A 100,373-nucleotide genomic window follows, 5' to 3' on the forward strand; every position below is an offset into this window, starting at 1 on the left:
ATAATGCCGAAAGTTTGGCGTTATTATTTTTAAAACCGATATAACTATCAGCTATATTTAGATTATATAACTAATAGTTATATTTGTCAAGGGATAATTTGAAAAAAAGAAAAATATTTTTTAGAGGTTTAAAATGGAATTTTCGGAACGCTTAAAAGAACTTAGAAAACAAGTAGGACTAACGCAAGTCGATGTGGCAGAAAAACTAGGAATTTCGCAACCAGCTTATGCTTCATGGGAACGTGGAGTCAAAAAACCAACCCAAGAAAATCTAGTAAAGATTGCACAGATTTTGGGTGTATCAGTTGATTACCTAGTTGGTAACTCAGAAGAAAAATCAGATGAGTTGGATAATATTGAACTGCTTTTCCGTATGAATTCAAAGGGATTGACTGATGAAGAGAAGAAAGTTTTTAAAAAAGAATTAATTGAGTTTATGGAAGAACGGAAGAAAGCGTTTGATAAAGGAATGTGATTTCTATGAAAATAAAAGAATTGAGGCTTGAACGTGGTTTAACAAAAGTTCAACTGGCTAAGGAATTAGGTGTAAATAAAAGAACTATTCTTCGATGGGAACAAGATATGATGAGTATGTCTTTGAAAAATGCTGTAAAGGTAGTAGAATTTTTCGGGATTAGTTTGGATGAACTGGTACACCATGTGTGATTAAATGTATGGAGGAAATGAATTGAAAAAATATGACAAAGAAACCATTGCAAAAGTTTCTCGCGTATTTTTGGCAGATGATTTAAAGAAACGAAGCGAAAATTTAAAGTGTTATTATAATGCGTGCCAATATAAACCAATTGATTCTCACAGTATTCAAGAAGCTTTACTAAAAGAGACCATAGGTAAGAGTGGTCATGTTTATATGCAAACAGTACAGTCAACTGTGAAAAATTTAGGGCAAAATAGAGAAGAAATGTTTTCCAAAGTGCCAATTACACAATCTGGTGTTTTTCCAGGATTTTGTGGAGAGAAAAATGGCAAGTCTCACGATTCTAAATTGTTTAAATCAATCGAAATTGATAACGAGGTCAAGAAAACAACTATAGAACATTATGCCTTTATATATGCATATCGTGCGCTAATTTATCAAATGTGGTTAGAGAATACCTTAGCTTCAAAAATGACGGACGATATCTTAACTAAGGCGAAAAGTAATCAAGTTGTAGATGAAAATGTTCTAAAACATACAGTGGATATTGCTAGTCTAAGTATGGAATCTACTGATTCCTTGGAACAGTTTAATAGAATGAAAATCAAATTTGAAGGCTATATTAAAGAAGATGGTGAATTATCTGGTAACATATCAGATTCATTTAATATAGACGTTATTGAATTAAATGATTGGAAATTGGAATTTGCTGGGATTGGAGCTAGGTTCTTCAGCTGTTGTAAGTTTCCTATTTGTTATGGTTTAATCCCATCGCAATATAATAAGCCTAACTTGTTCTTTAGGGTATCAGCTAAGGATGATAGTTTTGCTCATAGTTTTTTAGGGGCAATATTATCTCAGAATCCAACAGGTTCTATTGAAAATCTAGTAGCATTATCAGGTAATATAATGTTATCAGAGGAGTTGTTTCAAAATCTTAGATCAAGTAAGGAGGGAGAATTACATAGATTGATAGATTTTATTGACCCTGATCAGAAGGAGAAACATTATAATCAATACGACCTAATAAGAAACCACGGTTTTCGTCTTTTTAGAGAATTCATTAATTAATCCAGTAGACAAAAGTCTACTTTTTTCATATAATAAAACTAAACCAAAATGGTTTAGTTTTGTCGTTTTCATACTTAAAGGAGGTATCTGTCTTTGAGTGAATTGTATACAAGAATAAGTAAGTCTACAAAACATGTGTTATACCAGTATATGAAAGATTATGACATTTCATTACTAAATTATAATTTCAACTACTTCTTTCAACACTGTATTCAAGAATATCAGATTCAAGTGGTTAGTCACCACTTCTCTAATCGTAAGATTGAAGGATTGACAGTAGCTGATGAATTGGGTATTAGTTTCTCTTATGAAAGAGATAACCCCAAAGTGAAACAAAACTTTACCTTATGCCACGAGTTAGGACATTTTATTCTAAAACATAACGGTTCTTATTTTGCGGAGTCTGTAGATAACCAAGAAGATATACTGGAACGAGAGGCTAATATCTTTTCGGCTGTGGTATTGATGCCAGATATTGTCCTTTTATCAAAAATCTACTATAATTGTGAGATTTTTCAACGAGTACAAAATAGTCTAGAAGTTTCTAAACAAGCTTTATTTTTTCGTCTTCTGGACTTTCTACGGGAATATTATCCTGGTAAAAATAATGAGATTAAACAAGCGGTTGAGACCTACATTGAAGGGAATAATGTCTTTATTTTTAGCTTGTTTCATAAGATTAGAGAACAAATTATAGAGGAATTCAATCAGTTTCAACCTTCCCTTATTAATCAGGTTAAGCAGAAAGTTAGAAAGGTAGGTTTTGTAACAAGCCAAGAATACCCAGGTTTATTAAATCAAGATAACCGGAAAGCAATTAAAGATAATAATGGCGATTTAAAAACATGGCTTGTTTATAACAAAGGAAAGTCGATTGCATATGTTTGGGATAAAGAAAAATTCTCAGATGAAGAAGCCAAGAAAAAAGCAGAATTACAGTTACTATTGATGCGAGGTAAATGATGTACCAATCAGAAAAACTAAAAGCTCGTAGAAAAGAGCTAAAAATGACTCAAAAAGATATTGCAGATCAGTTAGGAATTAGTTATCAAGCCTATTCAGCATGGGAACGTGGAGTAAAAGCACCATCTAAAGATAAAGTAAAACAGTTGGAAAAAATACTTAAAGTACCAAAGGGATATTTTACAGAAATTGAAATTGTTCGTCTGTATAATACATTGTCGAATAAAGGTAAAAATCAAGTAGTAGAATATGCTCGTGACTTGATGCAAAAAGAGAAAACTCAACAAGTAATATCTATTTCAGAAAATCTCTATGAATATCATGTTTACGAAAAGATGTCTGCCGGTATTGGAGCATCAGTTTATGATGATCGAAACTATGACACTGTTTATTTCAATGAAGAACTAGCTCATGATTTTGCCTCATGGGTTTCAGGAGATTCAATGGAACCCAAATATCATAACGGTTCAGTAGCTCTTATCCGTGAGACAGGTTTTGATTATGATGGTGCAGTTTACGCTGTAATATGTAATAACCAAACATATATTAAACGAGTTTACCGTGAAGAAAATGGTTTGCGATTAGTTTCTATTAATCCAAAGTACAGGGATATCTTTATCTCCTATGATGAAGATCCACGAGTAGTAGGAATTATTGTTGGGAATTTTATGCCGTTGAAAGAAGGAAGAAGAGATGGATAGAAGGAAACTATACGCAGGTGATTTACAAATAGATTACTTTTCTGAAAGCTACTCACATTTTGAGGAGGATTTTCAAAGGTATTCTAATATGAGCGTTCCACTAACATTTTTGACTGATGATATTCTTCGCACAATGGCACTATGTCACACTAACTATTTCAGATTAAATCAAGAAAATGCTAAAGATGGAAGAAATCATTATTTTGTTTTTAAAGTAAAGCAAAGAAAAGAGATGAAAAATGTAAGGGTATTTGAATATAGTCATCATTCTTTGAACATAGAACGAAATTAAAATTACGGAATGATGGCTCTACAATTTCTGTATTAGATAAAATTGTCGTAGAAATTATAGAGAACTTTAAGTGTGTACAATAAGTTTCATAAGAACTAAAATGAGAAGCAACCAAACCATCTTTATGAGGGTTTTATGAGATCTATTAAGAATGCCTCAGAATAATCGAAATTAAAGAACCTATTATCATTATTTTTTTAATTTTTGAAACTGATACTCAATATCGAAATTCAAGCAAAAATCGACTATCCTGCCCCCCTGCCTTCGTTATCAGGAAAAGATGATTAGACTTTCAAATACCTTCTGTTAAACTTTGATACCGCATGAAACCGTTGAGAAAACACTAGATTTGTCAGAAGAGCTCGCTAATTATTATGATTTCTATCAGCTTTTGCTTTTTCGCTTCCAAGAGAATGGAGTACATGAGTTCTTTGAACTCAGAGAGGAAAATAGGATTAAGGTTAATTATTACTTTCAAACTGTCTTTAGGACTTTCCTTAGACACAAACAACAAATCATAAACACACTAGAAACAGAGAATTAAAACGCGAAATTAGAAGCGACTAATAAGTTAATCAAAGACATCAAACGGATGGACTTTGGTTTTAGAAACTTCATCACTTTGAACAGACATAAAAAGAAGACCGATTAGGTCTTCTCTAGATGTTAGCTTTTCGTCACCCACTATACTTGAAAAATAGCTTTAGTTTTTTCTAACTGTTAAGATATAGTTTAATTTAAGTCTATTTCATCTTTTAAATGATAACTATCAGATGCGATATATAGTAGACAAGCACAGTAAACACATTCAATAAAATACTCAAGTTAGTAGATTGATATTACTCATCTATACTGTCTGTTAATATTTTTGAAATAATAGTATGACCAGCTCCGGAAGAGTAATTTGAATATTTACCATTTGGTAACCAATTTTCATAACTATCACTTGTTTTTTTAATTGCATTATGAATAATGTCAAGTAAATTATTTTGGTTGACATCAGATAACTTCAAATAATTGATTATAAACTTGGTAATTGCACTGGAACCTATGGTTCCCTGAATAATAGTATTTTTGTCCTCTTTAAATAGTTTTGGCCATTTATATTCGAATGATTTCCAAATATGATTTATTATTTGAGTACAATAGGTTATGTATTCATCTATTTTGGAAGAGTTGTCTAAATCAATAATGTTCTCACTGATTAAATAATTGACAATTGGCATATAAGCTCTGACAAATGTGTTAAGTGATATTAATTTTCCAGTAGATTTAGGAGTTCCCTCCCATGCGATGTTATTGAAATAGTATGAATCATCTGAAGAATTCATTTTACGAGCAGTTCCTACTAAAATATATTGTTTTTTTGCATTTTTACTATCATCCGAAGTACCAGAATACAATGTTTTTGCTATAAGTGCTAATGATGTATCAACTTTTTTTGATGTTTTGTTAATTGTTATAAATGTATCGACTTCTAATTTCATTGTTGGATTTATTAAAGTTATAACATTCATCTCGTAATCTTTAATGTTATTGAATAGAGTTGGATTATCTGTTCTTATTTGTTTAAACGCATTTACCCGATGTTGGCCGTCGACAATATATAACTTATCATCATCTCTTCGATTAGAACAAATAATGGGACTTGGAAAAATAAAGTTATGTTTTGTGAATTCGTCAGTAATATATTTTACAATTTTCGAAACATGTCTAGTGTTAATTTCACGTTGATAACCAGTAAAATCAGTAGGATTGAAAACATCAACTGCTGTCTTGTCTATTAATTCTGATATAGTAATACTCTCTGAGATTATTTCTTCTAACTCTGAATGCACTTGTTTAATTTTACTCTTTGTCATTATTTATACCTTCCTGTTTTAAAACCGAATTGTTCTAAACTTGTCAACAGTTCAGACTTATCTTCTGTAATTAGACTGTCTTTATTGTCGTCATCATCCTCATCATAATCATATAATAAGGAATCTTCAGTAATACTTTCATCTAGCCCCATATTTTTGATAATAGAAGATATTAGGATATTTTTAAAAGAAGTTTCTTCAGTTTTGTTAAAGCATTGCTGAAAAATTTTTTCAATAAATTCACTTTCGTTTGTATATAAAATTTTAGCTAATATAGTTTCTAATGTATCATAAGCAAAATTGTTCTCAAGATTTTCGATATTATAGTCTAATTTTGATTCAATATTTTTTTCAATTATCAGCTGTGCTAATAATTTTTCTAGAGACTCAATATCATTTAATAAGAAAGTATTGAAAAATATTGAATAGTAGTAATGAGAATTAAGAGTTGGTATCAGTTTCATTTCGTCCAGATAAATTGTAAATAGTTGTTTTAATAAGTCATCTTTTCTATAAATTTCCTTATTAATATTAAATAATTGTTGATCAACACTAGTGAGTATTTGCCATATATTCTCGACGCTTTTTTTGTTTTCATCTATTCTAAAATCAAAACTATTAGGCTTATAAATTGAACGATGTTCAACTTCTCCCCATAAATTATGAACCATAGATTTAATTTGGATTTCAAACCCAAACTTTATAGTGGGTTCTTTTTCTAAATTTATATGTCCTTGGAATTTTATTATTGCGTGACCATTTGATTGTAAATTTTTAGGATTTTGTTCAGCTTCTGGTATTACTATATTAGTTTGATTGTTTAAGAACTCTATTAGTGAGTTAGCAAGTGACTCTTCCTCATTACCAAACAATGGATTAATGCGAAAACCGATAAAATCAGGGAGGTTTTTGCAAAGAGTTTCCTTATTAGCTTGATGGTTACTATCATCGTAAGTCCATGAGCTTACATAGTTATTTCTAATTAGTTTATCTTTAAAACTAACATTAGTTTTAATTCTATTTTGTTTAGCAACCCTGATATCGGGGTTTTCTTTTAAAAATTTTTCAATGTATTCATTTAAAAAATCGTTTGCCTCGACAACTAAACCAGAGCTTACAACATCGTTAAATACACTTAACCAATTTTCAAGATGTTTACTTTCTTGTTTTTTCATTATTACATAATCTCCACTTTTTTTATATAATCACCAATTTTTCTAACAATCTCGGTGACCAATGCATTTCCCATAAAAAACATTCTCATTTTATCTGAAACTTCAACAACAGCTCCATCTTCTAGTTTTTTATACGCTGTCCAATCATCTGGGAAATCCTGAAGACGCTCAGCTTCTATAGGAGTTAGAAGGCGGTACTTATTATTTACAAATAGAAAATGTGTAGAGCGATTGACAGTTCCTTCAGATGTCAACATAGTCCGTCCTGGAAGGTTCAAATCATCATATGGTGACATTCCCCCCTCCGAGTAAATATATGTATGTCCATCAGCTGAGGTTCTTTCTAGTTTCTTCGGCCCTCTAAGATACTGAAATTTTTCTAGCTTAGCCTTATCCGTTAAAAAGTATTTATCAGGTACCTCAGTTTCATCTTGGAGAATTTCTCCTAGAGTAATAGGGTTACCATCGAAGTTGGCTGCTGTTTCAATAGAGTAATATTTCCCATGACGCATAACTCCAGTATTCCAAACCGTTCCTGTAAAGTTATCGGAAACAGCAACAATATCATCCTCAAGTTCATAGAAAACTTGGCGATTTTTAACAGGTGCTTGTTTTATTGGAAATTGAGTTGCAAATAATCCAGTTTGAAAAAGATAGTCATCATACTTATGTTCTTCAAAAACTATGTCCTCATTTTCATATTTGCTATCTAATGATTTCGCATATTTTGTGTCGTTTCTAAAGACGAAAAAGAAAACTCGCCGTCTTCTTTGACTTCTTCCATAGTCAGCTGCATTAATAACACGCCATTCAACTGAATAACCTAAATTATTGAACGCAGTAAGCATAATTGCAAAATCTCTACCTCGCTGTTTAGAAGGGGCTTTTAGTAATCGGTCAACATTTTCTAGAATTAAATATTTAGGTTTAATGATACGAGTTGCTCGTATAATTTCCCAGAAGAGTACCCCTTTCTTACCTTCAATACCTTGTTCATTTTTTTTACTACGTGCTACGGAATAGTCTTGACAAGGAAAACCGCCGACAATTATGTCAGCATCCATTGAGGCAAATTTTTCATCCGGAATATCTGAGATACTATATCCAATATTTTCACTATCAGGGAAGTGGTAATTGTAAACTTCAAAAGCATCTTGAGACTTACGAGAAGGTTCCCACTGATTACTCCATATTGTTTTGAAAAAATTTTTATCCGAGTTCTCTAGTCCAATTCGGAAACCACCGACACCAGCGAATAATTCTAAAACATTCATGTGTTTCTCCTGTGTATTCATTTTTTAATTATACAATAACTTTTCGTATTGATCAAGGGTTAAACATTGCTTTTGGTATAATGGTGATAGTACAAAAAGTATGAGAGGTTATCATATGGCAGATCACATATTTACAGAGGAAGAAGTAGTTCGTATTTTAGATAAGGTAGTTGGTAAAACTTTAGGTCAGATAGACAAAAACAACGTGTTCGATAAGACTAAAGAAAAGCCCAAAATTACAGGAATTGCAGGGGATGTTATTGAACAATCTGTCTTTGGCTATCAAGCGGATACCAAGCAAGAAGCAGACTTATTAATTGATGGGAGACCTGTAGAGCTTAAAACAACAGGGTTAAAAAAATCTTCTCCTAAAAGTAAAAGCAAATATGCTTTAGAGGCGAAAGAGCCAATGAGTATAACCGCAGTTTCTGTTGATAAAATTGGAAGTCAAGATAATTTTTATGAATCAACTTTATGGCATAAATTAGAGGAACTTCTACTTGTTTATTATCTTTATGATTCTGATAAAACAGTGAAAGCCTCTGAATATAGTAATTTTCCAATTCAAGGCTATCAATTCCTGATTTTTAGCGAAGAAGATAAAAAGGTTTTGGAAAACGATTGGAAAATAGTAAGAGACTTTGTTCGTAATGTTGAAAAAAATGCACTTGATAAAAGTATTGAATTCCCTAAAATTTCTAAACTGAGAACAGAAATGTCATATATGGATACAGCACCTAAGTATCCTCATCCACCAAGATTTAGACTAACTAGGAGTTATGTCTCTACAATTGTCCAACAACATTTGGGGAAAGATTTTAAACCACTTTACCCAGATAAAGAATTTACTAGTATAGAGGGGCTAAAAGATATTCTAGAGAAGTTAGGTAAACAATTTATAGGTAAAAGTATAAAAGAAATTGCTAACGAATTGAATGTGCCAATGAAACTCGCAAAAAATGGTAAAGTTTCAAAGAGCATATCATCAATTGTTGTAGCCAAGATGTTTAGTAAGAAAGCCCGAAAAATTGAGAAGATTGCATTATTCAACAAGTTTGGGATTAAGTCCAAGACGATTGTTCAAACTAGGAAGGGTGGTAGAACAGAAGATACAAAATTGTTGATGGTTGATTTCTCGGAGATAACTGATACTACTGTTCAATTTGAAGACAGCACATTGTATAGCTTTTTTTCAGAACAAAAAATTTTGTTTAGTGTATTTGAGGAAGTAAATCCAGATGAGTATGAAAGCAATGTTTTTAAAGGTTTTAAGTTGATTAGCTTTGAGGATAAATTTATTGAAGATACTGTTCGATTAGTTTGGGATAGAACACGTTCATTAATCTTAGATAATAAGCTAAAATTGGTTATCACAGAAGATAAAAATGGACAGCCTATACTTAATAAAAAAGGACTTATAGAGGAGGCACCTAATTTTCCCAAAGCAAGGGAATGTGACGTTTTCTTAAGAGGATCAGGGAAAGATTCAACTGAAAAAACTTTTGAGATTAACGGTTTAAGAATGTATCCTCAGTTTTACTGGATTAAGGGAAGTTATTTAGTTAAAATGTTGAATCAAACAGATTTTTTAGGCAAATAATATAGATAGTCTCCTATCACTTTAAAACAATAGGACGGATTCTAAGTGATTTTTCAATCATCTAATTGTGATAATATTCATCCTTTGTCGGTTCGATAACTTCTGTATAGAAATTTTCTACTTGAGATACAAGGTATCCTTTTGATGAAACATTTGTTTTCGTAAACAGTTCATTGAAAGAGTCTAATGATAATAAATCATTTGATGTGATATTGAATCGTTTTGATTTGCAGAGTGAAATAATATCATTTCCAAAATTACGAAGCTCGTCATTATATTGATTGTTAAAAAGGTTTTTTTGAATTAATATTTCAAAGTTTTTGACAAATTCATTTAAGTTTTCGAATAGTTCGTCTAAGTTTTGCATAGTATTTCCTTTCTATATATGTTCAGGTTTAATGCTAATTATAGAAATATTGTTTATGTTTATTGACTATATTAAAGGCAGAAAACGTAATAATTTGATTGTATTCACTTATCTAAAAGTAATTGGCTTAATTTTTAACAGTCTCTATATCCTCTCTAAAAGATAAGGAAAACATAATTCGCTTACTTAAAACTCAATAATAATTACCATCCTTGAAGTTAGTCTATTAGTCGAGCATATAACTATTTAAGCAATAGTTAAAGTAAAAACAGTAAGCCAAGTATTTTTTATAGAAAATCCCTTCCGTAGTTAACTTTATTTTATCAAATTATTGTTTCAGATTTGATGAGGACTTTGATAAAAAAGAAATAAATATAGATAAGTGTCATGTAATTAATGAACTTCTAAGCTTGCACTGAGTACAATATGCTATAATTTTGAAATATCAATTAATTTATTTGGTTAATGTACCGTTTGAACTTATTATAATAATTATTCAGAAGGAGGGGTAATGAATCACCTTAAATCGTTAAAACTCAAAAATTATAAGCACATAGGAGATTCTTATGTTGGCTTTGAAAAAATTGATAACTTTAATATATTGGTTGGACAAAATAACATAGGAAAGTCAACACTATTGCAGTCAATAGAAATATTGATTTCTGGGAATGATAGTAATCGATATATAACTGAGAATACGAAAGTGAGATTTAGTTTTTGTCCAGAAGAAGATGATATACAACTTGTGTTTAGAGACAATATGTATGGGGGTCATATTAGAGGTAATCATTGGGATTTTGGGAAAAAATATGTCGATAAGTGTCTGTCTTATGACTTTCAGCCCTGGAAAACTATAGGTGAACCTCAGATGGTGTTATCAGATATATCAAGTATCACTTTAGAGGAACTAAATAGGAACAAAACAATAGAAGAATTTACAGATTTGGCAAATAGATTCAGATCAAATAAGTTGAAAAGGCTAAAAATAATCAAATTATCTGCAGATAGAAATCTAATACCCGAGGTACAAAATGGTAAAAAAACTGTATCTGAGGACGGAGCCGGTGCAACCAATTTATTGAGGCAATACCTAAATGTAGCTAGTCTTCCAAATGAGATTGTCGAGGGTGATATTTTAGAGGCGTTAAACGAAATTATGAAACCGGAAAATAATTTCACTAGGATAATGTGCCAAGAAATTGAAACAACGGATACTTCTAATCCTATGTGGGAAATTTTATTAGTGAATGAAAATGGGAAAATTCCTATTTCAAGTTCTGGTAGTGGTTTAAAAACGGTCTTGTTGGTTTTGATAAAACTATTTTTAGAAACAAGGGAATATACAAGTAATAATTTTGAATTATCAATATGTAATTCTATATTTATTTTTGAAGAATTAGAGAACAATTTACATCCAACTATACAGAGAAATTTGTTTGAGTTTTTGTATCAATGGGCAATCAAATATAATACTCAAATGTTTTTAACAACTCACTCTACTATCCCAATAAATATATTCAGTGGAAAAGAGAATGTAACACTTACTCATATAAAAAAAGAAAATGGCATTATTGTGACTAATTCTGCACTTTCATTTATTGAAAATGAAGGTATATTAATGAATTTAGGTGTTCGAGCGAGTGACATATTACAATCTAACGCAGTAATTTGGGTTGAAGGCCCCTCTGATAGGATTTATATAAATAGATGGATTGAGCTATATTCAAATGGTTCTTTAAAGGAAAATGTTCATTATCAGATTTTGTTTTATGGGGGAAGATTACTTTCTCATTTAACTGGGGAAGTTAATGAATTTAATGAATTAATACAGCTATTTAGGGCTAATATTCATTCTATCATAGTGATAGATAGCGATAAAACTGGTCCTGGCAAACGAATAAATAAAACTAAGCAAAGAATTAAGGGTGAATTTAATAAAAATAATGCAATAGTATGGATTACAGAAGGTAAAGAAATAGAAAACTATTTATCAAAAAACATCTTCAAAAAAGTTTATAAGGTTGATAAACAAATAGGTAAGTTTGAAAAGATTGATGATTTTTTGAATGAAAATAGCAGAAGTAAGAATAAGGGAAGTCATTATGTTCAGAATAAAGTCTCAGAATCAATTGTAATTGCAAAGGAAATGGATAAGGAGGATATAGAAATTCTAGATTTAGAAAAACAAATCAGTAATATAGTAAGTAAGATAAAGTTATGGAATGGTTTATAGAAGGTTATAAAAAATATATCTGTAATATAGTTTCTTGTCACAAATGTAGAGGTTGAATTGAAACACGTAACAGTATATGGTGTTAAAAAAATGCTAGTTTCAAGCATCTTTCTTTTGTATTGATTTATATTGAAAACTTATTTCACCTCAGTAACTCTAAATTGAATAAGAGTTTATTGTATATAGGGAGATGGTTTTGTTTCCTTGGAAAAATAGAGTGGGTGATGTGGTGTACCATTTTTGTTTTAAACAATATAAGTTTGAGATTAAGGAAATAACTTCTTTGTCACGATTAAATTGTCTACTCGGATTTCCCCAACATGCAATAACTAAATCGGCTTCTGATGCAGATTTTTGAAGATAAAAATCACTATCTGACCCAATAGGATTACTTACATGATTAAGGATACTAGGATCAGTACTTCTAAAAGCAAAAAGGTTTGCCATCATTATTTTCCATATCCCCAACTTTTAGTGTAACTGACACATTTATTAATTGTAGGGTCGTCCTCTTTTTTATCAGCTGTAGAAGGATTCAGACCAATAAACAAAACTGTAGGTTTAGTATCATACCAATTACGAGAAAGTAAATAACGATATTTTCTATCTTCAAATAATACAGCCTCTTTTTTTATAATTAATCTCCTTTTTTCTTCTATTATAATACAAATGATAATTAGTTATTTAAAATTACCATATTAATATTTGAGGTAGTTTCCCTTATTCAATAGAACTTATACAAATTTTTTGAAATAAACAATTAGCATGAAACTTCTGGGTGTTGATATAAAGCTATTCTAAGATTAATTGAAACAAAACCTTGTTAAACCAGGTCTTACGATTTGTGGCAAATTTAGTTTAATATTTTGCCTCAAATTAGCCACACTTTTTATAGAACTAAGAGGAAAAATGAAGTTTTCATCCTATTAATATAGTTGTTTGAAATCTTAAATATAGCGTTTTACGATGTAATAGGAAGTATGGCGAATAAATCAACTATGTTCAGCAAACAAAGCTTAATTAGAGTATATAAGCTTGAAATGAAAGGGTTTGTCCAATATGGACAAGCCTTTTTCTTATGTTTTGCCACAGATTTGCCCTCGATTTCTAAATTTCAGTTCGTTTTGATTATAGATGTGGCGCAAACAAAGCTTAATTAGCTCAAAAAAATAGTTAGTATCTGCCAATTAATCTGTGATTGAGAGTAAACAAATTTTAAAGAGTGGATATGGCTTTGGTTGATAGATTCTATTTCCTAACTTTTTAAGATATGCTATAATATGAATATGTTTGATAATTATATTGTACCTGTATTTTTTGGTGGTGGAGCTCTTGCTCTACTAGGTTTAGTGTTATTTGGTTGGGCCTTGCCTTCATTTTTGAAGGGTAAGTGGTCTTATTTGATTTCTTTGCTAGGTTTAGGTTTGGTTGCTTTTGCCTATTTTGATTCGGCGATTGTTATCACTTATAAAATCTGGCTTGGATTGCTAGGTGTTATCATGGTTGGTTGGGGACTTCCTTTCAACAATCGTAAGGGACGCCGTGCGATGACTATTTTTTGGGCTATCATGGCAATCGTTGTAGGTATTGCTGCTATTGCATTCACTATTGCTTATGGTGTTATTAACCGCCACTAACATGAAACTGTAAAACATGCTATAATAATGGCATGTTTTATTTTATGACCCTATCATTTATTATCATGCCTGCCTTGGGCTGCTTCTTAATAGGCTTAGCTTTTGCTAAACCAGATCGTTGGGACTTTTCTTGGATTTTATCCTTAATAGGTTTGGCGGCCTTTATTTCTTCTTTTTGGCATATAGCACGTGTAGATTTATGGTTTATGCTAAGTTATAGTGTTGGTCCTTTTTTGATGGGATTTGGTTTCTCCTGGGACCTAAGTAAGAAACGCCGTAGGCAGTTATTATTATTAGGGGCATTTTTCCTTGTCTTTTTTGTGATTCTGTACTATCTTATTGTGCGAATCCTGAATACAGCTGTTGTCTAAAGGAGGGCTGTTGTGATGTTGCTAGATTTAGAAGAGAAGACACGTGTGCTTGTAGAAGATATTGTTGAACGTTCAGCTATTGGGAGAGGAGCTATCTTTGTCTTGGGATTGTCTTCCAGTGAGGTTGCTGGTGGGACTATTGGCAAAGCCTCTAGCCGTGAAATTGGCCAACGAATTGTGAAAACTATTCTTGAGGTTTTGGAACCTAAAGGAATTTACTTGGCTGTTCAAGGCTGCGAACATCTGAATCGTGCTTTGGTTGTTGAGCGTGATCTCGCCATGGCTAAAGATTTGGAAATTGTTAATGTTCTTCCAACCTTGCACGCTGGGGGAAGTGGTCAGCTGGCTGCTTTCGACTATATGAAGGATCCTGTTGAGGTGGAGGAAATTGTCGCTCAGGCTGGTATTGATATTGGGGATACCTCTATTGGTATGCATGTGAAGAGGGTCCAAGTTCCTCTTCGCCCTATTATTCCAGAATTAGGTGGTGCCCATGTGACTGCTTTGGCGAGTCGTCCTAAGTTAATTGGTGGCGCTCGTGCAGAGTATTTAGCAGATCCTATCCGTAAAAACTAAAAAGTATCGGACATTCTTGTCCGATACTTTTTCTGTTAGCAGAGCCCTTTCTTTCAATGGTGGCGCTTGGCATAATCAACGAATTTGAATTTTTCAAGTTTGTGGCGACTTTCCGTAAATTGGAACTGTTTTCCATTGTTTAAATAAACTTTTGAACGGACACAGACAACGTGCTGGTCCTTACCTAGGTCGATAAGAATCTTATCCTGATCGGTAGCATTATCGATAGTGATTTCTTTAAAGGCGTGGGAAATGCTAAGGTTGAGCTGATTCTCAATGTAGTCGTAAATAGAGTATTCAGCAATGCTACGGTTTAGTTGCGGAACAAGGCTGGCATCTAGGTAATCAATATCTATAACAGAGGCGCAGCTATCAACGACTCTTTGACGAACAACACGCCAGACCTGTCGGCTATTAGAAAGACCAGTTCTTTCTGAGAGTTTTGAATCAACAATGATTTTATCCAGAGAAATAACATTGGTTTGCGAATTAAGGCTTTGTTGTTCTATTAGTTCTTGGTAACTAGTAAGGTCAGACACAGGAAAGTTGATTTGTTCCTGGTTAATAACCTGAGAGCCAGAGCCATGAATCTTTTTGACCAAGCCTTCTTCAACGAGTAAGGTTAACGCCTTTCGTATAGTGTCTCGACTAACCTGGTAAGATTGAACCAATTCTTGCTCGGTGGGGAGAAAGTCTCCCACTTGATACTTTTGCTCATGGATAGCTTTTTCTAAATCCTTATAAATAATCTGATATTTTTTCATTTTTCTCCTCATTTGTAGGTAAAAAAACATACAACCGATGTTTTTTTACAAAAATATGTTAAAAAAATCCCGGAACACTTGCAGACAAATTTGTAATCGCTTACAATCAGTTTATCAAGTCAAATAGATATTGTCAAAAAAGAAAAGGAGATTCAAATGGGTAAATTTGAACAAGAAGCAAAAGATCTGCTTACTGCAATCGGTGGTAAAGAAAATGTGACTGCTGTTACTCACTGTGCGACGCGCATGCGTTTCGTTCTTGGTGATGATAAGAAGGCAGATGTGAAAACAATCGAAGCCATTCCTGCTGTTAAGGGGACTTTCACCAATGCAGGTCAATTCCAAGTTATCATTGGTAATGATGTACCAATCTTTTATAACGATTTCACTGCTGTATCAGGGATTGAAGGTGTTTCTAAAGAAGCTGCTAAATCAGCTGCCAAGAGCAATCAAAACCCAGTTCAGCGTGTTATGACAACCTTAGCGGAGATCTTTACACCTATTATTCCAGCCCTTATCGTTGGGGGATTAATCCTTGGTTTCCGTAATGTTCTTGAGGGTGTGCATTGGTCAATGCTTGACGGTAAGACAATTACCGAGGTTTCTCAGTTCTGGTCAGGAGTGAATCACTTCTTGTGGTTACCTGGTGAAGCTATTTTCCAATTTTTGCCTGTAGGTATTACTTGGTCTGTTTCTCGTAAAATGGGGACTAGCCAAATTCTTGGAATTGTTTTGGGTATCTGTCTGGTATCACCACAATTGCTTAACGCTTATTCAGTAGCATCGACACCAGCGTCTGAAATTGCTAAGAATTGGGTTTGGGATTTTGGATTCTTTACTGTTAATCGTATAGGTTATCAAGCGCAAGTTATTCCTGCCCTTCTTGCTGGTTTGTCACTTTCTTATCTTGAAATTTTCTGGCGTAAACATGTACCAGAAGTAGTATCAATGATTTTTGTACCGTTCTTGTCATTGATTCCAGCCCTTATTTTGGCTCATACTGTTTTAGGTCCTATTGGTTGGACTATTGGCCAAGCTCTTTCAACAGTGGTTCTTGCTGGTTTGACAGGTCCTGTAAAATGGCTTTTCGGTGCTGTTTTTGGTGCCCTTTATGCGCCGTTCGTTATTACTGGTCTTCACCACATGACCAATGCAATTGATACTCAGTTGATTGCGGATGCTGGTGGAACAGCTCTTTGGCCTATGATTGCTCTATCAAACATTGCTCAAGGTTCAGCTGTTTTTGCTTACTATATTATGCATCGTCATGATGAACGTGAGGCTCAAATTTCACTTCCAGCTACTATTTCAGCTTATCTTGGTGTTACAGAACCAGCCCTCTTTGGGGTTAACGTCAAATATATTTACCCATTTGTTGCGGGTATGATTGGTTCATCTATCGCAGGTCTTCTATCAGTAACCTTTAACGTTACAGCGGCCTCCATTGGTATTGGTGGGTTGCCTGGTATTCTATCAATTCAACCTAAGTATATGATTCCATTTGCAGGAATTATGCTTGTTGCTATCATTGTACCTATGGTCTTGACCTTCTTTTTCCGCAAGGCTGGACTCTTCACAAAAACAGAAGATAGCACAGAGCTTCAAGCGGAATTCGCGGCTCAAGAAGAAGCAGAATTTGCAGTTCATGCAGAACCAACAGCCCTTGTTAAAACAGCCCAACTGGTGAGCCCACTTGCTGGACAAGTGAAACCACTTAGCCAAGCTACAGACCCAGTCTTCTCATCAGGTGTCATGGGACAAGGCGTCGTGATTGAACCAAGTCAAGGTGAATTGGTTTCACCAGTCAATGGGACAGTGACAGTACTCTTCCCAACTAAGCACGCAGTCGGTATCGTTTCTGAAGAAGGCGTGGAGCTATTGATGCACATTGGTATGGATACGGTTAGCCTTGACGGAAAAGGATTTGAGGCTCACGTTGCTCAAGGTGATAAAGTTGTTGTTGGTCAACAATTGATTAGTTTTGATATGGATGTTATTAAAAAGGCTGGTTTGGTCACTGAGACTCCAGTTATCATTACAAATCAAGATGATTTCCAAGCAGATGTTGAAGGGGATCTTCCACGTGATATCAAACGTGGTGATGCTCTCATGATTGCTCATCGAACAAAATAAGCTAAGGGGTGGAGACGTTACGGTTCCACCTCTACATATAAAGGACAAAAGAGGAAAAATCACATGGCATTAGATAAAACAAAGGTTGTATACCAAATTTATCCAAAATCATATAAGGACACTACAGGAAATGGAATCGGTGATTTCAGAGGCATCATTGAAAAAATTCCTTATCTATCAGAGTTAGGCGTGGATATGGTTTGGCTCAATCCTTTCTATCCGAGCCCACAACGTGACAATGGTTACGATATTTCAGACTATACAGCCGTTAACCCTGTCTTTGGAGACATGACTGATTTTGAAGAAATGGTCCGTGTTGGAAAAGAGCACAAGATTGATTTCATGCTAGACATGGTGCTCAACCATTGCTCGACGGAGCATGAGTGGTTCCAAAAAGCTTTGGCTGGAGACCAGTATTATCAAGATTTCTTCTTTATTCAGAACCAACCAACCGATTGGTTGTCTAAATTTGGTGGTTCTGCCTGGGCTCCTTTTGGAGATACGGGGAAATATTACCTTCACCTCTTTGACGTGACACAGGCGGACCTCAATTGGCGCAATCCCAATGTCCGCAAGGAATTGTTCAAGGTGGTCAACTTCTGGCGGGACAAGGGAGTCAAAGGTTTCCGTTTCGATGTAATCAATTTGATTGGGAAAGATGAGGTCTTGGTAGATTGCCCTGAAAATGAAGGGAAACCAGCTTATACGGATAAACCAATTGTCCATGACTATCTTCGTATGATGAATGAAGCGACCTTTGGTTCTGATGATAGCTTTATGACAGTTGGAGAGATGTCATCGACAACCATTGACAACTGTGTTTTGTATTCAGCACCGGAGCGCCACGAGTTGTCTATGGCCTTTAACTTCCACCATCTTAAAGTAGACTATGAAGATGGTCAAAAATGGACCATTGCTCCCTTTGATTTTGAAGAGCTCAAACGTCTCTATCATACCTGGGGTAAGGAAATGAGTGAACGAGGTGGTTGGAGTGCCCTTTTCTGGAATAACCATGACCAACCTCGTGCCTTGAATCGCTTTGTGGATATTAAGAACTTTCGTAATGAAGGAGCGACCATGCTAGCAGCTAGCATTCACCTATCACGTGGAACACCTTATATCTACATGGGCGAAGAAATCGGGATGATTGATCCAGATTATGATTCTATGGCAGATTACGTGGATGTGGAATCCATCAATGCTTACCAAATGCTCTTGGACCAAGGCGAGTCTCCTGAGCAGGCCTTCAAGATCATTCAAGCCAAATCACGTGATAATTCTCGTACGCCAATGCAATGGGATGCTTCTGAGAATGCAGGTTTTTCAACAGGCACTCCATGGTTGAAAGTCGGTAAATCTTATAAAGACATCAACGTTGAAAATGAAATCGATGGACCAATCTTTAAATTCTATAAAGAATTGATTCGCTTGCGCAAAGAAATGCCTATCATTTCAGAAGGAAGCTATCAGCCAGCATTTGAGGATAATCAACAAGTCTACGCCTTTGAACGCTACTTAGACGATCAAAAACTCTTGGTACTCAATAATTTCTACGGAAGTGAAGTTGAAGTGGAGATTCCAGCAGAATACCAAGTAGGGCGCGTGCTCTTGTCAAACTATGATGATGCAGAGCTTGCTGAAAAGGTAAGTCTTAAGCCTTATCAAACCCTAGCAATCTTAGTAAAATAAGCCAAACTTTCCTCAGTAAATGCTTTTGCTGGGGAATTTTGTTATAATGAAAGCACTTTTAATGTTGATGGAGGAAGTGTAATGACACGCTTACAAGATGATTTTTACCATGCGATTAATGGTGAGTGGGAAAAAACAGCAGTGATTCCCGATGATAAACCACGCACAGGAGGTTTCTCAGATTTAGCAGATGAAATTGAAGACCTCATGCTTGAAACAACTGATCAATGGTTGGCAGGAGAGAATGTTCCTGACAATGCCATTCTACAAAACTTTATAAAGTTTCACCGTATGGCTACGGACTTTGACAAACGTGAGGCATTGGGTATCGAGCCTGTTAAACCTTGGATTGAAGAATACAAGAAGCTTTCCTCATTCTCAGAATTTGCTTCGAAAATTGCTGACTATGAGATGTCTGGTAAGCCTAATGAGTTCCCATTCGGTGTATCTCCAGACTTTATGAATGCTCAATTAAATGTCCTCTGGGCAGCAGCGCCAAGTATTATTTTACCTGATACAACCTATTACACTGAGGATAATGAGAAGGGCAAGGAGCTTTTAGGAATTTGGCGTGAAATGGAAGAAGAACTCCTTGAGAAATATGGCTTTACAGCTGAAGAAATCAAAGATATCTTGGACAAGGTTATCGCCCTTGATGCTAAGTTGGCCAAGTATGTCCTTTCGAGTGAAGAATCTTCCGAGTATGTGGAACTCTACCACCCATATGATTGGGAAGACTTTACCAAGCTAGCACCGGAACTCCCACTTGATAACATCTTCACAGAAATCTTGGGACAAGTTCCTGATAAAGTTATCGTTCCTGAAGAGCGCTTCTGGACAGAATTTGCGGCGGAATATTATTCAGAAGATAATTGGGAGCTACTTAAGGCGAGCCTACTTATCGATGCTACGACAATTTGGAATGCCTATTTGACAGATGAACTTCGTGTTCTATTTGGAAAATATGGTCGTGCGCTTTCAGGAACACCACAAGCCTGGGACAAGAAAAAAGGAGCCTACTATTTGGCACAAGGCCCTTACAATCAAGCTCTAGGACTATGGTATGCAGGTGAAAAATTCTCACCAGAAGCAAAAGCAGACGTTGAAGCCAAAGTGGCAACCATGATTGATGTTTATAAATCACGCCTTCAAACAGCGGATTGGTTGGCACCGGAAACACGTGAAAAAGCTATTACGAAACTTAATGTCATTACGCCTCATATCGGTTATCCAGAAAAACTACCTGAGACATATAATAAGAAGATTATTGATGAGAACTTGTCACTTGTTGAGAATGCACAGAAGTTAGTCGAAATTTCAATTGCTCATAGCTGGAGTAAGTGGAACCAACCAGTTGATCGAAGTGAGTGGCATATGCCTGCCCACATGGTTAATGCTTACTATGATCCACAGCAGAACCAAATTGTTTTCCCAGCAGCTATCCTTCAAGCACCTTTCTATGACCTTCACCAATCGTCATCAGCCAACTATGGTGGTATTGGTGCTGTCATTGCTCACGAGATTTCCCATGCCTTTGATACAAACGGAGCTTCCTTTGATGAGAATGGTAGTCTTAAGAATTGGTGGACTGAAGAAGACTATGCAGCCTTTAAGGAACGTACTGACAAGATTGTGGATCAGTTTGAGGGCTTGGACTCTTATGGTGCCAAGGTCAATGGTAAATTGACTGTTTCTGAGAATGTTGCTGACCTCGGTGGTGTAGCCTGTGCCTTAGAGGCCGCTAAACGAGATAAGGATTTTTCAGTTCGTGAGTTCTTTGTTAATTTTGCGACAATCTGGCGTATGAAAGCACGTGAAGAATACATGCAAATGTTAGCTAGCGTGGATGTGCATGCTCCAGCTAAATGGCGCACCAATGTTATCGTGAGCAACTTTGACGAATTCCACAAGGAATTTGACGTTAAAGAGGGCGACGGCATGTGGCGTGCCCCAGAAGATCGCGTGATTATTTGGTAATAATGATGAAATCTGTCCAAAAATGGACGGATTTCTTTATTTTTGTCGTTGTAAGGGTTTACATAACGACTAGAAAACGTTATAATATACTTGTGTTAAAACTTGTGAAGTTTTTAACAAGTATTCAAAGGAGTTTCATATGACTAAACAAACTAAAGATGTTCAAACAGTAATTGATGAATTGGCAACAAAGGGTGTTGAAGCCCTTGATGCTATGGCTAACTTTACGCAGGAGCAAGTGGACCATATTGTTCACCAAGCTGCGATTGCTGCCCTAGATAAACACATGTATTTGGCTAAATTGGCCGTTGATGAAACAGGGCGTGGTATTTATGAAGATAAAGCCATCAAGAACATGTATGCTTCTGAATACATTTGGAATAGTATTAAATATGACAAAACTGTAGGCGTTATTGCTGAAGATAAAGAACAAGGTTTGGTTTCTATCGCTGAACCGGTCGGTGTTATCTGTGGGGTTACACCAACAACTAACCCAACTTCAACAACGATTTTCAAAGCCCTCATTGCATTGAAGACACGTAACTCTATTGTCTTCGCCTTCCACCCATCAGCTCAAAAATCATCTGCAGAAGCTGCTCGTATTGTTCGTGATGCGGCTATTGAAGCAGGTGCTCCTAAGGATTGTATCCAGTGGATTGAAGAGCCATCTATCGAAGCAACTGGTCTTTTGATGAACCATCCTAAGATTGCTACGGTACTTGCGACTGGTGGACCTGGTATGGTTAAGGCCGCTTATTCAACTGGTAAACCAGCTCTTGGTGTAGGAGCCGGGAACGTACCATCTTATATTGCTGCTGATGCTAAAGTTAAACGTGCTGTCAACGATATCATCGTTTCAAAAACTTTTGACAATGGTATGATTTGTGCTTCTGAACAAGCAGCTATCGTTGATGCAGCTATTTATGATGAAGTTAAGGCTGAATTCGAAGCACATCAATGTGTCATCATTTCTAAAAAAGCTGATATTGCTAAATTGGAAAAAGTCGTTCTTAATGAAGCACGCACAGCTGTAAACGGCGCTATTGTAGGTCACTCAGCTATTGAAATTGCTGAAAAAGCTGGTCTTAAAGTACCTGCAGGTACAAAAATGCTTTTGGCAGAAATTCCAGATGCAACAATGGAACATCCACTTGCCTTGGAAAAATTGTCTCCAGTACTTGCCCTTATCAAATCTGATGGCGTTGAAGATGGTTTCAAAAAAGCAGAAGGCATGCTTAATTTGGGTGGTCTTGGACACACAGCTGTTATCCACACTGAAAATGAAGAGCTCCAACTCCAATATGGTATTCGCATGAAAGCCTGCCGTGTCTTGGTAAATAGCCCATCAGCTGAAGGTGGTATCGGTAATATCTACAATAACATGATTCCATCATTGACTCTTGGTTGTGGTTCACACGGTCATAACTCAGTGTCACACAATGTTAGCTCATTTGATCTCTTGAATGTCAAAACATTGTCAAAGCGTCGCAATAACATGCAATGGTTTCGCGTCCCACCAAAAATCTTCTTCGAAAAAGATTCAATAACTTACTTGCGTCACATTGAAGCTGAGCGCGTGATGTTGGTTTGTGACCCTGGTATGGTTCAGTTTGGTTATGCAGACTTGGTTAAACGTCAATTGGAACTTAACCGCCACAGACCAGCAGTAGATGTTTTCTCGGATGTTGAGCCAAACCCATCTACGAATACGGTTTACAAAGGTTTGGAACGCTTTGTAGACTTCCAACCAGATGTTATCATCGCTCTTGGTGGTGGTTCTGCAATGGACGCTGCTAAGGCTATGTGGATGTTCTTTGAAAACCCAGATGTAAGTTTCTTCGGCGCTAAACAAAAATTCTTGGATATTCGTAAACGTACTTACAAGATTCCTTACGCTCAGAAGACAACATTTATCTGTATCCCAACAACTTCAGGTACAGGTTCAGAGGTAACGTCATTCGCTGTTATCACTGATAGTGAAACTCATATCAAGTACCCATTGGCAGACTATGCTTTGACTCCGGACATTGCTATCGTTGACCCTGCTTTGGTTATGAGTGTGCCTGCTAGCGTTACAGCAGATACAGGTATGGACGTTTTGACTCACGCCATTGAATCTTATGTATCAGTCATGGCTAGCGACTATACACGTGGACTTTCACTCCAAGCAATTAAACTTGTTTTTGAAAATCTTGAACATTCTTACCGCTTTGGTGATGAAGAATCACGTGAAAAAATGCATAATGCATCAACAATGGCTGGTATGGCCTTTGCCAACGCCTTCCTTGGTATCAACCACTCACTCGCTCACAAGGTTGGTCCTATGTTTGACATTCCACACGGACGTACTAATGCGATTTTGATGCCTCACGTTATCCGTTACAACGGTCGTGATCCTCAAAAACACGCTATGTTCCCTAAATATGACTACTTCCGTGCAGACAAAGATTACGCAGATATCGCTCGTTTCATGGGATGGGGTACTGACAAACAATCAGATGCTGAATTGGTTGAAGTTTTGGCACAAAAAGTATACGAATTGGGTGTTGCCGTTGGTATTGACATGAACTGGAAGGGACAAGGTGTCACTAAGAAACTTCTTCAAGACACTGCCTATACTTTGGCCGAACATGCTTATGAAGACCAATGTACAACAGCTAATCCGAAAGAACCACTTATTTCAGAATTGAAAGAAATTATCGAAATTGCCTTTGATTACAAAGGGTAAGCGATAGACAAAAGTAGCTCTATAAGGGCTACTTTTTTTGCTAGAAATCCTCTATATTAGAGTGTTTATCCAAATTAAAAATAAAGGACTTTCCCGGATAAGATAGAAAAACGCTTTAAGAATTGTTATAATAACCTTACAGCAAGATAAGGAGATTCCTATGACAAAAGAAGAAGGGCTTAGTTTGGGTGAAACAGCACATCCTCTCAAGCCTCATGAATTGAGGCCACCAATGGCTTCTACAGCAGGGAATAGAGCGACTAATAGGTTTAAAGAGTTTAATGCTGATAGGATGGTGAGTGTTCAATTCAATCCTAGTCAACAAGTAAAAGAATCAAAGGAGCCAGTAACCTCAAAGAATATTGTGGGGATGGTATCAGGTGTGATTGCAGCGATACTCACCATACTTTTGATTGTTTGTCTCGTGATGGGATACCGTTATCGAGCCGCAAGCATTGAGGGCGATTGGACAAGTCCAACCTTTAGTGAGAAAATGTTAGCCACTCTGAAAGACACTGCTACTACTAAGAATAAAGTTAGTAATGCTTTACCACAAGGTCAAGATCTTATCACCGATATCAATACAGCAATGAGCATTACTGACAATAAGGCTCACTTAAAAGTGAGCTTTGTTTACAATCGTAAAGGTCTTTATCAGGCTTACCAAAGTAGAGTTACTGAATTGAAAGGTCAGTACGGCGAGGAGTTCTCGGAGGTTTTTGATAGTTATTCATTGTCAGAAAAAGACTACTATAAACAGTTTGATGAGACAGTGAAGAAAGAACTTCCAAAGAGTTATACCTACGATGCCAAAACCGGTCGTGTTACAACAACTGCTTTCACGGGTGATATTAACCGTTGGGAGCAAACAATCACTGTGGATAAGGCTGGAGATTCAGATGCTTTTAAAAAAGGTGATGTATTAGATTATACACCCAACAATGAAGGTTTTACTATCAAGGCACACAGTGAATTTGGTGACATTAGCTTTACAAAAAATAAATAAAAAAGGAAATTAAAGGGGAATATAAATGACAAGAGAAGAATGGTTGGACTATTTTGAGACGGTAAACGGACGTAAGCCGAGTGTTCAGGAAATGGCGGATGCTTTGAAAGCTGGAGAGTTTGTTAATGAAGCACCAGCTAAAGCTGAAAATACAGTTACTACTGAACCTGTTAAGGTTGAGGCAGAAATCGTCGAGACAAGCACTAGTCCTCTACCAACAGAAACGGCACCAGTAGTAACAGCAACTGCACCTTCTACGGTTGCTTTTCCAGAAGGACAAGCAGCTATGGCAAATTTGGCTCCTAAGAAACCAATGGATCCCAAAAAGAAAAAACGCATCCTAGTCTCAGTTTTGTCAGCGGTAGTCCTTGTCTTCTTATGTATCGGTGGCTTTATGACTTACCGTTATGTGACAGGTAATATTGATGGCAAATGGTACAGTAGTTCTCTAGGTAGAGAGTATAGTTCAAGCATGTCTGAAAGTTTGACAGACTTGGATAGTAAGGAGCTTGAAAAGTACTTTACAGATACTGCTGTAACCATGAAAGTAAAAGGTAGCAATGCGAAGGTGACTGCTAGCTATACTTTTGATAAGAAAACTTATATCAAGGACTATCGTGAGAGGGTTCAGAAGTCCTTCTCAGCCTTTGGAGATTTATTTAAAGCCTTCTATGGAGATTCCTTTGAAAACTATTACAGTGAGGAAACCATAGAAAAAGAACTTGATGAAGCTCTTGAAAAAGCTGCAAAAGACAGCGGTCAAAAGTATGATTCGAAGACAGGCGAAACAACGACAACCCTTTTCAAAGGGAAGGTTAGCCGTTTGGGACATAAGATGACTGTTACTTCTGTCAACAAAGACGTTGATATCGATAGTCTCAATGTGAAAAAAGGTCAAGAGCTAAAAGTGACTAAAAAAGATAAGAAAGTAACGCTTAGTGGTGATGGGAAATCAAAAGATATCACTTTCTCAACTAAGAATGACACCAAAGATAAATTTTAAGATGACATCCGGAATAGCTATTCCGGATTTTTTCATGTCTTTGAGAGGAGAAAATGGGGTGATATCCGAATGATTTTTCCACAAGTCATAAAACGTGTAGAAATATTCTGACAATTATGCTACAATAGAGCCACAGACTATCTAAAAAGAGGATTTACCATGACACTTGTATACCAATCAACACGTGACGAAAATAATAAAGTAACAGCTAGTCAGGCTATTCTTCAAGGTTTGGCAACAGATGGTGGTTTGTTCACACCGTTGTCAACGCCTGAGGTTACTTTGGACTTTGATCAATTGAAAGCTGCTTCTTACCAAGAAGTTGCTAAATTGGTCTTGTCAGCTTTCTTGGATGATTTTACTGAAGAGGAATTGGATTACTGTATCACAAATGCTTATGATGACAAGTTTGATACAGCTGCCATTGCACCAGTAGTTAAACTTAAGAACCACTACAACCTTGAACTTTTCCACGGTTCTACTATCGCTTTCAAAGATATGGCCCTTTCAATCTTGCCTTACTTGCTAACAACATCAGCTAAAAAGCAAGGTGTTGATAATAAGATTGTCATCTTGACAGCTACATCAGGTGACACTGGTAAAGCTGCCATGGCTGGTTTTGCAGATGTTCCTGGAACTGAAATCATTGTCTTTTATCCAAAAGATGGTGTTTCAAAAATCCAAGAATTGCAAATGACCACTCAAACAGGAGCTAATACGCACGTTATTGCCATTGATGGTAACTTTGATGATGCTCAAACAGATGTGAAACGTATGTTTAATGATGTTGATTTGCGTGAGAAATTGTTGGCTCATCATACGCAATTCTCATCAGCTAACTCAATGAACGTTGGTCGTTTGGTACCGCAAGTGGTTTACTATGTATATGCCTATGCACAGTTGGTTAAGGCAGGTCATATCCAAAACGGAGATAAGGTGAACTTCACAGTACCAACAGGAAACTTTGGTAATATCTTGGCGGCTTATTATGCACGTCAGATTGGTGTTCCAGTTGGCAAATTAATCTGTGCTTCTAATGAAAATAACGTCCTTACAGACTTCTTCGCAACGGGTACTTATGATAAGAAACGTGACTTCAAGGTAACAACAAGCCCTTCTATGGATATCTTGGTATCTTCTAACTTGGAACGCTTGATTTTCCACCTTCTTGGTAATGATGCTACTAAGACCAAAGAGCTTATGGATGCACTTGTGACTAAGGGTGAGTATACTTTGGCTGATGCAGATAAAGATATTCTTGATTTGTTTGCAGCAGGTTTTGCAACTGAGGATGAAACAGCTGCTGAAATCAAGCGTGTCTATGATGAAGACAAGTATATCGAAGATCCTCATACAGCAGTTGCCTCAGCTGTTTACGAAGCCTATGTTCAAAAGACAGATGACCACACACCAACAGTTATCGCTTCAACAGCTAGCCCATACAAATTCCCACGTGTGGCCGTTTCAGCTGTCACTGGTAAAGATAGTGGGGGTGATTTCAAGGCAGTAGAAGATTTGCACCAACTTTCAGGTGTAGCTATCCCAGCTGCTGTAGATGGACTTGAACATGCAGAAGTTCGCCATAAAACAGTTGTTGCGGCAGCTGATATGCAAAAAGCAGTTGAAAGCTATCTTGGTGTATAAGAATAAAAAAATAGGAGCTGAGAAATCAGCCCTATTTTTATCAATATAGAAAAGAATATTATGACAGAAACAAAGAAAATTCTAAACATAGCCTTGCCTGCTATGGCCGAAAACCTTCTACAAATGTTGATGGGGGTTGTCGATTCTTACCTAGTGGCTCAGGTGGGTATTGTCGCTATATCGGGGGTTTCCGTAGCCAATAATATCATTACGATTTACCAAGCTATCTTTATTGCTCTAGGAGCCTCAAGTGCCAGTGTCATTGCCAGGAGTTTAGGAAAAGGTGATGTTAAAGCGACTAACCGAGACACTTGGGATGCTATTATTATTACCCTTGCTCTTAGTCTCATCCTTGGTCTACTTTCCATTTTTGGTGGTGGGGCCATTCTTAATCTTTTAGGTACTGAGCAATCTGTGACTCAGGCTGGTAGTCTCTACCTTGCTCTTGTCGGTGGAGGAGTGGTTTTCCTAGCCTTGATGACCACTTTTGGTAACATCCTACGGGCCAAGGGACGACCTCGTATTTCCATGGTCATCAGTCTTTTGACCAATGTTCTAAATGCTATTTTATCTTCTTTAGCCATCTTTGTGGGACATTGGGGGATTATTGGGGTCGCAACGGCTACGGTTTTCTCTCGTCTGGTTGGGACAGTGATACTCTGGCAAGCGATGAAACTGGATGTGAAGCAGCTTGAAATTACCAAACCTTTTAATAGAGATTTGTTGGGCATTGCCCTGCCAGCAGCAGGTGAGCGACTGATGATGCGTGCTGGAGATGTGGTCATCGTGGCTATTATTGTTACCTTTGGTACAGCCGTTGTCGGTGGTAACGCCATTGGTGAAAACCTCACTCAGTTTAACTATATGCCTGGTATGGGAGTCGCTACGGCTACGGTTATCTTGGTTGCCAATAGTCTGGGTCGAGGGGATAAGACGCAGATGAAGCGTATTATACGAGAGTCTTATTGGATTTCCACCTTCTTGATGGTTCTGGTTTCAGGGAGTATCTTGCTCTTTGGCCAAGGATTATCAGGTCTCTTTACAGATAATAAAGCAGCTATTGCGGCTAGCCAGGTAGTTATTCTTTATTCTTTCCTTGGGAATCCTGTGACTTCGGGGACTTTAGTTTACACAGCAGTTTGGCAAGGTCTGGGTAAGGCTAAGATGCCTTTCTATGCGACAACTATTGGGATGTGGATTATTCGAATTTTCTCAGGATACTTCCTTGGGGTGAGTCTGGGAATGGGTCTTGCTGGTGTCTGGATTGCAACCGTTGTTGATAATGTATGGCGTGCGATCTTCCTCTACGTGATGTACCGTCGTTATCTCGTAAAGAGAAAGTTTTAATGATAAATACTGAGGAGATACTCTTATTCAAAGGGTATCTTCTTCTTATTTTTTACAAGTAGGCTCGAATATGGTAAAATAAGCTGATAAAAACTTTTTGAGGTAGTAATTATGACTGTAAAAATCAATACAAAAGATGGTCAAATCGAATTGTCAGATGATGTCATCGCAACAGTAGTTGGCGGTTCAGCAACAGAAATTTTTGGCGTTGTCGGTATGGCAAGTAAGAGTGCTATCCGAGATAATTTTCAAGCACTTCTTGGAAAAGAAAACTACGCAAAAGGAGTTGTCGTGAAATCTACTGATGCAGGTATCACTGTGGATGTCTACACTGTTATGAGTTACGGTGTTAAGATTAGTGAGGTTTCAAAAAATATTCAAGAACGTGTGAAATTTAATCTTGAGAATCAACTCGGTATCAAGGCTGAAACGGTAAATGTTTACGTTCAAAATATTAAAGTCGTAGGAGAAAACTAGTGTCTAAAATTACAACAAGCTTGCTTCAGGAGATGGTCCAAGCGGCAGCAACACGTCTAGGTAAGCAAGCAGAATATGTGAATTCACTCAATGTCTTCCCAGTACCAGATGGAGATACTGGAACAAACATGGGAATGACTATGGATAACGGAGCCAAAGCTGTCGCAGATCAATCAGCTTCAACAGTTGGTGAAGTTGGTCAGATTTTGTCTAAAGGTCTTTTGATGGGTGCCCGTGGTAACTCGGGTGTTATCACGTCACAATTGTTCCGTGGATTTGGTCAAAGTATCAAGGACAAAACGGAACTTGACGGCCAAGATCTAGCTCATGCCTTCCAAACAGGGGTTGAAGTTGCTTATAAAGCTGTTATGAAGCCTGTCGAAGGAACAATCCTTACAGTATCACGTGGTGCAGCTTCAGCAGCGATTAAGAAAGCTGAATCTACAAATGATGCTGTTGAGGTTATGCGTGCAGCTCTTGACGGAGCTAAAGCTGCCTTGGCTAAGACACCAGAGATGCTTCCAGTTTTGAAAGAAGTTGGTGTGGTAGACTCAGGTGGTCAAGGTTTGGTCTTCATTTATGAAGGTTTCTTGTCAGCCCTCACAGGTGAGTATATCGCTTCAGAGGACTTCCAAGCGACACCAGCTACGATGACAGAGATGATCAATGCAGAACATCATAAGTCAGTTGCTGGTCATGTTGCAACAGAAGACATTACCTTCGGTTATTGTACGGAAATCATGATTGGTCTCAAACAAGGTCCAACTTATGTGAAGGACTTTGACTATGAAGAGTTCCGAAATTACTTGAGTAACCTTGGGGATTCTCTCCTTGTTGTTAACGACGATGAAATTGTCAAAGTTCACGTCCACACTGAGGATCCAGGTCTTGTCATGCAAGAAGGTCTTAAATATGGGGCTCTTGTCAAAGTTAAGGTTGACAACATGCGTAACCAACACGATGCACAAGTTCAAAAAGAAGAAGCTATCCAAGCTGCACCTTCTGCTCCTAAAGACTTTGCTCTTATTGCAGTTGTTGCTGGAGATGGGCTTGCAGATATCTTCAAATCACAAGGTGTTGACTATGTGATTTCAGGTGGTCAAACAATGAACCCATCAACAGAAGATATTGTTAAGGCTATTGAGCAGGTCAATGCTAAGAATGTTATCATCTTGCCAAACAATAAAAACATCTTTATGGCAGCACAATCAGCTGCTGAAGTAGTAGATGTCAATGCGGCTGTTGTTGAAACGCGTACAGTACCACAAGGCTTTACAAGCTTGCTTTCATTTGATCCTAGCCAAAGTATCGAAGCGAACGTTGAAGCTATGACAGCTAGTCTTTCAGATGTAACAAGTGGTAGCGTGACCTTGGCGGTACGTGACACAACTATTGACGGACTTGAGATTCATGAAAATGATATCCTTGGTATGGTTGATGGTAAAATCCTTGTGTCTACACCAGATATGGATCAAGCCCTTCTTGACACTTTTGACAAGATGATTGACGAAGACAGTGAAATTGTTATGATTTACGTCGGCGAAGAAGGTAATCAAGAACAAGCTCAAGCACTTGCGGAAAAATTGGAAGAGGCTCACGAAGATATCGAAGTTGAAATCTTCCAAGGAGACCAACCAGTTTATCCATACCTCTTTAGTGTTGAATAATATTGAAATAATCATTTAGGAAGTCTTAGGGCTTCCTTTTTGTTTTGTCAGTTTTGATACGGTTGGGACATCTTTTCGAAATTACAGAAATATTCTGAAAATTCCTTGACATTACTTTCCAAAGTGGTAACATATGTTGTAAGAAATTTTATAGATTGAAGGTAACATCATGAGAAGTGATATGATCAAAGTTGGTGTTGATAAGGCACCAGCACGCGGACTTTTGTATGCGACTGGGCAAGTTAAATCTGCCAAGGATATGCAAAAGCCCTTCATTGCTATTTGTAACTCTTATATTGATATTGTTCCAGGGCATGTTCACTTGCGTGAATTAGCAGATATTGCCAAGGAAGCCATCCGCGAGGCTGGCGGTATTCCTTTTGAGTTTAATACCATTGGTGTGGATGATGGGATTGCCATGGGGCATATTGGGATGCGTTACAGTCTTCCATCTCGTGAATTGATTGCCGATTCTGCAGAAACAGTTATTAATGCCCACTGGTTTGACGGGGTTTTCTACATTCCTAACTGTGATAAGATTACACCAGGGATGATTTTGGCGGCCATGCGTACTAATGTGCCAGCAGTATTTTGTTCTGGTGGCCCTATGAAGGGTGGCGTTGACATGACTGGTCATCAAGCGACGCTATCAAGTTTGTTTGAAGCTGTAGGTACCTATCAGGCTGGAGATATGAGCAAGGAAGAGCTCGATTATTTGGAGAAAAATGCTTGTCCAACTTGTGGTTCATGCTCAGGAATGTTTACCGCTAACTCAATGAACTGTTTGATGGAAGTTTTGGGCCTTGCCCTTCCAGGTAACGGTACTATCCTAGCCGTTTCAGATGAACGTCGTGAATTGGTTCGTCAAGCAGCCACAAAATTGATGGATAACATCAAAAATAATGTTCGCCCACGTGATATTGTGACCAAAGAAGCCATCGATGATGCGTTTGCTCTAGATATGGCCATGGGTGGTTCAACCAATACTGTTCTTCATACGCTTGCTATTGCGCGTGAGGCCGGTATTGACTATGATCTTAAAGACATTAACGAGATTGCCAAGAAGACACCTTATCTCTCTAAAATTGCACCTTCAAGTGTTTACACTATGCATGATGTCCATGAAGCTGGTGGAGTTCCAGCCATTATTAATCAGTTGATTAAAAAAGGAGCCATTAAGGGTGATCGTATTACAGTTACTGGTAAGACTTTGAAAGAAAACGTAGCTGGTGCTGAAATCAAGAATGAAGAAATTATCCATCCAATTGAGAATCCTATCTCACCAGTTGGTGGTTTGTCTATCCTTTACGGAAATATTGCTCAGGATGGAGCTGTTATCAAGGTCGGTGGTGTAGATCCATCTGTTAAAACTTTCCGTGGTAAAGCTATTTGTTGTGATTCACAAAATCAGGCCCTTGAGTTGATTGATAATGGAACAGTTAAGAAGGGCCATGTCGTTGTCATTCGTTACGAAGGTCCTCAGGGTGGACCTGGTATGCCAGAAATGTTGGCACCAACTTCTAAGATTGTCGGACGCGGTCTTGGTAAGGATGTGGCTCTGATTACGGATGGTCGTTTCTCAGGAGCTACTCGTGGTATTGCTATTGGTCACGTTTCTCCAGAAGCAGCAGAAGGTGGTAATATCGCCCTAATCGAAGATGGCGATGAAATCGTGATTGACCTACCAAATCGTACCCTTGATCTGCTTGTCGATGATGCAACCCTTGAAGAACGTCGCAAACATTTGAAACCTTTCAAATCAAAAATTTCAAGTGGTTGGTTGCGTCGCTATACAGCCTTTGCTAAATCGGCCAATGTTGGCGGAACTTTGATGAGTGACGAAGAATTCGAAGAACGTAAAGCAGAACGTCAAGCACAAGAAAAAAAATAAGAACATTCTTTCCGAAGAGTTTGTGATATTTTTCTCTGAAACCCTTGCAAATTTGGTTAAAAATGTTATCATAGTATACAAGGTTTTGAATTTTTAGACAATTCGAAAAAAACAACTACTAAAGGAGGTCCATGTGAAGAAAATTGAACTTGAAGAAGCACGCTCTGGTGCTGATTTAATTCTAGATACACTTCTTGAACTTGGGATTTCAACTATCTTTGGATATCCTGGCGGAGCGGTTCTTCCTTTGTATGATGCTATTTACAAAAATGACAAGATTAATCATATCTTATCTCGTCATGAGCAAGGAAGTCTGCACGAAGCTGAAGGTTATGCCAAATCCACTGGTAAACTCGGTGTTGCTCTTGTAACGAGTGGTCCTGGTGCCACTAATGCTATTACAGGGATTGCAGATGCTATGAGTGATAGCGTACCTCTCCTAGTCTTTACTGGTCAGGTCGCAACACCAGGTATTGGTAAGGATGCCTTCCAAGAGGCTGACATTGTCGGAATTACCATGCCGATTACAAAATACAATTATCAGATTCGCGATACAGCTGATATTCCTCGTATTATTAGGGAAGCGGTTCATATTGCAACAACTGGCCGACCTGGTCCAGTTGTTATCGACCTCCCTAAAGATGTCGTGGCTAAGGAAACAGCCTTCATCAACGATCCTGAAATTAATCTTCCAAGTTACCAACCGACGCTAAGACCAAACGAAATGCAAATCAAGAAAATCTTGAAGCAGTTGGGTAAAGCTAAGAAGCCGGTTATTGTAGCTGGAGGTGGGGTATCTTATTCTGAATCTGCTAAGGAGCTAGTTGCTTTTGCAGAACGCTACCAAATCCCAGTTGTCACAAGTCTTTTAGGACAAGGGACAATTGCTACTAGTCATCCCCTTTTCTTGGGTATGGGTGGTATGCACGGTTCATATGCGGCTAACATTGCTATGACGGATGCTGATTTTATGATTGCTATTGGTTGTCGTTTTGATGATCGTTTGACAGGTAATCCTAAAACATTTGCTAAGAATGCTAAGGTTGTCCATATTGATGTAGATCCAGCTGAGATTGGTAAAATTATTGCAGTGGACCTTCCAGTTGTTGGTGATGCCAAGCAAGCTCTTGAAATGCTCTTGGCAGAGCCAGTGGTTCAGAATAACACTGAAAAATGGATTGAAAAAGTCACAAAAGACAAAGAGCGTGTACGTTCTTACGATAAGAAAGAACGTATGGTACAGCCTCAGGCAGTTATCGAGCGTATCGGTGAATTGACTAAGGGTGACGCCGTTGTTGTTACTGACGTTGGTCAACATCAAATGTGGACAGCTCAGTATTATCCATACCAAAATGAGCGTCAATTGGTGACCTCAGGTGGTCTTGGAACAATGGGATTTGGTGTCCCAGCAGCAATTGGTGCCAAAATTGCTAATCCTGATAAAGAAGTTATCCTCTTTGTTGGTGATGGTGGTTTTCAAATGACGAACCAAGAATTGGCTATCTTAAATATTTACAAGGTACCAATCAAGGTTGTTATGTTGAACAACCACTCACTTGGTATGGTACGTCAATGGCAAGAGTCCTTCTACGAAGGGCGTACATCAGAGTCTGTCTTTGATACCCTTCCAGATTTCCAATTGATGGCTCAAGCTTACGGCATTAAGTCTTACAAGTTTGATAATCCAGAGACAATTGATCAGGATTTGGAAGTTATCAAGGAAGACGTGCCAATGTTCATCGAGGTGGATATCTCTCGTAAAGAGCATGTCTTGCCAATCGTTCCGGCTGGTAAGAGTAATCACGAAATGTTGGGGGTGAAGTTCAATGCGTAGAATGTTAACAGCTAAACTTCAGAACCGTTCGGGTGTCCTTAACCGCTTCACAGGTGTTCTTTCACGACGTCAAGTTAATATTGAAAGTATCTCTGTAGGGGCTTCTGAGGATCCTAACGTTTCACGTATTACGATTATTATTGATGTGAATACTCAAAATGAAGTGGAACAAATCATCAAACAGCTTAATCGTCAGATTGATGTGATTCGCATCCGTGATATCACGGATCAGCCACACTTGGAACGTGAAGTTATCCTAGTTAAGGTATCAGCACCAACCTCTAAACGTGCTGAAATCTTGGCGATTATTCAACCTTTCCGTGCTTCGGTGGTTGATGTGGCACCAAGCTCTATCACTATCCAGATGACTGGTGATGCTGAAAAGAGCGAGGCGCTTCTACGAGTTATTCGTCCTTACGGAATCAAAAATATCGCTCGTACGGGTGCTACTGGATTTACCCGTGATTAAAAAATCCAACTTAAATTTGTTAACCCAGCCTTAAAAAGGCAATAAATTATTTTTTTAGAAAAGAGACATATTACTATGGCAGTTCAAATGGAATATGAAAAAGACGTAAAAGTAGCAGCACTTGACGGTAAAAAAATCGCCGTTATCGGTTACGGTTCACAAGGTCATGCGCATGCACAAAACTTGCGTGATACAGGTCACGATGTGATCATCGGTGTTCGTCCAGGTAAATCATTTGATAAAGCTAAGGAAGATGGTTTTGATACTTACACAGTAGCAGAAGCAACTAAATTGGCTGATGTTATCATGATCTTGGCTCCAGACGAAATCCAACAAGAACTTTACGAAGCAGAAATTGCTCCAAACCTTGAAGCTGGTAATGCTGTTGGTTTCGCACACGGATTTAACATCCACTTCGAATTCATCAAAGTTCCTAAAGATGTTGATGTTTTCATGTGTGCTCCTAAAGGACCAGGTCACTTGGTACGTCGTACATTTGAAGAAGGTTTTGGTGTTCCTGCACTTTACGCAGTATACCAAGATGCTACAGGTAACGCTAAAGACATCGCTATGGACTGGTGTAAAGGTGTTGGTGCAGCACGTGTTGGTCTTCTTGAAACAACATACAAAGAAGAAACTGAAGAAGATTTGTTTGGTGAACAAGCAGTTCTTTGTGGTGGTTTGACTGCCCTTATCGAAGCTGGTTTTGAAGTCTTGACTGAAGCTGGATATGCTCCAGAATTGGCTTACTTTGAAGTGCTTCACGAAATGAAATTGATCGTTGACTTGATCTACGAAGGTGGATTCAAGAAAATGCGCCAATCAATTTCAAACACTGCTGAATTCGGTGACTACGTATCAGGTCCACGTGTTATCACTGAACAAGTGAAAGAAAATATGAAAGCAGTTCTTGCTGACATCCAAAATGGTAAATTCGCTAACGACTTCGTTAACGACTACAAGGCTGGACGTCCAAAACTTACTGCTTACCGTGAAGAAGCTGCTAACCTTGAAATCGAAAAAGTTGGTGCTGAATTGCGTAAAGCAATGCCATTCGTTGGTCAAAACGACGACGACGCATTCAAAATCTATAACTAATGTGATAGTCTCGAAAACCAGCCTAGTGCTGGTTTTTTGTGTTCTGAAGAGAGTAGTTGGGAATCAATCCTACTGCTCTTTTTTGGTAGATAAATTGTAAAATATAGTGCAACAAAAAAACTCACTCCATTAAGGAGTGAGAATAGCTATAAATTAGTAAGTCAAGACAAAGTTTTTCTTCTTACCACGACGGATAACTGTAATTTCATTATCAATTTTATCTGCATCTGATAGAGTGTAATCCAAGTCTTGTACACGTTCACCATTGATGTAGATAGCACCGTTTTGTACATCTTCACGTGCTTGGCGTTTAGAAGGTGAAATCTTAGCATTAACGAGAAGTTCAACGATGTTCAGATTTTCATCTGCTGAAATCTCATAAGTTGGGACACCGTTAAGGGCAACTTTAAGGTCGCGTGCTGAGAGAGCTTTAAGATTACCAGCGAAGAGTTGTTCAGTGATGTGAACAGCTTGTTCGTAGGCTTCTTTACCGTGAACCAAGGTAACAACTTCACGAGCCAAAACCTTTTGTGCCAAACGTTGGTGACGAGCTTGGTCAAATTCTTTACCGATTTCTTCGATTTCTTCAAGTGACAAGAAAGTGAAAATCTTCAAGAAGCGAACAGCATCATCATCCATAACGTTGAGCCAGAATTGGTACATTTCGTAAGGTGTTGTTTTCGTAGCATCAAGCCAGACAGCGTTACCTTCAGATTTACCGAATTTTTTACCAGTTGAATCTGTGATAAGTGGAACTGTGATAACGTGTCCAGATTTGTCCGCTTTACGACGCAAGAGCTCAGTACCTGCTGTCATGTTACCCCATTGGTCAGAACCACCAATTTGGAGGGTTACGCCGTACTTATCGTTGAGTTCATAGAAATCGTAACCTTGCATGATTTGGTAGGCAAACTCAGTGTAAGAGATACCTGTTTCGATACGTTTCTTAACAGATTCCTTACTCATCATGTAGTTAACTGTGAAGTATTTACCCACGTCACGCAAGAAATCGATGAAGCTGACTGAACCAAACCAATCATAGTTATTGACCATAACGGCTTTGTTGTCACCATTTTCAAAATCAAGGAAACGAGAGAGCTGACCTTGGATTTTTTCAACCCAACCTTCAACGGTTTCTTTGGTTTGGAGGCTACGTTCAGCATCTTTAAATGATGGGTCACCAATCAAACCTGTTGCACCACCAACGAGGGCGTAAGGTTTGTGTCCAGCCAATTGAAGTCGTCGACTTGTAAGGATAGCTACAAGGTGTCCAAGGTGGAGACTGTCTGCTGTTGGGTCATAACCAGTGTAGTATGAGACTGGTCCCTCTTCAAAGGCTTTTACAAGGGCTTCTTCATCTGTGGTTTGAAAAATCAAGCCACGTGCTTTTAGTTCTTCAAAAATTGTCATGATATTCTCCAGTAAAGTATATTCTGCACCATTATACCAAAAGAAAGTAGGCCTATGCAAGCTTTGTCAAAGTTTGTTATAATAGGCTTTGAGGTATTTCTATGAATTTTGAAAAAATAATAAATTATTTTAGACGACTAGGGCAGGCTATTCGCACAAGGTTTGCTGGTTTTAGGTCTAAAAGAGGAGATAAATCTTTTAAAGAAAGGAAAGCTACGACTGGATCTAAGTGGAATCGTAAGCAAGCACGGAAGTCGCCTGAGGATGGGATGACACTCTTAGACATGGGTGATGTTTTCTTAAAAACCTTAAAGCTCTTGTCTGATTTCTTTTATGTGGTTATTATCGTTCTTACCTTATTCGGTGCAGGAATTGGTTTGGGTTATCTGGGGAGTCAAATTGAGTCTGTTCCATCGATTAAGGACAAAACCTTGTTGAATCAGATTAGTGAGGTTAGTTTGGTATCTTCGATGAGCTATTCCGATTCCAAGAAGATTGCGGATATTGATACTGACTTGCTGAGAACACCTATTGAGAGTGATGCGATTTCTAACAATGTCAAAAATGCCATCATTGCGACTGAGGATGAAAATTTTAAAAAGCATAAGGGTGTTGTACCAAAGGCAGTTTTTAGGGCTTTGGTGTCATCAGTTTTGGGAGTTGGCTCTTCAAGTGGTGGTTCTACGCTAACGCAGCAGTTAATCAAGCAACAGGTAACAGGCGATGCGCCAACCTTTAAACGTAAGGCGGCAGAGATTATCTATGCCTTACAATTGGAGCGTCGCGCTTCTAAAAATGAAATTTTAACCGATTATCTGAATGTTTCTCCTTTTGGACGTAACAACAAGGGGAAAAATATTGCTGGTATTGAGGAGGCTGCTCAAGGTATCTTTGGCGTATCTGCAGCGGATTTGACAGTTCCTCAGGCTGCCTATCTGGCAGGTTTACCACAGAGCCCAATTGTCTACTCACCTTATACAGCTGACGGTCAATTAAAAAACGCAGAGGATCTTGCTTATGGCTTGGCACGTCAACAAGATGTACTCTACAATCTTTATCGCGGTGGCTATCTAGATAAGTCGCAGTACGAAAGCTATAAGAGTTATGATATCACTAAAGATTTCAAGGCCGGTGAGAAGTCTGATGCCGTAAGTCATGACTATTTGTACTATTCTGTCATGTCTGAGGCTCAGGATGTCATGTATGATTACCTCGTTAAACGTGACAAGGTATCGAGTCAAGATTTGAAAAATGATAAGACAAAGGAAAGCTATCGTGAGAGAGCTCTTCAAGAGCTCCAAACCGGTGGCTACAGCGTTAAGACAACTATTGACAATGCAGTTTATAATGCGATGCAAGATGCTGCGAGTCAATATGGTGGCCTCCTCGACCAAGGTGGCAATAGTGGAGTTGAAGTTGGAAATGTGCTCATGGATAATGCGACTGGAGCAATTCTAGGATTTGTTGGTGGTCGTAGTTACGAAAATAATCAAAATAACCATGCCTTTGATACGGCACGCTCCCCAGGTTCATCTATTAAGCCTATTATCGCTTATGGAATTGCTATTGATCAAGGTTTGATGGGTAGCTCAAGTATCCTTTCTAACTACCCAACTAATTTTACGGGTGGAACGCCTATTCTCCATGATGGTGATAAAGGTACAGCTATGATGAACCTACAAGAGGCACTCAATACCTCATGGAACATTCCAGCCTTTTGGACTTACCAAATGCTTCAACGTCATGATGTTGATGTTGAGGGTTACATGACCAAGATGGGGTATAAGATTGCTAATTACAATATCGAGAGTTTGCCTCTTGGTGGAGGAATTGAAACCACGGTTGCCCAACAGGTAAATGCCTATCAAATGCTTTCAAATGGTGGCGTCTATGAGAAGGGCTATATGATTGATAGTATTACCGACCGGACTGGCGAAGTTATCTATCAGCATAAATCTGAAGGGGTTCAAGTCTTTTCAAGAGCTACGGCTAGCATCATGGATAACTTGCTCAAAGAAGTGGTAGTTAAGGGAGCAACAACTCAATTTCATTCTGAATTGAAAAATGTCAATGGTGCAGCAGCCTCAGCGGACTGGATGGGTAAAACAGGAACGACAGATAACTTTGCGGATGCTTGGTTGATTGTGTCAACGCCTGGTATTACTCTTGGTGGTTGGGCTGGTTATGACAATAATACACCAACCAATTCTAAAACGGGTTACACCTATAATGCGCAATATATGGCTCGTTTGACTTCCGCTATCTATAATGCTAATCCAGGTATTTTCAAAACGGGAGATAAGTTTAATATCGATTCAAGTGCCATTAAGGCAAGTGTGCTCAAATCAACAGGTCTTAAACCAGCAACAGTGTCTGTCAATGGTCGTAATGTTTCTGTAAGTGGTGAAATGGTTGATACTTACTGGGCTAAAAATGGACCTGGAGATACGACTTACAAGTTTGCTATTGGTGGAACTGACAGTGACTATCAAAAAGCCTGGTCTAGCATTCTTGGAGGGCATTAGGAATTGCCAAGAAAACTTGCAAAAAAGTAAAAAATTAGGTATAATATAGACAACTATTTGTCGTCTTACTTGGTTGAAATATTGTCCAATCAAGAGATACAGCAGTTAAATCAACGTTTTTTCGGTCAGATTTAGCTGCTATTTTTGTGCTTATTTTTAGGATTTTCAAGTGTTGTAACGCATATTTAAAGCTTCTAAAAATTCACAGAATAATTTTTTCGCTTATTATTAATCAGTTAAGTAGATCTTGATGTTTAATCACTTGTTATTGGGACAAGCAACTGAAAAAGGCAGAAGACAAATATTTAAAGTGCACGACTTGCAAAGCAGGTCTCGAATGTAGAAAAGGAGTAGAAGACTTGGCAGGACATGACGTTCAATACGGGAAACATCGTACCCGTCGTAGTTTTTCAAGAATCAAAGAAGTTCTTGATTTACCAAACTTGATTGAAATCCAAACGGATTCATTCAAAGAATTCTTGGATACTGGTCTTAAAGAGGTTTTTGAGGATGTACTTCCTATCTCAAACTTCACAGACACTATGGAATTGGAATTCGTTGGTTACGAATTGAAAGAGCCTAAGTATACACTTGAAGAAGCTCGTATCCACGATGCATCATACTCAGCACCTATCTTTGTGACTTTCCGTCTTATTAACAAAGAAACTGGTGAAATCAAAACTCAGGAAGTCTTCTTCGGAGATTTCCCTATTATGACTGAGATGGGTACTTTCATCATCAATGGTGGTGAACGTATTATCGTTTCTCAGTTGGTGCGCTCACCTGGTGTTTACTTTAACGATAAGGTTGATAAAAACGGTAAAGTGGGTTATGGATCAACAGTTATCCCTAACCGTGGGGCATGGCTTGAGCTTGAAACGGATTCAAAAGACATCGCCTACACTCGTATCGACCGTACACGTAAGATTCCATTCACAACGCTTGTGCGTGCGCTTGGATTCTCAGGTGATGACGAAATTGTTGATATCTTTGGTGATAGCGAGTTGGTTCGTAACACCATTGAAAAAGATATCCACAAAAACCCAGCAGATTCACGTACTGATGAAGCGCTTAAAGAAATTTATGAACGTCTTCGTCCAGGTGAACCAAAAACTGCCGACAGCTCACGTAGCTTGCTTGTAGCTCGTTTCTTTGATCCACGTCGTTATGACTTGGCTGCTGTTGGTCGTTACAAAGTCAACAAAAAACTTAACATCAAGACACGTCTTTTGGGACAAACAATTGCTGAAAATTTGGTAGATCCTGAAACAGGTGAAATCCTTGTTGAAGCTGGTACTGAAATGACACGTGATGTGATTGATTCAATCGCAGAATACTTGGATGGTGATTTGAACAAATTTGTATACACACCAAATGATTATGCGGTGGTTACAGAACCTGTTGTTCTTCAAAAATTCAAGGTTGTTGCACCAAATGATCCAGATCGTGTGGTTACAATTGTTGGTAATGCCAATCCAGATGACAAAGTTCGTGCTTTGACAACAGCGGATATCTTGGCTGAAATGAGCTACTTCCTCAACCTTGCTGAAGGTATCGGTAAAGTTGACGATATCGACCACCTTGGTAACCGTCGTATCCGTGCCGTTGGTGAATTGCTTGCTAACCAATTCCGTATTGGTTTGGCTCGTATGGAACGTAACGTACGTGAGCGTATGTCAGTTCAAGATAACGAAGTCTTGACACCACAACAAATCATCAATATTCGCCCTGTAACCGCAGCTGTTAAAGAATTCTTCGGTTCTTCACAGTTGTCACAGTTCATGGACCAACACAACCCATTGTCAGAGTTGTCACACAAACGTCGTTTGTCAGCCTTGGGACCTGGTGGTTTGACACGTGACCGTGCCGGATATGAAGTTCGTGACGTGCACTACACGCACTACGGTCGTATGTGTCCAATTGAAACACCTGAAGGACCTAACATCGGTTTGATCAATAACTTGTCTTCATACGGACACCTTAACAAGTATGGTTTCATTCAAACACCATATCGTAAGGTTGACCGTGCAACTGGTAAAGTAACCAACGAAGTAGTTTGGTTGACTGCCGACGAAGAAGATGAGTACACAGTTGCTCAGGCTAACTCTAAATTGAACGAAGATGGAACATTTGCAGAAGAAATCGTTATGGGTCGTCATCAAGGTAATAACCAAGAGTACCCATCACACCTTGTAGATTTCGTGGATGTTTCTCCTAAACAGGTAGTTGCCGTTGCGACAGCATGTATTCCTTTCTTGGAAAACGATGACTCTAACCGTGCCCTCATGGGTGCCAACATGCAACGTCAGGCTGTGCCTTTGATTGACCCTAAAGCACCTTATGTTGGTACTGGTATGGAATATCAAGCTGCCCACGATTCAGGAGCTGCAGTTATCGCTCAACACGACGGTAAAGTTGTCTACTCTGATGCTGATAAAGTTGAAGTTCGTCGTGAAGATGGTTCTCTTGATGTTTATACTATTCAAAAATTCCGTCGTTCAAACTCAGGTACTGCCTATAACCAACGTACTTTGGTTAAGGTTGGCGATATTGTTGAAAAAGGTGACTTTATCGCTGACGGTCCATCTATGGAAGGTGGAGAAATGGCCCTCGGTCAAAACCCTATCGTCGCTTACATGACATGGGAAGGTTACAACTTCGAGGATGCCGTTATCATGAGTGAGCGTCTTGTGAAAGATGACGTTTATACATCTGTTCACTTGGAAGAATTCGAATCAGAAACACGCGATACAAAGCTTGGGCCTGAAGAAATTACACGCGAATTGCCAAACGTTGGTGAAGAAGCCCTCAAAGACCTTGACGAAATGGGTATTATCCGTATCGGTGCTGAGGTTAAAGAAGGTGACATTCTTGTTGGTAAGGTAACACCTAAGGGTGAAAAAGACCTTTCTGCTGAAGAACGTCTTCTCCACGCTATCTTTGGTGATAAATCTCGTGAAGTACGTGATACATCACTCCGTGTACCTCACGGTGGTGATGGTGTCGTTCGTGATGTTAAAATCTTCACACGTGCAAACGGTGATGAATTGCAATCAGGTGTTAACATGCTTGTTCGTGTTTACATCGCTCAAAAACGTAAGATCAAGGTCGGAGATAAGATGGCCGGTCGTCACGGTAACAAAGGGGTTGTTTCTCGTATTGTTCCTGTTGAAGACATGCCTTACCTTCCAGACGGTACACCGGTTGATATCATGTTGAACCCTCTTGGGGTGCCATCACGTATGAACATCGGTCAGGTTATGGAACTTCACCTTGGTATGGCTGCTCGTAACTTGGGTATCCACATCGCAACACCAGTCTTTGATGGAGCAAGCTCAGAAGACCTTTGGGATACTGTTCGTGAAGCAGGTATGGATAGTGATGCTAAGACAATCCTTTACGATGGACGTACAGGTGAACCATTTGATAACCGTGTGTCAGTTGGTGTCATGTACATGATCAAACTTCACCACATGGTTGATGATAAACTTCACGCTCGTTCAGTAGGTCCTTACTCACTTGTTACCCAACAACCTCTTGGTGGTAAAGCACAATTTGGTGGACAACGTTTCGGTGAGATGGAGGTTTGGGCCCTTGAAGCTTATGGTGCATCAAATATCCTTCAAGAAATCTTGACTTACAAGTCAGATGACGTTAACGGACGTTTGAAAGCCTATGAAGCTATCACTAAAGGTAAACCAATTCCAAAACCAGGTGTACCAGAATCATTCCGAGTACTTGTTAAAGAATTGCAATCACTTGGTCTTGATATGCGTGTCCTTGATGAGGATGACTACGAAGTTGAATTGCGTGATCTTGATGAAGGTGAAGACGACGATGTCATGCACGTCGATGATCTTGAAAAAGCACGTGTACAACAAGCCAAAGAAGCAGCTGAATTAGAAAAAGCTAAAGAAGAAGCTTCAGATAAAACAGAATAAAATAAGCTTTAGAGAGGGAGTTCACACTCTCTGCTAAGGTAGCTGATAAAGGTGAGAATAGCGCTGCTATTGTCAATAGAACAAAAGAAAGGTAATACTAGTGGTTGACGTAAATCGATTTAAAAGTATGCAAATCACACTAGCTTCACCAACTAAGGTCCGTTCATGGTCTTATGGTGAAGTTAAGAAACCTGAAACAATCAACTACCGTACGCTCAAACCAGAACGCGAAGGTCTCTTCGACGAAGTAATCTTTGGTCCTACTAAAGACTGGGAATGTGCGTGTGGAAAATACAAACGTATCCGTTATAAAGGTATCGTTTGTGACCGCTGTGGTGTTGAAGTAACACGTGCTAAGGTTCGCCGTGAACGTATGGGTCACATCGAGTTGAAAGCACCAGTATCACACATCTGGTACTTCAAGGGAATCCCTTCTCGTATGGGATTGACTTTGGACATGAGCCCTCGTGCGCTTGAAGAAGTTATCTACTTCGCAGCTTACGTGGTTATCGATCCAAAGGAAACACCACTTGAACCAAAATCTCTCTTGACAGAACGTGAATATCGTGAAAAATTGCAAGAGTATGGACATGGTTCATTTGTCGCTAAAATGGGTGCAGAAGCTATCCAAGATCTCTTGAAACAAGTGGATTTGGAAGCTGAAATTGCTGAACTCAAAGAAGAGTTGAAGACAGCAACTGGTCAAAAACGTGTTAAAGCTGTGCGTCGTTTGGACGTTCTTGATGCCTTCTATAAGTCTGGTAACAAACCAGAATGGATGGTTCTTAACATTTTGCCAGTATTGCCACCAGACCTTCGTCCAATGGTTCAATTGGATGGTGGACGCTTTGCGGCATCTGACTTGAACGATCTTTATCGTCGTGTTATCAACCGTAACAACCGTTTGGCTCGTTTGCTTGAATTGAATGCCCCAGGTATCATCGTGCAAAACGAAAAACGTATGTTGCAAGAAGCGGTAGATGCCCTTATCGATAATGGACGTCGTGGTCGTCCAATTACTGGACCAGGTAGTCGTCCACTTAAATCTTTGAGTCACATGCTTAAAGGTAAACAAGGTCGTTTCCGTCAAAACTTGCTTGGTAAACGTGTTGACTTCTCTGGACGTTCCGTTATCGCCGTTGGTCCAACACTTAAAATGTACCAATGTGGTGTGCCACGTTTGATGGCCATCGAACTTTTCAAACCATTCGTGATGCGTGAAATCGTTGCGCGTGAATACGCAGGTAACGTGAAAGCCGCTAAACGTATGGTTGAACGTGGTGATGAACGTATTTGGGATATTCTTGAAGATGTTATCAAGGAACACCCAGTACTTCTTAACCGCGCACCTACCCTCCACCGTTTGGGTATCCAGGCCTTTGAACCTGTCTTGATTGATGGTAAGGCCCTTCGTCTTCACCCATTGGTATGTGAGGCCTACAATGCCGACTTTGACGGTGACCAAATGGCCATCCACGTTCCATTGTCTGAAGAAGCTCAAGCTGAAGCACGTTTGCTCCTTCTTGCGGCTGAACACATCCTTAACCCTAAAGACGGTAAACCGGTCGTAACGCCATCTCAGGATATGGTTCTTGGTAACTACTACTTGACTATGGAAGAAGAAGGCCGTGAGGGTGAAGGTATGGTCTTCAAGGATATTGATGAGGCAGTTATGGCTTATCGTAATGGTTATGTTCACTTGCATAGCCGTGTAGGTATTGCAGTAGACAGCATGCCTGATAAACCTTGGAAAGAAAACCAACTTCACAAGATTTTGGTTACAACTGTTGGTAAGATCCTCTTTAACTCGATCATCCCAGCAGAAATTCCATATCTTCAAGAAACAACAAATGAGAACTTGACAGATAGTACACCAGATAAGTACTTCCTTGAACCAGGTCAAGATATCCAAACAGTTATTGATGGTTTGGAAATTAATGCACCATTCAAGAAGAAAAATCTTGGTAACATCATCGCTGAAACCTTCAAACGTCTTCGTACGACTGAAACATCAGCCTTCCTTGACCGTTTGAAAGACCTTGGTTACTACCACTCAACACTTGCTGGTTTGACAGTGGGTATCGCCGATATCCCAGTTATCGATAACAAACAAGAAATTATCGATGCTGCTCACCACCGTGTTGAAGAAATTAACAAGGCCTTCCGTCGTGGTTTGATGACAGATGATGACCGTTATGTTGCTGTTACAACAACATGGCGTGAAGCGAAAGAAGCCCTTGAAAAACGTCTGATTGAAACACAAGATCCTAAGAACCCAATCGTTATGATGATGGACTCAGGAGCTCGTGGTAACATCTCTAACTTCTCCCAACTTGCCGGTATGCGTGGTTTGATGGCCGCTCCTAACGGACGTATCATGGAATTGCCTATCCTTTCAAACTTCCGTGAAGGTTTGAGCGTTTTGGAAATGTTCTTCTCTACTCACGGTGCGCGTAAAGGTATGACCGATACGGCCCTTAAGACAGCCGATTCAGGTTACCTTACTCGTCGTTTGGTTGACGTTGCCCAAGATGTTATCATCCGTGAAGACGACTGTGGAACAGACCGTGGTCTTCTCATCCGTGCGATTACTGATGGTAAAGAAGTTACGGAAACACTTGAAGAACGTCTTCAAGGTCGTTACACTAAGAAATCAGTTAAGAATCCTACAACAGGTGAAGTAATCGTAGGTCCAGATACTTTGATTACTGAAGACATGGCTGCTGCTATTGTCAATGCTGGTGTTGAAGAAGTAACTATCCGTTCAGTCTTTACATGTAACACACGTCACGGTGTCTGCCGTCACTGTTACGGTATCAACTTGGCAACAGGTGATGCGGTTGAAGTTGGTGAAGCAGTTGGTACTATCGCCGCTCAATCTATCGGGGAACCTGGTACACAGCTTACTATGCGTACCTTCCACACCGGTGGGGTAGCCTCAAATACCGATATCACACAGGGTCTTCCACGTATCCAGGAAATCTTTGAAGCACGTAATCCTAAAGGGGAAGCGGTTATCACTGAAGTTAAGGGTACTGTTATTGAAATCGAAGAAGATGCTGCAACACGTACTAAGAAAGTCTTCGTTCAAGGTAAGACTGGAATGGGTGAATACGTTGTTCCATTTACAGCTCGTATGAAAGTTGAAGTTGGTGACGAAGTACACCGTGGTGCGGCCTTGACAGAAGGTTCAATCCAACCTAAACGTCTCCTTGAAGTACGTGATACCTTGTCAGTTGAAACTTATCTTCTTGCAGAAGTACAAAAAGTTTACCGTAGCCAAGGGGTAGAAATCGGTGACAAACACGTCGAAGTAATGGTTCGTCAAATGCTTCGTAAAGTACGTGTTATGGATCCAGGTGATACAGATCTCCTTCCAGGTACACTTATGGACATTTCTGACTTCACAGATGCTAACAAGGATATTGTTATCTCTGGTGGTATTCCTGCAACATCTCGTCCAGTCCTTCTTGGTATTACGAAAGCCTCACTTGAAACAAATTCATTCTTGTCAGCGGCTTCCTTCCAAGAAACAACACGTGTCCTTACAGATGCAGCTATCCGTGGTAAGAAAGACCATCTCCTTGGTCTTAAAGAAAATGTTATCATTGGTAAGACTATCCCTGCTGGTACAGGTATGGCTCGTTACCGTAACATTGAACCACTTTCAGTTAACGAAGTTGAAGTTATTGAAAACATTGCTGTTGATGAAGCAATTGTGGAATCATCTGAAGACTAAAATGAAAGCAAAAGAACTCACAATGAATTGTGGGTTCTTTTCGTATTTATATGACTAGAATATCTTCTATTTTTGATAAATATAAAATATAAGACCATTTTTTTTATCTTTTCCAGAAAATTTTGTATAATAAGAACACCAAAGATGAAGTGAGAAAGAAAAATGTACCAAGTAGTTGAAATGAAAGGGGATTTGGAACCGTGGTGGTTCCTAGAAGGATGGCAAGAGGATATCATCAGTACTAAGGAATTTGAAAATTTTTACGATGCCCTCAAGTACTATAAAAAACTTTGGTTTGCGATGGAAGAAACCTTGCCAAGTTATATCAGCCGTAGTAGTGTCATGACTGCTTTTTGGGATCAAGAGGATAAGCACTGGTGTGAGGAGTGTGACGAATACCTGCAGGTCTATCAATCGATTGCTCTTTTGGATGATTGGCAGGAAATTCCTGAGGAAAAATACCGTCCGGGATATGAAAAGCGAAATGACCTTCCAAATCATGCCCACTGTAAAATTAAACGTTAAATAATCCAGAAGCTCGAAAATTTCGAGCTTTTTTTCATTTTCTTAAACTTTTTACGAATAGGTCTATGAGGAGGTCCTTATGGTAACAGAATTTGCTAAGGAAATGATCAAAAATGCTGATAGTTGTGGGGCTCAAGACATCTATGTCATTCCACGTCAGGAAAATTATGAGCTCTATATGCGAGTTGGCCAGGAGAGGAGATTAATTGATGTATATCGGCCTGATTTCATGGCTAGTCTTATTGGTCACTTTAAATTTGTGGCGGGAATGATGGTGGGTGAGAAGCGTAGGAGTCAACTAGGTTCCTGTGACTATGATTGTGGTGATGGTCAAAGGGTTTCTCTGCGTTTGTCTACCGTAGGGGATTATCGCGGCTTAGAAAGTTTAGTTATTCGTGTTCTACATTCTGAACGTCGAGAATTAGTGTACTGGAATCAAGGAATCCAGCCTATTATGGATGCTTTGGATTATCGTGGCTTATATCTCTTTGCAGGTCCCGTTGGTTCTGGAAAGACTACGCTTATGCATGAGTTGGTTCAGGAGCGTTTTAAGGGGCAGCAGGTGATTTCGATTGAGGATCCTGTGGAAATCAAACAGGATAATGTCTTGCAACTCCAGGTGAATCAAGCAATTGACATGACCTATGATAATTTGATTAAGCTATCATTACGTCACCGCCCGGATGTTTTGATTATTGGAGAAATTCGAGATAAGGAGACTGCTCGAGCGGTTATTAGAGCTAGTCTGACGGGAGTGACTGTTCTTTCAACTATTCACGCAAAGAGTGTGGCAGGTGTTTATGAGCGTCTTCTGGACCTTGGTGTAGATAAGTCCGAGTTGGATAATGCCCTTCAAGGGATTGCCTACATGCGTCTGATTAAGGGAGGAGGTGTGATTGATTTTGCCAGTGAAAATTTCCAAAGCCATTCGTCAACCAACTGGAACCAGCAGTTGGAAGGCTTGGTTAAACAAGGATATCTCACTGAAGGGGATATCCAAGGGGAAAAAATTAAAGATTAATCAGCAACTCAAGGTTATCCAGCTTTTCAAACAACTTTTAAAGGCAGGGTTTACCTTGACTGAAATCGTAGCCTTTTTGGAGCGAAGTCACTTGTTGAAAGAATCGTCCTTGTCTCTTATGAAAGCGAGCTTAATGCGAGGCGACAGGTTGGACCAGATGTTTGCGTCAGTAGGTTTTTCGGACAATATTGTTACTCAGATTGCCCTTGCTGATAAGCACGGTAATCTTCTAGGGAGTTTAACCAAGATTGAAACCTACATGCTTCGTATGACCAAGGTTCGTAAGAAACTCATGGAGGTAGCGACCTATCCTATTCTACTTCTGGGTTTCCTGATTCTGATTATGTTGGGGCTCAAAAATTATCTTCTGCCTCAACTGTTAGAGGGGGATGGTAAGGAGAATTGGGCTGTACAGTTGGTTCAAATTTTTCCCCAGCTCTTTTTTGTGACTTTGTGCGGACTTCTTGTATTAAGCTTAATTCTCTATCTATGGGTGAAACGCCAGTCAGCCCTTGTCTTTTATCGACGAATGGCAAAAATCCCTTTTATAGGCCAAACTGTCAGGCTATATACGACTGCCTATTATGCTAGAGAATGGGGAAATCTCTTAGGGCAAGGTATTGACTTGCTAGACTTAGTTGCTCTAATGAAAGAGCAAAAGTCCAAGCTTTTTCGTGAGCTGGGGGCTGATTTAGAGGAAGCCTTGATGCTAGGACAGAGTTTTCCTGACCGAATTGCTACTCACCCATTTTTCACTAAGGAGCTATCCTTAATTATTGCTTATGGAGAGGCCAATGCTAGGTTGGGCTATGAGTTAGAAGTCTATGCTGAAGAGGTTTGGCAGGCTTTCTTTAACCGTCTTAATAAGGCAACAACCTTTGTGCAACCCCTCATTTTTGTTATTGTTGCTGTCGTGATTGTAATGATCTATGCAGCTATGCTATTACCAATGTATCAAAATATGGAAGGAATGATGTCATGAAATTGATGTTGAAAAAATTGAATGCCGTAAAATTACGTGCTTTTACGCTGATTGAAATGCTGGTCGTGCTTCTCATTATCAGTATTCTCCTCTTACTTTTTGTTCCTAACTTGAGTAAGCAGAAGGATTCTGTTAAAGAGACTGGAAATGCGGCTGTGGTCAAGGTCGTGGACTCTCAAGCAGAACTTTATGAAATGAAAAATAATAAGACAGCTAGTTTAGCAGCTCTTGTTTCAGAAGGTCAAATCACGCAAAAACAGGCAGATTCATACAATGATTACTATGCGAAACATGGTGGCGAAAGCCGCTCAGTGGCCAATTAGAGCCTTTACCTTGTTGGAGAGTCTGGTGACTCTAGCAGTGGTTGCCTTTCTCACTCTGAGTTTATCAGGCTCAGTCACAGGTATTTTTCAGCAGGTTGAGACTAATCTTTTTTATCTGCGCTTTGAGTACCTATACCGAGATAGTCAGCGCTTGGCAGCGGCGGAAGGGTCCAATGTTGAATTGCAGTTGTCCAAGGATAAAATCAGTAACGGAAAATCAAGTCTGGTGATTCCTAAAAATATACATCTGGATAAGGGGCAGACGCTAGTGTTTGATGCCAAAGGAGGCAACTCTAGCCTCACAAAGATTCGTTTTTCAAGTGATAAGGAGGTGGTGACCTATCAGCTTAACATGGGCAGCGGTAAATATAAAAAGACGGTCTCTTAGAGGCTATATTCTTATCGAAAGTTTGGTAGCAATGGCTGTCTTAGTACTCGTCAGTGGTCTTATCTTGGATCAGATCAATACCAATCGTAGGCTAATGGCTAGGAATCTCCACCAACAGGAGGTCTTGAGTGTGGCAACCATGGCAGTTCAGACAAAACAGGATCAGTTGACCTTAAATGGGATCACAGTGACGGTAAAACGTAGCCAGCAAGGTATCGCGGTTTATGAATCAGGAAAGGAGATTATTCATGTCTCTCAATAGCAAGGTTCGTGCTTTTACCCTCTTGGAATGTCTAGTAGCTCTATTGGTGATTGCTGGTTCAATTCAAGTTTATCAAGGTCTGACTACAGTATTGGTGAGCAATGTTAAGCAGGTCAAACAACAAGAAAACCAAGACTGGCTCCTATTTGTCCAACAAATGGAGGCAGAATTAGAAGGTTGTCAGTTGGTAAAGGTAGAGGGGAACAAACTCTATGTCAAGCAGGATAATCAAGACTTAGCTTTTGGACTTTCAAGTGCTACTGATTTTCGAAAAACAAATGCTGACGGTCGAGGTTACCAACCCATGCTTTTCAATGTAAAAGCTAGTACAATTAGCCAAAATAACCAGATAGTCACCATCCAAGTGACTCTTAAAAATGGGCTACAAAGGAGTTTTGTTTATGCTTTTGAAAAAACAGGTTAGGGGAGGCGTTCTTCTCTACGCTCTTTTTATGGCTGGCATTTTCACACTTCTTCTGCATGTTTATCTGGAGCGGGTGGTTGCTAGCTCTAGACAGAACCAAGCGCAAATGATCTCCAGTCAGAGTCGTCTCATGGCAGAGATGACCATGGACTTGGCGGACAAGGAAGCAGGTGCTTTTAGTTTTTCTCAGGGAACTACGACTTACGAGGTTAAGGACAAACAAGTGATTGTTAGAGTTGCCAGTAAAGGCCAAATCAAGACCTATCGTTATGTGAAGAAGCAGGAGCAGAAATAGAAATTCTCTTTCCTTTTTGATATGATAGAAGGACGGAGGAAATCATGAATTTTGAAGCAATTGAGACAGCCTTTGAGCTGTTGTTAGAAAATGTCCAAACCATTGAAAATGATCTTGGAACCCATGCTTACGATGCGCTTATTGAGCAAAATTCCTATTATTTGGGGGCTGAGGTAGCTAATGAAGTCATCATCAAAAACAACAAGAAATTACGTGCCCTTAATCTAAGCAAAGAGGAGTGGCGTCGTGCTTTTCAGTTCTTGTTTATCAAGCTAGGGCAATTGGAAGCCTTACAAGCCAATCACCAGTTTACACCTGATGCTATTGGATTTATCATTCTTTACCTACTTGAAGGTTTGACCAAGGACGACCAATTAGATGTTTTGGAGATTGGTTCGGGGACAGGAAACTTGGCTGAAACTCTTCTAAATAATAGTCAGAAAACCCTTAATTATATGGGAATGGAAGTTGACGATCTCCTTATCGATTTGTCAGCTAGTATTGCTGATGTGGTGAATTCAAGTGCAGTTTACATTCAAGAAGATGCTGTTCGACCACATATTCTCAAAGAGAGTGATGTTATTATTAGTGACCTACCTGTTGGTTACTACCCTAATGATGAAATTGCGAGTCGTTTCAAGGTTGCAGCAACTGGTGAACACACCTATGCCCATCACCTTCTCATGGAGCAATCACTCAAGTACTTGAAGAAAGATGGTATTGCTATTCTTTTGGCACCAACTAATCTTTTGACAAGCCCACAAAGTGATTTGCTTAAGAAATGGCTATCAGGCTATGCTGATATTATTGCCGTTATCACTCTTCCAGAAGCAGCTTTTGGCAATAAACATAACATGAAGTCTATCTTTGTGCTTAAAAAACAAACTGAAAATGCTCCTGAGACCTTTGTTTATCCACTTAGCGATTTGCAAAACCCAGAGGTCCTCAAAGATTTTACAGAGAATTTCCAAAAATGGAAATCAGATAATTCCATTTTCTAGCAAAACATGTTAGAATAGGACTATATTATTGAAAGCGTTTTACAAAGAGGTGGCTTATGACAAAAACAATAGCAATTAATGCAGGAAGCTCAAGCTTGAAATGGCAACTATATGAGATGCCAGATGAAGTTGTTCTTGCTAAGGGTTTGATTGAACGTATCGGCTTGAAAGATTCTGTTTCAACAGTAAAATTTGATGACCGTTCAGAATCGCAAACTCTAGATATTGCTGACCATGTTCAGGCAGTAAAAATCTTGCTTGATGATTTGATTCGTTTTGATATTATCAAGAGCTATGATGAAATTACAGGTGTTGGTCACCGTGTGGTTGCTGGTGGAGAATATTTCAAAGAATCAAGCTTGGTGGATGAAGATGCCTTGGCTAAGATTGAAGAATTGTCAGCCTTAGCACCTTTACACAATCCAGGTGCAGCTTCAGGGATTCGTGCCTTTAAGGAGCTCCTCCCAGATATTACAAGTGTTGCTGTTTTTGATACAGCCTTCCATACATCTATGCCGGAAGTGGCCTACCGTTATCCAGTGCCTAATCGTTACTATACAGACTACCAAGTCCGTAAGTATGGAGCACACGGAACTAGCCACCAATATGTTTCTCAAGAAGCAGCTAAGTTGTTAGGTAAACCAATTGAAGAAACTAAGATTATCACAGCCCATGTGGGAAATGGTGTTTCAATTACTGCCGTTGATGGTGGTAAATCAGTAGACACATCAATGGGATTGACACCACTTGGTGGCGTTATGATGGGAACACGTACAGGGGATCTTGACCCTGCGATTATTCCATTCGTTATCGATCGTGAGCCTGAAATGGCAGATGCTGAGCGTATTCGTCACGTCTTTAATAAGGAATCAGGTCTCCTTGGTATTTCTGAAAAATCAAGCGATATGCGTGATATCATTGCTGGAAAAAATGCTGGTGATGAAAAATGTGCCTTGGCCTATGATCTTTATGTGGATCGTTTGCGTAAATATATCGCTCAATACTTTGGCGTTTTGAACGGAGCGGATGCGATTGTCTTTACAGCAGGTATTGGTGAAAACTCTGCAGAAGTTCGTGCTTCAGTTTTGGATGGTCTCACATGGTTTGGTATTGAAGTGGATCCTGAAAAGAATGTCTTTGGACATGTAGGCGACATTACAACAGCAGAGTCAGCTGTTAAAGTATTTGTTATCCCAACAGATGAAGAGTTGGTGATTGCGCGTGATGTTGAGCGCCTTAAAACTAAATAAGTTATCAAAAATTTGATAAGACCAGAAAAGTTGGCTGAGTGATTGGCTAGCTTTTTTGAATGCACTGACAGAATCATTCGAATATTTCTATTTATGTGTAATTCTATAAGTAAAGAAAACTTTACAAAAAATGTAAAAAAGACTTTACAAAACATGTAAAGTGAACTATACTATAAATGTAAAGTTAACTTAACAAAGAAAAGTAAGGAGTTTAACTATTTGAGAATAAACGATAAGGTTGAGGTGCCACATGGAAACAAAAATTCAGGAACTTCGCAAGGCTAATAAGATTAGTCAGGCAGAGTTAGCAGATGAGATGGGGGTCACGAGGCAGACCATCATTTCACTCGAAAAAGGTCGCTATAATGCGTCGTTGGAACTGGCTTTTAAAATTGCTAGATATTTTGGAAAGACTATTGAAGAAGTCTTTATTTTTGAGGAAGATTAAGGAGAAAAGATATGTTTAAACAAGTCATGAAGAAAATTGGTGTTATTGTTTTAGCGCTCACTCTACTAATCTTAGATTTAACACTATTAGGTGCTTTCCCGCTACTTACTCAGGATGGTAAGTTTTTACTTGTGGAGCAAATAGGTTACGGTATTTGGGCATTAGGGAGTTTGGCTATTTTTATCGTGATTGCTTATAGATTTAAACTCTTATCGCTTAAAGAGATTAATTGGAGACGTCTCGTTGCGATTGCTTCTCTTAATCTCGTCATCTTTTTCCTAGGTGATCTTCTAGGGTATTTTATTGGTCAGTTAACACACAATGCGACTATGGAAAATCAAGATGCTTTAAATGCTATCTTTGCCCACGTACCATTCTATCTTTACCTAGTAGTCGCCGGTTTTATTATTCCGATTATGGAAGAAATCATTTTTAGAGGACTCTTAGCCAAGGTGCTCTTTGGAAAATACTTTAAGACGGGTCTTGTTATTTCCAGTCTTCTCTTTATGGCTGGTCACTCAGCATTTACGCTTCAGACAATTGTCATCTATGGTATTATGTCAGCTGGTCTTGCGATAACATATTATAAGACTAAGCGTATCGAGTACAGTATGGGTGTTCATATCTTAAACAATAGCATAAGTGTACTACTCAGTCTTTTCGTTTAAGGTAAATAAGTGTTTAAAGTTGTCAGTGAAAAAAGTTATATTGCTCTTATAAAGGATAATAAAGGGAGTGTTAAGATATGTTAATAAAAATGTTATTAGGAAATAGAAAAACAGAGGCCGAATTTAAGAAATACATTACACGAGTAGCCTGCTCTTTCTTTTCTTTGGGTATTTTGGGATTATTTATTGTTCGCTCTAACAGTCTTAGTGATTATGCTCTAGGATTAGTATTGGGATTTACCATTGGGGTTTATGCCTTGTCAATCTATTATTTTGCTATACTTACCCATCCTAAACGTCTTCATCGGATGTATATTGCTGCCTACGATGAGCGAAATAAACAGATTTTAATGGCGACAGCAGTTGCAACACTGGTTCTGGAGTTTTTGCTTATCTTTGTTTTAATCGCCTTATATGCCTTTGTTAATCTTCAGTTGCCCTATGTTACAGTCTTATCTGTCTTGCTCTATGGCTTAGTATTGGGATTTGCCCTTATTCGTCTCATTCTATCTAAAATAGGATGAGAGCCTATATTATCTTGGAAAACTCCTCTTTCGTTTTCTTTTTGTCTTGTCAAATAAGTTATGTTGTATTATAATAAAAGTACAAACAGATGATGAAAAGAGGTGGATTCTCATGAACAAAGGGTCAATTCTCAAACGCTTTCTTTATTTTTTACTAGCTTTCCTAATACTAATTATTGATCAAGTTCCAACCATCTATTTAGGTGTCAAAGATATAAGGCTGGTCTGTCTCTTAATTTTTATCTTGCTTCTTATGAGCGCAGGAGCTCTTTTCTTAGGAAAACGTCTTGGGCTTTTCGAAGGCTTTAAGGCCCTTTCTTCCCTGAAGGCCTGGGGTATGATTGGCTTGACCTACCTAGGTATTTATATCGTTACTAGGATTGGTTCTATAGTCATGATGATGGAAGGTGTTAGTAATAGCACCAATCAGGCAGCCATAGAAAATGCCCATATGAATCCCTTCCTTCTCATAACGTTTACAGTAATTATGGCACCAATTGTGGAAGAGCTGGTTTTTCGCGGGCTCCTCATGGGACGCGTCTTTAATCCAGATTCTATTGTTGGCTTGATTGTTAGTAGTTTACTTTTTGGCCTTGTTCATATGCCGAATAGTATCGGTGTTTGGATTGTATATGCAGGTATGGGTCTTGCCCTTGGAATAGCATATCGTAAGTTTCAAAAGTTAGAGTACTGTATCATGGCCCATATCATTAACAATAGTATTGCGGTTTCAATGTTGTTACTCTTACAATTTTTAGCGCCATATATCAAATAAAGCTCGGAAGATTCCGAGCTTTTTTCTTATAGTTTTTTGGCTTTAGCAATGGTTGTATCAATACTTGAAACCACACTATGGGTGAGGCCTGTACGCTCAAGGTCCATGAGACCGGCGATAGTAGTCCCACCAGGGCTACATACCTTGTCAATAAGATCATGTGGACTGTCGCTACCAAGACTGAGATTTTCAGCAGTAGCTAGAACCGTCTGTGTGGCAATGGTCAGAGCGACCTGCTTACTTAGGCCGTTTTTGACACCAGCCTTGGCTAGAGCCTCGATAAAGAGGGAGATGTAGGCAGGGCTAGAACCCGCTAGGGCAGTAAAGGTATCAAAGTCTTTCTCAGCCAATTCAACAGTGGTTCCAAAACTGTCTGTGATTTCCTTGGCAACTGCCAAAAGGTCCTCGGATACCTTATCATTAGTGCAAAGACCAGTAGTGCTTTTGAGAATCTGAGCATTAAGGTTCGGCATGATACGAATAAGAGGAAGGTCTGGACTGGTGAGGGAAGCGAGGCGTTCCAAGGTCACTCCAGCAGCCATACTTATGATAGGTTGATGGAAATTGAGATCGGCTAGTACCTTATCAAACATTTGAGGTTTGATACCAAGGATGACCAGGTCAGCATTATCCAACAATTCCTGATGGGAAGCAGCCGCTTCAACCTCTAGTTCCTCTGCAATCTGGCGTGAACGAGCCAAGGAAGACCCTGAAATAATGATACGATGTGAGCTTGTATTTAGGCCGTTGATAATGGCTGTCGCCATTTTTCCGACACCGATAAAACCTATAATCATGGGTTACTCCTTGTCTTAGTAGTTTTTAATTAAATCTACTGTTGAGCGATCCAACTTCTTAACAATAGCTTGTAAGAAGGCCTGTGCTTCTAGGAAGTCATCCATCGCATAAAGGGTTTGGTGCGAGTGAATGTAGCGGGCACAAACACCGATAGTTGTTGATGGAACACCAGCATTCTGCAAGTGAGCGGCACCAGCATCTGTTCCGCCCGCAGCACAGTAGTATTGGTATTTGATACCAGCTTCTTCAGCAGTAGTTAAAAGGAAATCTTTCATATTTGGCAACATGATGTGACCTGGATCGAAGAAACGAATAAGGGTACCATCACCTACCTTACCTTGATTACCATAGATATCCCCTGCAGGAGAACAGTCCACTGCAAAGAAAACTTCAGGATCAAATTTAGTGGTAGAGACATGAGCACCACGTAAACCAACCTCTTCTTGAACATTGGCACCAGCGATTAGAGTATTGTTGAGTTCTTGATCCTTAACGTTTTCCAAGAGTTCACGAATCATGAGAACACCATAACGGTTATCCCAAGCTTTAGAAATGACATTCTTTTGATTGGCTGTGAGAATCGTTTCTGATTCAGGAATGATGACATCACCTGGGAAAACGCCGTAGGCATTTGCTTCTTCTTGGTTGGCAAAACCAGCATCAAAGACGATATCAGAAACACTGGGAAGACTTGAAGCCCCACCGCTAGCACGTAAGAAATGAGGTGGCACTGAACCTGAGATGACAGGATAGGTACGGCCGTCACGAGTGTGTAGAGTGAAGCGTTGTGAGCTGACAACAAGTGGGTTCCAACCACCAAGTTCAACGACACGGAAAGTTCCGTCTGCTTTGATTTCCTTAATCATAAACCCAACTTCATCCATGTGGGCAGCCACAAGCACCTTAGGGGCATTTTCTGCCTGGCTATGCTTGATACCGAAAATACCACCGAGACCATCTGTTTGGACCTCGTCTACAAGTGGAGTGATGTTGTTGCGAAGGTAGTCGCGTACAGGAGCTTCAAAGCCTGAAGTAGCACTGAGCTCGGTTACTTCTTTAATTTTGTCAAATAGGGTAGTCATAAAATCCTCCTTGAGTAGTACTTGCTACTATTTTAGCACGATTCTCAAGAGATAGGTAGCCTCTCCCCATTCGTCTAAAATTATGGTAAAATGTTTCTTATGAAACGTAAAACATTGGCCTTGTTTGCTGGAGGCGTAGGAGCTTTAGGTCTCTTGGCAATGGCAGAGAAGTATAGACAGTCACGTGCAGAAATGAAGAAGGCTGCATTAATCCAAGATATTAGACAAGAATTATCTCACTTGGGGACTATCGCAGTCCTTTATACAAATCCCACTGATAAGGAAAATCCAGGACTTACAGGAGGTATCGTCTTAGAGGATGGACGTTCCTATAGCTTTGTTTATGCAGAGGATATCTTGACCTATGAGGAGGAGCAGGCATGATTATTCCTAAGAATCTTGAAGAATTGGCAAGCTATGTTGAAAGTGATCAAAAGGTGGTTTTCTTTTTCACTGCTGATTGGTGTCCAGACTGCCAGTTCATCTATCCCGTTATGCCTGAAATTGAAGCCCTCCATCCAGATATGACCTTTGTGCGTGTTAACCGTGATGATTATATGGCTTTGGCACAAACTTGGAATATCTTTGGTATTCCAAGTTTTGTCGTGACTCAGAAAGGTCAGGAATTGGGACGCTTGGTCAATAAAGCTCGTAAAACCAAAGAAGAAATCAATGCCTTTTTGTCGGAGATTTAAAAGATGAAAATCAATCACTTTCCTAATATCTCTCTTGATATTTCAGAAACTAAAGAAAAGTATCTGACAGAAAAAAATGAGGAGATTATCGAAGAATTATGCCAAATTTTAGTAGAGCATTCCAAAATTGAAAGTGATATCTTCCTAAAACACCAAGAAATAAACACTTACAAAAAGGAAAATAATCTTCCTACACATCAAACTATTCCTGGAGAAATGGAGTTATTTGATGAATTTAAAGAGAAGTTGACTCCTTTAGCTCAAAAATACTTGACTGATAACTGTTATAAAAGAGGTTTTTCAGCTTCTTTTGGTTCTCCAGGCACCTATGATTTTGTGTTAGAGCCCTGTCGAGTTAAGTTTATTATGAAGAGTAAGGCTAAGATGTTTCTCGAATTTTCTTATGGGAATGACTTTTGGTACCATAAACAATTTATCGTAAAATTAACAGAGAGTGACTGGAAAATTGACAAGATTAGTTATCGCTATGGTAGTAATGACGATTCTTGGCATGTCAGTCGATTTTAAAATCTATAAAAGAACTATTGAAGGAGAACCCATGATTTTTGCATACAATAAGGAACAAGTTGGCGACGTTTTGTTGGTTATCTTGGAAGATACTAAGGACATCAAACGTAGCGTAGAACGTAAAGGTAAAGTGGCGCGTGTCACAGCTGATGAAACAGGTAAGACTCTTGCTTGGAATATTTTTGAAGCATCAAGCCTCATTGATATTGAAGGTAACGGTCAAGTTTTCTTATCAGACCAAGATGTAGCTGTTTTGAACGAGGAATTGGCTAAAGAGGGCTTTGAAGAGCGTTTGGAAAACACACAAGGTCCAGTCTTTGTGGTTGGACAAATTGATGAAATGGTTGCACATCCAGACAGTGACCACCTTAACATCTGCCAAGTGAACATCGGTGATAAGAAGGTCCAAATCGTTGCAGGAGCACCAAACGCAGCCCTTGGTCTTAAAACTATCGTAGCTCTTCCTGGTGCTATGATGCCTAGCGGTGCCCTTATCTTCCCAGGAAAACTTCGTGGTGAAGATAGTTATGGTATGATGTGTGCCCCACGTGAGTTGGCACTTCCAAATGCCCCACAAAAACGTGGTATTATTGAACTTGATGATTCAGCAGTAGTCGGTGAGGCTTTTGATCCAGCTAAACACTGGAAAGGGTAAATAAGACAAGAAGCGGTAAGTAAGCCGCTTTTTTTTCAGGAGAGCTCGTCTTGGCAAATGGTTCAAAATTTTCGAGAACCTCTTTATGCTTACCAAGTTCATCATCAAAATATAATAGTATTGCTCTCAATCTCTATTATTTGCCAAAACAACTTTATCCGAGCAATTATCTAAAAAATGTGGCTTCAAGTTTATTAATCAAGTTGTGTTTTATTTATCTGTCAGACTCAGATTTGGTGATGATTATAAAAGAAAGGAAAGTTCAATGGTTTACAACAAACATAAGGGAGTCCTTGTTTTTATGATTCTCTATACAGTCCTCTTTGTTTTTGACGGTATACGAGTATTTGATGCTCCCTTGCCTTCTTCTTCAACGACCTATTTAGTCTATACCACCATGTTTTTGTATGGTTGCTTCTTATTTAAGTCCGAATTGCTCAAAAAGTGGGAAGAGGTTAGAAGTTCTAAAAGAAAATTTTTTTGGGGGGTTTTAAAAGGCTGGCTCTTACTTGTCCTGGTGACCATTTTCTTTGGACTACTATCGGCAATATTGAGGCAGGTTTTGGGACTAAGTGAACAAGGACTAAACGAGGCTAATATACAAAGTACCTTTAAAGAACAACCACTACTGATAGCAGTTTTCGCCTGTATCATTGGACCTTTGGTGGAAGAACTCTTTTTCCGTCAAATTTTATTGCATTGTTTACAGAGACATTTGCCAAGCTGGCTAAGCATTTGTGTGGTAGGATTTGTTTTCGCCTTGACCCATATGCACAGTTTGTCTTTATCAGAGTGGGTCAGTGCAGTTGGTTACTTAGGTGGCGGAGTAGCCCTTTCAATTATTTATGTGAATGAAAAGGGAAATATTTACTATCCCTTGATGGTTCATGTGCTAGGAAATATTTTATCTTTTATAGTATTGGTCATTGGTAGTGTGCAATAAGTGAATTCCAAACTATTTCAGCTTACAAAGAAAAAGGCAAAGGACTCTCGTCTCTCTTCTATCAATAAAACAACTTCAAAACGGAGTGTTAAAATTATTTTAAGTGGTAACTCTGGGTCAGCAGAGGATGATTTGAGTAAATAAACTAATGACAAGTTTGTATGGCGATAACTGTTCTTTGAATCGACAGCTCATACCAAGCTTCCTACTTCCTTTGCTAGTAGCTCAGCTCATCTTCAGATGTCTAATATTTAGTGACAAGTACATTTATTGCAGAACTCATCCTGCTTTTCACCCGAATAGATTTTACTTTTTTCTATTTAATTGAATTCAATAATGTGATATATATATCTTATTTTTATTCTTGCTTTTTCAAAATCAGTCACTTTTTTTACTTCCGCTTACGAATAGATAGGTGGAGGTAAAAAAATGTATAACAAAGTTATTTTAATTGGACGTTTGACGGCGACTCCTGAAATGGTAAAAACTGCTAGTGATAGGTCTTTTACACGTGTCACAGTTGCGGTTAATCGTCGCTATAAGACGCAAAATGGTGAGCGTGAGGCTGACTTTATTACAGTGGTTGTCTGGGGGCGTTTGGCTGAGACCTTAGCATCTTATGCTAGCAAGGGGAGTTTAATTTCTCTTGATGGGGAGCTTCGTACCCGTAAGTACGATAAGGATGGTCAAACCCATTACGTTACTGAAGTGCTTTGTTCCTCTTTCCAACTTCTGGAGAGTCGTGCTCAGCGTGCTGTTAGGGAAAATAATCCTGATAATGACTTGGCTGACCTCGTCTTGGAAGAAGAACTTCCCTTTTAGTTTATCCTTTGACTAGCTATCTAGGTCTCCTATCTTTGAAGCAACCTCTCTAAAAAATCATTATCTTGTTCCATACCTTGTTTTGAAGAATTGTTGGAGATAAAACATTAAACACTTGTTAGACTAATAAACAGTAAAATTAGATAAGACTTAGGATGATAGGTGTTTAATAGTGTAGATAGACTAGAAAAAATAGTTTAAGAAGACCTAAAACGTTGATATATCAACGATTTAAATGTTAAGCAAAATATTCAAAACAATGCATACAATTAACAGTTGTCTCTAATGTATATCATTGTTTTATTACCGATTTTTAAATTAAATGATAGAGGTTTCATGATAAACTATAGATGGGTAAGGAAAAAGCTATAAAAGTTACTTTTATAGTAGGCATTATTTGTTTGGAAGGAAAGTGTGAAATATCACAACTATAACGCTATCCTTGCAATTGTTTGAGACAGTTGCATTTTTGTTTATCGTTGTGAGGCCTTAGGCCTGTATAATGATTTCACAGACAATTGACTATGACACTCCGACTGACATATGAATTAGGATGTTAAGCGGTCGTTGACTTTTCGTCTAGCCTTGGGGGAACACATTGGTGTGATTCCTAAGACTCACCAGACTAATGTGTTTGAAGCTAGGATGATTCGTCTTAGCTTTTTTTGTGTCCTTTAGAAAGGGAATATCATTCTTATGCTATAATAGAAGGACTAAGCGAGATATTGTCTCGCAAATCTTGGAACGGGAGTGACACTAATGCTTGACTTTACCCAAGAAGAGAAAGACTTTTTTATGTCTAAAGCTCTTAAGGAGGCCGAAAAATCTCTAGATAAAGCAGAGATTCCAATTGGCTGTGTCATCGTTAAAGATGGCGAAGTCGTAGGTCGTGGGCACAATGCACGAGAGGAGCTCAATCAAGCTATCATGCATGCGGAGGTCATGGCTATTCAGGAGGCCAATAGGACTGTGGGCAATTGGCGTTTGTTAGATTGTACCCTCTTTGTGACCATTGAACCCTGTGTCATGTGTAGTGGAGCAATTGGCTTGGCTCGTATTCCTAAAGTGATCTATGGAGCAAGCAATCAAAAGTTTGGTGGTGCGGGTAGCCTTTACGATATCCTAAGAGATGAGCGTCTCAACCATCGCGTAGAAGTAGAGACTGGTGTCATGGAGGAAGAGTGTGCTAAGATTATGCAAGACTTTTTCCGTCAGAGTCGTGAACGCAAAAAAGAAGCCAAACGATTGGCTAAATTGGAAACAAGGCAAGATATGTAAACAAAAGTGCAAGTCCAAAGGGACTTGCACTTTTTAATGGAAGAAGAGTCTTTTTGTTTTCCTGAAGGCAGTTTAGGTCACTCTTTCTATGATTTTTTTTCTTTTTCTCTTGTTAAAAGAAAAATAGGCATAAAGAGGATTAGAGTACCAAAAGCGGACTTCAAATTAGTATCAATAATTGGTGTTCCTAATCGTACATGAAAGATAAGGTTGATTAGGAGTATCAAAAGTAGGCTACCGATAATTCCAGCTAAAGCTATTTTTACGAGTAAATAGTTATTCGTTTTAGGTGATTGATTAGCAGTAGTATCATTTGTTTGATTTTTTGTATGTTTCATGAGTTATCATCCTCAAAATCTTTGAGATGTCAGCTGAGTTCTGTTAGTTAGTGGATGAGGTTATAGAAAGACTTACCTGCAGCATAGCTAAGGTCATAAGTCAGTTTTGCAGCAGCAATGCCAACAGAAATAGCGGCCCAAGGAACCACTCCACCTGATACAGCTTCAAGTTCTTGAGTAGTCATGTTTTTACGATTGTTAATGGTCTTAGTCATTGTTCACATGTCCTTTCTTTTCATCGTGCAGAGTCCATGTAGCCATTGTAGGCTCCAAGGCATACCATAGTTCCAATAGGTCCTGAAGCTAGGCAGAGCCCTCCAATGGCAAGGTTGGTCTTCCATCCGCCTCCTGTTACTGAGGCTAGGTCAGCTACCTTTATTTCTTTGTTAATCATTGTCATTCTCCTTTTTTTATTTTTGGTGAGTCTTTAAATCTCATACCCTCTCACCACGAGTTAAGAGATATGTTAAACATGGCTTCTCCTTTCAATAAAGTCAGCCATGTCACTAGCTTTTGGTGCTTTCCTCAAGCTATGGATTTATTATAAGGTGTCGAGAAATAAAAAAGTAGTGACATAAATGTCACCATGGTAAGTCTTATGCTTTATCGAAGTTTAGACTGATCGAAGGAAATAATAGGGACTGATAGGGGATAGGTCTAGCTAGTCTTATCTTAAGTTCTCTACTTGCAATCACTTCGATTTATGGTATAATATTTTTCGGAGCAACATCTGTGCGTGAAGCGGGTCAGGGGAGGAATCCAGCAGCCCTAAGCGATTTCAGGTGTGTGCTCTTTTTTTGTGTCGAGGAGGATTTATGGCCAAATTTAGTGTTTTTAAAGATCAAGAGCGTCTTTTTGCTTGTCCTATCTGTCAGGCGTCAATGCATTTGGACCAGTCTAGTTTGATTTGTCAGAATAGGCATACCTTTAATATAGCTAAGCAGGGATTTGTCAACTTTTTGAGACAGGCTAAGGGAGATAAACATTATGATATGGCTTCTTTTGAAAATAGGAGTCAGATTTTAGCAGCAGGCTATTACGATCCTATCCTGGAGGTGATTTCAGAGCGTTTGCGTGACCTTCCTGAACATTCGCATGTTCTAGATGTTGCCTGTGGTGAGGGCTATTATAGCCGTCAGTTGGCTCAAGAGTTTGACAAGGATTTCATGGCCTTTGATTTATCTAAGGATTCTATCCTTCTTGCGGCTCGTCAAAATCCTCATAAAAATGTAGCTTGGTTTGTTGGCGATTTGGCTCAATTGCCTTTACGTGAACATAATATTGATGTGATTTTAGATATCTTTTCGCCAGCTAATTATCAAGAATTTGGACGACTTTTGTCTGATCATGGCTTGATTTTTAAAGTTATTCCTCATGAGGATCATCTTAAAGAGTTTCGCCAATTGTTACCGGAGGCGCAGGCTTATTCGAACCAGGATGTTCTGGAACATTTTCAAGAGTCCTGTGAGCTTTTGGAGCGTGTGACGATTGCTAAGACTTGGTCTATGCCATCAGAGCATGTTCAAACATTTGCCGAGATGACACCTCTTTTCTTCCATGCCAATAAGGATACTTTGGACTTGACTTCAGTGACGCAATTAACTGTTGCGGGAGAACTGCTGATTGGTCGTATTAGAGATGATAAGCAATCCTAACAATCGTTGGGATTTTTTTGATGGGAAATGTCTCAGTTAGCTTGTTTGGTCTTCCTAAAAGGAGTATGATGAGAGCAATAAGTAAGAAAGTTTCAGTAATGGGTAAAAAGCGATGAAAAATAGAGCCTATAAGAACTACATTTTTGATTTTTATGGTACCTTGGTTGATATCTTAACCGATGAGAAGGATCCTGTGTTATGGGATAAACTAGGCCAACTATATCAGGCTTATGGAGTGGCTTATGAGGGCGAGATTCTTAAAAAGGCTTATGCTAAGCGCGTGGATCAGGCCCGTAAGGAGTTAATAGATCTCAAAGGAGTTGCTTATCCAGAAATTGATTTAGCCCACATTTTTAACCAGCTTTATGTAGATGCTCGGCCTCAGTCTAGTAATTCTAATCAGCCGGAAGATTGGGGACAATTGATAGCAATGGTCTTTCGCGTCTTATCTCGCAAACATGTGACGGCTTATCCCCATACCAAGGAGGTGCTAGCCTTTCTAAAAGAGCAGGGCTGTCGGATTTATCTCTTGTCTAATGCTCAAGCAGCCTTTACTAACGCTGAGATTGACCTAATGGCGTTAAGACCTTATTTTGATGCTATCTACTTGTCTTCGGATGCCGGTATCTGTAAGCCGCAACCTGAATTTTTAAAGCAAGTTTTGGATGATCATGGGTTAAACCCGTCTGAGACAGTCATGGTTGGAAATGACTTAACGACTGATATTGCTGTGGCTGAAGCAGTTGGAATCGACGGTATCTTGCTGAATACCTTCCCTTATTCCCGTCGAGAACTGGAGAATTCTCCAATCAAGCCAGACCGAGTGATTACTGATATAGAGGCTCTAAAGACCAATTTTACATAAAAATACACTGTATTTGGCAAAAGCAAAGACAATTATCAGAATTTTTGGTATAATAATTCCTAACTTTATGTGAATGGAGAATCTCATGACTGCACAAAAAATGTCTGCACAAGAAATTATCGCTTTTATCGGTAATGCTGAAAAGAAAACGAATGTTAAAGTAACTTTTGAAGGGGAATTGGCAACTGCTGTTCCAGCTTCTGTCACTAAACTTGGTAACGTTCTTTTCGGAGACTGGAAAGATATCGAACCACTTCTTGCGAATTTGACTGAAAACAAGGACTATGTTGTGGAACAAGATGGCCGTAACTCAGCTGTTCCATTGCTTGATAAACGTTACCTTAATGCACGTATCGAACCAGGTGCTATTATCCGAGACCAAGTAACTATCGAAGACAATGCTGTCGTTATGATGGGTGCTGTAATCAATATCGGTGCTGAAATTGGTGCTGGTACTATGATTGATATGGGTGCTATCCTTGGTGGTCGTGCTACTGTTGGTAAAAACAGCCACATCGGTGCGGGTGCAGTCCTTGCTGGTGTGATTGAACCAGCTTCAGCAGACCCAGTTCGTATCGGTGATAACGTTCTTGTTGGTGCTAATGCTGTTGTTATTGAAGGTGTTCAAGTTGGTAACGGTTCAGTCGTTGCTGCTGGAGCTATCGTTACTCAAGATGTTCCTGAAAATGTGGTTGTAGCTGGTGTTCCAGCTCGTATCATCAAGAAAATTGATGAAAAAACACAACAAAAAACAGCACTCGAAGACGCTTTGCGTAATTTGTAACATATTGATAGTAGAGGCCTGTAGGGCCTCTATTTCTAGATTCTCTATAAAATAAGACAAATAAAAAGGATAAAAACATGACACTTGATTTAATTAAAATCAGACGAGACCTTCACCAAATTCCTGAAATTGGTTTGGAAGAATTTAAAACTCAGGCTTATCTCTTAGAGCGTATTGCTGAAATGACTGAAGGCAAGGACTTTGTGGAGCAACGTACTTGGCGTACAGGGATTCTTGTCTATCTTCACGGGCATGCTCCTGAAAAGACTATTGGTTGGCGTACAGATATTGATGGTCTCCCAATCGTAGAGGAAACAGGTCTTGACTTCAAGTCTACTCATGAAGGTCGTATGCATGCTTGTGGACACGATATGCACATGACTACAGCACTTGGTCTTTTGAATCAGATGCTTCAGGTACAGCCTAAAAATAACATGCTTTTCCTCTTCCAGCCGGCTGAAGAAAATGAAGCTGGTGGTATGCTTATGTATGAGGATGGTGCCTTTGGAGACTGGTTGCCAGATGAGTTCTATGGCCTCCACGTCCGTCCAGATTTCAAGGTAGGTGATATTGCGACTAACACAAGCACCCTTTTTGCTGGGACTTGTGAAGTCCTCGTTACTTTCAAGGGGAAAGGTGGACATGCGGCCTTTCCACATGAGGCCAATGATGCCCTTGTAGCAGCTTCTTACTTTATTACTCAGGTGCAAACAATTGTCAGTCGTAATGTTGACCCTATCCAGGGTGGGGTAGTTACCTTTGGTTCTTTCCATGCAGGAACTACTAACAATGTTATCGCTGAAACTGCAGAGGTTTATGGAACTATTCGTACCCTTACTCAGGAAATGAGTCTCCTTATCCAGAAGCGCGTGCGCCAGATTGCAGAGGGCGTGGCAGCTAGCTTTGGTATGGAAGTGGATATCATGTTGAAACAAGGTGGTTATCTTCCTGTGGAAAATAATCCAGCCTTGGCCAAAGAGTTGATGACTTTCTTTGATGCTAGCCCAGAGGTCAACCTGATCGATTGTCCACCAGCTATGACTGGAGAGGACTTTGGTTATTTGCTTAGTAAGGTTCCTGGTGTCATGTTCTGGTTGGGAATCGACACGCCATATGCACTTCACCATCCTAAGATGAGTCCAAATGAAGATGCCCTCGCTTTTGCAGTGGCTGAAATTGGAAAATTCCTTAAACACAAGGCTGAAGCCTAACCATAGTTGATACAGCTAAAAAATCTACCAAGTCTGACTTTTGGTAGCTTTTTTGATATGATAAACCTATGAAAAATGAACTTAGAAAAACAGTCTTGGCTCAGTTAACTTCACAAGATCCTGAGACTAAGGCTAAGATAGATCAATATCTTTTGGAGCAATTGATTGCCTTACCTGCTTATAAAGATGCCCAGGTGATTGCGACTTATTTGTCTTTTCCTCATGAATATGATACCGGTCTTTTAATCAATCAGGCTTTAAAGGATGGTAAACGACTTTTGATTCCTAAAACATATAAACAAGGTCGAATGATTTTTGTGGATTATGATTCAGATAATCTTGTTGCAACCTCTTTTGGCTTGATGGAACCTGCGTCTGATTTGGCTGTGGAAAAAACAGAGATTGATTTGATTCATGTGCCAGGAGTAGTTTTCAATGATGAAGGCTATCGTATTGGTTACGGAGCAGGTTATTATGATCGCTATTTGTCTGACTTTGAAGGGGAGACCGTTAGTACGGTTTATCCTTGCCAGAAACATGATTTTCAACCAGACAGCTATGATATTCCTGTTAAGGAGGTCGTCACATGCAAATAAATGAGTGGAAGAAATACCCAGCAACCTATCTATTGTTGGGGCTTACGACGCTGACTTTCATCTTTCAATATCTTTTAAATGGCTTTCAAGCGACCTCGCCTTTGAGCCTCTTTAAGATGGGGGCTATGTACGGTGCTTTTGTTCAGTACAGCCCACTGAACCTCTGGCGTCTTGTAACACCAATTTTTGTGCATATAGGTGTTGAGCATTTTCTATTTAATATGCTTGCCCTTTACTTTATGGGGAAAATGGCTGAGCAGATTTTTGGGACTCTACGTTTTCTAGGGCTCTATTTGTTAGCTGGTGTTATGGGAAATGCCTTTACCTTACTTTTTACGCCTAATGTTATTGCGGCTGGTGCTTCGACATCCTTGTTTGGACTTTTTGCGGCTGTTGTGATTCTTGGTTATTACAGTCATAGTCCTTTACTTAATCAGTTAGGTCGCAATTACTTGGCTTTGATTGTCATTAACTTAATTTTCAACCTTTTTACACCTAGTGTTGGGATTACAGGCCATCTTGGTGGTTTAGTTGGAGGTGCTCTTGCAGCTATCTTTTTGGCCAACAAGGTCGAAAGTCGCTTATTTAGTAAAGGTTGGCGTTTTACAGCTCTTTTAACCTACATTTTACTATTGCTGGTTCTTCTAGGATTCACTTATTTTTAAGTCATATGAAAAAACCATCGAATGTCATATTCGATGGTTTTTATATTAGTCTTTTTTAGCTGGTTTGCCTTCAAGTTTGTGTCCCAAGTCAATGAGGTATTGCTTGAGGTCATCTTTAACTTGAGGATGTTTAAGTGCGTAATCGATTGATGTTTTCATGAATCCGAATTTGTCACCGACATCATAACGCTCTCCCGTAAATTCGCGGGCAAAGACGCGTTGTGTCTTGTTAAGTGTATCGATAGCATCAGTCAATTGGACTTCATTTCCAGCACCTGGTTCTTGAGTTTCCAAAATACCGAAAATTTCAGGTGTTAGAAGGTAACGCCCGATGATAGCAAGATCACTTGGTGCATCCTCTGGATTTGGTTTTTCAACGAAAGTTTCAACACTATAACGTCCATTTTCGCCTTTGCCTTGAGGGGCGATGACACCATAAGAAGACACTTCCTCGTGAGGTACAGGCATAACTGCAATGGTTGATGCGTGTGTTTCCTCATAATCGTTAATGAGCTGCTTAGTCAAAGGTACTGCTTTGTCATTAGTGATATCCATGAGGTCGTCACCAAGCATGACAACGAATGGCTCATTTCCGACAAATGCTTTGGCTTGAAGAACAGCATCTCCAAGGCCACGTGGGTGGCTTTGGCGGATAAAGTGGAGGTTAATAGCAGTGGTGTCATTAACCAATTTCAACAGGTCTGTCTTACCTTTTTGTTCCAAGTTGTATTCTAACTCGAAGTTTGAATCAAAGTGGTCTTCGATAGAACGTTTTGACTTACCAGTAACCACCAAGATATCTTCGATACCTGATTTGAGGGCTTCTTCAACGATAAATTGGATGGTTGGTTTGTCAACGATTGGCAACATTTCTTTGGCCAAGGCCTTAGTAGCTGGTAAAAAGCGTGTTCCGAGTCCTGCAGCGGGGATGATAGCTTTTCTAACTTTTTGATTCTTCATGAGAACTCCTTAGATTTTTATTTTTTATCCCATTCATTTTCAGAGCGCAATTCGTTGGACATCATATTGAGAATAGATTCCTTGATATCAGCACCCTCATAGATAGATTTGTAGATTGCTGTTGTTATTGGCATGTAGACGCCGAGTTCTTGGGCGATTTCATAGGCAACCTTTGTGGTTGAAATACCTTCGATAACCATTCCCATGTTACGTTCAATGTCTTCTAGCTTTTCTCCACGACCGAGCGCATCCCCAGCACGCCAGTTACGTGAATGGATAGAGGTTCCTGTAACAATAAGGTCACCAACCCCAGATAGACCGCTGTAAGTCAAAGGATCAGCCCCAAGTTTCACACCAAGACGAGTAATTTCCGCAAGGCCACGAGTAATAACGGCTGCCTTAGCATTGTCCCCATATCCCATACCGTGGAGGGCACCAGCACCTACCGCGATAATGTTTTTAAGAGCACCAGCTGTTTCAACACCAATCACATCTGAATTGGTGTAGAGGCGGAAGTAGCTATTGCTGAAAATACCTTGGACATAGCGTGCCGCTTCAAGATCCTTAGATGCTGCTGTAATCAAAGTGATATCGCGAACAATAGTTTCTTCAGCGTGGCTTGGACCAGATACGACAACAATCTCACTACGAAGTTCCTTAGGAATCTCTTCTTCAAGGATTGTTGAAAGACGTTCGTGTGTTCCAGGTTCTAAACCTTTTGAAGCATGCATGACAACAACTTCGTGGTCCAAAAGTTCAGCAACTTGCTTAGCAACTAAGCGAGTGACCTTGGTTGGAACAACAAAGAGAACAGCGTCGACACCATCTAGGGCTTCAGATAGCTCTTTGTAGGCTTTAATGTTTTCATCCAAAACCACATCCTTGAAGTAGCGGGTATTGGTGTGTTTCTCGTTAATTTCATCAATTTGTTCAGGGATGTTTCCCCAAATACGGACCTCGTGTCCGTTGTCGTTGAGTACCTGAGCAAGGGCAGTTCCCCATGAACCAGGGCCCAAGACAGCGATTTTTTGTTTTTTCATCATTAGGTCTCCCTTTAGGTCCTTTCTAACAAAGTAGAAAAAGACTGTATTCTTTCTCATTATAACATAAGAAAAGCATGTTTGTCTTGTACTCTCTGTTAGGAGGGCTGCTGGCTATTTATTTTTTTAGCCAATTTTGGGCAATGTAGCCCCCAATGAGAGCAGCCATGAGTGTTCCTCCAATCAGAGTTAGGACATGACTGGCTGTAAAGGGAACCATAACTTGATTTACATAATCTTGAGTTTTCCCTTTAGCTAGGAGCTGTGCGATATAGGCTTTGGGTGCAAGCCACATGGTGATAATGGGTGCTAAGTTCCCTAGAGAAAAGATCATATAGGAAAGTAAATTAAGTTTACTATTCTCATAGTTCCCTTTCTTAGCTAGAAGGTCAGCAACAAGGCCAGCTAGCAAGCTAGGAAGAAAGGCTAGAACAAAGTGCCCAGAGGCAAAGAAAAAGAGGGACATAAAGATACCCAGACAGGTAATTGCTCCAAATTGTTTTGTCTTTCTGATAAGCCCCAAGTAGACCCAGCCTGCAAAGATAGCCGCTAAAGCAGGGGTATGATACATATTTTTGACTTTGAAAAAGATTAAATCAATAGCCACTGCAAGGGCTAGGCAAATAAAATAGAGTAGAATAGCTAGGCTGGTTTGTTTGATGAATGTTTTTTGACGCATGTGGTCTCCTAATCAATGTGAGGTGTTTTAGTTTTATTGAGCCAAGAATATGCCAAACCGATGAAAATACCTCCGCCAATCCAGTTACCGAAGAAAACGACTACCCACTGACGTAGAATATTTGCCAAAGTGAAATTATCCACAGCATCACGCACGCCGTTGAAACCGAGCAACATGAAAGAAGCAAAGTTCGCAATCAAGTGTTCATTAATCAAAAATACAAACATAAAGATAGCTGATAGCGCAATGAAAATTTTAGCAGATTCTTCTTTGAGGAGCATGTAGCCCAAGATGGCAATATTAACGAACATATTAGCTGTAATACCTTCTGTAAAGTTCATCCAATCTGTTTTTCCAAGCTTGGTTGAGACAGCAGTAACTAAGAAACTCTTGTCAGTCAAATGTTGGAAAGAGAAGGATTGGTTGAAGAACCAGGCCAAGATAAGGGCACCGACAAAATTAAAGAAGGTACAGTAGAGGAGGATGGTACACACCTTGCTCCATTTGATTTTACCATAATAGGCACCACTGGTCAGGAACATCATGTTTGAAGTAGCCAACTCTCCATTGAATATGAGAACGAAGACCAGTCCGATGGCAAAGATAAAGGCAAAGACAAAACGAGAAAGGGCTGGAATACCTGTAGCGATAACATCAGCACCAATAATTCCTACAGCAGTCGACATGGTAAGATAAGCTCCTGCAAGCATAGAGCGCAAGGCATAGCGCCCCAGACTTTCATCAAAGAGAGCTTCTTTTTTAGCACAAGCAGCGAATACTTTTTCTTGAAATTGAGACATAGGTTTACCTCTAAAATGTGTGGCTTGGAGCATGGCAAATGCGCAAGCTCGAGTGAAAATAAATCTAAGATGACCATGAAAAAAAGTCAGGACATTTTGTCCCAACTTTTCCAAGTCTTAATATGAGGATGCTCCGGATGTGGCATCTGCGGCTGAAGATGCATCGCCGTGACCACCCGCATCTGATGCACCAGATGTGGCGTCGCTACCGCCATGACTAGCTGCAGCTGGTGCAAAAGGACCGCTTCCTCCGACAAGGCGTTGACCAGTTGTTTCGAGATACCAGTCAAGCCATGGTTTAAAGTTAAAGACGATTTCATTGATTCCTGCATAAGAACCATCATCATAGTACATAGCCTGATAGTTGTGCGTATTGATAACTCCTTCAGGTGACCCTGGAACAATCGTACGAACATATTCTTGGTTACCATTACGAAGTGTACCGATAACCCATTCTACATTTTTCATACGAGCTGGTGGAAGTGAGCCGTGAACAGTTGACATACGGCTACCAGATTGAGGTGGCACACGTTTAGCAAACATAGTGTCAGGATCTTGATGGGCGTTATTGTAGTAGAGGAACTGGTTATTATCATCGGCATATGTCAATTCAAACGGCATTGCCTTGAGGAACATGTCAATTTGATTAACTGTCAAAATACCGTGGTCCAATTTTACGTAGGTATCGCCAGATACCGCACCAGTAATTTCAGCTACTTTTTCTACCCATTCAGGATCATCAGGGTCGACCTCAGTAACAGTTGTAGCGATTGGGTTGTTACAATCCAAGTCTTCAGGTTCGATTGGTTTTGGTTTTTTCAATTTAGAAACCACTCCTACATATTGGATGAAATTATCTAAGCATTGTTCAAGGAAGTTAATAGTACCTTCGTTAGTAATGTTACCCTCAAGGTCAAAGGCTTCTTTAGCCTTTCCAAGCAAGAATTCATTACCTGGAAGTGTATAGGCATTGACACCAGGTGCTTCAAGGATTTTACGCAAATGCACTTGGGCACGAGAAGTCCCTTGGTCGTAGTATGAAGCACCAACAATCATTACAGGCTTGTTTTCAAATGGGTGCACTTCGAATGAGAGCCACTCTAAAACTGACTTAAGTGCTGCAGAGATAGTGTGGTTGTGCTCAGGTGTTGCAATGATAACACCGTCAGCGCGTGTAATTTTGTTATTAAGTAAGCGAAGTTGGAAGCTTTCGTCCCATTTTTCATCTTGGTTAAACATAGGAACTTCATCAATTTCCAAAACTTCAAGTTCAAATTTTATTTTAAAATGTCTTCTGATAAATTCGAGCAGTTTACGGTTATATGATTGGTCATAATTTGCTCCAACGAGTCCAACAAATTTCATAGTTTCTATTCTCCTGTCCTATAGGCTTTCCCAGTCGAAGTCTTCAGCTTCTTTATGTAGCAACTCTGTAGCATGTGAGAGTTTACCAGTAATTTTGACGTAGAGACGGAAGTCATCGAAAATAGCATCTAGTTTTTTGATGACATCAAGGTCGACTAAATCACCATTGCTATCAAAAGCTTGTAGAGAATGTGAGAGTAAGAATTCGTCTGGAAGCACATTAGCTTTGATTTCTGGAGCATTCAAGATTTGACGAAGTTGTAACTGTGCACGAGAAGCCCCGAGTGTTCCGTAAGATGCCCCTGTAATCATAACTGGCTTATTCAAAAGAGGGAAAACACCGTATGAAACCCAAGCTAAAGCGTTCATGAGAACGGCAGGAATTGAGTGGTCATACTCAGGTGTTCCAATAATAACACCATCAGCCTCATCGATTTTTTTAACGATTTCAAGGACACTTTCTGGCAATTGCTTGTTAGCGGGTTTGTTAAAGACAGGAAGGTCTTTGATTTCAACAAGTTCGATGTCTGCCTTATCTGCAAAATGTTTCTGAATATATTGCAATAATTGTCTATTAGTTGAACGTTTTGAATTCGTACCAACAAGTCCGATGAATTTCATGACAATTCTCCTTAAAAGTATTATATCTAATACTATGTTAGCGTTTTCCTGATTAAAAGTCAATCTTCGTTTAATGAGAAAGTGATTAGACTATTACCTTTGTCATCTTATTTCGAATAGATTATAATAGGATAGATTTAAAAGTCTGAAGCTAGCATGGCTAGTTTATACAAATACTAGTCAATAGATGTATCGAAAGGAAAAAATAATGACAAAAATTCGTGGATTTGAACTCGTATCAACGTATAACAATCAGGAATTGCTTCCAAAACGTGAGACAGCTCATGCTGCAGGTTATGACTTAAAGGTGGCAGAGAACACTGTTATTGCTCCTGGGGAAATTGTTCTCGTCCCAACAGGTGTTAAGGCTTACATGCAACCTGGTGAGGTCCTCTATCTCTATGACCGTTCGTCAAACCCTCGCAAAAAAGGCCTGGTTTTGATCAACTCAGTTGGCGTTATTGACGGCGATTACTATGGAAATCCAGGGAATGAAGGTCATATCTTCGCCCAGATGAAAAATATTACTGATCAGCCCGTGACTCTTGAAGTTGGCGAACGCATCGTTCAAGGTGTCTTTATGCCTTTCTTGATTGTAGATGGAGACGAAGCCGATGGTGTTCGTACAGGTGGCTTTGGATCGACTGGACAGTAGAGGAAGCAAAGTGGCAGATTATTTGTTAGTAATCGATATGCAGTCAGATTATGTTGCTGTAGGAAAAGCATATCATGAAGAACTGATTGCAGCTGTAAATGACAAAATTGCTAGCTATCCTAGCGACCGGGTCATCTATATTCTCAATCGTTTTTTCTGGGAGAGAAAAGATAGAAAGAAGAAATTTGCGACCGGCTTGCTGCTTGTATCTTCTCGTATCTTTGAGAAGCGTCGGGCTTCTTGCTTTACTAATCCAGATTTAAAAGATTTTTTAGAGGGAAATGGTACTAAAAGCATAGAGTTTATAGGGGTAGATGGCAATGGCTGTGTTAAGGCTTCCGTTTTGGCGGCTATCAAGGAGAACTATCAGGTTTCCGTCGGTTTGTCTGCTGTCGGAGTTGCCAACCAGAGGAAATTTCAAAAAACATTGCATAAGTGGCACTCTGCTGGAGTAAGCGTAGAAGGAGAATTATCATAGCTAAGAAAAAATCAACTTTTGTTTGTCGAGAATGTGGCTACAATTCACCCAAATATCTAGGACGTTGTCCCAACTGTTCTTCTTGGTCCTCTTTTGAGGAAGAAGTTGAGGTGCAGGAGGTAAAAAATGCTCGTGTCAGTTTAACGGGTGAAAAGTCTAAACCTACTAAATTAAAAGAAGTCTCTTCAATTAATTATGCCCGCATAAAGACTGACATGGACGAGTTTAACCGTGTTTTAGGTGGCGGTGTGGTTCCGGGTAGTCTGGTTCTTATTGGAGGAGATCCAGGGATAGGGAAATCGACTCTTCTCTTACAAGTGTCAACACAGCTGGCTAACAAGGGAACTGTCCTCTATGTTTCTGGGGAAGAATCTGCCGAGCAAATCAAATTGCGGAGCGAACGTTTAGGTGATATTGATAACGAATTTTATCTTTATGCTGAGACTAATATGCAAGCCGTTCGTAGCCAAGTGGAGGCTATAAAACCCGATTTCCTCATTATCGACTCTATTCAGACCATCATGAGTCCAGAGATTTCTGGCGTTCAAGGCTCTGTATCTCAGGTTCGTGAAGTTACTGCTGAACTCATGCAGATTGCCAAAACCAATAACATTGCTACATTTATTGTTGGGCATGTGACTAAGGAGGGACAGTTGGCTGGACCACGTATGTTGGAACACATGGTGGATACTGTGCTCTATTTTGAGGGTGAACGTCATCACACCTTCCGTATTTTACGAGCAGTCAAAAACCGTTTTGGTTCAACTAATGAGATTGGGATTTTTGAGATGCAGTCTGGTGGTTTGGTAGAAGTGCTAAATCCTAGCCAAGTTTTCTTAGAGGAACGCCTAGACGGAGCCACAGGTTCTGCCATTGTTGTAACAATGGAAGGTAGCAGACCTATCTTAGCTGAAGTTCAAGCCTTGGTGACCCCAACCGTCTTTGGTAATGCCAAGCGGACAACAACAGGACTGGATTTTAACCGCGTCAGCCTCATTATGGCTGTTTTAGAGAAACGTTGTGGTCTTCTTCTCCAAAATCAAGATGCTTATTTAAAATCAGCTGGTGGTGTCAAATTGGACGAGCCGGCTATTGACCTTGCTGTTGCCGTTGCCATTGCTTCTAGTTACAAGGAGCTTCCAACCAATCCACAAGAAGCCTTTATAGGAGAAATTGGCTTGACCGGAGAGATACGCCGAGTAACTCGCATTGAACAGCGTATTAATGAAGCTGCTAAACTAGGTTTTACTAAGATTTATGCTCCCAAAAATTCTCTGCACGGCATGAAAATTCCAGAAGGTATCCAGGTGGTTGGCGTTACGACAGTGGGAGAAGTACTCAAAAAAGTCTTTTCTTAAAAAAGTGATAAAAAAGTCAATTTGAAAACGTTTGCAAAATTATATCTCCAATGCTATACTTTTCATAAGGATAGGGAGGTATTTATTATGCAATTTTTCACAGACAGCAACATGCAATTCCCTTTAGTAGAGTTATCTCTTAATCAAGGTGAAACAGTCTTTATCCAGCGTGGCAGTATGGTATATCACACACCAAATGTGACACTGAGTACCAAATTGAATGCCAGTGGATCAGGTCTAGGTCGCTTTGTAAAAGCCGTTGGGCGTTCAATGGTTTCGGGCGAAAGTAGCTTTATTACTCAGGTTGTCTCACAGTCCAATAACGGTTATATAGCCTTGGCCCCTGATTCTCCTGGTCAAGTGATTCCACTTTATTTAGGTGAAAAACAGTACCGACTAAATGACGGTGCCTTTCTAGCACTTGATGGCACAGCTTACTATACAATGGAGCTCCAGTCAGTTGGTAAGGCTATTTTTGGTGGTCAGGGTGGTTTCTTTGTGATGACAACCCAAGGTCAAGGAACACTCTTGGCGAATGCCTACGGTTCTATTAAAAAAATTGAGCTAAACAACCAAGAAGTGACTATTGATAATGCTCATGTCGTTGCCTGGAGTCAGACACTTGATTACAATATTCACTTGGAAAATGGTTTCTGGCAGTCTATTGGGACAGGAGAGGGTGTTGTGAATACCTTTAGAGGAACAGGTGAAATTTATGTTCAAAGTCTCAATCTTCAAACCTTTGCAGGCTTGCTTAATAGATACTTACCAAAACGTTCATAGTATAAATTGAAGGAGAGTGGATGCTTGTTAGCATCTATTCTCCTTTTTATATTGCGAACTCAATAGCTGACAAGTTAATAAAAAGATGATAAGATAGTGTTTAAATAATTTGATAGTCAAATTATTTTCTTCATTAGAAAGTGAGTTATTATGTCTTATTTTGAAAACTTTCTCAATGCCAACAAAGCCTATGTTGACCTCCACGGGACAGCCCATCTTCCCTTGAAACCAAAGACTAAGGTGGCTATTGTGACTTGTATGGATTCACGCCTTCACGTTGCCCAGGCCTTGGGGTTGGCCCTAGGTGACGCTCATATTTTGCGTAATGCGGGTGGTCGTGTGACGGAAGATATGATTCGTTCTTTGGTCATTTCTCAACAACAGATGGGGACACGAGAAATCGTAGTTCTTCACCATACAGATTGTGGTGCTCAGACCTTTAAGAACGACGAGTTTACCGCCTATCTCAATAAGGAACTTGGTGTTGATGTTTCTGATCAAGATTTTCTTCCATTCACAGATGTAGAAGAGAGTGTTCGTGAAGATATGGCTATTCTTCGTCAGTCACCGCTTATCCCTGAGGATGTTATCATCTCCGGTGCGGTTTATGATGTAGATACTGGTCGAATGACTCAAGTTCAACCCTAATACCGAAAAGTTTAGCAGGCATGGTTGCCTGCTTTTTTCATGGTTGGATATAAAAAAACTCAGCACACAATAAATCTGCTGAGTTAATCTAGTTTTTAAGAAACGATAAAAATGAGAATCACAGTCCCTAAATAGAAAAGACTAGTGATAAAAAAGCTTATACGCCAGAACAACTTAAGAAAACGTTTAAACTTGAAAGATTGTGTTTTTCTTAGCATCTGAATCGTGATAATGATAGCCGCCAAGGATAATAAGATGGTGATGTATGGCAAAAAGCTATGGGTGAAGAAACGGGCTGACACAGCAACTACCTCAATAAAATAAAGAGGGAAGGTAAGGTCAGCAAAATTAAGCCCGAGGTATTTTAAACTGAAGAAGCGGTGGATAATAAAAGCAAAGATAGGTGTTAATATCAAAAATGCTATAGCAAAGAATTTATATAGAATCATAAGTCTATTTTACCTCGAAAAGGCCTTTATGTAAATTTTTTCCTAAACTTAATAAGAAATTCTTGCATCTAAAAAGAATTTCTGTATAATAGATAAGGTATGTAAAAACATACTTGTGGGAGGTAACAAAACTTACTTACCGCCAAAACCACAATAGGAGGAAATTACAAAATGGCTAAAAAAGTCGAAAACATCGTAAAACTTCAGATTCCTGCTGGTAAAGCGACTCCAGCTCCACCAGTTGGACCAGCTCTTGGTCAAGCCGGAATCAACATCATGGGATTCACTAAAGAGTTTAACGCTCGTACAGCTGACCAAGCTGGTATGATCATCCCAGTTGTTATCTCTGTGTATGAAGATAAATCATTTGATTTCATCACTAAAACACCACCAGCTGCTGTTCTTTTGAAAAAAGCTGCAGGTGTTGAAAAAGGTTCAGGTACTCCAAACTCAGTTAAAGTTGCTTCAGTAACTCGTGCACAAGTACAAGAAATTGCTGAAACTAAAATGCCTGACTTGAACGCTGCAAACATCGAATCAGCTATGCGTATGATCGAAGGTACTGCACGTTCAATGGGATTCACTGTTACTGACTAATTCAGTTAACAAGAAAACCACAGACGTCGTCTCACTTCGCTGAGTGACGTGGAAGATGAAAGTCGTTATGACCACATTACACAAGGAGAAATAATTAACATGGCTAAAAAAAGCAAACAAATGCGTGCTGCTCTTGAGAAAATCGACAGCACAAAAGCTTACAGTGTAGAAGAAGCTGTAGCTCTTGCACAAGAAACTAACTTCGCAAAATTCGATGCTACTGTTGAAGTATCATACAACCTTAACATCGACGTTAAGAAAGCTGACCAACAAATCCGTGGAGCAATGGTATTGCCAAACGGTACTGGTAAAACTCAACGCGTTCTTGTATTTGCTCGTGGTGCTAAAGCTGAAGAAGCTAAAGCAGCAGGTGCTGACTTCGTTGGTGAAGACGAACTCGTTGCTAAAATCAACGGTGGATGGCTTGACTTTGACGTTGTTGTTGCAACACCAGATATGATGGCAATCGTTGGTCGTCTTGGACGTGTCCTTGGACCACGTAACTTGATGCCAAACCCTAAAACTGGTACAGTAACTATGGACGTTGCTAAAGCAGTTGAAGAGTCTAAAGGTGGTAAAATCACTTACCGTGCTGATAAAGCAGGTAACGTACAAGCTATCATCGGTAAAGTTTCATTCGAAACTGAAAAATTGGTTGAAAACTTCAAAGCATTTAACGATGCAATCCAAAAAGCTAAACCAGCTACAGCGAAAGGTACTTACATCACAAACCTTTCAATCACTACTACACAAGGTGCTGGTATCAAAGTTGATCCTAACTCATTGTAAGAGTAGTAAAAAACCTATCTTCGGATAGGTTTTTTTTCTTACTCTAGACACGAAATTTGAGTAGAAAATAAAAAATATTCAGAAAGTAGTGCTGCTTTTTCGAATTTATGGTATAATTTAAACGTATACACATAATTATTGATTTTGAACTTTTTACGTTGCGAATTAAGGAGGCAATGAATGAAAAAGAGTAAGGTATTTTTACTAGCAGCCGTAGGCCTATTATCTGTAGGTGTTTTAACGGCTTGCTCATCATCAAGTAAGACATCTGGTAAGACTTATAATTATGTTTACGGTGGCGATCCTGCAACCCTAGACTATGTTTCTACAAATAAGAAAAACATGACGACAGCCGTTAGTAACGGTGTTGATGGTCTGTTTGAAAATGACCAATATGGGAATCTAAAACCTTCTGTCGCTGAAAACTGGTCTGTTTCTCAAGATGGTTTGACATATACTTACAAGATTCGTAAGGGTGTCAAATGGTACACTTCAGACGGCGAAGAGTATGCCAATGTAACAGCTAAAGACTTTGTAACAGGTCTTAAGCATGCTGCTGATACTAATTCTGAAGCGATTTATTTGCTACAAAACTCTGTTAAGGGCTTGAATGATTACCTGTCAGGTGCCAACAAGGACTTCTCAAATGTAGGTATCAAAGCAGTTGATGATTACACTTTGCAATATACGCTTAGTCAACCAGAACCTTACTGGAATTCAAAATTGACCTACTCAGTTACTTGGCCTGTTAATGAAGATTTCTTGAAATCTAAAGGTAAAGACTTTGGTAAGTCAACAGACCCAACATCTATTCTTTATAACGGTCCATATCTTCTTAAATCTTTGACAACGAAGTCATCTATTGAGTTCACCAAGAATGAAAACTATTGGGATAAGGATAATGTCTATTTTGATACAGTCAAATTGACTTACGATGATGGTACAGACCAAGAATCCTTGGAACGTAACTTCACTGATGGAGTCTATAACTTAGCTCGTCTATACCCAACTAGCTCAAACTATTCTAAAGTTGAAAAACAGTACAAAGACAATATTTTCTATACACAACCTGGAGCAGCTGTAGAAGGTGTCGGTATTAATATCGATCGTCAAACTTATGACCATACATCTAAAGAAAATGATCAGCAAAAGACATCAACTAAGACAGCTCTTCTTAACAAAGATTTCCGTCAAGCATTAGGTTTTGCTATTGACCGTACGAATTATGCTGCACAACTTAACGGTAAAGAGGGTGGTAGTACTGCCGTTCGTAATATCTATGTTAAACCAGACTTTGTTCAAGCAGATGGTAAGGACTTCGGAACAATGGTAATGGATCAACTTCCAGCTTATGGTGATGAGTGGTCTGGTGTGAATCTTGCAGATAGTCAAGATGGTCTTTATAATCCAGAAAAAGCTAAGGCTGAATTTGCTAAAGCCAAAGAAGCTCTTCAAGCAGAAGGGGTTCAGTTCCCAATCCATTTGGATGTTCCTGTCAATCAGTCAAATAAAATCTTTGTGAACCAAGTGCAGTCACTTAAACAATCTATTGAATCAGCTCTTGGAAAAGATAATGTTGTACTTGATCTTCACCAATTGTCAACTGATGATTTCTATAACATTACCTACTCTGCTTCAAATGCAGCGGCAGAGGATTGGGATTTGTCAGTAGGTGTGGCTTGGGAGCCTGATTACCTTGATCCATCAACTTATCTTGATGTTTTGAAGACTACAAATAGTGAAAATACTAAATCTTTCATGGGTTATGACGATCCAAATAGTCAAGCGGTTCAAAAAGTAGGTCTTAAAGAATATGACCAATTGGTTGATGATGCTTCTAAGGAAACAACAGACTTGACGGCTCGTTATGAAAAATATGCAAAAGCTCAGGCATGGTTGACGGATAGTGCACTTTATATCCCAACGACTACTTATAACGGTGCAGCCGCTGTAGTTTCTCGTATTAAGCCATTCTCAGGAGCTTATGCTCAAGCTGGTGATAAAGGTTCTACATACTACTTCAAGTATCTTAAATCTCAAGATGATATTGTGACTAAGAAACAATACGATTCAGCTTATAAAGATTGGCTTAAAGAAAGAGCGAAATCTAATGATAAAGCTCAAAAAGATCTTGCCAAACACGTTAAGTAATCTATCGAAAACGTCTACCTTTAGGTAGTCGTTTTTTTAACAAAATTTCTCGAACCACCCCTAGATTGTGATATAATAAGAAAGATTGGTACTCGCTTCTAGATTTTTATTTGGAAAGTTTGGGGGATAGAGTTGCCTACTGGTACTTATCATCTTAAGTTAGTCCTAAGAAAGGGACTTTAGGCTCAATAGGTATCCAAAGACTGAAGAATGAAACATAAAAAGGAGATTTATCTTGGCTAAAGATATCCGCGTTCGTTACGCACCAAGTCCAACAGGGCTTCTACACATTGGTAATGCTCGTACAGCATTGTTTAACTACCTTTATGCACGTCATCATGGCGGTACATTTATTATCCGTATTGAAGATACTGACCGTAAACGTCACGTTGAAGATGGTGAGCGTTCACAGCTTGATAACTTGCGTTGGTTGGGAATTGACTGGGATGAAAGTCCTGAAACACACGAAAACTATCGTCAATCAGAACGTTTACCGCTTTACCAAAAATATATTGATCAACTTTTGGCAGAAGGTAAAGCCTATAAGTCATACGTAACTGAAGAAGAGTTAGCTGCAGAGCGTGAACGTCAAGAAGCAGCTGGTGAAACTCCTCGTTACATTAACGAGTTCCTTGGCATGACTGAAGAAGAAAAAGCTGCCTACATCGCAGAACGTGAAGCGGCAGGTATTGTACCTACAGTTCGTTTGGCGGTTAATGAGTCAGGGATTTATAAATGGCATGATATCGTTAAGGGAGATATCGAATTTGAAGGTGGTAATATCGGTGGTGATTGGGTTATCCAGAAGAAAGATGGCTACCCAACTTACAACTTTGCGGTAGTTGTTGATGACCATGATATGCAAATTTCACACGTTATCCGTGGAGATGACCATATTGCCAATACACCAAAACAACTCATGGTTTATGAAGCTCTTGGTTGGGAAGCACCTGAGTTTGGACACATGACCCTTATCATCAATTCTGAAACTGGTAAGAAGTTGTCTAAACGTGACACTAACACCCTTCAATTTATCGAAGATTATCGTAAAAAAGGTTACCTTCCAGAAGCAGTCTTTAACTTCATTGCTCTTCTTGGTTGGAATCCTGGCGGTGAAGACGAAATCTTTTCTCGTGAAGAACTCATTAAACTTTTTGATGAAAACCGTCTAAGCAAGTCACCAGCGGCCTTTGACCAGAAAAAATTGGACTGGATGAGTAACGACTACATTAAGAATGCAGATTTCGATAAGGTCTTTGCTCTTTGCAAACCTTTCTTGGAAGAAGCTGGTCGTTTGACAGATAAAGCTGAAAAATTAGTGGAACTCTACAAACCACAAATGACAGCAGCAGAAGAAATTGTCCCTCTTACAGATCTCTTCTTTGAAGATTTCCCAGAATTGACAGAGGCTGAAAAAGAAGTTATGGCTGGTGAAACAGTACCAACAGTACTTAAAGCCTTTAAAGCCAAACTCGAAGCTATGTCTGATGATGAGTTTGTTGTTGAAAACATTTTCCCACAAATTAAGGCTGTTCAAAAAGAAACAGGAATCAAAGGGAAAAATCTCTTCATGCCAATTCGTATTGCTGTTTCAGGAGAAATGCACGGTCCAGAATTGCCAGATACTATTTTCTTGCTCGGACGTGAAAAATCAATCAAACATATTGATCAAGTTCTTGCAACACTATAAAAACAAACCCAACAATTGTTGGGTTTTCGAATGCACATAAGTGATGTGTCAATGATTATATGATTATTGATAAGACTGCATTTGTAATATAATGATGATATTTCGTAATCATATCATCATTTTCAAAACTTTAAATTAGTTTTATAATAGATTGGTAATAAAAATTAGGGAGGAGTGAGCATTATGAGAAGATTTGGTTGGTATTTCTACTACGTTATCGGCATGTACCCATAAAAAGAGGTAATGAGTCAGTTGAAGAGCTTGGTTTTTCTAAGCTCTTTTTTATGTTTATGAAAAGTAAGGGATATGTGGGGTCGTCTGATGTTAGATTGTTCTCAATCAGGAAAAAATAGCTTTATATTTTTAGCTTTTTCTAATAGGAGTGACGCTAAATTATATATTTATGTTACAATAAAGTAGGTTGATTTTGAAAGGAAGGGGGGAGTCTAGAGATGATCGTTTTATTTACGGTTCTACGTCTATTGGCTATTTTAATTGTTAGTCACGATATGTCAGGTTTACTCAAAACTTGGAAGAGTAAATGCTGGTTTATCGCAGGGAGTCTCTTGCTCTCTCTATTTGTTGGAGGCATTACAGGGTCGCTCTTAGCACTTTTGTTCTGCTATCTTTTCTTAAATAAAATATCAAGTAGTGAAAAGAATTCTTTTCTTTTCACCTTTTTGCCGTGGGTTTTTGTTGAAGTCACCTCGAAGCTGCTTCAACTTTACTTTTTCCCATGGATTTTTCAAATTAATTATTTACAGGTCAAAGACACCCCAGTACTCATTGCTTTGTCTTATCTCTTGATTTACCCAATTTTTCATCTGATTGTCAAAGTGTTCTTTATTGACTTTGGTGCTCTCAATGTTATGGGAAATAACCATACTTACCAAGTTAGACAACGCTTATTGGTTGGGGTGACTCTGGCTTATATTATTTTATCTTTAATTATTTTCTATGCCAGTAACATCTTTCCTTACACAGGCCTCTTTATTTATTTAGCAGGCAGTATTACGGTTGTCTACTCCATCCTCTTTATTTTGCTCTTTGCTCAGCTTAATATTTATTCTAAGAGAAGAGTGAAGGATCAGTTGGCTGAAGAAATGGCTAGACACGAGGAAAGTTTAGAAGAATATAGTCACCGTTTAGAAAAACTCTATAATGATATTTCTCAGGTGAAGAAGGATTATCTCGAAGGGCTTAAGACAATGGAGGTTAGTATCCAACGTCGAGACTTACCTGCTTTGAAACAAGAGTATGCAGAACTTTTAGAGAAATCTGGTAATAGCTTAACGTTGTCAAATTATGAATTATCACGTTTGATCAACTTAGAAATCACATCTCTCAAGAGTCTCTTTTCTGCTAAAGTGCTTGAGGCAGAGAACTTAGGAATTAAGGTTAACTTGGAGTTGCCAGATGTCATATCGTCAACTCAGATAGAGGCCTTAGATTTGGTTGTGATTTCTTCTGTCTTCTTAAATAATGCTATTGAGTCGGCGGTGGATTCTGAAGATCCTACTTTAACTATATCTTTCTTTAAAAATCAAGGTTATCTTATCTTGGTTATTGACAATACAACCAGAGAAGAACGTATTCCTGTGTCAAGGATTTTTGATGAAGGGGTTTCTAGCAAAGGTGAAGGCCGAGGGCTTGGTTTGTCTAAGGTCGCAGATATACTTAATCGCTATCCAAAAGTAAATCTTGAGACTCGTAGTTGTGACCATCATTTTACACAGGTCCTCTCTTTTCAGGATAATTGATAAATCAAAGATACTATTTGTGGAGGATAGGATGAGGGAAATAGAAAGGGGGAAAGCATATGCAACTTGCGATTGATGGCCTTATTGCTTTGGTTGTTGTCGTTTCACATCTTGTGATTTTAGCTAGAATTGCTTATCTAGATGTTTTTACTTACCGTTACATTCCTTATGTAATCGTAGTAACTGCCGTTAAGTGGTTAGCCAAGGTGCTATGGCAAATTGATATTCCAGATGCAATTTATCTCCTAGTCTTTATTTTTCTTGAAAAACCTCAGGCTCTACGAGAAGAAAAGTATTTTTATGCTTTCTTTACCCCTGTCTTTTGGACCCTGATTACAAGTTTCTTTAGTTTTTATCTTTTTCGAGTTTTCTTTAATAAGCCGGTCGAGTTGGTTCCAAACCATTTAGGAATCCTGGCTGTAGATAGTGTTGTTCTTCCCTTCTTTCTAGGCTTGCAAAAAATGTTCGGTTTAGATAGCTTTTTCCAGGAACCCTATCAGGACTTGCAGGATAAATATAAGAGCATGCTCTTGCAAGTTGATTATATTTTAATTATCAGTTATCTTCTTATCCTCTTTAAGCAGGAGATATTCTCCTTGCTTCTTAGTCAGACCTATCTCCCAGGTTACCCTCAAATTTATATTTGGGTTGGTTTCCTTATACACATGTATATTCTTGTTCGTTTTGTTTCCTACGGTAAAGACGTACGTGATAGCAAAATTCTCAGAGAACAAGAGGAGCACTTGAGGAGTCTGGAAGCTTATAATGAAAAAATCGAAACTGCCTATAAGAGTGTACGTTCGTTTAAACATGATTATGAAAACATACTCATTAGTATGCAGACAAGTATTGATAGTGGGGATTTTGACCTTATTGAACAAACCTATCAAGATATTTTGAAAAAGGCAGGTCAAGAACTCATTGAAGAAGATGACGAAAATGTCTCTTGAGTATAAACAGGAAATATTATCATGAACTTACAGCTTTGGACCATGGTATCCCTTGAAAATAGTATTATTCAGATTATTAGTTTTCATATTACCTGGTTTATTTATAAAAAACTAACAAGGAGCACATTAGCTTACTGGAAAGTATTTTGTCTAAGTCTCTTAGGTATAGTGGTATCACTTGGTAAGGGTGATGGCTTCTATTATCAAGTTGTTATCTTTTTAGCTTTGGCCTTAAAGGAACGTCGGGAACATCGTTTGACGATCTGGGCAAGCCTCTTTTTTGGAGCTTTCTCGGTTATTTTTACAGATTTATTTGCGACTTTTACTCCATATTATGTATTCAATAATCTGTTTACAAATATGACTTTGAGTGAGATTCAAGAAAACTTCTTCCTCAAATTGTTATCGTTTGTACTGATTTATCCATTCTTTCTCTATATCAATTACCTTTCCAGTTCAGATGTTGATAAGGTCAAGGAATTGATTTATTCACGTGGTCGTGAGCGTCTGTTGATAGCCGTTGATCTGACCTTTGCACTCTACATTACTTGTAGTACTCTTTTGGTATCAACAGGTAGTGATGTGGGAGGGCCAATTTTTATTGCAATGGCAGTTTATCTCCTAATGGTAACAACCTTGAACCGCTATTCTCATAAATTTGTCAGAGAACGTAGTAAGGAAGCTGTGGAGACCTATGTCTATAACTTGGAAGTCTATAATAAGCATATTGAGGATCTTTTTACAAAAGTAAAACCTATTGAAAAAGATTTTGAGAGTCTTTTGGTGGCTCTTGAGACCCCATTGGCTAAAAATCAATTATCAGAAGTTTTATCCGTTTATCATGAGCATTTGAATCATCTTAAACTTGATAATTTGGACTTAAATGATAAGTTGGCTCCTCTGTTTGAGATTCCTTATCCGGTATTAAGAAGTTGGATTGTAAACCAAATCATTCCTTTGGAACAAAAAGGTATCACCGTTAGGTTGGATGTCAATGTTGATGCTTATCCTAACAATTTAAATATTGCAGTTCTTATTGGAGTTTTAGAACGTTGCATGAACTTAGCTGAAAAACTTTGGGCCAAGGAGCCGGAGACAGATATTGGTTTCCTTATTCAACAGAATGAGGATGGCAATCTCAGCTTTATTCTTGAGAATACCAATCAGGAAGCTGATCCGAAACTCGATGATAGTCTGGCTATTAGTCGTGATTTTGCCCAGTTTTGCTGGTCAAACGGTATCGGTTTAACAAATAAAAAAGAATTATTTAAAACCTATCAAATTGTCACGGTAGGACTATAATCGTAGAAAGGAGAGGGATAACTATGCTGGGTAACATCCTATTTCAAATTTTGATGTTTATCATTATTTGGGATATCTACTTACGTATTGGTGGACAAAACACTAATCTTAAAAATCGTATACTTTATTTGTTATTTGATGTTGCTCTATGCATTTGGGGACAACTCATTGGACGCTATATAGGCATAGTACCTCCCTTAGTAGCCATTGTAACATTGACATTTAGTTACCAATTGAATAAAAGTGTCACCTCCGTAGAGCGCTTTTTTCTAGGTTTTTACCCAGTGGTACTAGTCGATTTGGCAAGACGTTTTTTGGCTACTTTCTTCTTTCCACCGATACTTGGCATAACTGTTGATACTTTAAACACTAATATTTGGTGGTCTATGGTACCACTTTCCTTCGTCATGTTGACGGTCAGAATAGTAGATTTTATTTTACGTCTAGATTTTACAGATATCTTGAAAGTTGCTGCCCAACAAGAAAAAAAGAACCGTCTGGGTTTGGTCAACATGCTTCTTTTGCTTTATTATTTAGTTATCTTTTTAGTGTCGACATTTGATACTTATTTTCCAGAGTTACATCTTGAGAGTAGATTTAGGTTGCCATTAGTAATGGGATATCTCTACTTACTCCTCTTTGTACTTGGTGCTGTAAACCAGTTTGCTAAGGAAAAAATAGAGCAGGATTTGGCCATGAAGCAGGCTAACTATCTTGATGATTTGAAGCGTGAGAATACTAGGGTAGAAGGTTTGTATAGAGACTTGATGCATGTTCGCTCTAACTATAATTTCCTACTTAATAATCTGAGAGATATCGAAAGAACAGGGGATATTCGTTCTTACAAAAAAGATTTGGTTGATCTTTATGTCAATCGAGATCAGCATAGTTTTTCAACTCAGGTCACTGATTTGGATAATATCCAAAATCCAAGTATTCATAGTCTACTTTCATCAAAATATCATGAAGCTCAGATGCATCGCCTCAATATTCATGCAGAGATTCCAGATCCAGTGATTCATAACTATCTAACTGATTTAGATTTAGCTGTTGTTTTGGGTCACCTCATGGATAATGCTATTGATGGTGCTCGTAAAGCCAGTGAAGGTTTTATTAGTCTGGCCTATTTTGATGAAGAGGACTGCCAGAGTTTTATTATTGAAAGTACAATTGCAGACGAGCAAGTTCCACTTTCAATGATGAGTACCCAGCTTTCTCATCCTGAGGGTGGTATAGGTGTTAATGCTGTTCAAGATATCTTGGAACGTTATCCGAACACTTCCTTTTCTGTCCGTAGTCAGAATCATAAAATGATGCAAATACTAGAAATGAGGCCCTAATATGAATATATACATTTTAGAAGATGACTTAATGCAGCAAACACGTATTAGTGACATCATCCGAGAATTGGTTTCAGAGGGCACGTTTTCCGTACGAAAACTTGAAGTTTTTTCTAAACCTCACAAACTATTGTCCAGTATCAACGAAAAGGGTAACCATCAGGTTTTCCTTTTAGATATCGATATTGATGGTGAGCGAAAGAAGGGGCTAGAAGTTGCCTCAGAAATTCGTCAACAAGATGCTAATGCAGTTATTATTTTTGTAACAACTCACTCAGAGTTTGCACCGATTAGTTTTAAATACAAGGTTTCTGCACTAGATTTCATTGATAAGACAGTTTCTAATGCAGAGTTCAAACAACAACTAAAACAAACATTGACTTTTGTGAACCAAAAAGTTGGAGATGTGGATGATGATGAGATTTTTGTGTTTGAAACCGCTCAGTCTCGGATCCAAGTCCTTATGAGAGATATTTATTATTTTGCGACTGCTGTGACACCTCATAAGGTGATGCTGATTACTAAAACAGAGCGTTTGGAGTTTTATGCCAATCTTGGAGATATTACTTCGGTAAATAAAAAACTCTTTTCTTGTCATCGCTCCTTTTTAGTTAATTTGGATAACATATCTCGTATTGATAAGACTCAGTTGATGATTTATTTTGAAAATGGTGATTCTTGTCCAGTTTCACGTTTGAAAATGAAGGCTCTGCTTAAAAAATGGTCAGAGGTAAAAGAACATTAGTCGATGACTAATGTTCTTTTTAGTCTAAAAAAGCATGTGTTTATTTCATAGGTGATTGATTATCTTATGAGTGAACAAATTCTGTAAAAACACAAAATAGATGTCCTTTAGTGATAAAATTTAGAGATTTATAAAAAAATGACTAAAAAAAATGCAGTTCAGGATGAAAAAACGACATTCTATGAAATCGTATAGACAATTAAATTGAAAAAAGTTAATATATAATCAAGATATGTGATTCGGAAATGAGACATCGTCAATCTTATTGAAATCTACATACACTTTATGAAAATAAATAATGTACTTTTATATAACTTTTTCCTAATCCCCATTTTTTATTGGCCGCTCGTCCAATTACATATCTTTTTTATAGAAATTAATAGGCTTGAGAAATCAAGCCGTTTTTTTGTTTTTAAGGGCATTAGTACAGATTAGGATAAAAAAATACATTCTGTGAGTGAAATTCGACATTTTAGGAAATGAAGATATACATTTGGGGATTGCATGCTATAATGTAATCAAGGTTAGAGAGCAAGAAGAATGTATGGTTTAAGTTAGTCCCTTAAACATAATAATTTCCCTCATTCATTCTATCTAAAATTGCTGTTGTGTTCTCTACCGATGATGCTGTTGTTCAAAAGGTCTGTACTTTGTACAGGCCTTTTGGCATTTTAGAAGATAAATAGTTAAAGATGCTTTTGAATCTATTTGTATAGTTTCAAAAGTGTTTTTTATTTTTCATTACTTCTTGCATAAAATTGAATAAAAATTAAGAATTAAGCACTTTTTAGGTCAAAAGAATAAGTAAAAACAAATAAAAACTAAATAAATATAAAAAAATAACAAAAAAGTGTTGACAAGTGAATAAATATGCAATATAATTAATCTCGTAAGGTTGATAGAGATAGCAACCACAAGAAAATATAAGAAAAGAGAAAAATATTATGTCAAAAGAGAAAGTTATTCTTGCCTATTCGGGAGGTCTTGATACCTCAGTCGCTATTACATGGCTTAAAAAAGATTACGATGTTATCGCCGTTTGTATGGACGTCGGTGAAGGTAAAGACCTTGAGTTTATCCATGACAAAGCTTTGACAGTTGGAGCTGTCGAGTCATACGTGCTTGATGTTAAAGATGAGTTTGCTGAAGATTATGTGCTTCCAGCACTTCAAGCTCACGCTTACTATGAACAAAAATATCCTTTGGTTTCAGCACTTAGTCGTCCAATCATTGCTAAAAAATTGGTTGAGATTGCTCATAAAACAGGAGCAACGACTATCGCTCACGGTTGTACTGGTAAAGGTAATGACCAAGTTCGTTTCGAAGTTGCCATTGCTGCCCTAGACCCAAGTCTTAAAGTAGTAGCGCCAGTACGTGAATGGAAGTGGTCTCGTGAGGAAGAAATTGAGTATGCTAAGGCTAATGGTGTTCCAGTTCCAGCAGACCTTGATAATCCTTACTCAGTCGATCAAAACCTTTGGGGACGTGCTAACGAGTGTGGTGTTCTTGAAAATCCTTGGAATCAAGCTCCAGAAGAAGCTTTTGGGATTACCAATTCACCAGAGTCTGCGCCAGATGAAGCTGAATATGTCGATGTAACCTTTAAAGAAGGGAAACCAGTTGCTCTTAACGGTAAAGAAATGAAATTGGCTGACCTTATCCAAGAAATGAATGTTATTGCTGGTAAGCATGGCGTCGGACGTATCGACCACGTTGAGAACCGTCTTGTAGGTATCAAATCTCGTGAAATTTATGAATGTCCAGGAGCTATCGCCCTTTTGACAGCTCATAAAGAAATTGAGGACTTAACTTTGGTACGTGAAGTTTCTCACTTTAAACCAATTCTTGAAAATGAATTGTCAAACCTTATCTACAATGCTTTGTGGTTTAGCCCAGCAACACAAGCTATCATTGCTTATATTAAGGAAACACAAAAAGTTGTTAATGGTATCGCTAAAGTTAAGCTTTACAAAGGGCATGCTCAAGTAGTAGCACGTCAATCAGCTAATTCATTGTATGATGAAAACTTGGCTACTTACACATCAGCTGACAGCTTTGATCAGGATGCTGCAATTGGATTTATCAAGCTTTGGGGTCTTCCAACTCAGGTTAATTCACAAGTTAACCATCCATTTGACAATTAATGACAGATTACATAAGAAAAGTAGGCTATTAGAAGAAAAACGCTTCTTATCAGATAAAAGTGGACAGAGAGCCACATCTGATACTCTTTTCTTATAACTTATATTATTATCGTTAAGGCGTTCTGAGAGGCGTCACGAGCCTAAATAAACTACGACAGAGATCGGGTTTTAGGAAAACAAGTGTCCAGAGAGACAAATTAAGCTAGACAAATACTATCTAGCTTTTTTCATTTAAGTTATTGTGACCAAAGAGGTCGTTGCTTGTTATAAGTATTAAGAAAGGATGGAAGATTATCCCAGTGTGGGGTAATCTTCAAAATAAAACTATGGCAGAAAATCATAAACTATGGGGCGGTCGGTTCGAAGCTAGTCTTGAAAAATGGGTAGAAGAATTTGGTGCTTCAATCTCATTTGACCAAAAGATGGCAGAGTTTGATTTGAAAGGGTCTATTGCCCATGTTACGATGCTTGGTGAGACAGGAATTATTACCAAAGAGGAAGCATTGCAAATTAAACAGGGCTTGGAAGAACTGCTTGAGGAATATAAGGCTGGTAAACTAGAATTTGATGTTTCCAATGAAGATATCCATATGAATATGGAGAGTCTTTTAACGGCTAAAATTGGACCAGTAGCAGGAAAACTTCATACAGCACGTTCACGTAACGACCAAGTGGCAACGGATATGCACTTGTATCTAAAAGCCAAACTAGTGGAAGTTATTGAGAAGCTTGATAATTTACGTGGTACTTTGGTCAATCTAGCAGACAAACATACCTACACGATTATGCCAGGCTACACCCACTTGCAGCATGCACAACCGATTTCTTTTGGTCACCACTTGATGGCTTATTACAACATGTTTACACGTGATGCCGAACGTTTTGAATTTAATATCAAGCATACGGATATCTCTCCACTCGGAGCTGCTGCTCTAGCCGGAACAACTTTCCCAATTGATCGTAATATGACATCTGACTTAATGGGCTTTGCAAAACCATATAGCAATTCCTTGGATGCTGTTTCCGATCGTGACTTTATTCTCGAATTCTTGTCAAACTCAAGTATTCTCATGATGCATATGACACGTATTTGTGAAGAAATCATTAACTGGTGTTCTAACGAGTTTAAGTTTGTAACTCTATCTGATACTTTTTCAACAGGCTCTTCCATTATGCCTCAAAAGAAAAACCCAGATATGGCAGAACTAATTCGTGGGAAATCAGGTCGTGTCTATGGCAACTTGATTGGATTGTTGACCGTGATGAAGTCATTACCTTTGGCCTACAATAAAGATCTCCAGGAAGATAAAGAGGGTATGTTTGATACGGTAGAGACGATTACTGTCGCTATTGATATTCTCGCAGGCATGCTCAATACAATGACTGTTAACGACAAACATATGGCAGAGTCAACAGAGAAAGATTTTTCAAATGCTACAGAGTTGGCTGATTATCTTGCATCTAAAGGCCTACCATTCCGTGAAGCACATGAGATTGTTGGAAAACTTGTCCTTGAGTGTACCAAAGCTGGTTATTACCTTCAGGATGTTCCTCTCGAACGTTATCAAGAAGTTTCAGATTTAATTGAAGAGGACATCTATGAGACACTTAAATCTCATACAGCTGTTGAACGTCGTCATTCCCTTGGTGGAACTGGTTTTGACCAGGTTAAATGGCAAATCAAAGAAGCTCAAAAAGCTCTAAAAAAATAAGTCTCTAAGGCCCCAACCACAAGGTTTTGGGCTTTTTTGCTATTTATGATATAATAGTACTAATTTTGAGTTTGGAGTCGCATTTTGAAAAAATCTTATCGCGTTAAGAAAGAGAAAGACTTTAAAGCATTATTTGATGCAGGACACAGTGTTGCTAATCGAAAATTTGTTGTCTACTGTCTGGATCGTGATTTACCTCATTTTAGAGTAGGTTTGTCAGTCAGTAAGCGTCTTGGTAATGCGGTTACTCGGAATCGGGTAAAACGTCGTCTACGACATGCACTGATGGACATGTCATCTCAGTTAGAACATCAAGATTTTGTCGTTATTGCTCGTAAAGGTGTCGAAGACTTAAGTTATCAAGACATTTATAGCAATCTCGTTCATGTCTTAAAAATAGCAAAGTTATATAAGGACTAAAAAATTATTTTGCTTCTTTACATTGTAGGATAAACTAAAATCACTCCTGATTTTTGAGATACTCTTAATGAATGGAAGCGAAGCAGTTCTTTATCGTATTAAAAAGGAGTTTTTAGTGAAGAAAAAACTTAATATATCTGTTTTAGGTGCAGGAGCTCTCTTGCTTTTGTCCGCGTGTGGACGAAGTGATGTTACAAGTCACTCTACAGGCCTTTGGGAACGTCTTATTTTAATGTTTGGGAAGGCTATTCAAGGGCTCTCATTTGGTGGTTCTATTGGATTAGGTATTATTATTTTCACGATTTTAATTCGTGCGGTAATGATTCCTCTTTATAATCGCCAAATTAAGTCAAGCCGTGAACTACAAGAGTTGCAGCCAGAGTTACGTCGCTTGCAGAGTGAGTATCCTGGACGCGAGAATCGTGAAGCTCTTGCTTATGCACAACAAGATCTTTATAAAGAGCATGGTGTAAATCCTTACGCAAGCTTCGTTCCTCTCTTGATCCAATTTCCTATTTTGATGGCTCTTTATGGAGCGCTCACGCGAGTGCCAGAGTTGCGAGAAGGAACATTCCTCTGGGTTGACCTAGGTCAGAAAGATCCTTACTTTATTCTTCCGATTTTGGCGGCTGCTTTCACCTTCCTTTCAACTTGGTTGACAAATAAGGCAGCTAAAGATCGTAGTGCAATGCTTCTTGTTATGAATATCATGCTTCCAATCTTTATTTTCTGGTTTGGAACTCAGATTTCTTCAGGGGTAGCACTTTACTGGGCAGTTTCGAACGCCTTCCAAGTTGTTCAGATTTTGGTTTTTAATAATCCGTTTAAAATCATTGAAGAACGTAATCGTTTGGAAGCGGAAGAAAAAGAACGTAAAGCTAAGATTCGTCGTGCCAAGAAAAAGGCGCATAAACGTAAATAAGGAGGCTTATTATGGTTGTCTATTCTGGACGAACAGTCGAACAAGCTATCGAAAAAGGTTTGAAAGATCTTAATTTACCCCGTATGAAGGCTCATATTAAGGTGATTTCTCGTGAGAAAAAAGGTTTTCTAGGGTTCGGAAAGAAACCAGCTCGAGTTAGTGTTGAACCAATAAATGAAAAGATAGCTCACGAAGCAGATCAAAACACCGTTAAAGTGGCTCCCGATGCTGTAAAACAATTAGACGATTCTGTCGCAAGTCCCAAAGACGAAACGATTGCTTTCAATAAAGTGACAAAACTCGTTACGGTTTCAGATAGTAAGGAAATTGCACAAGAAAACTTAAAGCAACCAGTGTCTACAGAGACCCTTGGTGAAGAGTTGCCAGATAAGAAACAGGAGCAACCAAAGGCAACAATTATTCCTCTATCTGTTAAACGTGAGTCATCGGAAGAGGATGCTACAGAATTTATGGCAAATTCGCTTGAGCCCCAACTAGAACCGGTGGCTCAAGTTCAGACTCCGGAAACTTCTGAAGGAGATTTCAGTTCATTTATGGCATCTGAGTTTAGTTCAGATGAGTCTTCTGAAAATAATTTAGAAGATATTCAAGGGGCTGCAGATGATGTTTTATCTTACCTCGAAAAAATTATCTATGAAATGGATGTCGATGCTAGCCTAGAGGTTAGTCACAATCGTCGCAATATTATCATTCAGATTGAAACAGACCAACCCGGTCGTGTTATTGGTTATCATGGCAAGGTTCTCAAGTCTTTACAACTTTTAGCGCAAAATTATTTGCACGATCGTCATTCTAAACGTTTTAGTGTTGTTCTTAATGTTCGTGATTATTTGGAGCAACGCACAGAGACTTTGATTGATCTAGCAGAAAAAACGGCGGCTAAAGTAAAAGAAACAGGTCGAGAGTACGTTATGGATCCAATGACGAATAGCGAACGAAAAATTATCCATAAGGCACTTTCTCAAATTGAAGGTGTTGAAAGTCACTCAGAAGGAGACGATCCTAATCGTTACGTTGTTGTGACAAAAGTATAGTTAAAATAGCGTTTATTGCTTACAGAAGCTAGTCTTATTTGAAGGCTGGTTTTTTTTGACAATAAAAAGTAGACGGTGTATACTTTATTTAAAAGGTAGTCGCTGTCTACTTAGATGGAAATAGGAGTCAAAATGAAACGTAATACTGCTGAATTGAAGGAAAAGTTAATCGAAACAGGAGTCAAGGAAATAAGAACAAGAGGTGTTGATCAACTATCTATCCGAACGGTGGCTCAAAGATGTGGGGTCACCCATGGAGCGCCCTATAAGCACTTTGAAAATAAGGATGTCTATCTTCAGGTAGTTTTAGAGCGTTTATCTGAGATCTTTTTGAAGTGTCTGACACAAGGGGTAGACTCTTCGCTTGATGTAAGAGGTCAATTAGTATTAATGGGCTGTAATTTTGTGGGATTTGCTCAAAAAGAAACAAATAGTTTTGAGGCCTTGTTTATTAAGTTTTCTTTCAATTATATGGAGCTCACTCGGGACAGTATCTCTGTTAATGCCCATTTACCAGGGTTTGAGCACTTTAAGAGTGTGGTTCTGAAGCTGAAAAGTAACATGAATATTTCTGGTAGTGAGGCAGAAATATTAGTTCATATCTGGAGTTTTATTACTGGATTAGCCGTTTTGGTAAGGAGTCCTATTGGTGATAATTTCAATAATAACACTATTGAAGAGACTGTTAGTACTATGTTAGACATCTATGTTAAAGGAGCTAAACAATGAAAACCTTAATTATCTACTCCCATCCAAACGACAAGAGCTACAATGCCTCTATACTAGAGACTGTTAAAGAAAATTTATCGTCTAAACATGAGTTAAAGATTCTAGATTTGTATAAAGAGAAGTTCGATCCTGTTTTACGTTTTGATACAACACATAGGAGAAGAGACTTAGCGCACGATGTAGCTATGAAAGACTATCGAGATTTAATAACTTGGGCAGATCAGTTGATTTTTATTTTTCCAACTTGGTGGAGTGGAATGCCAGCTATCTTGAAAGGATTTATTGAACGCGTTTTTGTTGCTGGCTTTGCCTATGAAAATACACCCCGTGGATTGGATGGTAAATTGACTGGGAAAGCTTGGATTATTACAACCCACAATACACCAAAGATTGTTCTACCTTTAGTTCAAGATTATAGCAAAGTCCTAAAATTTCAAGTCCTAAAACCTTGTGGTATTAAATCGGTCAAAGTTACCCAGGTTTCACCCGTTGAGTATATGAGTGATTATAAGCGAAAAGAGGTACTCAAGAAAATAGCTAAACTAGCAAGAAGGTTATGAGCAAGCGATGATATAGGAACGGCATTGTAGTTTACAGTTATCACTAGCCTTCGGGCATCGAAGATATAATGAAATTAATATCTAAGTAATTCTTGACAAGATTAAGCTATTGCTGTAAAATAGTATGGTATGTTTAGTAACTGATCAAAAATAGCCGGCTAAACGAATACGAAAATCTATCAGGAGGTATTCAACGTGAAACGTACTTATCAACCAAGTAAAATCCGTCGTCAACGTAAACACGGATTCCGTCACCGTATGTCAACTAAAAACGGACGTCGTGTTCTTGCAGCTCGTCGTCGTAAAGGACGTAAAGTTCTTTCAGCTTAAGACATTATTGAAAGCAACAGTGCTCGAGACTGTTGCTTTTTGTTTTTTGCTATAAATGATAGTGTTGATGTTTGATGTTATTCATCCAAAAGTTTGAAAATATAGAGCTGACAATTCTTGTAATTTTTGATAAACTAAAGCGGTTGTGGATAATGACCACTTACTAAAAAATACTTAGGACTGTTTTTCCTAATGTAAGGAGTATAAATGACTGATTTTCCTATTAAATATCGTCTTATAAAGAAAGAAAAACACACAGGAGCACGCCTAGGGGAAATTATCACGCCTCATGGAACTTTTCCAACGCCGATGTTTATGCCTGTAGGCACCCAAGCTACAGTAAAAACGCAATCTCCTGAAGAATTAAAACAGATGGGTTCAGGGATTATTTTGGCCAATACCTATCATTTATGGCTAAGACCTGGTGACGAGCTTGTTGCTAAAGCTGGAGGACTCCATAAATTCATGAATTGGGACCAAGCGATTCTTACAGATAGCGGTGGTTTCCAAGTATATTCATTAGCCGAAAAACGAAACATCTCGGAAGAAGGTGTGACATTTAAAAATCACCTCAATGGAAGTAAGATGTTTTTATCTCCTGAAAAAGCGATCTCGATTCAGAATAATCTTGGCTCAGATATTATGATGAGTTTTGATGAATGCCCTCAATTTTACCAACCATACGATTATGTGAAAAATTCTATTGAACGTACAAGTCGTTGGGCAGAACGAGGGCTAAAAGCACATCGTCGTCCACATGACCAAGGTCTTTTTGGAATCGTACAGGGAGCAGGTTTTGAAGATCTTCGTAGACAATCTGCACAGGATTTGGTTTCCATGGATTTTCCAGGTTATTCAATTGGAGGTCTTGCAGTAGGAGAAACTCATGAAGAGATGAATGCAGTTCTAGACTTTACTGTACCTTTACTTCCTGAGAATAAACCACGTTATCTTATGGGGGTAGGGGCACCAGATAGTTTGATCGACGGTGTTATTCGTGGCGTTGACATGTATGATTGTGTTCTCCCAACACGAATTGCTCGTAACGGAACTTGTATGACGAGTCAAGGGCGTCTCGTGGTTAAAAATGCAGCGTATGCAGAAGATTTTAGCCCTATAGATCCTGAATGTGATTGTTATACATGTAAGAATTACACACGTGCTTATGTGAGACATTTGTTGAAAGCAGATGAAACGTTTGGAATTCGCCTGACAAGTTATCATAATCTCTACTTCTTGGTAAATTTAATGGTCAAGGTCCGACAAGCTATTGTAGATGACAATTTACTTGAGTTTCGCCAAGACTTTATAGAAAAGTATGGTTACAAGTCAAGTAAAAGAAATTTTTAAATAATTTATTTAGCAGTACATGATTGTACTGCTTTATTTTTTTCAAAAAAACCTATTGACAAGAATTT

96 protein-coding genes, 1 other RNA gene and 4 pseudogenes are annotated in these 100,373 nt (G+C 38.8%); 82 read left to right on the forward strand and 19 right to left on the reverse strand.

Annotated elements, in window-relative coordinates:
- Positions 1-133 precede the first annotated feature (133 nt).
- From HMPREF1519_RS02020 to HMPREF1519_RS10215, 8 genes and pseudogenes are all read left to right on the forward strand, one after another.
- A complete protein-coding gene (locus HMPREF1519_RS02020; RefSeq protein ID WP_037611093.1) occupies positions 134-475 on the forward strand; it encodes a helix-turn-helix domain-containing protein in 342 nt (113 codons plus the stop codon).
- A 5-nt stretch (positions 476-480) separates the two neighbouring features.
- On the forward strand, positions 481-666 hold the full coding sequence (locus HMPREF1519_RS02025; protein ID WP_037611094.1) for a helix-turn-helix transcriptional regulator: 186 nt from the start codon (positions 481-483) through the stop codon (positions 664-666).
- Between the two features lie 22 nt (positions 667-688).
- Positions 689-1,729: a hypothetical protein gene (locus HMPREF1519_RS02030; protein WP_037611095.1), complete on the forward strand. Its 1,041-nt coding sequence runs from the start codon at positions 689-691 to the stop codon at positions 1,727-1,729.
- Positions 1,730-1,822: 93 nt separating this feature from the next.
- Positions 1,823-2,692, forward strand: a complete 870-nt coding sequence (locus tag HMPREF1519_RS02035; RefSeq protein ID WP_037611096.1) for an ImmA/IrrE family metallo-endopeptidase — start codon at positions 1,823-1,825, stop codon at positions 2,690-2,692.
- Positions 2,692-3,393, forward strand: coding sequence for a helix-turn-helix domain-containing protein (locus HMPREF1519_RS02040; protein WP_037611097.1), 702 nt, complete (start codon positions 2,692-2,694; stop codon positions 3,391-3,393). The genes HMPREF1519_RS02035 and HMPREF1519_RS02040 overlap by 1 nt, the downstream gene beginning before the upstream one ends.
- Positions 3,386-3,685, forward strand: coding sequence for a DUF5960 family protein (locus HMPREF1519_RS02045; protein WP_037611098.1), 300 nt, complete (start codon positions 3,386-3,388; stop codon positions 3,683-3,685). The genes HMPREF1519_RS02040 and HMPREF1519_RS02045 overlap by 8 nt, the downstream gene beginning before the upstream one ends.
- Positions 3,686-3,820: 135 nt before the next feature.
- A pseudogene (locus tag HMPREF1519_RS10805) lies at positions 3,821-3,964 on the forward strand (ISL3 family transposase); the annotation flags it as partial.
- 31 nt (positions 3,965-3,995) lie between these two features.
- Positions 3,996-4,337 (forward strand): annotated as a pseudogene (locus tag HMPREF1519_RS10215) (transposase); the annotation flags it as partial.
- A gap of 187 nt (positions 4,338-4,524) precedes the next feature.
- Here the strand turns inward: HMPREF1519_RS10215 and HMPREF1519_RS02050 are convergent.
- The 3 genes from HMPREF1519_RS02050 to dcm are packed head-to-tail and all read right to left on the reverse strand — an operon-like array spanning position 4,525 to position 7,996.
- Positions 4,525-5,547 carry a DGQHR domain-containing protein gene (locus tag HMPREF1519_RS02050; protein ID WP_037611099.1) on the reverse strand — a complete coding sequence of 341 codons (1,023 nt, stop codon included), beginning with the start codon at positions 5,545-5,547 and terminating at the stop codon, positions 4,525-4,527.
- Positions 5,547-6,722 carry a hypothetical protein gene (locus HMPREF1519_RS02055; protein WP_037611100.1) on the reverse strand — a complete coding sequence of 392 codons (1,176 nt, stop codon included), beginning with the start codon at positions 6,720-6,722 and terminating at the stop codon, positions 5,547-5,549. The genes HMPREF1519_RS02050 and HMPREF1519_RS02055 overlap by 1 nt, the downstream gene beginning before the upstream one ends.
- A 2-nt stretch (positions 6,723-6,724) precedes the next feature.
- The gene (dcm, locus tag HMPREF1519_RS02060) at positions 6,725-7,996 is read right to left on the reverse strand and encodes a DNA (cytosine-5-)-methyltransferase (RefSeq protein ID WP_037611101.1); all 1,272 of its coding nucleotides are present in this window, start codon (positions 7,994-7,996) and stop codon (positions 6,725-6,727) included.
- 115 nt (positions 7,997-8,111) lie between these two features.
- On the opposite strand from dcm, the gene HMPREF1519_RS02065 reads away from it, so the two are divergent.
- The gene (locus tag HMPREF1519_RS02065; protein ID WP_037611102.1) at positions 8,112-9,596 is read left to right on the forward strand and encodes a MutH/Sau3AI family endonuclease; all 1,485 of its coding nucleotides are present in this window, start codon (positions 8,112-8,114) and stop codon (positions 9,594-9,596) included.
- 61 nt (positions 9,597-9,657) lie between these two features.
- Here HMPREF1519_RS02065 and HMPREF1519_RS02070 read toward each other — a convergent pair whose 3' ends face one another.
- Complete coding sequence (locus HMPREF1519_RS02070; protein WP_037611103.1) at positions 9,658-9,963, reverse strand: hypothetical protein; 306 nt, start codon at positions 9,961-9,963, stop codon at positions 9,658-9,660.
- 511 nt (positions 9,964-10,474) lie between these two features.
- On the opposite strand from HMPREF1519_RS02070, the gene HMPREF1519_RS02075 reads away from it, so the two are divergent.
- Entirely contained in the window at positions 10,475-12,196 is a 1,722-nt protein-coding gene (locus HMPREF1519_RS02075; RefSeq protein ID WP_156024867.1) for an ATP-dependent nuclease, read from the forward strand.
- Positions 12,197-12,352: 156 nt separating this feature from the next.
- On the opposite strand, the pseudogene HMPREF1519_RS02080 reads toward HMPREF1519_RS02075, so the two are convergent.
- Positions 12,353-12,747: pseudogene (locus tag HMPREF1519_RS02080) on the reverse strand (DUF1643 domain-containing protein).
- Positions 12,748-13,176: 429 nt separating this feature from the next.
- Between HMPREF1519_RS02080 and HMPREF1519_RS02085 the strand changes: the two are divergent.
- The 4 genes from HMPREF1519_RS02085 to HMPREF1519_RS02095 all read left to right on the forward strand — a co-directional run bounded on the left by HMPREF1519_RS02085 (position 13,177) and on the right by HMPREF1519_RS02095 (position 14,780).
- Positions 13,177-13,356 (forward strand): hypothetical protein, encoded by a 180-nt coding sequence (locus HMPREF1519_RS02085; protein WP_037611104.1) that lies wholly within the window; start codon positions 13,177-13,179, stop codon positions 13,354-13,356.
- Between the two features lie 120 nt (positions 13,357-13,476).
- Positions 13,477-13,833, forward strand: coding sequence for a hypothetical protein (locus HMPREF1519_RS02090; RefSeq protein WP_002885732.1), 357 nt, complete (start codon positions 13,477-13,479; stop codon positions 13,831-13,833).
- A gap of 32 nt (positions 13,834-13,865) precedes the next feature.
- Positions 13,866-14,204: a hypothetical protein gene (locus tag HMPREF1519_RS10220; protein WP_014635137.1), complete on the forward strand. Its 339-nt coding sequence runs from the start codon at positions 13,866-13,868 to the stop codon at positions 14,202-14,204.
- Positions 14,205-14,219: 15 nt separating this feature from the next.
- A complete protein-coding gene (locus HMPREF1519_RS02095; protein ID WP_022496082.1) occupies positions 14,220-14,780 on the forward strand; it encodes a TIGR01440 family protein in 561 nt (186 codons plus the stop codon).
- A gap of 53 nt (positions 14,781-14,833) precedes the next feature.
- Here HMPREF1519_RS02095 and treR read toward each other — a convergent pair whose 3' ends face one another.
- Positions 14,834-15,544 (reverse strand): trehalose operon repressor, encoded by a 711-nt coding sequence (gene treR / locus HMPREF1519_RS02100; protein ID WP_022496083.1) that lies wholly within the window; start codon positions 15,542-15,544, stop codon positions 14,834-14,836.
- Positions 15,545-15,700: 156 nt separating this feature from the next.
- Between treR and treP the strand changes: the two genes are divergently transcribed.
- The 14 genes and pseudogenes from treP to ilvC all read left to right on the forward strand — a co-directional run bounded on the left by treP (position 15,701) and on the right by ilvC (position 36,507).
- Positions 15,701-17,677, forward strand: coding sequence for a PTS system trehalose-specific EIIBC component (gene treP / locus HMPREF1519_RS02105; RefSeq protein ID WP_022496084.1), 1,977 nt, complete (start codon positions 15,701-15,703; stop codon positions 17,675-17,677).
- Between the two features lie 63 nt (positions 17,678-17,740).
- The gene (treC, locus tag HMPREF1519_RS02110; RefSeq protein WP_037611105.1) at positions 17,741-19,366 is read left to right on the forward strand and encodes an alpha,alpha-phosphotrehalase; all 1,626 of its coding nucleotides are present in this window, start codon (positions 17,741-17,743) and stop codon (positions 19,364-19,366) included.
- Positions 19,367-19,447: 81 nt separating this feature from the next.
- Entirely contained in the window at positions 19,448-21,343 is a 1,896-nt protein-coding gene (locus tag HMPREF1519_RS02115; RefSeq protein ID WP_022496086.1) for a M13 family metallopeptidase, read from the forward strand.
- Positions 21,344-21,455: 112 nt separating this feature from the next.
- A pseudogene (gene adhE, locus HMPREF1519_RS02120) lies at positions 21,456-24,071 on the forward strand (bifunctional acetaldehyde-CoA/alcohol dehydrogenase); the annotation flags it as partial.
- 160 nt (positions 24,072-24,231) lie between these two features.
- Positions 24,232-25,077 carry a hypothetical protein gene (locus HMPREF1519_RS02125; RefSeq protein WP_022496088.1) on the forward strand — a complete coding sequence of 282 codons (846 nt, stop codon included), beginning with the start codon at positions 24,232-24,234 and terminating at the stop codon, positions 25,075-25,077.
- 25 nt (positions 25,078-25,102) lie between these two features.
- Positions 25,103-26,080 carry a hypothetical protein gene (locus tag HMPREF1519_RS02130; protein WP_037611107.1) on the forward strand — a complete coding sequence of 326 codons (978 nt, stop codon included), beginning with the start codon at positions 25,103-25,105 and terminating at the stop codon, positions 26,078-26,080.
- A gap of 159 nt (positions 26,081-26,239) precedes the next feature.
- Positions 26,240-27,724, forward strand: a complete 1,485-nt coding sequence (gene thrC / locus HMPREF1519_RS02135; RefSeq protein ID WP_022496090.1) for a threonine synthase — start codon at positions 26,240-26,242, stop codon at positions 27,722-27,724.
- Positions 27,725-27,784: 60 nt separating this feature from the next.
- The gene (locus HMPREF1519_RS02140) at positions 27,785-29,071 is read left to right on the forward strand and encodes an MATE family efflux transporter (protein ID WP_022496091.1); all 1,287 of its coding nucleotides are present in this window, start codon (positions 27,785-27,787) and stop codon (positions 29,069-29,071) included.
- A 111-nt stretch (positions 29,072-29,182) separates the two neighbouring features.
- Positions 29,183-29,548, forward strand: a complete 366-nt coding sequence (locus HMPREF1519_RS02145) for an Asp23/Gls24 family envelope stress response protein (RefSeq protein WP_002885694.1) — start codon at positions 29,183-29,185, stop codon at positions 29,546-29,548.
- Positions 29,548-31,215, forward strand: a complete 1,668-nt coding sequence (locus tag HMPREF1519_RS02150) for a DAK2 domain-containing protein (RefSeq protein ID WP_022496092.1) — start codon at positions 29,548-29,550, stop codon at positions 31,213-31,215. Before HMPREF1519_RS02145 ends, HMPREF1519_RS02150 begins: the two co-directional genes overlap by 1 nt.
- Positions 31,216-31,384: 169 nt before the next feature.
- The gene (ilvD, locus tag HMPREF1519_RS02155) at positions 31,385-33,106 is read left to right on the forward strand and encodes a dihydroxy-acid dehydratase (protein ID WP_022496093.1); all 1,722 of its coding nucleotides are present in this window, start codon (positions 31,385-31,387) and stop codon (positions 33,104-33,106) included.
- 133 nt (positions 33,107-33,239) lie between these two features.
- The gene (locus HMPREF1519_RS02160) at positions 33,240-34,940 is read left to right on the forward strand and encodes an acetolactate synthase large subunit (protein WP_022496094.1); all 1,701 of its coding nucleotides are present in this window, start codon (positions 33,240-33,242) and stop codon (positions 34,938-34,940) included.
- Entirely contained in the window at positions 34,933-35,409 is a 477-nt protein-coding gene (ilvN, locus tag HMPREF1519_RS02165; RefSeq protein ID WP_002892046.1) for an acetolactate synthase small subunit, read from the forward strand. The genes HMPREF1519_RS02160 and ilvN overlap by 8 nt, the downstream gene beginning before the upstream one ends.
- A gap of 75 nt (positions 35,410-35,484) precedes the next feature.
- Positions 35,485-36,507 (forward strand): ketol-acid reductoisomerase, encoded by a 1,023-nt coding sequence (ilvC, locus tag HMPREF1519_RS02170; protein WP_002885764.1) that lies wholly within the window; start codon positions 35,485-35,487, stop codon positions 36,505-36,507.
- 153 nt (positions 36,508-36,660) lie between these two features.
- Here the strand turns inward: ilvC and tyrS are convergent, their stop codons facing one another.
- Positions 36,661-37,917 (reverse strand): tyrosine--tRNA ligase, encoded by a 1,257-nt coding sequence (tyrS, locus tag HMPREF1519_RS02175; RefSeq protein WP_002885869.1) that lies wholly within the window; start codon positions 37,915-37,917, stop codon positions 36,661-36,663.
- A gap of 101 nt (positions 37,918-38,018) precedes the next feature.
- Here tyrS and pbp1b point away from each other — a divergent pair, with 101 nt between their 5' ends.
- From pbp1b to HMPREF1519_RS02260, 17 genes are all read left to right on the forward strand, one after another.
- Complete coding sequence (gene pbp1b / locus HMPREF1519_RS02180; RefSeq protein WP_022496095.1) at positions 38,019-40,442, forward strand: penicillin-binding protein PBP1B; 2,424 nt, start codon at positions 38,019-38,021, stop codon at positions 40,440-40,442.
- A gap of 359 nt (positions 40,443-40,801) precedes the next feature.
- Positions 40,802-44,383, forward strand: a complete 3,582-nt coding sequence (gene rpoB / locus HMPREF1519_RS02185; RefSeq protein WP_002885744.1) for a DNA-directed RNA polymerase subunit beta — start codon at positions 40,802-40,804, stop codon at positions 44,381-44,383.
- A 100-nt stretch (positions 44,384-44,483) separates the two neighbouring features.
- A complete protein-coding gene (gene rpoC / locus HMPREF1519_RS02190) occupies positions 44,484-48,122 on the forward strand; it encodes a DNA-directed RNA polymerase subunit beta' (protein ID WP_022496096.1) in 3,639 nt (1,212 codons plus the stop codon).
- Positions 48,123-48,284: 162 nt separating this feature from the next.
- Positions 48,285-48,647, forward strand: coding sequence for a DUF1033 family protein (locus tag HMPREF1519_RS02195; RefSeq protein WP_002887019.1), 363 nt, complete (start codon positions 48,285-48,287; stop codon positions 48,645-48,647).
- A 79-nt stretch (positions 48,648-48,726) separates the two neighbouring features.
- The gene (gene comGA / locus HMPREF1519_RS02200) at positions 48,727-49,668 is read left to right on the forward strand and encodes a competence type IV pilus ATPase ComGA (protein WP_022496097.1); all 942 of its coding nucleotides are present in this window, start codon (positions 48,727-48,729) and stop codon (positions 49,666-49,668) included.
- Entirely contained in the window at positions 49,550-50,650 is a 1,101-nt protein-coding gene (gene comGB, locus HMPREF1519_RS02205; protein WP_156024868.1) for a competence type IV pilus assembly protein ComGB, read from the forward strand. The genes comGA and comGB overlap by 119 nt, the downstream gene beginning before the upstream one ends.
- 8 nt (positions 50,651-50,658) lie before the next feature.
- A complete protein-coding gene (comGC, locus tag HMPREF1519_RS02210; RefSeq protein WP_037611125.1) occupies positions 50,659-50,973 on the forward strand; it encodes a competence type IV pilus major pilin ComGC in 315 nt (104 codons plus the stop codon).
- On the forward strand, positions 50,933-51,361 hold the full coding sequence (comGD, locus tag HMPREF1519_RS02215) for a competence type IV pilus minor pilin ComGD (RefSeq protein ID WP_014632541.1): 429 nt from the start codon (positions 50,933-50,935) through the stop codon (positions 51,359-51,361). The genes comGC and comGD overlap by 41 nt, the downstream gene beginning before the upstream one ends.
- A 31-nt stretch (positions 51,362-51,392) precedes the next feature.
- Complete coding sequence (gene comGE / locus HMPREF1519_RS02220) at positions 51,393-51,623, forward strand: competence type IV pilus minor pilin ComGE (protein ID WP_002887015.1); 231 nt, start codon at positions 51,393-51,395, stop codon at positions 51,621-51,623.
- Positions 51,610-52,047, forward strand: a complete 438-nt coding sequence (gene comGF / locus HMPREF1519_RS02225; protein ID WP_022496100.1) for a competence type IV pilus minor pilin ComGF — start codon at positions 51,610-51,612, stop codon at positions 52,045-52,047. The genes comGE and comGF overlap by 14 nt, the downstream gene beginning before the upstream one ends.
- Positions 52,025-52,342: a competence type IV pilus minor pilin ComGG gene (gene comGG, locus HMPREF1519_RS02230; RefSeq protein WP_021144683.1), complete on the forward strand. Its 318-nt coding sequence runs from the start codon at positions 52,025-52,027 to the stop codon at positions 52,340-52,342. The genes comGF and comGG overlap by 23 nt, the downstream gene beginning before the upstream one ends.
- A 44-nt stretch (positions 52,343-52,386) precedes the next feature.
- The gene (locus tag HMPREF1519_RS02235) at positions 52,387-53,343 is read left to right on the forward strand and encodes a class I SAM-dependent methyltransferase (RefSeq protein ID WP_022496101.1); all 957 of its coding nucleotides are present in this window, start codon (positions 52,387-52,389) and stop codon (positions 53,341-53,343) included.
- Between the two features lie 56 nt (positions 53,344-53,399).
- A complete protein-coding gene (locus HMPREF1519_RS02240; RefSeq protein WP_002885831.1) occupies positions 53,400-54,593 on the forward strand; it encodes an acetate kinase in 1,194 nt (397 codons plus the stop codon).
- Between the two features lie 250 nt (positions 54,594-54,843).
- Positions 54,844-55,041, forward strand: coding sequence for a helix-turn-helix transcriptional regulator (locus HMPREF1519_RS02245; protein ID WP_002885716.1), 198 nt, complete (start codon positions 54,844-54,846; stop codon positions 55,039-55,041).
- An 11-nt stretch (positions 55,042-55,052) separates the two neighbouring features.
- Complete coding sequence (locus HMPREF1519_RS02250; RefSeq protein WP_002885876.1) at positions 55,053-55,709, forward strand: CPBP family intramembrane glutamic endopeptidase; 657 nt, start codon at positions 55,053-55,055, stop codon at positions 55,707-55,709.
- A 77-nt stretch (positions 55,710-55,786) separates the two neighbouring features.
- A complete protein-coding gene (locus HMPREF1519_RS02255) occupies positions 55,787-56,233 on the forward strand; it encodes a hypothetical protein (protein WP_022496102.1) in 447 nt (148 codons plus the stop codon).
- A 112-nt stretch (positions 56,234-56,345) separates the two neighbouring features.
- Entirely contained in the window at positions 56,346-57,008 is a 663-nt protein-coding gene (locus HMPREF1519_RS02260; RefSeq protein WP_022496103.1) for a CPBP family intramembrane glutamic endopeptidase, read from the forward strand.
- Positions 57,009-57,034: 26 nt separating this feature from the next.
- On the opposite strand, the gene proC is transcribed toward HMPREF1519_RS02260, so the two are convergent.
- Together proC and pepA are read right to left on the reverse strand one after the other, a co-directional pair.
- Positions 57,035-57,805, reverse strand: a complete 771-nt coding sequence (gene proC / locus HMPREF1519_RS02265; protein ID WP_022496104.1) for a pyrroline-5-carboxylate reductase — start codon at positions 57,803-57,805, stop codon at positions 57,035-57,037.
- A 15-nt stretch (positions 57,806-57,820) separates the two neighbouring features.
- Positions 57,821-58,888: a glutamyl aminopeptidase gene (pepA, locus tag HMPREF1519_RS02270; protein WP_021152626.1), complete on the reverse strand. Its 1,068-nt coding sequence runs from the start codon at positions 58,886-58,888 to the stop codon at positions 57,821-57,823.
- A gap of 99 nt (positions 58,889-58,987) precedes the next feature.
- Here pepA and HMPREF1519_RS02275 point away from each other — a divergent pair, with 99 nt between their 5' ends.
- The 7 genes from HMPREF1519_RS02275 (at position 58,988) to tadA (ending at position 63,809) form a co-directional block, all read left to right on the forward strand.
- On the forward strand, positions 58,988-59,272 hold the full coding sequence (locus tag HMPREF1519_RS02275) for a DUF4651 domain-containing protein (protein WP_002885838.1): 285 nt from the start codon (positions 58,988-58,990) through the stop codon (positions 59,270-59,272).
- Positions 59,269-59,583, forward strand: coding sequence for a thioredoxin family protein (locus HMPREF1519_RS02280; RefSeq protein WP_002887006.1), 315 nt, complete (start codon positions 59,269-59,271; stop codon positions 59,581-59,583). The genes HMPREF1519_RS02275 and HMPREF1519_RS02280 overlap by 4 nt, the downstream gene beginning before the upstream one ends.
- Before the next feature lie 3 nt (positions 59,584-59,586).
- Positions 59,587-60,111 carry a hypothetical protein gene (locus HMPREF1519_RS02285; protein WP_022496105.1) on the forward strand — a complete coding sequence of 175 codons (525 nt, stop codon included), beginning with the start codon at positions 59,587-59,589 and terminating at the stop codon, positions 60,109-60,111.
- A gap of 31 nt (positions 60,112-60,142) precedes the next feature.
- The gene (gene ytpR, locus HMPREF1519_RS02290) at positions 60,143-60,766 is read left to right on the forward strand and encodes a YtpR family tRNA-binding protein (RefSeq protein ID WP_002885779.1); all 624 of its coding nucleotides are present in this window, start codon (positions 60,143-60,145) and stop codon (positions 60,764-60,766) included.
- A 265-nt stretch (positions 60,767-61,031) separates the two neighbouring features.
- Positions 61,032-61,709: a CPBP family intramembrane glutamic endopeptidase gene (locus HMPREF1519_RS02295; protein ID WP_022496106.1), complete on the forward strand. Its 678-nt coding sequence runs from the start codon at positions 61,032-61,034 to the stop codon at positions 61,707-61,709.
- 429 nt (positions 61,710-62,138) lie between these two features.
- On the forward strand, positions 62,139-62,531 hold the full coding sequence (locus tag HMPREF1519_RS02300; RefSeq protein WP_002885697.1) for a single-stranded DNA-binding protein: 393 nt from the start codon (positions 62,139-62,141) through the stop codon (positions 62,529-62,531).
- A gap of 759 nt (positions 62,532-63,290) precedes the next feature.
- The gene (tadA, locus tag HMPREF1519_RS02305; RefSeq protein WP_037611108.1) at positions 63,291-63,809 is read left to right on the forward strand and encodes a tRNA adenosine(34) deaminase TadA; all 519 of its coding nucleotides are present in this window, start codon (positions 63,291-63,293) and stop codon (positions 63,807-63,809) included.
- 86 nt (positions 63,810-63,895) lie between these two features.
- On the opposite strand, the gene HMPREF1519_RS02310 is transcribed toward tadA, so the two are convergent.
- The 3 genes from HMPREF1519_RS02310 to HMPREF1519_RS02320 are packed head-to-tail and all read right to left on the reverse strand — an operon-like array spanning position 63,896 to position 64,541.
- Positions 63,896-64,147, reverse strand: coding sequence for a hypothetical protein (locus HMPREF1519_RS02310; RefSeq protein WP_014635104.1), 252 nt, complete (start codon positions 64,145-64,147; stop codon positions 63,896-63,898).
- A 47-nt stretch (positions 64,148-64,194) separates the two neighbouring features.
- On the reverse strand, positions 64,195-64,362 hold the full coding sequence (locus HMPREF1519_RS02315) for a class IIb bacteriocin, lactobin A/cerein 7B family (protein WP_037611109.1): 168 nt from the start codon (positions 64,360-64,362) through the stop codon (positions 64,195-64,197).
- A 20-nt stretch (positions 64,363-64,382) separates the two neighbouring features.
- The gene (locus HMPREF1519_RS02320) at positions 64,383-64,541 is read right to left on the reverse strand and encodes a class IIb bacteriocin, lactobin A/cerein 7B family (protein WP_037611110.1); all 159 of its coding nucleotides are present in this window, start codon (positions 64,539-64,541) and stop codon (positions 64,383-64,385) included.
- A 321-nt stretch (positions 64,542-64,862) separates the two neighbouring features.
- Here HMPREF1519_RS02320 and ffs point away from each other — a divergent pair.
- From ffs to HMPREF1519_RS02350, 7 genes are all read left to right on the forward strand, one after another.
- Positions 64,863-64,948: signal recognition particle sRNA small type (ffs, locus tag HMPREF1519_RS10225), an RNA gene on the forward strand.
- A gap of 14 nt (positions 64,949-64,962) precedes the next feature.
- A complete protein-coding gene (locus HMPREF1519_RS02325; RefSeq protein ID WP_037611111.1) occupies positions 64,963-65,802 on the forward strand; it encodes a putative RNA methyltransferase in 840 nt (279 codons plus the stop codon).
- Between the two features lie 112 nt (positions 65,803-65,914).
- Complete coding sequence (locus HMPREF1519_RS02330; RefSeq protein WP_037611112.1) at positions 65,915-66,667, forward strand: HAD family hydrolase; 753 nt, start codon at positions 65,915-65,917, stop codon at positions 66,665-66,667.
- 85 nt (positions 66,668-66,752) lie between these two features.
- Positions 66,753-67,451 (forward strand): 2,3,4,5-tetrahydropyridine-2,6-dicarboxylate N-acetyltransferase, encoded by a 699-nt coding sequence (gene dapD, locus HMPREF1519_RS02335; protein WP_022496726.1) that lies wholly within the window; start codon positions 66,753-66,755, stop codon positions 67,449-67,451.
- 77 nt (positions 67,452-67,528) lie between these two features.
- Positions 67,529-68,662 (forward strand): N-acetyldiaminopimelate deacetylase, encoded by a 1,134-nt coding sequence (locus HMPREF1519_RS02340; protein WP_037611113.1) that lies wholly within the window; start codon positions 67,529-67,531, stop codon positions 68,660-68,662.
- Between the two features lie 68 nt (positions 68,663-68,730).
- The gene (locus HMPREF1519_RS02345) at positions 68,731-69,258 is read left to right on the forward strand and encodes a 5-formyltetrahydrofolate cyclo-ligase (RefSeq protein ID WP_037611114.1); all 528 of its coding nucleotides are present in this window, start codon (positions 68,731-68,733) and stop codon (positions 69,256-69,258) included.
- Complete coding sequence (locus HMPREF1519_RS02350) at positions 69,249-69,923, forward strand: rhomboid family intramembrane serine protease (protein ID WP_037611115.1); 675 nt, start codon at positions 69,249-69,251, stop codon at positions 69,921-69,923. Before HMPREF1519_RS02345 ends, HMPREF1519_RS02350 begins: the two co-directional genes overlap by 10 nt.
- Before the next feature lie 45 nt (positions 69,924-69,968).
- Here HMPREF1519_RS02350 and galU read toward each other — a convergent pair whose 3' ends face one another.
- The 6 genes from galU to HMPREF1519_RS02380 form a co-directional block, all read right to left on the reverse strand.
- Complete coding sequence (galU, locus tag HMPREF1519_RS02355; RefSeq protein ID WP_022496722.1) at positions 69,969-70,883, reverse strand: UTP--glucose-1-phosphate uridylyltransferase GalU; 915 nt, start codon at positions 70,881-70,883, stop codon at positions 69,969-69,971.
- A 17-nt stretch (positions 70,884-70,900) separates the two neighbouring features.
- Positions 70,901-71,923, reverse strand: a complete 1,023-nt coding sequence (locus tag HMPREF1519_RS02360; RefSeq protein ID WP_037611126.1) for an NAD(P)H-dependent glycerol-3-phosphate dehydrogenase — start codon at positions 71,921-71,923, stop codon at positions 70,901-70,903.
- A gap of 118 nt (positions 71,924-72,041) precedes the next feature.
- Positions 72,042-72,602, reverse strand: coding sequence for an MptD family putative ECF transporter S component (locus HMPREF1519_RS02365; protein WP_037611116.1), 561 nt, complete (start codon positions 72,600-72,602; stop codon positions 72,042-72,044).
- Between the two features lie 8 nt (positions 72,603-72,610).
- Positions 72,611-73,402, reverse strand: coding sequence for a formate/nitrite transporter family protein (locus HMPREF1519_RS02370; protein WP_002885797.1), 792 nt, complete (start codon positions 73,400-73,402; stop codon positions 72,611-72,613).
- A 117-nt stretch (positions 73,403-73,519) separates the two neighbouring features.
- Positions 73,520-74,767, reverse strand: a complete 1,248-nt coding sequence (locus HMPREF1519_RS02375) for an NAD(P)H-dependent oxidoreductase (protein WP_003092053.1) — start codon at positions 74,765-74,767, stop codon at positions 73,520-73,522.
- Positions 74,768-74,785: 18 nt separating this feature from the next.
- Positions 74,786-75,388 carry an NADPH-dependent FMN reductase gene (locus tag HMPREF1519_RS02380; RefSeq protein ID WP_002886986.1) on the reverse strand — a complete coding sequence of 201 codons (603 nt, stop codon included), beginning with the start codon at positions 75,386-75,388 and terminating at the stop codon, positions 74,786-74,788.
- A gap of 208 nt (positions 75,389-75,596) precedes the next feature.
- On the opposite strand from HMPREF1519_RS02380, the gene HMPREF1519_RS02385 reads away from it, so the two are divergent.
- From HMPREF1519_RS02385 to HMPREF1519_RS02405, 5 genes are all read left to right on the forward strand, one after another.
- Positions 75,597-76,043: a dUTP diphosphatase gene (locus tag HMPREF1519_RS02385; RefSeq protein ID WP_002885724.1), complete on the forward strand. Its 447-nt coding sequence runs from the start codon at positions 75,597-75,599 to the stop codon at positions 76,041-76,043.
- 10 nt (positions 76,044-76,053) lie between these two features.
- A complete protein-coding gene (locus HMPREF1519_RS02390) occupies positions 76,054-76,521 on the forward strand; it encodes an isochorismatase family cysteine hydrolase (RefSeq protein WP_037611117.1) in 468 nt (155 codons plus the stop codon).
- On the forward strand, positions 76,518-77,879 hold the full coding sequence (radA, locus tag HMPREF1519_RS02395) for a DNA repair protein RadA (RefSeq protein ID WP_072903619.1): 1,362 nt from the start codon (positions 76,518-76,520) through the stop codon (positions 77,877-77,879). Before HMPREF1519_RS02390 ends, radA begins: the two co-directional genes overlap by 4 nt.
- 87 nt (positions 77,880-77,966) lie before the next feature.
- A complete protein-coding gene (locus tag HMPREF1519_RS02400) occupies positions 77,967-78,662 on the forward strand; it encodes a TIGR00266 family protein (RefSeq protein ID WP_002885783.1) in 696 nt (231 codons plus the stop codon).
- A gap of 150 nt (positions 78,663-78,812) precedes the next feature.
- Positions 78,813-79,310, forward strand: a complete 498-nt coding sequence (locus HMPREF1519_RS02405) for a beta-class carbonic anhydrase (RefSeq protein WP_002886981.1) — start codon at positions 78,813-78,815, stop codon at positions 79,308-79,310.
- A 95-nt stretch (positions 79,311-79,405) separates the two neighbouring features.
- Here the strand turns inward: HMPREF1519_RS02405 and HMPREF1519_RS02410 are convergent, their stop codons facing one another.
- Positions 79,406-79,759 carry a DUF3397 domain-containing protein gene (locus HMPREF1519_RS02410; RefSeq protein WP_002885872.1) on the reverse strand — a complete coding sequence of 118 codons (354 nt, stop codon included), beginning with the start codon at positions 79,757-79,759 and terminating at the stop codon, positions 79,406-79,408.
- Positions 79,760-79,930: 171 nt separating this feature from the next.
- On the opposite strand from HMPREF1519_RS02410, the gene rplK reads away from it, so the two are divergent.
- The 18 genes from rplK to tgt all read left to right on the forward strand — a co-directional run bounded on the left by rplK (position 79,931) and on the right by tgt (position 100,305).
- On the forward strand, positions 79,931-80,356 hold the full coding sequence (gene rplK, locus HMPREF1519_RS02415) for a 50S ribosomal protein L11 (protein WP_002885648.1): 426 nt from the start codon (positions 79,931-79,933) through the stop codon (positions 80,354-80,356).
- A gap of 99 nt (positions 80,357-80,455) precedes the next feature.
- Positions 80,456-81,145: a 50S ribosomal protein L1 gene (gene rplA / locus HMPREF1519_RS02420; RefSeq protein ID WP_002885800.1), complete on the forward strand. Its 690-nt coding sequence runs from the start codon at positions 80,456-80,458 to the stop codon at positions 81,143-81,145.
- Between the two features lie 180 nt (positions 81,146-81,325).
- Entirely contained in the window at positions 81,326-83,296 is a 1,971-nt protein-coding gene (locus tag HMPREF1519_RS02425; RefSeq protein ID WP_037611118.1) for a peptide ABC transporter substrate-binding protein, read from the forward strand.
- Positions 83,297-83,531: 235 nt separating this feature from the next.
- Positions 83,532-84,986, forward strand: a complete 1,455-nt coding sequence (gene gltX, locus HMPREF1519_RS02430) for a glutamate--tRNA ligase (protein ID WP_037611119.1) — start codon at positions 83,532-83,534, stop codon at positions 84,984-84,986.
- 452 nt (positions 84,987-85,438) lie between these two features.
- The gene (locus tag HMPREF1519_RS02435; RefSeq protein ID WP_002885760.1) at positions 85,439-86,746 is read left to right on the forward strand and encodes a GHKL domain-containing protein; all 1,308 of its coding nucleotides are present in this window, start codon (positions 85,439-85,441) and stop codon (positions 86,744-86,746) included.
- 59 nt (positions 86,747-86,805) lie between these two features.
- Complete coding sequence (locus HMPREF1519_RS02440) at positions 86,806-87,696, forward strand: hypothetical protein (RefSeq protein ID WP_037611120.1); 891 nt, start codon at positions 86,806-86,808, stop codon at positions 87,694-87,696.
- A gap of 21 nt (positions 87,697-87,717) precedes the next feature.
- On the forward strand, positions 87,718-88,998 hold the full coding sequence (locus HMPREF1519_RS02445; RefSeq protein WP_022496039.1) for a hypothetical protein: 1,281 nt from the start codon (positions 87,718-87,720) through the stop codon (positions 88,996-88,998).
- A 23-nt stretch (positions 88,999-89,021) separates the two neighbouring features.
- A complete protein-coding gene (locus tag HMPREF1519_RS02450) occupies positions 89,022-90,338 on the forward strand; it encodes a GHKL domain-containing protein (protein WP_014635086.1) in 1,317 nt (438 codons plus the stop codon).
- A gap of 1 nt (position 90,339) precedes the next feature.
- Positions 90,340-91,083: a response regulator transcription factor gene (locus tag HMPREF1519_RS02455; protein WP_037611121.1), complete on the forward strand. Its 744-nt coding sequence runs from the start codon at positions 90,340-90,342 to the stop codon at positions 91,081-91,083.
- A gap of 944 nt (positions 91,084-92,027) precedes the next feature.
- Positions 92,028-93,227 carry an argininosuccinate synthase gene (locus tag HMPREF1519_RS02460; protein WP_002885646.1) on the forward strand — a complete coding sequence of 400 codons (1,200 nt, stop codon included), beginning with the start codon at positions 92,028-92,030 and terminating at the stop codon, positions 93,225-93,227.
- Between the two features lie 326 nt (positions 93,228-93,553).
- Positions 93,554-94,939 carry an argininosuccinate lyase gene (argH, locus tag HMPREF1519_RS02465; RefSeq protein ID WP_037601513.1) on the forward strand — a complete coding sequence of 462 codons (1,386 nt, stop codon included), beginning with the start codon at positions 93,554-93,556 and terminating at the stop codon, positions 94,937-94,939.
- Between the two features lie 84 nt (positions 94,940-95,023).
- Positions 95,024-95,359: a ribonuclease P protein component gene (rnpA, locus tag HMPREF1519_RS02470; RefSeq protein WP_002891957.1), complete on the forward strand. Its 336-nt coding sequence runs from the start codon at positions 95,024-95,026 to the stop codon at positions 95,357-95,359.
- Positions 95,360-95,474: 115 nt separating this feature from the next.
- The gene (locus HMPREF1519_RS02475; RefSeq protein ID WP_037605452.1) at positions 95,475-96,281 is read left to right on the forward strand and encodes a membrane protein insertase YidC; all 807 of its coding nucleotides are present in this window, start codon (positions 95,475-95,477) and stop codon (positions 96,279-96,281) included.
- A gap of 11 nt (positions 96,282-96,292) precedes the next feature.
- The gene (gene jag, locus HMPREF1519_RS02480) at positions 96,293-97,336 is read left to right on the forward strand and encodes an RNA-binding cell elongation regulator Jag/EloR (protein WP_037611122.1); all 1,044 of its coding nucleotides are present in this window, start codon (positions 96,293-96,295) and stop codon (positions 97,334-97,336) included.
- A 132-nt stretch (positions 97,337-97,468) separates the two neighbouring features.
- Positions 97,469-98,065, forward strand: a complete 597-nt coding sequence (locus HMPREF1519_RS02485; protein ID WP_022496035.1) for a TetR/AcrR family transcriptional regulator — start codon at positions 97,469-97,471, stop codon at positions 98,063-98,065.
- Complete coding sequence (locus tag HMPREF1519_RS02490; protein ID WP_002885768.1) at positions 98,062-98,625, forward strand: NAD(P)H-dependent oxidoreductase; 564 nt, start codon at positions 98,062-98,064, stop codon at positions 98,623-98,625. The genes HMPREF1519_RS02485 and HMPREF1519_RS02490 overlap by 4 nt, the downstream gene beginning before the upstream one ends.
- 195 nt (positions 98,626-98,820) lie before the next feature.
- Positions 98,821-98,955 (forward strand): 50S ribosomal protein L34, encoded by a 135-nt coding sequence (gene rpmH, locus HMPREF1519_RS02495; protein ID WP_002885866.1) that lies wholly within the window; start codon positions 98,821-98,823, stop codon positions 98,953-98,955.
- Positions 98,956-99,162: 207 nt separating this feature from the next.
- Positions 99,163-100,305: a tRNA guanosine(34) transglycosylase Tgt gene (gene tgt, locus HMPREF1519_RS02500; protein WP_002885761.1), complete on the forward strand. Its 1,143-nt coding sequence runs from the start codon at positions 99,163-99,165 to the stop codon at positions 100,303-100,305.
- Positions 100,306-100,373: the final 68 nt, after the last annotated feature.

Source organism: Streptococcus sp. SR4 (assembly GCF_000517725.1).
Lineage (GTDB): Bacteria > Bacillota > Bacilli > Lactobacillales > Streptococcaceae > Streptococcus > Streptococcus salivarius_F.

Bases quoted from the DNA above. Each gene is read 5' to 3' on its own strand.
- HMPREF1519_RS02360 (WP_037611126.1), bottom strand. From the start codon at position 71,923: ATGAAAAAACAAAAAATCGCTGTCTTGGGCCCTGGTTCATGGGGAACT.
- HMPREF1519_RS02020 (WP_037611093.1), top strand. From the start codon at position 134: ATGGAATTTTCGGAACGCTTAAAAGAACTTAGAAAACAAGTAGGACTA.
- HMPREF1519_RS02090 (WP_002885732.1), top strand. From the start codon at position 13,477: ATGAATATGTTTGATAATTATATTGTACCTGTATTTTTTGGTGGTGGA.
- HMPREF1519_RS02140 (WP_022496091.1), top strand. From the start codon at position 27,785: ATGACAGAAACAAAGAAAATTCTAAACATAGCCTTGCCTGCTATGGCC.
- pbp1b (WP_022496095.1), top strand. From the start codon at position 38,019: ATGAATTTTGAAAAAATAATAAATTATTTTAGACGACTAGGGCAGGCT.
- HMPREF1519_RS02380 (WP_002886986.1), bottom strand. From the start codon at position 75,388: ATGAAATTCATCGGACTTGTTGGTACGAATTCAAAACGTTCAACTAAT.
- HMPREF1519_RS02445 (WP_022496039.1), top strand. From the start codon at position 87,718: ATGAACTTACAGCTTTGGACCATGGTATCCCTTGAAAATAGTATTATT.
- HMPREF1519_RS02410 (WP_002885872.1), bottom strand. From the start codon at position 79,759: ATGATTCTATATAAATTCTTTGCTATAGCATTTTTGATATTAACACCT.
- HMPREF1519_RS02400 (WP_002885783.1), top strand. From the start codon at position 77,967: ATGCAATTTTTCACAGACAGCAACATGCAATTCCCTTTAGTAGAGTTA.
- HMPREF1519_RS02375 (WP_003092053.1), bottom strand. From the start codon at position 74,767: ATGAAATTTGTTGGACTCGTTGGAGCAAATTATGACCAATCATATAAC.
- dapD (WP_022496726.1), top strand. From the start codon at position 66,753: ATGACTGCACAAAAAATGTCTGCACAAGAAATTATCGCTTTTATCGGT.
- HMPREF1519_RS02275 (WP_002885838.1), top strand. From the start codon at position 58,988: ATGAAACGTAAAACATTGGCCTTGTTTGCTGGAGGCGTAGGAGCTTTA.
- HMPREF1519_RS02320 (WP_037611110.1), bottom strand. From the start codon at position 64,541: ATGATTAACAAAGAAATAAAGGTAGCTGACCTAGCCTCAGTAACAGGA.
- HMPREF1519_RS02455 (WP_037611121.1), top strand. From the start codon at position 90,340: ATGAATATATACATTTTAGAAGATGACTTAATGCAGCAAACACGTATT.
- HMPREF1519_RS02130 (WP_037611107.1), top strand. From the start codon at position 25,103: ATGACAAGAGAAGAATGGTTGGACTATTTTGAGACGGTAAACGGACGT.
- thrC (WP_022496090.1), top strand. From the start codon at position 26,240: ATGACACTTGTATACCAATCAACACGTGACGAAAATAATAAAGTAACA.
- HMPREF1519_RS02350 (WP_037611115.1), top strand. From the start codon at position 69,249: ATGCAAATAAATGAGTGGAAGAAATACCCAGCAACCTATCTATTGTTG.
- HMPREF1519_RS02295 (WP_022496106.1), top strand. From the start codon at position 61,032: ATGGTTTACAACAAACATAAGGGAGTCCTTGTTTTTATGATTCTCTAT.
- HMPREF1519_RS02085 (WP_037611104.1), top strand. From the start codon at position 13,177: ATGGCGAATAAATCAACTATGTTCAGCAAACAAAGCTTAATTAGAGTA.
- HMPREF1519_RS02345 (WP_037611114.1), top strand. From the start codon at position 68,731: ATGAAAAATGAACTTAGAAAAACAGTCTTGGCTCAGTTAACTTCACAA.
- HMPREF1519_RS02240 (WP_002885831.1), top strand. From the start codon at position 53,400: ATGACAAAAACAATAGCAATTAATGCAGGAAGCTCAAGCTTGAAATGG.
- HMPREF1519_RS02245 (WP_002885716.1), top strand. From the start codon at position 54,844: ATGGAAACAAAAATTCAGGAACTTCGCAAGGCTAATAAGATTAGTCAG.
- HMPREF1519_RS02435 (WP_002885760.1), top strand. From the start codon at position 85,439: ATGATCGTTTTATTTACGGTTCTACGTCTATTGGCTATTTTAATTGTT.
- comGF (WP_022496100.1), top strand. From the start codon at position 51,610: ATGTCTCTCAATAGCAAGGTTCGTGCTTTTACCCTCTTGGAATGTCTA.
- HMPREF1519_RS02065 (WP_037611102.1), top strand. From the start codon at position 8,112: ATGGCAGATCACATATTTACAGAGGAAGAAGTAGTTCGTATTTTAGAT.
- HMPREF1519_RS02425 (WP_037611118.1), top strand. From the start codon at position 81,326: ATGAAAAAGAGTAAGGTATTTTTACTAGCAGCCGTAGGCCTATTATCT.
- jag (WP_037611122.1), top strand. From the start codon at position 96,293: ATGGTTGTCTATTCTGGACGAACAGTCGAACAAGCTATCGAAAAAGGT.
- dcm (WP_037611101.1), bottom strand. From the start codon at position 7,996: ATGAATGTTTTAGAATTATTCGCTGGTGTCGGTGGTTTCCGAATTGGA.
- HMPREF1519_RS02315 (WP_037611109.1), bottom strand. From the start codon at position 64,362: ATGACTAAGACCATTAACAATCGTAAAAACATGACTACTCAAGAACTT.
- HMPREF1519_RS02385 (WP_002885724.1), top strand. From the start codon at position 75,597: ATGACAAAAATTCGTGGATTTGAACTCGTATCAACGTATAACAATCAG.
- treR (WP_022496083.1), bottom strand. From the start codon at position 15,544: ATGAAAAAATATCAGATTATTTATAAGGATTTAGAAAAAGCTATCCAT.
- HMPREF1519_RS02300 (WP_002885697.1), top strand. From the start codon at position 62,139: ATGTATAACAAAGTTATTTTAATTGGACGTTTGACGGCGACTCCTGAA.
- galU (WP_022496722.1), bottom strand. From the start codon at position 70,883: ATGAAGAATCAAAAAGTTAGAAAAGCTATCATCCCCGCTGCAGGACTC.
- comGA (WP_022496097.1), top strand. From the start codon at position 48,727: ATGGTAACAGAATTTGCTAAGGAAATGATCAAAAATGCTGATAGTTGT.
- rplK (WP_002885648.1), top strand. From the start codon at position 79,931: ATGGCTAAAAAAGTCGAAAACATCGTAAAACTTCAGATTCCTGCTGGT.
- HMPREF1519_RS02450 (WP_014635086.1), top strand. From the start codon at position 89,022: ATGCTGGGTAACATCCTATTTCAAATTTTGATGTTTATCATTATTTGG.
- HMPREF1519_RS02285 (WP_022496105.1), top strand. From the start codon at position 59,587: ATGAAAATCAATCACTTTCCTAATATCTCTCTTGATATTTCAGAAACT.
- HMPREF1519_RS02490 (WP_002885768.1), top strand. From the start codon at position 98,062: ATGAAAACCTTAATTATCTACTCCCATCCAAACGACAAGAGCTACAAT.
- ilvD (WP_022496093.1), top strand. From the start codon at position 31,385: ATGAGAAGTGATATGATCAAAGTTGGTGTTGATAAGGCACCAGCACGC.
- comGD (WP_014632541.1), top strand. From the start codon at position 50,933: ATGCGAAACATGGTGGCGAAAGCCGCTCAGTGGCCAATTAGAGCCTTT.
- HMPREF1519_RS02040 (WP_037611097.1), top strand. From the start codon at position 2,692: ATGTACCAATCAGAAAAACTAAAAGCTCGTAGAAAAGAGCTAAAAATG.
- ilvC (WP_002885764.1), top strand. From the start codon at position 35,485: ATGGCAGTTCAAATGGAATATGAAAAAGACGTAAAAGTAGCAGCACTT.
- HMPREF1519_RS02460 (WP_002885646.1), top strand. From the start codon at position 92,028: ATGTCAAAAGAGAAAGTTATTCTTGCCTATTCGGGAGGTCTTGATACC.
- HMPREF1519_RS02050 (WP_037611099.1), bottom strand. From the start codon at position 5,547: ATGACAAAGAGTAAAATTAAACAAGTGCATTCAGAGTTAGAAGAAATA.
- HMPREF1519_RS02075 (WP_156024867.1), top strand. From the start codon at position 10,475: ATGAATCACCTTAAATCGTTAAAACTCAAAAATTATAAGCACATAGGA.
- treP (WP_022496084.1), top strand. From the start codon at position 15,701: ATGGGTAAATTTGAACAAGAAGCAAAAGATCTGCTTACTGCAATCGGT.
- HMPREF1519_RS02250 (WP_002885876.1), top strand. From the start codon at position 55,053: ATGTTTAAACAAGTCATGAAGAAAATTGGTGTTATTGTTTTAGCGCTC.
- HMPREF1519_RS02340 (WP_037611113.1), top strand. From the start codon at position 67,529: ATGACACTTGATTTAATTAAAATCAGACGAGACCTTCACCAAATTCCT.
- HMPREF1519_RS02055 (WP_037611100.1), bottom strand. From the start codon at position 6,722: ATGAAAAAACAAGAAAGTAAACATCTTGAAAATTGGTTAAGTGTATTT.
- tyrS (WP_002885869.1), bottom strand. From the start codon at position 37,917: ATGACAATTTTTGAAGAACTAAAAGCACGTGGCTTGATTTTTCAAACC.
- HMPREF1519_RS02365 (WP_037611116.1), bottom strand. From the start codon at position 72,602: ATGCGTCAAAAAACATTCATCAAACAAACCAGCCTAGCTATTCTACTC.
- proC (WP_022496104.1), bottom strand. From the start codon at position 57,805: ATGATTATAGGTTTTATCGGTGTCGGAAAAATGGCGACAGCCATTATC.
- pepA (WP_021152626.1), bottom strand. From the start codon at position 58,888: ATGACTACCCTATTTGACAAAATTAAAGAAGTAACCGAGCTCAGTGCT.
- HMPREF1519_RS02045 (WP_037611098.1), top strand. From the start codon at position 3,386: ATGGATAGAAGGAAACTATACGCAGGTGATTTACAAATAGATTACTTT.
- treC (WP_037611105.1), top strand. From the start codon at position 17,741: ATGGCATTAGATAAAACAAAGGTTGTATACCAAATTTATCCAAAATCA.
- HMPREF1519_RS02125 (WP_022496088.1), top strand. From the start codon at position 24,232: ATGACAAAAGAAGAAGGGCTTAGTTTGGGTGAAACAGCACATCCTCTC.
- argH (WP_037601513.1), top strand. From the start codon at position 93,554: ATGGCAGAAAATCATAAACTATGGGGCGGTCGGTTCGAAGCTAGTCTT.
- ytpR (WP_002885779.1), top strand. From the start codon at position 60,143: ATGATTTTTGCATACAATAAGGAACAAGTTGGCGACGTTTTGTTGGTT.
- HMPREF1519_RS02440 (WP_037611120.1), top strand. From the start codon at position 86,806: ATGCAACTTGCGATTGATGGCCTTATTGCTTTGGTTGTTGTCGTTTCA.
- HMPREF1519_RS02145 (WP_002885694.1), top strand. From the start codon at position 29,183: ATGACTGTAAAAATCAATACAAAAGATGGTCAAATCGAATTGTCAGAT.
- tgt (WP_002885761.1), top strand. From the start codon at position 99,163: ATGACTGATTTTCCTATTAAATATCGTCTTATAAAGAAAGAAAAACAC.
- HMPREF1519_RS02095 (WP_022496082.1), top strand. From the start codon at position 14,220: ATGTTGCTAGATTTAGAAGAGAAGACACGTGTGCTTGTAGAAGATATT.
- HMPREF1519_RS02405 (WP_002886981.1), top strand. From the start codon at position 78,813: ATGTCTTATTTTGAAAACTTTCTCAATGCCAACAAAGCCTATGTTGAC.
- comGE (WP_002887015.1), top strand. From the start codon at position 51,393: ATGGCTGTCTTAGTACTCGTCAGTGGTCTTATCTTGGATCAGATCAAT.
- HMPREF1519_RS02115 (WP_022496086.1), top strand. From the start codon at position 19,448: ATGACACGCTTACAAGATGATTTTTACCATGCGATTAATGGTGAGTGG.
- HMPREF1519_RS02330 (WP_037611112.1), top strand. From the start codon at position 65,915: ATGAAAAATAGAGCCTATAAGAACTACATTTTTGATTTTTATGGTACC.
- HMPREF1519_RS02325 (WP_037611111.1), top strand. From the start codon at position 64,963: ATGGCCAAATTTAGTGTTTTTAAAGATCAAGAGCGTCTTTTTGCTTGT.
- HMPREF1519_RS02370 (WP_002885797.1), bottom strand. From the start codon at position 73,402: ATGTCTCAATTTCAAGAAAAAGTATTCGCTGCTTGTGCTAAAAAAGAA.
- tadA (WP_037611108.1), top strand. From the start codon at position 63,291: ATGCTTGACTTTACCCAAGAAGAGAAAGACTTTTTTATGTCTAAAGCT.
- HMPREF1519_RS02260 (WP_022496103.1), top strand. From the start codon at position 56,346: ATGAACAAAGGGTCAATTCTCAAACGCTTTCTTTATTTTTTACTAGCT.
- HMPREF1519_RS02195 (WP_002887019.1), top strand. From the start codon at position 48,285: ATGTACCAAGTAGTTGAAATGAAAGGGGATTTGGAACCGTGGTGGTTC.
- HMPREF1519_RS02310 (WP_014635104.1), bottom strand. From the start codon at position 64,147: ATGAAACATACAAAAAATCAAACAAATGATACTACTGCTAATCAATCA.
- rplA (WP_002885800.1), top strand. From the start codon at position 80,456: ATGGCTAAAAAAAGCAAACAAATGCGTGCTGCTCTTGAGAAAATCGAC.
- HMPREF1519_RS02235 (WP_022496101.1), top strand. From the start codon at position 52,387: ATGAATTTTGAAGCAATTGAGACAGCCTTTGAGCTGTTGTTAGAAAAT.
- HMPREF1519_RS02280 (WP_002887006.1), top strand. From the start codon at position 59,269: ATGATTATTCCTAAGAATCTTGAAGAATTGGCAAGCTATGTTGAAAGT.
- HMPREF1519_RS02025 (WP_037611094.1), top strand. From the start codon at position 481: ATGAAAATAAAAGAATTGAGGCTTGAACGTGGTTTAACAAAAGTTCAA.
- HMPREF1519_RS02070 (WP_037611103.1), bottom strand. From the start codon at position 9,963: ATGCAAAACTTAGACGAACTATTCGAAAACTTAAATGAATTTGTCAAA.
- HMPREF1519_RS02485 (WP_022496035.1), top strand. From the start codon at position 97,469: ATGAAACGTAATACTGCTGAATTGAAGGAAAAGTTAATCGAAACAGGA.
- comGG (WP_021144683.1), top strand. From the start codon at position 52,025: ATGCTTTTGAAAAAACAGGTTAGGGGAGGCGTTCTTCTCTACGCTCTT.
- HMPREF1519_RS10220 (WP_014635137.1), top strand. From the start codon at position 13,866: ATGTTTTATTTTATGACCCTATCATTTATTATCATGCCTGCCTTGGGC.
- HMPREF1519_RS02255 (WP_022496102.1), top strand. From the start codon at position 55,787: ATGTTAATAAAAATGTTATTAGGAAATAGAAAAACAGAGGCCGAATTT.
- ilvN (WP_002892046.1), top strand. From the start codon at position 34,933: ATGCGTAGAATGTTAACAGCTAAACTTCAGAACCGTTCGGGTGTCCTT.